At 69.1% G+C, this 95,156-nt stretch carries 83 protein-coding genes and 1 riboswitch (1 of these 84 only partly in view); of the genes, 48 read left to right on the forward strand and 35 right to left on the reverse strand.

Translation table 11 applies throughout. The annotated features are described in order from the left end of the window. The 3 genes from ACGFR7_RS11360 to ACGFR7_RS11370 all read right to left on the reverse strand — a co-directional run. Positions 1–810, reverse strand: partial view of a serine/threonine protein kinase gene (locus tag ACGFR7_RS11360; RefSeq protein WP_393316309.1) — the beginning only. The gene continues 912 nt to the left of window position 1, outside the view; only the first 810 of its 1,722 coding nucleotides appear in the window; its start codon is at positions 808–810; the stop codon falls past the left edge of the window. 107 nt (positions 811–917) lie between these two features. Next, positions 918–3,152, reverse strand: coding sequence for a murein biosynthesis integral membrane protein MurJ (gene murJ, locus ACGFR7_RS11365; protein ID WP_393316312.1), 2,235 nt, complete (start codon positions 3,150–3,152; stop codon positions 918–920). Between the two features lie 46 nt (positions 3,153–3,198). Further along, positions 3,199–5,454 (reverse strand): DUF6049 family protein, encoded by a 2,256-nt coding sequence (locus ACGFR7_RS11370; RefSeq protein ID WP_393316315.1) that lies wholly within the window; start codon positions 5,452–5,454, stop codon positions 3,199–3,201. 272 nt (positions 5,455–5,726) lie between these two features. Here ACGFR7_RS11370 and ACGFR7_RS11375 point away from each other — a divergent pair, with 272 nt between their 5' ends. Continuing rightward, the gene (locus ACGFR7_RS11375; protein WP_393316318.1) at positions 5,727–7,202 is read left to right on the forward strand and encodes a CCA tRNA nucleotidyltransferase; all 1,476 of its coding nucleotides are present in this window, start codon (positions 5,727–5,729) and stop codon (positions 7,200–7,202) included. Between the two features lie 107 nt (positions 7,203–7,309). Here ACGFR7_RS11375 and ACGFR7_RS11380 read toward each other — a convergent pair whose 3' ends face one another. The 4 genes from ACGFR7_RS11380 to ACGFR7_RS11395 all read right to left on the reverse strand — a co-directional run bounded on the left by ACGFR7_RS11380 (position 7,310) and on the right by ACGFR7_RS11395 (position 11,151). Continuing rightward, positions 7,310–7,594, reverse strand: a complete 285-nt coding sequence (locus ACGFR7_RS11380) for a hypothetical protein (RefSeq protein ID WP_393316321.1) — start codon at positions 7,592–7,594, stop codon at positions 7,310–7,312. Positions 7,595–8,003: 409 nt separating this feature from the next. Then, positions 8,004–9,263, reverse strand: a complete 1,260-nt coding sequence (locus ACGFR7_RS11385; RefSeq protein WP_393316324.1) for an MFS transporter — start codon at positions 9,261–9,263, stop codon at positions 8,004–8,006. Between the two features lie 78 nt (positions 9,264–9,341). Continuing rightward, entirely contained in the window at positions 9,342–10,424 is a 1,083-nt protein-coding gene (locus ACGFR7_RS11390) for an inositol-3-phosphate synthase (RefSeq protein ID WP_393316326.1), read from the reverse strand. 46 nt (positions 10,425–10,470) lie between these two features. Then, complete coding sequence (locus ACGFR7_RS11395) at positions 10,471–11,151, reverse strand: PadR family transcriptional regulator (protein ID WP_393316329.1); 681 nt, start codon at positions 11,149–11,151, stop codon at positions 10,471–10,473. 509 nt (positions 11,152–11,660) lie between these two features. Here ACGFR7_RS11395 and ACGFR7_RS11400 point away from each other — a divergent pair. The 3 genes from ACGFR7_RS11400 (at position 11,661) to ACGFR7_RS11410 (ending at position 15,776) form a co-directional block, all read left to right on the forward strand. Continuing rightward, the gene (locus ACGFR7_RS11400; RefSeq protein WP_393316332.1) at positions 11,661–11,861 is read left to right on the forward strand and encodes a hypothetical protein; all 201 of its coding nucleotides are present in this window, start codon (positions 11,661–11,663) and stop codon (positions 11,859–11,861) included. 41 nt (positions 11,862–11,902) lie between these two features. Further along, on the forward strand, positions 11,903–14,173 hold the full coding sequence (locus ACGFR7_RS11405) for a transglycosylase domain-containing protein (protein WP_393316335.1): 2,271 nt from the start codon (positions 11,903–11,905) through the stop codon (positions 14,171–14,173). 121 nt (positions 14,174–14,294) lie between these two features. Then, positions 14,295–15,776 (forward strand): glycosyltransferase family 87 protein, encoded by a 1,482-nt coding sequence (locus ACGFR7_RS11410; protein ID WP_393316338.1) that lies wholly within the window; start codon positions 14,295–14,297, stop codon positions 15,774–15,776. A gap of 97 nt (positions 15,777–15,873) precedes the next feature. Here the strand turns inward: ACGFR7_RS11410 and ACGFR7_RS11415 are convergent, their stop codons facing one another. The 3 genes from ACGFR7_RS11415 to ACGFR7_RS11425 all read right to left on the reverse strand — a co-directional run bounded on the left by ACGFR7_RS11415 (position 15,874) and on the right by ACGFR7_RS11425 (position 18,529). Continuing rightward, a complete protein-coding gene (locus tag ACGFR7_RS11415; RefSeq protein ID WP_393316341.1) occupies positions 15,874–16,905 on the reverse strand; it encodes an alanine racemase in 1,032 nt (343 codons plus the stop codon). 65 nt (positions 16,906–16,970) lie between these two features. Beyond that, a complete protein-coding gene (locus ACGFR7_RS11420) occupies positions 16,971–18,089 on the reverse strand; it encodes a lipid II:glycine glycyltransferase FemX (RefSeq protein ID WP_393316344.1) in 1,119 nt (372 codons plus the stop codon). A 122-nt stretch (positions 18,090–18,211) separates the two neighbouring features. Then, the gene (locus ACGFR7_RS11425) at positions 18,212–18,529 is read right to left on the reverse strand and encodes a hypothetical protein (protein WP_393316346.1); all 318 of its coding nucleotides are present in this window, start codon (positions 18,527–18,529) and stop codon (positions 18,212–18,214) included. A 228-nt stretch (positions 18,530–18,757) separates the two neighbouring features. Here ACGFR7_RS11425 and rpsF point away from each other — a divergent pair, with 228 nt between their 5' ends. The 4 genes from rpsF to rplI all read left to right on the forward strand — a co-directional run bounded on the left by rpsF (position 18,758) and on the right by rplI (position 20,534). Beyond that, positions 18,758–19,048 (forward strand): 30S ribosomal protein S6, encoded by a 291-nt coding sequence (rpsF, locus tag ACGFR7_RS11430; protein ID WP_006604399.1) that lies wholly within the window; start codon positions 18,758–18,760, stop codon positions 19,046–19,048. Between the two features lie 82 nt (positions 19,049–19,130). Next, positions 19,131–19,721 carry a single-stranded DNA-binding protein gene (locus ACGFR7_RS11435; protein WP_088798859.1) on the forward strand — a complete coding sequence of 197 codons (591 nt, stop codon included), beginning with the start codon at positions 19,131–19,133 and terminating at the stop codon, positions 19,719–19,721. 111 nt (positions 19,722–19,832) lie between these two features. Further along, positions 19,833–20,069 carry a 30S ribosomal protein S18 gene (gene rpsR, locus ACGFR7_RS11440; protein WP_003978893.1) on the forward strand — a complete coding sequence of 79 codons (237 nt, stop codon included), beginning with the start codon at positions 19,833–19,835 and terminating at the stop codon, positions 20,067–20,069. 18 nt (positions 20,070–20,087) lie between these two features. Further along, positions 20,088–20,534 carry a 50S ribosomal protein L9 gene (gene rplI / locus ACGFR7_RS11445; protein WP_311622961.1) on the forward strand — a complete coding sequence of 149 codons (447 nt, stop codon included), beginning with the start codon at positions 20,088–20,090 and terminating at the stop codon, positions 20,532–20,534. 83 nt (positions 20,535–20,617) lie between these two features. Here rplI and ACGFR7_RS11450 read toward each other — a convergent pair whose 3' ends face one another. Both ACGFR7_RS11450 and ACGFR7_RS11455 read right to left on the reverse strand, forming a co-directional pair. Beyond that, positions 20,618–21,442: a trypsin-like serine peptidase gene (locus ACGFR7_RS11450; RefSeq protein WP_393316350.1), complete on the reverse strand. Its 825-nt coding sequence runs from the start codon at positions 21,440–21,442 to the stop codon at positions 20,618–20,620. 89 nt (positions 21,443–21,531) lie between these two features. After that, positions 21,532–22,869, reverse strand: coding sequence for an MATE family efflux transporter (locus tag ACGFR7_RS11455; RefSeq protein WP_393316353.1), 1,338 nt, complete (start codon positions 22,867–22,869; stop codon positions 21,532–21,534). Between the two features lie 459 nt (positions 22,870–23,328). Here ACGFR7_RS11455 and dnaB point away from each other — a divergent pair, with 459 nt between their 5' ends. The 6 genes from dnaB (at position 23,329) to ACGFR7_RS11485 (ending at position 31,623) form a co-directional block, all read left to right on the forward strand. Continuing rightward, entirely contained in the window at positions 23,329–24,807 is a 1,479-nt protein-coding gene (gene dnaB, locus ACGFR7_RS11460; RefSeq protein ID WP_393316355.1) for a replicative DNA helicase, read from the forward strand. Positions 24,808–25,013: 206 nt separating this feature from the next. Continuing rightward, the gene (locus ACGFR7_RS11465) at positions 25,014–25,733 is read left to right on the forward strand and encodes a TnsA-like heteromeric transposase endonuclease subunit (RefSeq protein WP_393316358.1); all 720 of its coding nucleotides are present in this window, start codon (positions 25,014–25,016) and stop codon (positions 25,731–25,733) included. Next, positions 25,730–27,859, forward strand: coding sequence for a helix-turn-helix domain-containing protein (locus ACGFR7_RS11470; protein WP_393316361.1), 2,130 nt, complete (start codon positions 25,730–25,732; stop codon positions 27,857–27,859). The genes ACGFR7_RS11465 and ACGFR7_RS11470 overlap by 4 nt, the downstream gene beginning before the upstream one ends. Next, a complete protein-coding gene (locus ACGFR7_RS11475; RefSeq protein WP_393316364.1) occupies positions 27,856–28,974 on the forward strand; it encodes an AAA family ATPase in 1,119 nt (372 codons plus the stop codon). Before ACGFR7_RS11470 ends, ACGFR7_RS11475 begins: the two co-directional genes overlap by 4 nt. After that, complete coding sequence (locus tag ACGFR7_RS11480) at positions 28,971–29,495, forward strand: TniQ family protein (RefSeq protein ID WP_393316366.1); 525 nt, start codon at positions 28,971–28,973, stop codon at positions 29,493–29,495. Before ACGFR7_RS11475 ends, ACGFR7_RS11480 begins: the two co-directional genes overlap by 4 nt. A gap of 127 nt (positions 29,496–29,622) precedes the next feature. Further along, positions 29,623–31,623, forward strand: coding sequence for a LysR family transcriptional regulator (locus ACGFR7_RS11485; RefSeq protein WP_393316369.1), 2,001 nt, complete (start codon positions 29,623–29,625; stop codon positions 31,621–31,623). A 12-nt stretch (positions 31,624–31,635) separates the two neighbouring features. Here ACGFR7_RS11485 and ACGFR7_RS11490 read toward each other — a convergent pair whose 3' ends face one another. After that, the gene (locus ACGFR7_RS11490) at positions 31,636–32,037 is read right to left on the reverse strand and encodes a hypothetical protein (protein WP_367449243.1); all 402 of its coding nucleotides are present in this window, start codon (positions 32,035–32,037) and stop codon (positions 31,636–31,638) included. Positions 32,038–32,756: 719 nt separating this feature from the next. Beyond that, the gene (locus ACGFR7_RS11495; RefSeq protein WP_393316372.1) at positions 32,757–33,998 is read right to left on the reverse strand and encodes a hypothetical protein; all 1,242 of its coding nucleotides are present in this window, start codon (positions 33,996–33,998) and stop codon (positions 32,757–32,759) included. Between the two features lie 119 nt (positions 33,999–34,117). Between ACGFR7_RS11495 and ACGFR7_RS11500 the strand changes: the two genes are divergently transcribed. Next, positions 34,118–34,534: a hypothetical protein gene (locus ACGFR7_RS11500; RefSeq protein WP_393316375.1), complete on the forward strand. Its 417-nt coding sequence runs from the start codon at positions 34,118–34,120 to the stop codon at positions 34,532–34,534. 58 nt (positions 34,535–34,592) lie between these two features. Continuing rightward, positions 34,593–34,895, forward strand: a complete 303-nt coding sequence (locus tag ACGFR7_RS11505; RefSeq protein WP_393316542.1) for a hypothetical protein — start codon at positions 34,593–34,595, stop codon at positions 34,893–34,895. Between the two features lie 22 nt (positions 34,896–34,917). Here ACGFR7_RS11505 and ACGFR7_RS11510 read toward each other — a convergent pair whose 3' ends face one another. Both ACGFR7_RS11510 and ACGFR7_RS11515 read right to left on the reverse strand, forming a co-directional pair. Next, on the reverse strand, positions 34,918–35,712 hold the full coding sequence (locus tag ACGFR7_RS11510; protein WP_393316377.1) for a DUF6193 family natural product biosynthesis protein: 795 nt from the start codon (positions 35,710–35,712) through the stop codon (positions 34,918–34,920). Positions 35,713–36,126: 414 nt separating this feature from the next. Further along, on the reverse strand, positions 36,127–36,471 hold the full coding sequence (locus ACGFR7_RS11515) for a helix-turn-helix domain-containing protein (RefSeq protein ID WP_326619664.1): 345 nt from the start codon (positions 36,469–36,471) through the stop codon (positions 36,127–36,129). Positions 36,472–36,544: 73 nt separating this feature from the next. Here ACGFR7_RS11515 and ACGFR7_RS11520 point away from each other — a divergent pair, with 73 nt between their 5' ends. Together ACGFR7_RS11520 and ACGFR7_RS11525 are read left to right on the forward strand one after the other, a co-directional pair. Continuing rightward, positions 36,545–37,867 (forward strand): MFS transporter, encoded by a 1,323-nt coding sequence (locus ACGFR7_RS11520; RefSeq protein ID WP_393316380.1) that lies wholly within the window; start codon positions 36,545–36,547, stop codon positions 37,865–37,867. Between the two features lie 34 nt (positions 37,868–37,901). Beyond that, the gene (locus ACGFR7_RS11525) at positions 37,902–38,378 is read left to right on the forward strand and encodes a hypothetical protein (protein WP_393316383.1); all 477 of its coding nucleotides are present in this window, start codon (positions 37,902–37,904) and stop codon (positions 38,376–38,378) included. Positions 38,379–38,613: 235 nt separating this feature from the next. Here ACGFR7_RS11525 and ACGFR7_RS11530 read toward each other — a convergent pair whose 3' ends face one another. Next, complete coding sequence (locus ACGFR7_RS11530; RefSeq protein WP_393316385.1) at positions 38,614–39,579, reverse strand: NADP-dependent oxidoreductase; 966 nt, start codon at positions 39,577–39,579, stop codon at positions 38,614–38,616. A gap of 144 nt (positions 39,580–39,723) precedes the next feature. Between ACGFR7_RS11530 and ACGFR7_RS11535 the strand changes: the two genes are divergently transcribed. The 6 genes from ACGFR7_RS11535 (at position 39,724) to ACGFR7_RS11560 (ending at position 47,054) form a co-directional block, all read left to right on the forward strand. Continuing rightward, positions 39,724–40,698, forward strand: coding sequence for a GlxA family transcriptional regulator (locus tag ACGFR7_RS11535; protein WP_393316387.1), 975 nt, complete (start codon positions 39,724–39,726; stop codon positions 40,696–40,698). Between the two features lie 165 nt (positions 40,699–40,863). Continuing rightward, positions 40,864–42,096: a MerR family transcriptional regulator gene (locus ACGFR7_RS11540; RefSeq protein ID WP_393316390.1), complete on the forward strand. Its 1,233-nt coding sequence runs from the start codon at positions 40,864–40,866 to the stop codon at positions 42,094–42,096. Positions 42,097–42,172: 76 nt separating this feature from the next. Continuing rightward, complete coding sequence (locus ACGFR7_RS11545) at positions 42,173–42,958, forward strand: hypothetical protein (RefSeq protein WP_393316545.1); 786 nt, start codon at positions 42,173–42,175, stop codon at positions 42,956–42,958. Positions 42,959–43,007: 49 nt separating this feature from the next. Continuing rightward, on the forward strand, positions 43,008–44,456 hold the full coding sequence (locus tag ACGFR7_RS11550) for a serine hydrolase domain-containing protein (RefSeq protein WP_393316392.1): 1,449 nt from the start codon (positions 43,008–43,010) through the stop codon (positions 44,454–44,456). Between the two features lie 101 nt (positions 44,457–44,557). Next, positions 44,558–45,694, forward strand: coding sequence for a pyridoxal-phosphate-dependent aminotransferase family protein (locus tag ACGFR7_RS11555; protein WP_393316548.1), 1,137 nt, complete (start codon positions 44,558–44,560; stop codon positions 45,692–45,694). Positions 45,695–46,307: 613 nt separating this feature from the next. After that, positions 46,308–47,054 (forward strand): TetR/AcrR family transcriptional regulator, encoded by a 747-nt coding sequence (locus ACGFR7_RS11560; RefSeq protein WP_393316395.1) that lies wholly within the window; start codon positions 46,308–46,310, stop codon positions 47,052–47,054. Between the two features lie 31 nt (positions 47,055–47,085). Here the strand turns inward: ACGFR7_RS11560 and ACGFR7_RS11565 are convergent, their stop codons facing one another. Next, positions 47,086–47,538, reverse strand: coding sequence for a GNAT family N-acetyltransferase (locus ACGFR7_RS11565; protein WP_393316398.1), 453 nt, complete (start codon positions 47,536–47,538; stop codon positions 47,086–47,088). A 131-nt stretch (positions 47,539–47,669) separates the two neighbouring features. Beyond that, positions 47,670–48,200 carry a MarR family winged helix-turn-helix transcriptional regulator gene (locus ACGFR7_RS11570; protein WP_393316401.1) on the reverse strand — a complete coding sequence of 177 codons (531 nt, stop codon included), beginning with the start codon at positions 48,198–48,200 and terminating at the stop codon, positions 47,670–47,672. 146 nt (positions 48,201–48,346) lie between these two features. Between ACGFR7_RS11570 and ACGFR7_RS11575 the strand changes: the two genes are divergently transcribed. Together ACGFR7_RS11575 and ACGFR7_RS11580 are read left to right on the forward strand one after the other, a co-directional pair. Beyond that, positions 48,347–49,567, forward strand: a complete 1,221-nt coding sequence (locus tag ACGFR7_RS11575) for an MFS transporter (protein WP_393316404.1) — start codon at positions 48,347–48,349, stop codon at positions 49,565–49,567. Between the two features lie 114 nt (positions 49,568–49,681). Next, complete coding sequence (locus ACGFR7_RS11580) at positions 49,682–50,146, forward strand: heme-binding protein (protein WP_393316407.1); 465 nt, start codon at positions 49,682–49,684, stop codon at positions 50,144–50,146. Between the two features lie 52 nt (positions 50,147–50,198). Here ACGFR7_RS11580 and ACGFR7_RS11585 read toward each other — a convergent pair whose 3' ends face one another. Further along, positions 50,199–50,765, reverse strand: a complete 567-nt coding sequence (locus tag ACGFR7_RS11585; RefSeq protein WP_393316410.1) for a DUF2269 domain-containing protein — start codon at positions 50,763–50,765, stop codon at positions 50,199–50,201. Between the two features lie 230 nt (positions 50,766–50,995). Between ACGFR7_RS11585 and ACGFR7_RS11590 the strand changes: the two genes are divergently transcribed. From ACGFR7_RS11590 to ACGFR7_RS11600, 3 genes are all read left to right on the forward strand, one after another. Beyond that, a complete protein-coding gene (locus tag ACGFR7_RS11590; protein ID WP_393316413.1) occupies positions 50,996–51,631 on the forward strand; it encodes an HAD family hydrolase in 636 nt (211 codons plus the stop codon). Between the two features lie 451 nt (positions 51,632–52,082). Continuing rightward, positions 52,083–54,059 (forward strand): globin domain-containing protein, encoded by a 1,977-nt coding sequence (locus tag ACGFR7_RS11595; RefSeq protein WP_393316416.1) that lies wholly within the window; start codon positions 52,083–52,085, stop codon positions 54,057–54,059. Between the two features lie 49 nt (positions 54,060–54,108). After that, the gene (locus ACGFR7_RS11600; protein WP_393316419.1) at positions 54,109–55,086 is read left to right on the forward strand and encodes a pyridoxamine 5'-phosphate oxidase family protein; all 978 of its coding nucleotides are present in this window, start codon (positions 54,109–54,111) and stop codon (positions 55,084–55,086) included. Positions 55,087–55,123: 37 nt separating this feature from the next. On the opposite strand, the gene ACGFR7_RS11605 is transcribed toward ACGFR7_RS11600, so the two are convergent. The 5 genes from ACGFR7_RS11605 to ACGFR7_RS11625 all read right to left on the reverse strand — a co-directional run bounded on the left by ACGFR7_RS11605 (position 55,124) and on the right by ACGFR7_RS11625 (position 59,021). Beyond that, positions 55,124–55,603: an NUDIX domain-containing protein gene (locus ACGFR7_RS11605; protein WP_088798878.1), complete on the reverse strand. Its 480-nt coding sequence runs from the start codon at positions 55,601–55,603 to the stop codon at positions 55,124–55,126. Between the two features lie 48 nt (positions 55,604–55,651). Next, complete coding sequence (locus tag ACGFR7_RS11610; protein WP_393316423.1) at positions 55,652–56,548, reverse strand: LysR family transcriptional regulator; 897 nt, start codon at positions 56,546–56,548, stop codon at positions 55,652–55,654. 308 nt (positions 56,549–56,856) lie between these two features. After that, positions 56,857–57,984: a cystathionine gamma-lyase gene (locus ACGFR7_RS11615; RefSeq protein ID WP_393316425.1), complete on the reverse strand. Its 1,128-nt coding sequence runs from the start codon at positions 57,982–57,984 to the stop codon at positions 56,857–56,859. Further along, entirely contained in the window at positions 57,981–58,640 is a 660-nt protein-coding gene (locus ACGFR7_RS11620; protein ID WP_393316428.1) for a low molecular weight protein-tyrosine-phosphatase, read from the reverse strand. Before ACGFR7_RS11620 ends, ACGFR7_RS11615 begins: the two co-directional genes overlap by 4 nt. 3 nt (positions 58,641–58,643) lie before the next feature. Further along, entirely contained in the window at positions 58,644–59,021 is a 378-nt protein-coding gene (locus ACGFR7_RS11625) for a phage holin family protein (protein WP_393316431.1), read from the reverse strand. A 48-nt stretch (positions 59,022–59,069) separates the two neighbouring features. Here ACGFR7_RS11625 and ACGFR7_RS11630 point away from each other — a divergent pair, with 48 nt between their 5' ends. From ACGFR7_RS11630 to ACGFR7_RS11645, 4 genes are all read left to right on the forward strand, one after another. Continuing rightward, on the forward strand, positions 59,070–59,387 hold the full coding sequence (locus ACGFR7_RS11630; protein WP_393316433.1) for a cupin domain-containing protein: 318 nt from the start codon (positions 59,070–59,072) through the stop codon (positions 59,385–59,387). Positions 59,388–59,611: 224 nt separating this feature from the next. Continuing rightward, complete coding sequence (locus ACGFR7_RS11635; RefSeq protein WP_393316436.1) at positions 59,612–59,836, forward strand: DUF5326 family protein; 225 nt, start codon at positions 59,612–59,614, stop codon at positions 59,834–59,836. Between the two features lie 250 nt (positions 59,837–60,086). Next, positions 60,087–60,470 (forward strand): IclR family transcriptional regulator C-terminal domain-containing protein, encoded by a 384-nt coding sequence (locus tag ACGFR7_RS11640; protein ID WP_393316439.1) that lies wholly within the window; start codon positions 60,087–60,089, stop codon positions 60,468–60,470. A gap of 103 nt (positions 60,471–60,573) precedes the next feature. Beyond that, positions 60,574–60,996 (forward strand): SsgA family sporulation/cell division regulator, encoded by a 423-nt coding sequence (locus ACGFR7_RS11645; RefSeq protein ID WP_393316442.1) that lies wholly within the window; start codon positions 60,574–60,576, stop codon positions 60,994–60,996. A 254-nt stretch (positions 60,997–61,250) separates the two neighbouring features. Here ACGFR7_RS11645 and ACGFR7_RS11650 read toward each other — a convergent pair whose 3' ends face one another. Beyond that, positions 61,251–62,693, reverse strand: a complete 1,443-nt coding sequence (locus ACGFR7_RS11650) for a YibE/F family protein (protein ID WP_393316444.1) — start codon at positions 62,691–62,693, stop codon at positions 61,251–61,253. A gap of 31 nt (positions 62,694–62,724) precedes the next feature. After that, positions 62,725–62,881: riboswitch (TPP riboswitch) on the forward strand. Between ACGFR7_RS11650 and thiC the strand changes: the two genes are divergently transcribed. Further along, entirely contained in the window at positions 62,875–64,659 is a 1,785-nt protein-coding gene (gene thiC / locus ACGFR7_RS11655; protein ID WP_393316447.1) for a phosphomethylpyrimidine synthase ThiC, read from the forward strand. (Overlaps the previous riboswitch by 7 nt.) A gap of 161 nt (positions 64,660–64,820) precedes the next feature. On the opposite strand, the gene ACGFR7_RS11660 is transcribed toward thiC, so the two are convergent. The 3 genes from ACGFR7_RS11660 to ACGFR7_RS11670 all read right to left on the reverse strand — a co-directional run bounded on the left by ACGFR7_RS11660 (position 64,821) and on the right by ACGFR7_RS11670 (position 68,427). After that, positions 64,821–65,705, reverse strand: a complete 885-nt coding sequence (locus tag ACGFR7_RS11660; protein ID WP_393316450.1) for a hypothetical protein — start codon at positions 65,703–65,705, stop codon at positions 64,821–64,823. A gap of 230 nt (positions 65,706–65,935) precedes the next feature. Continuing rightward, positions 65,936–67,075: a metallophosphoesterase gene (locus ACGFR7_RS11665; protein WP_393316550.1), complete on the reverse strand. Its 1,140-nt coding sequence runs from the start codon at positions 67,073–67,075 to the stop codon at positions 65,936–65,938. 251 nt (positions 67,076–67,326) lie between these two features. After that, positions 67,327–68,427 carry a LacI family DNA-binding transcriptional regulator gene (locus tag ACGFR7_RS11670; protein WP_393316453.1) on the reverse strand — a complete coding sequence of 367 codons (1,101 nt, stop codon included), beginning with the start codon at positions 68,425–68,427 and terminating at the stop codon, positions 67,327–67,329. A 406-nt stretch (positions 68,428–68,833) separates the two neighbouring features. On the opposite strand from ACGFR7_RS11670, the gene hisC reads away from it, so the two are divergent. The 5 genes from hisC to ACGFR7_RS11695 all read left to right on the forward strand — a co-directional run bounded on the left by hisC (position 68,834) and on the right by ACGFR7_RS11695 (position 78,591). Further along, positions 68,834–69,913 carry a histidinol-phosphate transaminase gene (hisC, locus tag ACGFR7_RS11675; protein WP_393316456.1) on the forward strand — a complete coding sequence of 360 codons (1,080 nt, stop codon included), beginning with the start codon at positions 68,834–68,836 and terminating at the stop codon, positions 69,911–69,913. A gap of 324 nt (positions 69,914–70,237) precedes the next feature. Continuing rightward, positions 70,238–71,746, forward strand: coding sequence for a cytochrome ubiquinol oxidase subunit I (locus ACGFR7_RS11680; RefSeq protein ID WP_393316459.1), 1,509 nt, complete (start codon positions 70,238–70,240; stop codon positions 71,744–71,746). A gap of 9 nt (positions 71,747–71,755) precedes the next feature. Beyond that, the gene (cydB, locus tag ACGFR7_RS11685) at positions 71,756–72,757 is read left to right on the forward strand and encodes a cytochrome d ubiquinol oxidase subunit II (protein WP_393316461.1); all 1,002 of its coding nucleotides are present in this window, start codon (positions 71,756–71,758) and stop codon (positions 72,755–72,757) included. Between the two features lie 39 nt (positions 72,758–72,796). After that, positions 72,797–76,582: a thiol reductant ABC exporter subunit CydD gene (gene cydD / locus ACGFR7_RS11690; protein ID WP_393316464.1), complete on the forward strand. Its 3,786-nt coding sequence runs from the start codon at positions 72,797–72,799 to the stop codon at positions 76,580–76,582. Positions 76,583–76,911: 329 nt separating this feature from the next. Continuing rightward, positions 76,912–78,591 (forward strand): GAF domain-containing protein, encoded by a 1,680-nt coding sequence (locus tag ACGFR7_RS11695; protein ID WP_393316553.1) that lies wholly within the window; start codon positions 76,912–76,914, stop codon positions 78,589–78,591. 90 nt (positions 78,592–78,681) lie between these two features. On the opposite strand, the gene ACGFR7_RS11700 is transcribed toward ACGFR7_RS11695, so the two are convergent. Further along, positions 78,682–79,734: an HAD family hydrolase gene (locus ACGFR7_RS11700; protein WP_393316466.1), complete on the reverse strand. Its 1,053-nt coding sequence runs from the start codon at positions 79,732–79,734 to the stop codon at positions 78,682–78,684. A gap of 258 nt (positions 79,735–79,992) precedes the next feature. Between ACGFR7_RS11700 and ACGFR7_RS11705 the strand changes: the two genes are divergently transcribed. From ACGFR7_RS11705 to ACGFR7_RS11715, 3 genes are all read left to right on the forward strand, one after another. Then, entirely contained in the window at positions 79,993–80,892 is a 900-nt protein-coding gene (locus ACGFR7_RS11705) for an LLM class flavin-dependent oxidoreductase (protein ID WP_393316469.1), read from the forward strand. Between the two features lie 438 nt (positions 80,893–81,330). After that, entirely contained in the window at positions 81,331–82,230 is a 900-nt protein-coding gene (htpX, locus tag ACGFR7_RS11710; RefSeq protein ID WP_393316472.1) for a zinc metalloprotease HtpX, read from the forward strand. Positions 82,231–82,350: 120 nt separating this feature from the next. Further along, complete coding sequence (locus ACGFR7_RS11715; protein ID WP_393316475.1) at positions 82,351–82,914, forward strand: hypothetical protein; 564 nt, start codon at positions 82,351–82,353, stop codon at positions 82,912–82,914. A gap of 107 nt (positions 82,915–83,021) precedes the next feature. On the opposite strand, the gene ACGFR7_RS11720 is transcribed toward ACGFR7_RS11715, so the two are convergent. Together ACGFR7_RS11720 and ACGFR7_RS11725 are read right to left on the reverse strand one after the other, a co-directional pair. Then, a complete protein-coding gene (locus ACGFR7_RS11720; protein ID WP_393316478.1) occupies positions 83,022–83,564 on the reverse strand; it encodes an RNA 2'-phosphotransferase in 543 nt (180 codons plus the stop codon). A 110-nt stretch (positions 83,565–83,674) separates the two neighbouring features. Further along, positions 83,675–84,289, reverse strand: coding sequence for a PadR family transcriptional regulator (locus ACGFR7_RS11725; RefSeq protein WP_393316480.1), 615 nt, complete (start codon positions 84,287–84,289; stop codon positions 83,675–83,677). Positions 84,290–84,425: 136 nt separating this feature from the next. Here ACGFR7_RS11725 and ACGFR7_RS11730 point away from each other — a divergent pair, with 136 nt between their 5' ends. Further along, entirely contained in the window at positions 84,426–85,016 is a 591-nt protein-coding gene (locus ACGFR7_RS11730; RefSeq protein WP_393316483.1) for a hypothetical protein, read from the forward strand. Then, complete coding sequence (locus tag ACGFR7_RS11735) at positions 85,013–86,359, forward strand: carotenoid oxygenase family protein (protein ID WP_393316486.1); 1,347 nt, start codon at positions 85,013–85,015, stop codon at positions 86,357–86,359. The genes ACGFR7_RS11730 and ACGFR7_RS11735 overlap by 4 nt, the downstream gene beginning before the upstream one ends. A gap of 136 nt (positions 86,360–86,495) precedes the next feature. Here ACGFR7_RS11735 and ACGFR7_RS11740 read toward each other — a convergent pair whose 3' ends face one another. The 3 genes from ACGFR7_RS11740 to ACGFR7_RS11750 all read right to left on the reverse strand — a co-directional run bounded on the left by ACGFR7_RS11740 (position 86,496) and on the right by ACGFR7_RS11750 (position 90,938). Further along, positions 86,496–87,737: a MerR family transcriptional regulator gene (locus tag ACGFR7_RS11740; RefSeq protein WP_393316489.1), complete on the reverse strand. Its 1,242-nt coding sequence runs from the start codon at positions 87,735–87,737 to the stop codon at positions 86,496–86,498. Positions 87,738–88,095: 358 nt separating this feature from the next. Next, complete coding sequence (locus tag ACGFR7_RS11745; RefSeq protein ID WP_393316491.1) at positions 88,096–89,826, reverse strand: SDR family oxidoreductase; 1,731 nt, start codon at positions 89,824–89,826, stop codon at positions 88,096–88,098. A 245-nt stretch (positions 89,827–90,071) separates the two neighbouring features. Next, positions 90,072–90,938 carry a M24 family metallopeptidase gene (locus ACGFR7_RS11750; protein WP_393316494.1) on the reverse strand — a complete coding sequence of 289 codons (867 nt, stop codon included), beginning with the start codon at positions 90,936–90,938 and terminating at the stop codon, positions 90,072–90,074. A 207-nt stretch (positions 90,939–91,145) separates the two neighbouring features. Between ACGFR7_RS11750 and ACGFR7_RS11755 the strand changes: the two genes are divergently transcribed. The 4 genes from ACGFR7_RS11755 (at position 91,146) to ACGFR7_RS11770 (ending at position 94,935) form a co-directional block, all read left to right on the forward strand. Continuing rightward, positions 91,146–92,201 carry an ABC transporter ATP-binding protein gene (locus tag ACGFR7_RS11755; protein WP_393316496.1) on the forward strand — a complete coding sequence of 352 codons (1,056 nt, stop codon included), beginning with the start codon at positions 91,146–91,148 and terminating at the stop codon, positions 92,199–92,201. Further along, positions 92,191–93,147 carry an ABC transporter permease gene (locus tag ACGFR7_RS11760; protein WP_393316499.1) on the forward strand — a complete coding sequence of 319 codons (957 nt, stop codon included), beginning with the start codon at positions 92,191–92,193 and terminating at the stop codon, positions 93,145–93,147. Before ACGFR7_RS11755 ends, ACGFR7_RS11760 begins: the two co-directional genes overlap by 11 nt. Before the next feature lie 76 nt (positions 93,148–93,223). Then, positions 93,224–94,135, forward strand: coding sequence for an ABC transporter ATP-binding protein (locus tag ACGFR7_RS11765; protein ID WP_393316502.1), 912 nt, complete (start codon positions 93,224–93,226; stop codon positions 94,133–94,135). 23 nt (positions 94,136–94,158) lie between these two features. Next, entirely contained in the window at positions 94,159–94,935 is a 777-nt protein-coding gene (locus ACGFR7_RS11770; RefSeq protein WP_393316504.1) for an ABC transporter permease subunit, read from the forward strand. Positions 94,936–95,156: the final 221 nt, after the last annotated feature.

Here is a 95,156-nt window from a genome sequence, read left to right on the forward strand (position 1 = left end):
GGCGCGCACCTGGTCGGGTGCGATCAGCCCGACGCCCTTGGGCAGGCCGGTGAGGCCGTGGGCGTCGTTCTCGTACGGCCAGCGCTGGGTCAGCGCGGAGTAGAGCAGCGCCCCGATCGCCTCGGTGTCCGTGCGCTGCGGGTGCTCGCAGGTGATGCCGCGCAGCGCCGCCATGACGGCCAGACCGCGGATGCGGTACTGCCCGGACTCCGTACGCAGCACCGATCCGGGGGTGATCCGCAGATGGGACAGGCCCTCGCGGTGCGCGGCGGCCATGGCCTGGGAGACCTGACTGACGAGCTGGTAGGCGTCATGCGGCTCCAGCGGCCCGTTGGCGAGCACCGTGGTGAGCTCGGTGGCGTCCGGCAGCCACTCATGGACCACGTAAACGAGGTCGTTCTCCTCGACGGCGTCCAGGACCTGGACGAACCGGGGGTCGCCCAGCAGCGCCGAGGAACGGGCGGCGGACAGCACCGGCCGGGCCCGGGGGTGATCGGCCGGCAGGATGTGCACGCCGACGGCGCGGCGCAGCTTCTCGTCGACCGCACGCCAGCTGCTGAATCCGTCCAGACGGGTGACGCACTCCTCGAGGCGGTAGCGTCTGGCAAGCTTGTGGCCGCTGTGCAGTTCCGGTGGCTGGGCTTCGATCGCCGCGGCACGCTCCTCGTCGGTGCCCTCGGCGTCCTTTTCCCTGCCGGATACCTTCTCGGCCTTAGCACCGTCGTCCGTGGCCTTACCCGCCTTGGCGGTCAGCGGTTCCTCACCGCTCGTGTCAGCCACGTCGACGGCAGCCGTGCTCCGTTCCGCCACCGTCGTTCCTGCCTCCCCATCCGTTGCAGGCTCAATGAGCCAAGACAATTGTGCCCACAGTCCGCCACTATGCACGACACACGGTGGCAGTCGATGGTTGTGCTCAATCAACGCCCAAGCTTCGACCGGACCATGCCGACCAGGGCGTTCAGTTCCTCGATGCGCATTTTGCGTGCAGCCACGTAGAACACGGCCAGAAGTGCGGCGGCACCGGCGATCAGAGCGGCCAGCGATCCGAGGACACCGGTGCCGAGCGCCTGCATGATCCCGTACACCGCGGCTCCCGAGATGATCGTGGCCGGGATGCTGGCGCCCGCCAGCCGTGCGTAGGTCCGCACGACATGAGCGGTGTCGAGATCACCGTTCATGCGCTTGCTCAGACGGCGCCACGCCACGCCCACGCCGATGATGTACGCCAGGCCGTAGGAGGCCGCCATGCCGACCACGGCCCATTGGGCGGGCAGTACCAGGAAGCACAGGCCGGAGGCCGCGGCGTTGACGGCCGCGACGATCACCGTGTTGTAGAAGGGCGTGCGGGTGTCCTCGTACGCGTAGAAGGCGCGCAGGACGACGTACTGCACCGAGAACGGGATCAGGCCCACACCGAAGGCCATCAGCATGTAGCCCATCGGGACACCGGCGCCGGACGAGCCGTAGACCAGCGTGCACAGCGGGATGCCGAGGGAGAGGAAGCCGAACGAGATCGGGACGATCGCGACGGCGGAGGTGCGCAGGCCCTGCGAGATGTCGTCCCGGACGGCGCCGGTGTCTCCGTCGTGCGCGGACCGTGCCAGCCGCGGCAGCAGCGCCGCCATCACGGAGACGGTGATGATCGCCTGCGGCATGTTCCAGATCAGCTGTGCGCTGGCGTACGAGATGAAGCCGGTGCCCGGGTGCCCCTGGTCGTTGGCCGTGTTGCCGGCCCAGGTGGAGAGCTGGGTGACGACGAGGACGCCCGCCTGGTTGGCCAGCACGAACAGCACGGTCCATTTGGCGAGCTTGGCGGCCTTGCCCAGGCCGTGGCCGCGCCAGTCGAAGCGCAGCCGGAGCTTGAATTCGGCGTCGCGCAGGTAAGGGATCATCGCCAGGGCCTGGACGACGAGCCCGAGGAGGGTGCCGATTCCCAGGAGCCGGATGCCCTCGTCGGGGATGGTGGTGACGCCGATGTGCGAGGTCTTCGCCGTGCCGTAGACCCAGATGAACAGGCCGAAGGTGGCGATCATGACGATGTTGTTGAGGACGGGGGTCCACATCATCGCGCCGAAGCGGCCGCGGGCGTTGAGGATCTGTCCCATGACGACATGGAGACCCATGAAGAAGATCGTGGGTACGCAGTAGCGGGTGAACGCGACCGCGACCTCGTTGGCCGCCGGGTCACGGGAGATGTCGAAGGAGACCAGTTTCACCAGCAGCGGCGCCGCCACGACCGCCAGGACCGTGAGCACGCCGAGTACCACGATGACCAGCGTCAGCAGCCGGTTCGCGTAGGCCTCGCCGCCGTCCTCGTCCTCCTTCATCGCGCGCACCAGCTGCGGGACGAAGACGGAGTTGAGGCCGCCGCCGATGGTCAGGATGAAGATCATCGTCGGAAGCTGGTACGCGACCTGCCAGGAGTCACCGAGCACCGCGCCACCGAGGGCCGCGACGATCAGTGCCGAGCGGACGAAGCCGGTGAGACGCGACACCATCGTGCCGGCGGCCATCACCGCGCTGGACTTGAGCAGGCCGGAGGCGCGGCGGCCGGAGGGCTTTCCGGCCGCCGCCACGGGGGCCGGCTCCGGCGCGGTCTGCTGGGGCACGGCCTCCGGTCCGGGCCCCGGGGGCGCCGAGGGGGCGGCCGCCGCGGGAGCGGGGTGCTGGGGCTCGTAGGACTGCTGGTCCTGGAAGAGATGGGCGAAGGCGTCGGGCTCCGGACGCTCGTCGGCAGCCTGGGTGATCAGGTCGTCCACACCCACGAACTGCGTCGTCGCCGCGGCGTCGCCATACGGGAGATTCCGGGTCGGGCCCTGCGGCTCAGGCGCCGGGGGTGTGGCCCACAGCTGCGGGTCTGGCGGGTGGCTGCCCGCAGCAGGCTGCTGGTAGAGCGGATGCGCGGGCTGCCCGGGCGGCGGCGGGGGGTGCGCGGCGCGGTCGTAGAGCGCCTCGGTCACCGGATCCTGAGCCGTCGGGTCCTGGGCGCGGTGCGGGTCGTTGCGGTAGGCGTCCTGGACATAGGGATCCTGGGCGTACGGGTCTTGGGCGTACGGGTCCTGGTCCGCGGGCGGCGGGGGCGTCGGAGGCACCGGTCCCGTGGGGTCGCCGTTGGCGCCCCGGCCCCGGTCACCGTCGTACGGCGCATTCATCGCTGCCCCACCTCATCCGTCGCCGGCCATCCGGCCCCGCCATCTATCAACGGTCCACTTTCTCACCTGAGCCGGACGGGTCGGAGCTTTCCGATCCGGTGTCCGGCGTGGGGTCACTCGGCTGCTCCGGCTCGTCGCCGTCGGTGCCGCCGTTGTCGCCGTCCGTGCCTGGGTCGTCATCGGGTCCGCCACCGTCGGACCCGTCCTCGGCCCGGCGGGCGGCCGCCTGCTTGCGCTGGAGGTAGATCCGCACACCGGCGAGGACGAGCAGGAGCACGCCGCCCGCGATGACGAGCATCACCGTTGCGGTGATCTCCGTGACGTTCACCTGGAACATCATGGGGTCACCGTAGGGCTTTCCGTCAGCCGTGTAGAGCTGGGCGGTGACCCATGCCCGGCCATTGGCGTTCGCCGTGGTGTCGAACTTGAACGACTGGCTGTGCCCGCCGTCCACCGTGATCTGCTGCGACTTCCCCGCGTCCAGACGGTTGGGCTGGGACGAGGTCAGCTTCAGCGTCATGTCCTTGACGCCTTGGACCAGGTTGTTCTGCACCGTCACCGGAATCGTGGCGCTGCGCCCGGAGAGCGTCGCCCCCGACTTCTGGATCAGATGGACCTTCTTGCTCAGACCGTCGAGGTAGCTGCGTACGGCGTGCCGGTACGTTGTGGCGCCGGTGGCATTGCCTCGCCACTCCGTCGACATCTCCCGCATCATGGCGTTGCCGAACGGGGTCACCACGCGCTCCGGCTGGGCCAGGATCACCTGGAAGTCGTCCAGGGCGGACTGGGTGCCCTGGATCTGCCGGAAGGCGTTGACGGGGAGTTCCTGCCTGCGCAGCGAGGACGGGTAGGCGGCGCCACTCGGCACCTGGCGGGTGGCCGCGCGGTCGGGCTTGGCCTTGGCCGCGCCGCCGAGGTTCAGTGACTGGGTCCAGCTGTCGGACTCGTCCAGGCTTCGCAGTGCGGCGGCCATGGCGTGGGCCTGGCTGACCGACGGCATGCGCTGCGGCGCGACGACGATGCTGCGCTGCCGGCCCGGGTCCTCAAGGCTGATCATCTGGGTCTGTGCGAGGAACTCCTGGACCGCGTGGGCGGAGTCTCCGCCCTTCGACATATCGCCCTCGAAGGCTCGTGAGAGCTGCGAGTCCGCCACGACAGCGGTGTTGCCGCCGCCGATGGGGCGGGCCGCCGTCGGGGTGTAGGAGAGCCGGTCGGCGTCCCGCAGGCTGTCGCTGCGAGTGATCACGTTGTGCGCACCGGCCGAGGTCGCGACATCCACGATGGATGAGTCGATCGCGCCGTCGACGGGCCAGGCGAAGTCCGTGCGCGGCTTGACGCCGAGGATCGTGTCCACGGTCTTGTCGGCGAGGTCGGTGGCCGGGCCGAGGTGGCTGAGCGCGCTGGGCACGCTCTTGCCGTGGTGAGCGAGCGAGGCCAGATCGGGATCGGCAAAGGGAAGCGCGACGACCTGGTGCGACTTGACTGCTTCTTCGAGGTCGTGCAGCCACTGCTTGGCGACCGCCTGGTTCTTGCCCATGGGGCCGTCCGGGCCGTTGACCCGGTACGTCTTGGTCATGGCATCGACGGTCGCGAGGAGGTCGGGATCGATGACGAAGGTCACCGGGAGGTTCTTGCCGAGCGCGACCATCTGCTGCAGCCGGCCTCCGGGCGCGAGTTCGGCAGCGAGGTCGTCGTTGCGGAAGACCGGTGTCTGCTGGGCATCGGCGTCGGTCTCGGCGGTGAGGTGGGTGGGGGAGATCAGCGGCCACATGTAGGTGAGCTGCGTCTTCTTCCCGTTTCCGGCCGTCTGCCAGGGCAGGAACGTCCGGTCGAAGCCGAGGACCTGCCCGGAGGGTGCGGAGGGAGAGCGACCTGACAGAGAGATGCCGAGCTGGTACACACCGTTATCGCCGAGGTTGAGGTCCTTGGCCGGCACGCTGAGGCTGAAGGGACGGCTGACGCCGGGTTCCAGCTTGCCGATCTTCTCGGTGTGGCCCTTGATCTCCTCGCCGTCCGTGCCCGGCAGATAGCCGGTACGGCGGGACGCACTCTCGATGGAGCTACGGCCGCCGAGCGCGGATCCACGGTGCATTCCGACATGCGCAACCGTGATCGTGCTGCGGCCGTCATTGGTCAGGGTGCCGGAGACGGTGACCGTGTCGCTCTTGGAGGGGGCGGACGGGGACATCGAGTTGATGGTGACGTCGACCGTGCGGGAGCCGGTCGGGGCCGCCTGGGCGGAGGAAGCGTGCGGAACCTGGAGCAGCCCCACGAGAAGGAGCACTCCAGTGAGCAGTGTCACGGTCCTTCGCAGCCATCGACCACGCGGCCGTTCAGTCCGCTGGAACCCTGCCGCCTCGGCCACGCGCTCGCCCGTCCCTCGTCGTCGTCAGTGGTCGTTCGGAATGTGCGTCCACGAATGGTAACGAGACGCGCGGCGACGGCGTGCCAGGGACTGCTCCACATGATCTCGGCGCAGAGGCCGTGTGCCCAGCCCTTCCTCTTGCTCGGGCGCGGCCTGTCCCCTTTATTACGTGACGCTTTGCACTGCGCGGCCACGTACCCTGTTTTGTTGTGCCGAACGCCAACAATGACCTCCCCGCCCCGACCCCCGAGCGGACCCCGCTGTCGACGAACGCGCTGAACCATGTGCAGCGGCGCGCCGTGAGTGAGCTGCTGAGGGTGTCGCCCGTCGCGGATGACCTGGCCCGTCGCTTCCAGGAGGCCGGGTTCACACTTGCCCTGGTCGGCGGCTCGGTCCGGGATGCGCTGCTCGGTCGGCTCGGCAATGACCTCGACTTCACCACCGATGCCCGGCCCGAGGACGTTCTGAAGATCGTCCGGCCGTGGGCGGACGCGGTCTGGGAGGTCGGCATCGCCTTCGGGACGGTCGGCTGCAAGAAGGAATCGTTCGACATCGAGGTCACGACCTACCGGTCCGAGGCGTATGACCGCACCTCCCGCAAGCCCGAGGTGTCGTACGGCGACTCCATCGAGCAAGACCTGGTGCGTCGGGACTTCACGGTGAACGCCATGGCGGTGCTGCTGCCGCAGAAGGAGTTCGTCGACCCGCACGACGGCCTGGAGGACCTGGCCGCCCGCGTGCTGCGCACGCCGGGGACGCCGGAGGAGTCCTTCTCCGACGACCCGCTGCGGATGATGCGCGCGGCCCGTTTCGCCGCTCAGCTGGACTTCGCGGTGGCCCCGGAGGTCGTCGCCGCGATGAAGGCGATGTCGGACCGCATTGAGATCGTCTCCGCGGAGCGCGTACGGGACGAGCTGAACAAGTTGGTCCTGTCGGCACACCCCCGGGAGGGATTGCGGCTGCTCGTCGATGCGGGCCTGGCCGACCAGGTTCTGCCTGAGCTGCCCGCGCTGCGGCTGGAAAGTGACGAGCATCACCGCCACAAGGATGTCTACGAGCACTCGCTGACGGTCCTGGAGCAGGCGATCGACCTCGAGGAGAACGGTCCCGATCTTGTGCTGCGGCTGGCGGCCCTCCTGCACGACATCGGCAAGCCCAGGACGCGGCGTTTCGAGAAGGACGGTCGGGTCTCCTTCCACCATCACGAGGTGGTGGGCGCGAAGATGACCAAGAAGCGGATGACCGCCCTGAAGTACTCCAACGACATGGTCAAGGACGTCTCACGTCTGGTGGAGCTGCATCTGCGGTTCCACGGTTACGGGACGGGCGAGTGGACGGACTCCGCCGTCCGGCGGTATGTACGGGACGCCGGCCCGCAGCTGAAGCGGCTCCACAAGCTGACCCGCTCGGACTGCACGACGCGCAACAAGCGCAAGGCCAGTGCCCTGTCGCGCGCCTACGACGGGCTTGAGGAGCGCATTGCGCGGCTGCAGGACCAGGAGGAGCTGGAGGCGATCCGCCCGGACCTGGACGGCAACGACATCATGCAGATTCTGGGCATCCGCCCGGGGCCTGAGGTCGGCAAGGCCTACAAGCAGATGCTGGAGCTCCGGCTGGAGCGCGGGCCGATGGAGCGGGACGCGGCGATCGCCGCTCTGAAGGAGTGGTGGGCCACCCAGCGCTGATGTTTCACGTGAAACCGGGGGTGGCGAACCTACGTTTCACGTGAAACATGGGGCGGTGTTTCACGTGAAACACCGCCCCATGATGCATCTCGGGCGTTTGCCGCGCGCTACTTCGCTGAGGTCAGACAGAGCACCATGTGGGTGTCGGAACCCCGGCGTCGGTGCACGCTCTTGGTGTAAGCGGACTGATTTGCCGGGCACACAGACGGGTCCGAGGTGTCATCGTGCACCGCGGCCACCTTGTACTGGGCCTCCGAGGTGCCGCAATCCACCACCGAAAGGCCATCGTCGAGCGAACTGCTGGACTTCTTCACGCAGTCACCGACCTCGGCGCTGCTCGCGTCGTCCATGCTGCTGATCCAGGCGACTGCGAGGAAAACCAGCCCGAGCACGGCTCCGATACCCCTCAGAATCGACTTCGGGGAATGACGCTTGGCGGGCTGCGGGGGCGGTACGGGAGCCCCGCCCTGCATGAAGGGTTGCTGGGGCGGCGCGGGGTATCCAGGCTGAGGCTGTGCGTATGGAGCCTGTGGCTGCTGGGGATAGGCGTATCCGCCCTGGGGCTGGCCATAGGGGGCCTGGGGTGCCGGCGGGGCCTGCGGGTACGGGTTCTGTCCGTAGGGCTGTTGCCCGTATGGCTGCGCGTACGGTGCTTGGCCGTATGGCTGCTGGCCCTGAGGCGGCGTCGTCATGGAACTCCCCCGATATTGATGTGTACAGGCTGCTGTAGGACGTCCGTAAGGTATCCGGTCCGGGCGTCTCGCCGCAGACCCCTGATCACCTTGGGGGACGGATGCGGGCTCACCTGCGCACGCTGCGGACCAGCGCCGCGGTGACCACCGCGTAGAAAGCGGTCACCACGCCCAGCAGAGCGATGGAGCGTCCGTCCGCAGGCAGCATCAGGGCAGCGACCGCGGCTGCGCCGACGAAGGCGGCATTGAAGAGAACGTCGTAAATGGCGAAGATCCGGCCGCGGAAGCCGTCGTCGACCGTCGACTGGACGATGGTGTCGGTGGCGATCTTGGTCCCTTGGGTGCCGAGGCCGAGCATGAACGCGGCGGCCAGCATCGGACCCGGCAGGAAGAACAGCCCGAGAGTCGGCACCAGCACGGCGCCCATCGCGGCACAGCAGGCGATCCAGCCGAACGCGGTGAGCCGCGCGACGGCCCAGGGCGTGATCACAGCGGCCGCGAAGAAACCCGCCCCTGATACCCCGACCGTTATCCCGAGCAGAGCCAAGCCCTCCGCCTCGCTGCTGGACCAGGAGTACCGGCACAGCATCAGCACCGTGACCGTCAGGGCTCCGTAGCAGAAGCGGATCAGGGTCATCGCGGTCAGCGCCCGTGCCGGAGCGCGCCGCTCGGCGAGATGGCGCAGCCCGTCCGCAAGTCCCCGCATGGTGCTCAACAGGGCCTCGCGCAGGTGAGGTTGGAGGCGTGCCGCATCGGGTCCGAGCAATTGCGGTGCCATGCGCAGGGCGGTGAGGGCCGAACAGAAGTAGAGGGAGGCGGCGAGCAGCAGGACGTACGCGTCCACATCCGAGCCGGCCAAGCGGATGGCGAACGCGAGCCCGCCGCCGGCGGTGGCAGCGAGCGTTCCGGCCGTGGGGGCCAGGGAGTTGGCCATGACCAGCTGTTCTTCACCGTCGACCACACGCGGGAGCGCGGCCGAGAGCCCCGCCAGGACGAAGCGGTTGACGGCGGTCACAAGCAGGGCCGAGGCGTAGAAGAGCCCGTCGGGGGCGTGTGACGCGATCAGCGCTGCCGTCGCCATCGCCAGCACCGTGCGCAGCAGATTGCCGTACAGCAGGACCTGACGGCGCCGCCAGCGGTCGAGCAGGACCCCGGTGAACGGCCCGAGAAGGGAGTACGGGAGCAACAGGATCGCCAGGGCGGAGGCAATGGCCGCGGGGGAGGTCTGCTTCTCGGGCGAGAAGACGACAAAGGTGGCGAGCGCGACCTGGAACACCCCGTCGGCCGCCTGGGAAAGGAGCCGTGCGGCAAGGAGCGAACGGAAGTCGCGTAGCCGGAGTAATACGCGGAGGTCGCGCACAGCATGCATGAGGCACAGCCTCACACAGCCCGCAGGCCCCCGGGTGGAATACCCGGGGGCCTGCGCAGGCGAGGTGCGTCGGGCGTCTCAGCGCTCGACTTCGCCGTTGATGAACTTCTCGACGTTCTCCCGTGCCTCGTCGTCGAAGTACTGCACCGGCGGGGACTTCATGAAGTACGAGGAAGCGGAGAGGATCGGGCCGCCGACGCCCCGGTCCTTGGCGATCTTCGTGGCGCGCAGGGCGTCGATGATGACACCCGCGGAGTTCGGGGAGTCCCAGACCTCGAGCTTGTACTCCAGGTTCAGCGGGACATCGCCGAAGGCGCGGCCCTCGAGGCGGACATAGGCCCACTTGCGGTCGTCCAGCCAGGCCACGTAGTCCGAGGGGCCGATGTGGACGTTGTCCTCGCCCAGTTCACGGTCCCGGATCTGGGAGGTGACGGCCTGGGTCTTGGAGATCTTCTTGGACTCCAGGCGCTCGCGCTCGAGCATGTTCTTGAAGTCCATGTTGCCGCCGACGTTCAGCTGCATCGTGCGGTCCAGGATGACGCCCCGGTCCTCGAAGAGCTTGGCCATCACGCGGTGCGTGATCGTGGCGCCGACCTGCGACTTGATGTCGTCACCGACGATCGGGACACCGGCCTCGGTGAACTTGTCCGCCCACTCCTTGGTGCCGGCGATGAAGACCGGGAGGGCGTTGACGAACGCGACCTTGGCGTCGATGGCGCACTGGGCGTAGTACTTCGCGGCGTCCTCGGAGCCGACAGGGAGGTAGCAGACCAGGACGTCGACCTGCTTGTCCTTGAGGATCTGGACGACGTCGACCGGGGCCTCGGGGGACTCCTCGATGGTCTGGCGGTAGTACTTGCCCAGGCCGTCGTGGGTGTGTCCACGCTGGACCGTCACGCCCGCGTTGGGCACGTCGCAGATCTTGATGGTGTTGTTCTCGCTGGCGCCGATGGCATCCGCGAGGTCGAGCCCGACCTTCTTGGCGTCGACGTCGAAGGCCGCCACGAACTCGATGTCACGCACGTGGTATTCGCCGAACTGCACGTGCATGAGACCGGGCACGCGGCTCTTCGGGTCGGCGTCCTTGTAGTACTCGACGCCCTGTACCAGCGAGGCGGCGCAGTTGCCCACGCCGACGATGGCTACGCGAACCGAACCCATTCCGGTTGCTCCCTGTGTTCTCGATGAGGACCTGCACAGCAGAGCCTCATGTGGTGGTGTCATCGGACGGGTCCGGCCGGGAACCACCCCGGTGCCGGGGCAGGCCGCCCGTATCTCCTGACTGGTTCTTCTTGTCCTGTGCTGCGGGACCTGGTGCGCGCTGGTCACGTCCGGCGCGCTCACTCTCGATGAGCTCGTTCAGCCAACGGACTTCGCGCTCCACGGATTCCATGCCGTGCCGCTGCAGCTCGAGGGTGTAGTCGTCCAGCCGCTCGCGAGACCTGGCCAGGGAAGTACGCATCTTCTCGAGGCGTTCCTCCAGCCGGCTACGGCGGCCTTCCAGCACACGCATCCTTACGTCCCGAGATGTCTGGCCGAAGAAGGCGAAGCGGACGCCGAAGTGCTCGTCCTCCCATGCATCCGGTCCGGAGTGGGCGAGCAGCTCCTCGAAGTGTTCTTTGCCCGCTGCGGTCAATCGGTAGACGATCTTGGCTCGGCGCCCTGTCAGCGCCGCGGCCGGAACGCCCTCCGTAGCGCCCTCCGTCTCCTCGATGAGCCAGCCGCTCGCGACCAGCGCCTTGAGGCAGGGGTAGAGGGTGCCGTAGCTGAACGCGCGGAAGACCCCGAGCGAGGTGTTGAGCCGTTTTCGCAGCTCATAGCCGTGCATCGGGGATTCGCGGAGCAGGCCGAGGACGGCGAACTCGAGGATGCCGGAACGTCTGCTCATCCTCCGCCTCCTAGGTCCTGTGCGTTCTTTATGCCGTACTGATGTATCGACTCGATACATCCAGACGATAGATCGGTCCCCCGGGCTGAACAAGTGGGGGGACGGTGAACGGCATCACATCACCGAATCGTTCTCATCAACCTGACTGATTTGGAGTGAATTTCAACACTGGGCAGGTTTTGGCCGTGCGTAGTCTGTGCGGCATGCAGACTGCCGGGAACCGTGGGCCGATATCTGGCGTCCCCATCCTCGGTGTAGTGCGGCTCGCGCCTCAGGAGCGAGCTGTACATCGGGGGGACCTGAAGACAATTGCCGCCTTCAGGCGACGAGATAGCGCGCCTGCCCGAGGAGTATTCGTTCCATGAGCGAGCACCGTCGCAAACCGCCACAGCCGCAGAGTGGCGGACGTGCCGCGGCCCGACGCGCCGCACAGCAGCCACCGGGGCGTCGTGCAGCCCCTCCGCGTGGCTCCGCTGCCGATCCTGCCTCCCACTCCGAGCCGACCGGTCATGAGCCGCGGCAAGGAGGGCGCGCCGAAGCCCGTAGAGCTGCCCAGCGCGGCGGCCGTCGGCGGGCGACCGATACCTCCGCGACGGCTGCCGGTGGCGGCACCGGCGGCCGTGGCGGCGGAGGCCGGCGCGGTGGCGGGGGCGGCGGCCCCGAGGGAGGTCGCGGACGCGGCAGTGGAGAGCCTGCGAAGAAGCGTCTGATCGACTACCCGCGTGCCAACCGCGTCGGGTGGCGGCGCTTTGTGCCCTCCTGGAAACAGGTCACCAGCCTGAGCGTCGGTTTCATAGGGCTGATCGTGGGGGCCTCCGGCGTCGCGCTGGCCCTGGTGCAGGTTCCTGACGAGAGCCTGGCCGCCAAGTCGCAGAACAACGTCTACCTCTGGGCCAATGGCAAGGTCATGGCGCGCGACGGTGAGACGAACCGGCAGAACGTCACGATCAATGAGATTCCGCGGTCGATGCAGAATGCGGCGATCGCCGCGGAGAACGCCTCGTTCCGGACGGACTCGGGCGTGGACCCGATGGGCATCGCACGTGCGGTGTTCAACATGGCCAAGGGTGGCGAGACGCAGGGCGGCTCGACCATCACCCAGCAGTACGTGAAGAACGCGATGCTGAGCCAGCAGCAGACCCTTGACCGCAAGTTCAAGGAACTGTTCATCGCGATCAAGGTCGGCTGGTCGAAGAACAAGAACGAGATCCTTCAGGGGTATCTGAACACCAGCTACTACGGTCGCGGGGCGTACGGGATCCAGGCAGCGGCTCAGGCGTACTACGGAGTGGACGCCGCCAAGCTGGACGCGAACCAGAGCGCCTTCCTTGCCACCGTGCTCAAGGGCGCGGACCTGTATGACCCCGCGGGCGGCACCAGCCCCGGGGCCACGCGGGCGGCGAACACCGCGCGTGCCAAGGCTCGGTGGTCCTGGATCCTGGACCGCGAGGTCGAGAACCACCTCCTGTCGAAGGCACAGCGGGACAAGTACCGGAATAAATTCCCCACGCCACACCTGCCGAAGCCGGTGGCCAGCAAGAGCGGCCAGATCGGCTACATGATGGACACCGCGAAGAAGTATGTGCTGAAGCACGCGGGTCTCAGCGAGGCCCAGTTCGACAAGGGTGGCTACACGATCCGGACGACCTTCGACGCGAAGAAGACCAATGCGCTCGAGGGTGCGGTCAAGAAGGTCAACAAGCGCTATATCGACCCCAAGAAGCGCGCCAAGGACAAATACGTCCAGTTCGGTGGTGCCTCCGTGGTGCCGGGAGACGGGAAGATCGTCGCCCTGTACGGCGGTGAGGGGTACGACAAGGGGCACTTCAGCAACAACGCCGACACCTTCGGCGTACCGGTCGGCTCGACCTGGAAGCCGTTTGTGCTCGCCGCGGGGATGAAGTACGGCACGGCCAGGAGTAACGGTCCCATCTCACCGGACAGCCGTTACAACGGCGATGACCACCTCAAGGTGAAGGACGCCAACGGCAACTTCGTGACGAAGCGGGATAACTCGCCCTTCTACCAGGAGAACGAGAGCAACCACCCCTGGGGCTACATCCCCTTGACCAAGGCGATGGAGCAGTCCGTCAACACTCCGTTTGTGCAGCTCGGCATGGATGTCGGGATGCGCAGGGTCCGGGACATGGCGCAAGCCGCGGGTATCGCCCCGGCCAGCTTCGACAAAAACCTGAACCCGTCCTTTGCGCTGGGCACCTCCACTCCGAGCGCGATTCGTATGGCCGATGCCTATGCGACCTTCGCCCAGTCGGGAGAGAAGGTGGAGCCGTATTCGGTGACCAAGGTGACGTTCGAGGGTGAAGACCTGCCGGGCTTCGACAAGCCGAAGCAGGAGACGGCGATGGATTCCAACATCGCCAACAACGTGACCAAGGTGCTGCAGAACGTCATCCAGAACGGCACGGGAAAGCTGGCCAAGCGGCTGAACATGCCGGCGGCGGGCAAGACCGGCACCACCGACGAGAACAAGTCGGCGTGGTTCGTCGGCTACACCAGGCAGCTTTCGACAGCCGTCACCATGTTCCGTGAGGACGCGAAGAACCCGCGTCAGCTGTCCATGAACGGCGTCGGTGGCTTTGACTCGATCCACGGTGGTGCACTGCCCACCGAGGTGTGGACCGAGTACATGCTGCAGGCGATGAACGGAGTGACAGGGGAGCCGTTCCCGGCTGCTACGCCCATCGGGCGACGGGTGGACGAGGCCGGCATGCCGTCTCCGACGCCGACTCCCACACCGTCGGACACGCCCTCGAAGTCTCCCTCGGGGACTCCCAGCGACTCCGCTTCGCCGTCGGACACTCCCAGCCCGAGCCCGACGGACACATGTTCTCCCTGGGACATCAACTGCAAGAACAGCGGCGGAGCCGGTAACGGCGGGGCCAACGGCGGAGGACCGGGTGGACCCGGTGGACCGGGTGGTGACACCGGAGGCACGAGTCCGACACCTGAGCCCACGGACGCGAACGGTGGCGGAGGCCTGTTCGGTGGTTCTGGCGGCTGACCGGCCGTTTCACGTGAAACGCTGTTTCACGTGAAACGTGGAGCCGTAAAGCCCCCGTCCGGCTCACGCCGGGCGGGGGCTTCGCCGTGTTCCGCACAGGGGCGTACGGCAGGATGGGGCCATGACGAGCGTGCGACGGGACGAGCCGGTACGGCCGACGAGGCGGGATGAGGTGGCGGCGGCCGGCAGCGAGCTGATCGGCGGACCGATCGGCCGGCGCGCACTGCTCGGGACCAGTCGCCTGACGCCGGTACGGGTCATCGCGCTTGTCGCCATCGGCATGTTCGCGCTGGGCATGGTGCAGAAGCTGCCCTGCTACAACGGTGGCTGGTTCTTCGGTGCCACGAGCCAGTACGTCCACGCCTGCTACTCCGATATCCCCCATCTCTATGCGGGACGGGGCTTCGCCGATGGGCTGCTCCCGTATTTCGACCGGTTGCCCGGCGATATGGAGTATCTGGAGTACCCCGTGCTCACCGGCGCCTTCATGGAGATCGCCTCCTGGATGACACCGCACAGCGGAGGTATCCAGCACCGCGAACAGCTTTACTGGCTGGTCAATGCCGGCATGCTGATGATCTGTGCTGCTGTCGTCGCGGTGTGCGTGACCCGCACCCACCGGCGACGCCCGTGGGACGGCCTCATGGTGGCCCTGGCGCCGGCCGCTGCCCTCACCGCGACCATCAACTGGGACCTGCTGGCGATCGCCCTGACCGCCGCAGGGATGCTGATGTGGTCACGCAGCCGCCCGCTTGCGGCCGGTGTCCTCATCGGGCTGGCCACCGCGGCGAAGCTGTATCCGGTGCTGTTGCTCGGTCCGCTGCTGGTGCTGTGCTGGCGGGCGGGAGCCTGGCGTGCGTACGGGCGGGCGGTGGCCGGGGCTGTCGCATCCTGGTTGGTGGTGAACCTGCCGGTGATGATCACGCACGATCATGCGGGATTCCACATCCGGGAAGGCTGGGCAAAGTTCTACACCTTCAGCCAGGAGCGGCCCATCGACTTCGGTTCGCTCTGGCTCCTGATCTCGCAGCGGACCGGTAACCCGCTGGAGAACGCCAATACCTATGCCACGCTGCTGATGATCCTGGGCTGTGGCGCCATCGGCCTGCTGACCCTGTATGCGCCACGCCGGCCACGCTTCGCGCAGCTGGCATTCCTTGTCGTCGCGCTGTTCATCCTCACCAACAAGGTCTACTCGCCGCAGTACGTCCTGTGGCTGACCCCGCTCGCCGTACTGGCCCGGCCGCGCTGGCGGGACTTCCTGATCTGGCAGGCCTGCGAGGTCATGTACTTCCTGGGGATCTGGACGTACCTCGCCTACACAGGCAACGAAGACAAGCACCAAGGCCTGCCGCTTGAGGGCTACCAGCTGGCCATCGTGCTGCACCTCCTGGGCACCTTCTATCTGTGTGCCGTGGTCGTCCGGGACATTCTGCTGCCGGAGCGCGATGTGGTCCGCAGGGATGGAGACGACGATCCGTCGGGCGGCGTCCTGGATCGCAGCCCCGATGCATTCGTGCTCGGCCGGGCTCACCACCGTCCCCGGCACGCGGTGCAGTTCGAGGGGGCACCACAGGTGCGCTGGGGCGTCGTACGGGAGTGAAGGGGCAGAGGGGGCCGTCCATGCACCAAGGGCCCGGTGCCGCAGAGAAGGTCTGCGGCACCGGGCCCTTGGTGTGCTCCGAGCGGGCGCTACCGGCTCAGCGGTCCACGAGGCGGTCGAACTGCGTGGTGGTGTGCCGCAGGTGGGCCACCAGTTCCTCCCCGACCTGCGGCTGCGGTGCGTCGCTCGGCACGAACAGGATCGACACCTGCATGTGCGGCGGCTCCGCGAACCAGCGCTGCTTCCCGGCCCACACATAGGGCGCGAGGTTGCGGTTGACGGTGGCCAGACCGGCCCGGGCCACACCCTTGGCGCGCGGCATCACACCGTGCAGCGCCTTGGGCGACTCCAGGCCGACACCGTGCGAGGTGCCGCCGGCCACCACGACCAGGTAGCCGTCGGAGGCCGCCTTCTGCTGGCGGTAGCCAAAGCGCTCGCCCTTGGCGATCTGGGTGACATCGAGCACCGAGCCGCGGTACTCGGTGGCCTCATGGTCGCCGAGCCACAGCCGCGTACCGATCCGCGCGCGGAACCGCGTCTGGGGGAACTGCTGCTGGAGTCGGGCGAGTTCATCGGCCTTGAGGTGGCTGACGAACATGGTGTGCAGCGGGAGGCGGGCATTGCGGAGCCGGTCCATCCAGCCGATGACCTCCTCGACCGCGTCGGACCCGTCGGCACGGTCCAGCGGGAGGTGCAACGCGAAGCCCTCGAGCCGGATGTCCTCGATGGCCGCAGCAAGTTTCGGCAGATCCTCCGGCTTGACGCCATGGCGCTTCATGCTGCTCATGACCTCGATGACGACCCGGGCGCCGACCAGGCCGCCCACCCCCTCGACCGAGGAGACCGAGCGGATCGCCCGGTCGGGCAGCGGCACCGGCTCCTCACCGTGGCGGAACGGTGTCAGGACGAGCAGGTCGCCGCTGAAGAAGTCCTTGATACGGGCCGCTTCGTAGGTCGTGCCGACCGCGAGGATGTCGGCGCCCAGGCGGGTCGCCTCGTCAGCGAGGCGCTCATGGCCGAAGCCGTAACCATTGCCTTTGCAGACCGGGACCAGCCCGGGGAACTGCTGGAGAACGCTCTGCTGATGCGCCCGCCAGCGCGCGGTGTCGACGTAGAGGGTGAGCGCCATGGCCGGGCCCGGAACCTTTCTCGTGGCTGGGGTGTGTCAGGAGTACGGACGGTGCGGTGAAGCGGTCAGCGGCGCGACATATACATGTCGAGCGCCTTGTGCAGCAGCTTGTTGAGCGGGAAGTCCCACTCGCCGAGGTACTCCGCTGCCTGCCCACCCGTGCCGACCTTGAACTGGATCAGGCCGAAGAGATGGTCGTTCTCGTCCAGCGAGTCGCTGATGCCGCGGAGGTCGTAGACCGAAGCGCCGAGCGCGTAGGAGTCCTGGAGCATCTTCCACTGCATCGCGTTCGAGGGGCGGACCTCGCGTTTGTGGTTGGCGGAGGCGCCGTAGGAGTACCAGACGTGGCCCCCGACGATCAGCATCGTGGCCGCCGCGACGTTCTCGCCCTCGTGGCGGGCGAAGTAGAGCCGCATGCGGTTGGGGTCCTCGGAGTTGAGGGCCGTCCACATGCGCTGGAAGTAGCCCAGCGGCCGCGGGTGGAAGCGGTCACGCTCCGCGGTGATCTCGTAGAGCCGCTGCCATTCGGCCAGTTCCTCGTAGCTGCCCTGGACGACCTCGACACCGGCCTTCTCGGCCTTCTTGATGTTGCGCCGCCACAGCTGGTTGAAGCCCTTGTGGATGTCCTCCAGCGAGCGGTTGGCCAGCGGCACCTGGAAGACATAGCGCGGCTGCACATCGCCGAAGCCGGCGCCGCCGTCCTCGCCCTGCTGCCAGCCCATGCGCCGCAGCCGGTCGGCGACCTCGAAGGCGCGGGGCTCGATATGGGTGGCCTCGACGTCCCGAAGCCGCTTGACGTCCGGGTTCTGGATGCCGGACTTGATCGCGGCGGAGTCCCAGCGGCGGATGATCACCGGCGGACCCATCTTCACGGAGAAGGCGCCCTTCTGCTTGAGGTGGCTGAGCATCGGCTGCAGCCAGTCCTCGAGGTTCGGTGAGAACCAGTTGATGACCGGGCCCTCGGGGAGATAGGCGAGGTAGCGCTTGATCTTGGGCAGCTGGCGGTAGAGCACCAGGGCCGCGCCGACCAGCGCGCCACTCGCGTCGAACCAGCCCAGACTCTCCGAACGCCATTCGGCCTTGACGTCCGCCCAGGCAGGAACCTGCATGTGGCTGGCCGCGGGCAGACTCTGGATATATGCCAGATGCTGCTCTCGGCTGATGGTCCTCAGGGTCAGGCTCATGCGGGGCGCTCCTCGGCAGGTGTGTCCCCTTGGTGGGGCTCCGGCTCTCGCGCCGAAGCCTACTGTGACCGCGGAGCGCCCCGTCTGGGCCATACGGGACGGAGCCCCGTATGCCGTATCGGCTAGCCGATCAGGCCACCGAAGAGGCCGCCGTGCGCCAGGCCGAGGTAGAAGCCGACGGCCGCCGCCCCCAGGCCGATGATCAACAGGAAGCGTTCACCCGTCGTCGACGAGATGAACTGTCCCCACAGGCCGGTGCCGATTCCGATCAGGCCGACCCAGGAGCTGACCAGGTGCAGGCTGGGAGAGAGCGTGGTGAAGATGGCGATCGCGCCGAGGAGCACAGTCACGATGGCGATGGTGTTCTCGACGGGATGGCTTTTGCCGTCGCTGTTGAGCAGCGAGAGCAGATTCCGCTGGGTCCGTGCTGCCTGTGCCATGCGGTACCTCCGAGGACAGGGCGGCGCACTGTAACGCCGCTCACACCCGTTGTGTTCCAGATTGGGGGGTGGAGCGGGCGGATTTCAACCGGAAGGCTTCAGGCAGGTACTCTGTACGGTCTGCGCCTATGTCTGTCCGGATGACCGGACGGGCGCGGTGCGGAACGCATACGACCCTCCTGCCACGGAACGACCGTGGCCGCTGAGTCCAAAGGAGGTGGGTTCTACATGCGTCACTACGAGGTGATGGTCATCCTCGACCCCGATCTCGAGGAGCGCGCTGTCTCCCCGCTGATCGAGAACTTCCTCTCCGTCGTCCGTGAGGGCAACGGAAAGGTCGAGAAGGTCGACACCTGGGGCCGTCGTCGTCTCTCTTACGAGATCAAGAAGAAGCCCGAGGGCATCTACTCGGTCATCGACCTGCAGGCCGAGCCTGCGGTCGTCAAGGAGCTCGACCGTCAGATGAACCTGAACGAGTCGGTCCTCCGGACCAAGGTCCTTCGTCCCGAGACCCACTGAGCGCGCAAGCGTCCAGCGGTAACCGGGTCCGAGTAGCAGCAACACCAGCAGCCAGCAGCACACCCGCCGAGAGGTTCCCCTAATGGCAGGCGAGACCGTCATCACGGTTGTCGGCAATCTTGTCGACGACCCCGAGCTGCGCTTCACCCCGTCCGGTGCGGCGGTCGCGAAGTTCCGCGTCGCGTCCACTCCCCGCACGTTCGACCGTCAGACCAATGAGTGGAAGGACGGCGAGAGCCTGTTCCTGACCTGCTCGGTGTGGCGTCAGGCGGCGGAGAACGTCGCCGAGTCCCTGACGCGGGGTACCCGCGTGGTCGTCCAGGGCCGCCTCAAGCAGCGGTCGTACGAGGACCGCGAGGGCGTGAAGCGCACGGTCTACGAGCTCGACGTCGAGGAAGTCGGCGCGAGCCTGAAGAACGCCACGGCCAAGATCACCAAGACCAGTGGTCGCGGTGGCCAGGGTGGCGGCGGCTTCGGCGGCGGTCAGCAGGGCGGTGGCCAGGGTGGCGGCGGCTGGGGCGGCGGCCCCGGCGGCGGTCAGCAGGGCGGCGGCGGGGCTCCCGCCGACGACCCGTGGGCGACCAACGGCCCGGCCGGCGGCGGTCAGCAGGGTGGCGGCGGTGGCTGGGGCGGTAGCTCCGGCGGTGGCTACTCGGACGAGCCGCCCTTCTAGGTCCGTAGAGCTGGCCCGGCTCCGCGCTGTTTCACGTGAAACAGCGCCGTGAGGCGGCCAGGGGCCTTGAGGGCGTCAGCACAAACTTCTTGAACTCATTGGAGAGAGATAATGGCGAAGCCGCCTGCTCGCAAGCCTAAGAAGAAGGTTTGCGTGTTCTGCAAGGAGAAGATCTCCTACGTCGACTACAAGGACACGAACCTGCTGCGGAAGTTCATTTCCGACCGCGGCAAGATCCGTGCCCGCCGGGTCACCGGCAACTGCACTCAGCACCAGCGTGACGTCGCCACGGCCGTGAAGAACAGCCGTGAGATGGCGCTGCTGCCCTACACGTCCACCGCGCGATAAGGGAAGGGTGACCGAATCATGAAGATCATCCTCACCCACGAGGTCTCCGGCCTCGGCACCGCCGGCGACGTCGTTGACGTCCGCGACGGGTACGCCCGTAACTACCTGGTCCCGCGTGGTTTCGCGATCCGCTGGACCAAGGGTGGCGAGAAGGACGTCGAGCAGATCCGCCGCGGTCGCAAGATCCGCGAGATCGCGACGATCGAGCAGGCCAACGAGGTCAAGGGCCGGCTCGAGGGCGTCAACGTGAAGCTGGCCGTTCGCGCCGGCGACGCGGGCCGCCTGTTCGGCTCCGTCACCCCGGCCGATGTCGCCTCGGCGATCAAGGCCGCCGGTGGTCCGGACGTCGACAAGCGTCGTGTCGAGCTCGGCTCGCCGATCAAGACCCTGGGCGCGCACCAGATCTCCGTGCGTCTGCACGCCGAGGTCGTGGCGAAGCTCGGCGTCGAGGTCGTCGCCGCGTAGTTTCCGCACCACGCCGAAGGGCCGCATCCCGTCACCACCGGGGTGCGGCCCTTCGCCGTGCCCGGGGGGCCGGCGGCCGGCTGTCAGTCCGCGTCCTGGGCGCGCCTGTAGAGCTCGGCGACGTCGTCGTCGAAGTACGCGGCGTAGGAGACATCGTCTTCGTCACCACCGCCTTCATGGCCGCCGAGAACACCGATGACCGTGCCGGTGTGGCTCTTGGGGTCGTAATCGGCCAGCCAGGGGCTGCCGCTCGTTCCGCCCTCGAAGTCGGTGCAATGGATACGCATCTGGGTGTCGCTGTACTTCGTCGTGCGGTTCTGGCAGGAGATCGGGGTGTCCCGGCTGGTCGGATACCCGGTGATCTTGACCTCGTTGTCGAAGCCACGGTCGATGCCGAGGGTGTTGCCGCCCAGGACGTCCTGGATCTGCTTGCCGTTCTTCTTGTCGAGCACGAGGAAGGCGACGTCGAGATCCTCGTCCTGAGACTTGGCCCAGCGGTCGTCGACGATCACCTTCCTGACCTTCCAGAGGCCGGTGGGCTCGTTGCGGTCGCGGTAGTCGGGGGCAAAGACGAGATCGTCCACCGTCGTCCCGGCGTCCGCGTCAAAGGCACAGTGCGCCGCGGTGATGAGCATGTTCCGGCCCGGGCTCTGCACCACGCTCGCGGTACAGAAGTGGTCTCCGGTGTCGTCCTTCTCGAAGACCACGCCGACCCGGGCGTTCTGCTCGGTGCGGCGTGGGGTGTACGCACTGCCGTCCTCGGCCGGAGCCGTAGCGGCGGGATCCTGGTCCTGGGGATCCTGGCCGGCCTCGCCGGACTTGCCGAAGCTGCTGTGACCGCTGACACGGCTGCTGCTCCTCTCGCCCTCCCCCTCCGAGGCGTAGCCCACCACGACAGCAGCCACCATGACGACGAGCGTCAGGGGCACCACGGACCTACCGGCAAGCGAGCGCACACGGTCATTATTGACATGCGCTGCGTGTTGCGGGAGATGGTTCAGCGCGAGGCTCCTGTCACAATCCACCGGCCCGAGCGGGTACGCAGCCACAGAGTCAGCATGCGGACGGTCATCATCAGCGCCATTGCCCCCCACAGCGCCACCAGTCCGCCGCCCAGGGCGGGTACGGCCCACGCGGCCGGAGCGAACAGCGCCAGCGTCACCACCATGGCCCAGGCGAGATAAGGGCCGTCCCCGGCGCCCATCAGGACACCGTCGAGGATGAAGACGATGCCGGAGACCGGCTGGGTCACGGCCACGACCAGGAGCGTGCTCAGCAGCGGGCCCTGCACGGCGGGGTCCGAGGTGAACAGAGGGATGAACAAGGGACGGGCGAGCGCGACCAGTACACCGAGGACCAGGCCGGCGGCGATGCCCCACTGGACCATCCGGCGGCAGGCGGCCCTGGCGCCGTCGCGGTCCTCCGCACCGAGGTAGCGGCCTATGATGGCCTGCCCGGCGATGGCGATGGCGTCCAGGGCGAAGGCCAGCAGGGTCCACAGCGTGTGCACGATCTGATGCGCGGCGACCTCGGCATCGCCGAGCCGGGCGGCAACGGCGGTGGCGATCAACAGCACAGCGCGCAGCGAGAGCGTACGGACCAGCAGTGGGACCCCTGCCTGAGCCGAGGCGCGGATGCCCGCGGCGTCGGGGCGCAGCGAGGCGCCATGCCGTCGTGCACCGCGGATGACCACAGTGAGGTAGACAGCGGCCATGCCGCACTGGGCGATGACCGTGCCCCAGGCGGAGCCCACGATGCCGAGCCCGGCGCCGTAGACCAGGAAGACGTTGAGCGCGGCGTTGGCGGAGAAGCCGCCGATGGCGACATAGAGCGGGGTCCGGGTGTCCTGGAGCCCGCGGAGCACGCCGGTGGCTGCCAGCACGACGAGCATCGCGGGGATGCCGAGGGCGCTGATGCGCAGATACGCCGTCGCGTACGGGGCGGCGGTGGCGGAGGCTCCGAAGGCCTCGACGAGCCAGGGGGCCGTGGGCAGGACGGCCACGATGACGGCGGCGCCGAGCAGCAGGGCGAGCCAGATGCCGTCCATGCCCTGGCGGATGGCGGCAGGAAGATCGCCGGCGCCGACCCTGCGGGCGACCGCGGCGGTGGTCGCGTAGGCGAGGAAGACGAAGACGGAGACGGCGGTGGTGAGCAGGGCGGCGGCGACGCCTAGGCCGGCGAGCTGGGGAGTGCCGAGGTGGCCGATGACGGCGCTGTCGACCATGACGAAGAGAGGTTCCGCGACCAGTGAGCCGAAGGCGGGCAGGGCGAGGGCGATGATCTCGCGGTCATGGCGGCGGTCGGTGCGCCGCGGTGTCGCGGGAGCCTGGGTCATGCGCTTAAGGTAATCGTCCACAGGTAAGAGATGCAAACCCCTTGCAGTCCTTACTTTCCGCTGCGTGGAGTTGCCTTCCCTGTGCCGTTTGTCGTGATCTTGATCCGCATGGGGAAGTTTTTCTTCCCCACAGCCTATGGATGAGAAAACTGCAGGTCAGAGGGGTGTGGGCGGAGTGATTGTGTGCTTGTCCACAGAAGTTTCCCCCGTGCCGTGCACAGGATCCGGGGACTTCTCCACAGCTGTAGGCCAGTCATCCACATGGCCTGTGGATAACCAGATTGGCGGACGGTGCCCGCGGGCCTACCGTGGTCCGGCACCCGCCGCCTGTTTCCGGCCTGAGAAATCGTCCGAACTCGACGCGCCGTAACCGGAGTCGGGCGTCTCGATTGTCAGAGCTGTGCCGTAAGAAAGAACAGCACAGCAAGGTCCGCGCCGCGGACGGGAGGAGGTGCCGGGGTGAGCATTCCCGAGCCCATGGAAGACCCCTGGGCGGACTCCGGTCCCAGCGACCTGCTGCCGGCCGCCCGCTCCCGGCGGGGCGAGGGTAAGGGACGCGGCCGCGGCGACCGCCAGGAACGCGACGACGAAGGCGGCGGCTCCTGGGCAGGAGGTTTCGAGCGCGTCCCCCCACAGGACCTGGATGCCGAGCAGTCCGTGCTCGGCGGCATGCTGCTGTCCAAGGACGCGATCGCGGACGTCGTCGAGGTCCTCAAGGGCGAGGATTTCTACCGCCCCGCCCATGAGCTGGTCTACCAGGCGATCCTCGACCTGTACGCCAAGGGCGAGCCCGCCGACCCGATCACCATCGCCGCGGAGCTGACCAAGCGCGGCGAGATCGCGCGGGTCGGCGGTGCCTCATATCTGCACACCCTCGTCCAGTCCGTACCGACCGCCGCGAACGCCGAGTACTACGCCGAGATCGTCCATGAGCGTGCGGTGCTGCGCCGGCTGGTCGAGGCCGGGACCCGTATCACGCAGATGGGATACGCCGCGGACGGCGATGTCGACGAGATCGTCAACAGCGCCCAGGCGGAGATCTACGCCGTCACCGAGCAGCGGACCAGTGAGGACTACCTTCCGCTCGGCGACATCATGGAGGGCGCCCTCGACGAGATCGAGGCGATCGGCTCGCGCCAGGGCCAGATGACGGGTGTGCCGACGGGCTTCACCGACCTGGATTCCCTGACGAACGGCCTGCACCCCGGCCAGATGATCGTGATCGCGGCCCGTCCCGCCATGGGTAAGTCGACCCTGGCGCTGGACTTCGCGCGGGCCTGCTCGATCAAGAGCAACCTGCCGAGCGTGATCTTCTCGCTGGAAATGGGGCGCAACGAGATCGCGATGCGTCTGCTGTCCGCCGAGGCGCGGGTCGCGCTGCACCACATGCGCTCCGGCAGCATGACGGACGAGGACTGGACACGGCTGGCGCGCCGGATGCCCGATGTCTCCGCGGCACCGCTGTACATCGACGATTCGCCGAACCTGTCGATGATGGAGATCCGCGCCAAGTGCCGTCGGCTCAAGCAGCGCAACGAACTGAAGCTGGTGGTCATCGACTACCTCCAGCTGATGCAGTCCGGCGGCTCGAAGCGCGCCGAGAGCCGCCAGCAGGAGGTCTCGGACATGTCCCGAAACCTCAAGCTGCTGGCGAAGGAGCTGGAGCTCCCGGTGATCGCGCTCTCCCAGCTGAACCGTGGCCCCGAGCAGCGGACGGACAAGAAGCCGATGGTCTCCGACCTGCGTGAATCCGGTTCGATCGAGCAGGACGCCGACATGGTCATCCTGCTGCACCGCGAGGACGCCTATGAGAAGGAGTCCCCGAGGGCCGGCGAGGCCGACCTGATCGTGGCGAAGCACCGTAACGGCCCCACGGCGACGATCACGGTCGCGTTCCAGGGTCACTACTCGCGCTTTGTGGACATGGCGCAGACGTGAGGCGAGCGTTGTTGTAGGGTCTCAGATTTCGTGGCCAAATCTCACGAGCGATGGCCAAGCGATGGCATATCTGACACGACTCTGAGACTGGCAGGTCAAGTCGCTCACTCGTATGGGTGATTGGGCTCTAATGCTGGTGCCTCCGATGGAAGCTCGCTGACACCGTGGGCTCACGGGGCATCGCTCGTGAGGCTTGGGGGTGTGCGGTGGGGGAGATCGCCGCGACGGTGAGCGTTCGGCGGCAACGCGGTGCTGTTGTCGAAGGTCGGGATTGGGGTACGGCACCCGTTGATCTTCTGCGGTCGGCTTGTCCGTGGCGGGCGTTCCGTTGGTACAAGGGCCAGAAGCACTACTCGGGGACCTACTGGTCGGCGACGATGCGCGATCACGTGATCTACGAATCCCGCCTGGAACTGTCCCGCTTGCTCTTCGCCGACTTCGATCCGTCCGTACGTGGCATCGTGGCTCAGCCCTTCCTGCTGAAGGCGGTGCTGGAGGGGAAAGTGCGCCGTCACATCCCGGACTATCTCCTGCTCACTGGTCAAGTTCCGGTGGTTGTCGACGTCAAGCCGTTGAGTCGATTGTCCAAGCCAGAGGTGGAGTTCACCTTCGACTGGACCCGGCAGGCGGTGGAGTCGCGGGGATGGAAGTACGAGATCTGGAGCGAGCCTCCGGCCGTGGAACTGGAGAACATCCGGTTCTTGGCGGGTTACCGCAGGGACTGGCTGTTCAGCCCTGAAGTCTTGGAGGAGCTCCAGGACGTGGACCTCGACGGGGTCGTCTTGGGGCAGGTGCCAGGCTGCCTGCCAGGCCGTCCGGAGCTCCAAGTCCGATCCGCTGTCCATCATCTGCTCTGGACGCAGACCTTCGTCACGGATCTCGACCGACCGCTCGGCCCTTCGCACGTGTTGAGGAGGGTGGCATGAGCAAGGCGGGAGTCCGAGTCGGAGTTGGTACGTCCTTCCGCTACGACGGTGAGACCGTCGAAGTGGTGGAGATGGCCGCGACCACTGCGGGCAACGAAGTGGTCTTGAAGGACGGGCAAGGGCGTCTCCTTCGGCTGTCGCTCAAGGAGTTGCTGTTCTCCGACCGGGCTGCCATCAATCCTGATGGCCCGGGACCGTCGGCAGGCGACGAGGGCGAGATCGCCTCCGTGGTGCTGGGTCAGCTTGGTGAGGCGGAAAGACGGGAGATTCTGGAACGGGCTGAGCATGTCCGTGAACTTCTGACGGGGTATCGCTCCGGGAGTCCGGAACTTGCGCGTGAAGGCGAACCCCGTGATGAGTACGCACCGTCGACATCGCTGGAAGCCAGGTACGCGGCGAAGGCTGCGGAGCTGGGGGTCTCCTCGCGTTCGGTGAGGAGATGGGTCACCGCGTTTCGGGAACAGGGCGAAGTGGGGCTCGCGCCGAGCCAGGGATCGACCCGGAAGTCGCAGGTCGCGGTCGACGAACGGTGGGTGGAGACCGCGGTGGAGGTGATGGTCGAGCACGCTGACCAGTCGCGGCCGTCGCGGACGGTGGTGATCGAGCGGACCCGGGCTCGGGTGATCGCGCGGTTCGGCGAGGGAGTGGTGCCGCAGCCGAGTCGGGCGACGGCGTTTCGGCTGTTGGAGGAGTTGGAGCGACGCCATCCGTTGTTCCGGCTGAGTACGAAGCGGAACCGGGATATCGCTGGTCGGCCGGAGGGTCCGTACGGGAAGCTGCGGCCGACGAGGCCGGGCGAGTATCTGCTGATGGACTCCACGCGCCTGGACGTCTTCGCGTTCGACCCGCTGACGCTGAAGTGGGTTCAAGCCGAGTTGAGTGTCGGGATGGACTGGTACTCCCGCTGCATCACGGGGATCCGGCTGACGCCGGTCTCGACGAAGGCGGTGGATGTCAGCGCGGTGCTGTTCCAGGCGTTTCGGCCGCGGCCGACGGGGCGGGACTGGCCGCGGCACGCGGTCTGGCCCGAGCACGGCATCCCCCGCACCGTCTTGGTCGACGTCGAAGGTGCCACCGGGCCGGGCCTGGCCTCGCCGCCTCTGGTCCCGGAGACGCTGGTTGTCGACCACGGCAAGGTCTACGTCTCGGAGCATCTGACCAGCGTCTGCCGCCGGATGGGCATCTCCATCCAGCCGGCCCGGCTGCGGACGGGCCGCGACAAGGGGCCGGTCGAGCGCTACTTCCGGACCCTGCGGGAGGGTCTGCTGCAGGTGCTGCCTGGCTACAAGGGGCCCGACATTCACTCGCGGGGCGAGAGCCCGGAGGACGACGCGTTCTTCTTCCTCGACGAGCTTGAGGCGATCATCCGGGAGTGGACTGCGGCGGTCTATCACTGCCGGCCGCACTCCAGCCTGGTCGATCCGGGCCTGCCGGGGTTGCGGATGTCCCCGGCGAAGATGTTCGAGCACGGCATGGCCCGCGCCGGCTACATCGAGGTTCCCCGGGATCGCGATCTCGCCTTCGAGTTCCTCCAGACGAAGTGGCGCACGGTCCAGCACTACGGGGTCGAGATCGGCCGCCGCCGCTACAGCGGCCCCGGCCTGCCCGAGCCGGGCGTCCGCAGCCCCTACGACAGTCCGGTCAAGAACGGCTGGCCCTTCCAGGTGGACCCCGACGACATCACCCGGATCTACTTCCGCGATCCGGCTACTCGGGCCTGGCACACGTTGGTCTGGGAACACGCGCCATCGGCCGCGATGCCACTGAGCGAGGACGCGCTGACGTTCGCCCGCCAACTGGCTGCCTCGAAATATCGCTTTCCCGACGACCGGCTTGCCGTCGCTGATCTGTTGGAGCGATGGAATCTCGGGCTGGGCACCACGATCGCCGAGCGGCGCATGGCCCTGCGGCTCTCGCGCGAGCAGGCCGCTATCGAGCTTCCAGAGAGTGAGGCGGAGACGGTCGTCTCGCTTCCGTCCGTACGCAAGGCCCTCGGCCAGGACGAGCAGACCGCGGAACTGCGGGAGCCCAACGTGGTGACGGAGACCGGGGATGACGACGAGGCTGATCTGGAGGACCTCGCCGGGGAGGACGACTTCTACGTCGATGCCCTGGAGGACGTGTGAACGGCGGCGGCGTTCTGCAGCCGGGCAGTCTCGCCTTGTCGCGGAAGGAGGACTTCAAGGCGTTCGCCGAGAGCCCTCGCCGCAGCCGGCCTGACCTGCTGACCCGAAAGCAGCTGAAGTCCCTGGCCACGCAGGCGCGGGCGGACTACGACCGTCAGCGCCGGCAGTGGCACGCGAACATCGGCCCGGTCAAGACGCCGCAACTGACAGAGCTCCATGAAGACCTATGGGACATCGTCGACAGCAACGAGCAGGACGGCGACAAGGCCAAAGGGGCTGTGGCCGTCGACGCGTTCCCGGGGCTGGGCAAGACGACCTCGGTGCTGGCCTTCGCACGGGACTTCCACCAGCGGGAGATCGAGGAGTCTGGACCGTTCACGAGCCAGGGGCACGAGCGGATCCCTGTCTGCCGGGTCGGGCTGACCGGGAACACCGGAATGAAGGATCTCAACCGGGCCATGCTGGAGTTCTTCGGCCACCCCGGACAGATGCGGGGGACCACCGCCCAGTTCGGACGGCGGGTGCTGGACTGCGTGCTGTCCTGTGATGTCCGTCTGGTGGTTCTGGACGATCTGCACTTTTTGAAATGGGGACAGAAGAGCGGCATCGAGGTGAGCAACCACCAGAAGTGGATCGCCAACGAGTTCCCGGTGACGTTGCTGATGGTGGGGGTCGAGCTCGCGAAGAAGGGCCTGTTCGGCGAAGGAACGAACGGGCGCGACACCGCTCTGGCCCAGACCGGCCGCCGCACCACCCGCCTCGGGCTTCGTCCGTTCACCATCGATATGGAGGCCGGGCGCCGGGAGTGGCGGCAGATGCTGCTGGCCCTCGAACAGCGAGTCGTGCTCACCGACAAGCATCCCGGCATGCTCGCGGACGACCTGTCGGACTACCTCTTCGCCCGCAGCACCGGACACATCGGCTCGCTGATGACGCTGATCAACCGCAGCTGCCAGCGGGCGGTCCGCACCGGCGCCGAACGTCTTGACCAGGAGCTCATGGACCGGGTGAAGAACGACGAGGCATCCGAAGCCGCCCGCCTCGAACTGCAGGCCGCGCTGGAGAAGAAACGGCTGACCAGCCGCCCGCGGCCCCGGAGCCGGCGACCCGCATGAGAACGCCGGCCCGCACCCTGCCGATCCGGCTGCCTCCACTGCCCGGCGAGGCCCTGGACTCATGGCTGGAGGCGATAGCAAGACGGATGGACACCGCGCTCGGTGATGTCCTGCTGCACTTCGGCTTCCCGGTCCGGCACCGGGCCGGAAACCAGTTCAGGGGCATCCCGGCAGACTGGACGATCCTCCTCGACGAGCGGTTGGCCGCCGCTGTCGCACACGCCACCGGGACGTCCCCGGAGACAGTCGCTGCCCTGACCCTGGCTCATTACGACGGACGGGCCCTCCACCTGAGTGCCGGGGGCCGGGCCGTGTCACGGCACGTCCTTTGGGGCCGCGGAGGGGGATCCCGGTTCTGTCCGGAGTGCCTTCATGCCACTGGTGGGCGATGGCAATTGTCCTGGAGGCTCGGTTTCTCCTTCGCCTGCACCCGGCACCGCAGGCTGCTGGCGGACTGCTGCCCGCACTGCGGGTGCCGCGGCAGCGGGGCCCCGTTCTGGCCGGTCCGTCCCCCGGCCTGAACTCTGCGGCAATCCACCGACCCGCCCCACCCGCCCGTTCTCGGCGGGCTGCGGCACCGATCTGACCCGCGCTTCGACGCTCCTCCTGCCTCCTGGTCATCCGGTTCTCACGGCGCAGGACCGAGTGATGGAGATCATCGACGGGGCAACGGCAGCTTTCGGCCCCTACCGAGCCTCTCCCCAGCCGGCCTCGGCGGTGCTGGCCGACATCCGGGCCCTGGGCATACGCGTCCTGAGCGACCTGCCCGCAGCTGTCCTACGAGAACAGATCCCGGCTGACATCGCAGAAGCTCACCTCAGCACCGATGCGGTCTCCCCGCACACCGGACAGGCCATGGAACGTCCGGGGTTCATGGCCCCGCCCCGAGCCGCGGACACGGCCGTCGCGGTCACCATGGCCCTGAGTATCCTGGAGCAACCAGGAATCCACCCGGCCGGCGAGGCCCTGCGGAGCCTGCTGGAAGCAGTACGCGAGGAACTCACGCAGATCTCGGCGACCAGCATCGACAGCTGGGGCAGGGGCATCAGCCCGGTGCTGCAGTCCGTGCACCTGGCGGCCCTCGCCCCTTCCCTCCGCCCCAGCGAATACGTGCGCTACCGCATCATGACCGAGACCCCCCGCCGGCCGACCCGGACCACTCGGGACATCGAGCAGCGAGCCAGGAAGATCCCCACGATGTTCTGGCCGCCCTGGACGATCCGCCTCGCACCACCTGAAGGAATCCATGCGCGGGCTCTGGCTCCCGTTCTCGCCGCCCTGTTGCTGATTCCCGACAGCCGCACATCTCTGGACCAGGCAGCCGGGCTGATCGGTGACGTCATCGACGGCACTGAGGTGTCACGCCTCCTCCAGGAAGTCGACGACCTTCCGCATTGGCCGGACATCGCCACTGCTCTGGACCGGCTCGCGGACTACCTCGGTGCCAACAGCACCCCCATCGACTACGGTCGGCGCCGACTCCTCGACTACACCAGCCTGCTTCCTCATGACCGCTGGCTGGAGATCTGCCGCCACACCGGAACACCACCGGGAACCGGACGGCGCGAGCGCATCGCACGCAGCCAGCTCTTCCAACGTCTCAGCGGCCTGCCCGCCGAGTCTGCCCCCGACGACCTGGGCGGGCCCGACAGTGCAGAGTTCCGGGCGACGTCCCTGCGGTTCACCGCGCTTCAGACCCCTGAACTCGTGCATGCCCTCCAGCAGGAAGCCCTCACCTTCCTGGCCTCACACCACATCCACGACGAGCCCATGACCTGGCAGCCGCCCGCCACCCTGCTGGCAGGGCTCTCCCTTCCCGGCCCCGACCCGGCACACGTCGACCTACCCCGCCTGCACCAGCTTGTCCGCGAACGCCAGCACCCCGTTCAGCACGCCGCCCAGGTCCTGGGCACGACCGTCGAGGCCATCCGACATGCCCTCGACGAGCATCCAGCCCCCGCACCCCCGCTGACGAAGAGCACCGCCAGGGCCACCGGCCGCATCCGGCAGCAGGCCCGGCAAGCCATTCCGGCAGAGCGCTTCACCCGGCTCTACCTCGACAAACACCGGTCCCTCCAGCAGATCGCCACCCTCACCGGCTTCTCCCGCAGAGTGCTGACCGACCTTGCCAAGGAGTACGGCATCCCGCTCCGCGAGGGCCCCAAGGACTACAAGCGCCGCGGCACTGTCGAACGGGCCTGGCTCATCGAGCAGTACGTCCACCGCCGCCGGACCCTGCCGGACCTCGCCCGAGAAGCTGGAATGAGCACCGCGAACATGGCCCGCTGGGCCAAGACCCACAACGTTCCGCTGCGACCACGCGGAGGGTCCAGTCACAGCCAGGTTCTTCGGGCAATCGACCAGGTCAGCCGAGCACCAAGCATCCTTCGGCCGGCACTCGGCGGCCAGGGGGCCAGCGAACGGTTGAGCCGATTCGCGGCTGCATCTCCCTACCCCAGCCACGGTGCCGCAGCGAGCGGCCTCGGCCTCAACACGTTCACCCTCGTCGCACAGATCAACCGGATCGAACGAGAACTCGGTGGACCACTCCTGGTCCGGGCGGAACGAGGTAGGCCCATGACGCTCACTCCCCTGGGGAAGAAGGTGCTCAAGGCCATTCGAAAGATGCAGGACAACACGATGCCCTGAGACGCGGCATGATCATTCCGGGTCGGCAATGCGTCGGAACACCCCGTCCAACTCGCCGGAGGCCACGAGCCCGGCAATCACGCGCACCATGCTGCCGATGCCGGGATTCCGCACGATCAGCCCGTCCGCGCAGAAAAAGCACTGCCCGGAGACCGCCTCTCCGCTCGCCTCCCAGCTCCGCATGAGCCGATCCACCTCGGCGAGAGTGAAGATCGTGGAACTCCAGCGCGACCCGTCGGCAAGATGAACCTCGGCATCGACGTTGCAGACCTCTTCGATCGCCTCGTCCGGTTCCACGAGGAAGAGCACCTGGAAGCCGGCGGCCCGAACCCGGTAGTAGGGAGCCTCCCAGTCGGCATCAGAAGCCCGACCCTCGGACGCCGGGCCCGCCTGTTGCGGCATCGACGCCGTCACTGAAGTTCCTCACCCGGCGGTATGAAGGCGTCGGCGCTGTCGGCGTCCTCCACATGCCCCTGAGCATCGACTGTGATGGCAGTCGCCCGGCCCTGCGAAGTGATCAACCAGGCCAGCACCTGCTCCGTGAGAGGTGATCCACCCGGCCCTTCATCCGTCCAGTGTGCCCGCCATCCCCCACCGGGTATCGCGGCGACCACCTGATCGGCCCGCTCCAAGTGGGAGAAGTCCACGTAGTCCGTGACCTGGCGCAGTGCCCCTCGTTGCGGGTCGACCACCAAGGCTGTCCCGGTTGTAGGATCCCATCCCTCCAGCGCACCATGCGACCGATCTCGGTCTCAGTGCCATTGAAGATGGCGGTCCATCCGGTCTGATCGAAGTATCGGAGTTGCATGGCGTCATGATCCCGGAGGTCCGGCGACCTGCTCGACCTCCGTGTCGTGGAAGCCGTGGTTATCAAGAAACCAGCAGGCCGGTGATACTGATGTCAAAGACCCGACGGACTGTGGAAGCGGACCCAGAAACTCCTGTAGGGCTCACGGAGCTTGTGGCCGACCAGCGGGCAGCCGGGCCAGCGTTGCTGCCACAGATCCGTCAGAAGCACCCGCACATCTCCAGTCAGTGGAGCCGCGACTGGCTCCCCAAGCAGGGGAGGCCGCCGAGTAGGCGGGAGAGAGTGCGGTCAGTGGATTGCTGCTTTTCTATGCTGGTGCACACATTCACTCGTTGGGGGATTCCGTTGCCAGCGGGATACCGCACCGCCAGCAGTCGTTCGCGTGGTCGTCCTGGCAGACGTAGCCGATGGCACCATCCACGCACCATTCGGCGGCCTCCTCGGAAAGCAGGTCGGGCCCGGCAAGGAGCAGCCGACGAAATTCCGTGGTATCCGCAATGTCGGCCGGCCGGTTGGTGAACCACTCTTTGAACCAAGGCTTGTCCTGGTATATGCCCCAGTGCGCATTCTCCCGGTCGTCGACAGCCGTAAGGAACCGATCGACGATGCGCCCCCAACTCGGTGCTCCGAACCAGCCGTTGTCGGACGCACAGAAGGATTCGATCAGGGTTCGCAGGCCGAACTCCTTCTCGTGAAGGCAGTACCTTCGCCCCCAGGAGATCGCGACCTGCGCCATCTCCGCGAGTTCTTCTCGCGGATCAACCTCGTGCGCCGGGTCGTCAGGGTTGTGGCAGGCCAGCCCGAGCTCGAGTACGGACTGCCCTGTCGGTAGAACCCGGGACGGGTTGACGATCGCGAGACCGAGACCGATCCAGTCGACATGGTCGAACGACAGCATCGAGCGCACGAGTCGGGTGGTTGCCGTGTTGATCCGCATCATCGTGCCGTCGTGCAGCGGACTCTTCCCGGCATGCCAGTTCTCGACGGGTGTGTTGCGCCACACGGCGAGCGTGATGCGGGTGGCAGCGAGCCACAGCAGGGCGTCGTCGTCGAGGTGCCCGAACCGCTTGGCACACTCCTGGGCGCCGTAGGTGATCAACTCTTCCGGTTTCGGCCACCTGTGGCTGTCGGGCCCTTCAGGCGCGTACTCATAGTCGTCGGCGTACTCGTCAAGGATCGCACTCAACTCGGTTGCGCTGTAAGCCTCGCTGTACTCGGAGCCGTCCGGCCCCTCGACGGTGTACATGTCGTGGTCCCAGGAGACGTACACGTCGCCCCAGAGCACGACGTCATCGCACTCGCTGGCGTTGTCCGTCACAACCGGCCTGATGGTGATCGGGGCAGTACGCCCGTCGGTTCGTTCGCCGTCCTTCTCGGCGGCCCATGCGGTGATGACCCCGAGCGGCTTCGGAAGGAGAGGACCGACCTCGGTGATGCTGAACGGCTCGTCGTCGTCATCGGTGTCGAACCGGCTGTTGACGAACGCGACCGCCTCGGAGGGCGTGCTGACGATGGACTGGCTACCACTCTCGTTGTCAACCACTCGCCACAACGGGCTGTTCTTCACGGTGCTCTCCGATCGCGGTGAGTGCACCCGGGGTGGGTGCGATGCGCCGGGTCGCTCGGCACTGACACCAACTTATGGGCTGATCAACCCATCCGTAGTCCCGAAGGTACTTGTCGGCGATGACGTTCGGTACGTTCGCGTGCAACCTGCTTTTCGCGCCCGCGGCGACACAGCACAGTCCAACAGCGGAGGAGGCGAAGATGGCGCTGAACAAGAAGGGTTCCCGGCGCATAACCGTTGACGGAATCGAGTACCGCTGGCGGATCCGCAGGAAGCCCTCCTACATGCAGGGACTCTGCTGGACACCGATGACCTACGCGGTCGAAGCGGCCGGCGGCAGCCGGCCGGGCACGACCTTGATCGTCACCAGCGGCCAGGCCCATGCCAGCAACTGGGTGGGCGTCGAGACGGAGCCCATTCGCCCAGCACACGTTGCTGTCGGCATTCGAGCGGCACGGGATCAGGGCTGGGATCCCACCCGGGTCGGTTCTCCTTTCCAGCTCGATCGATCTGCAGGATTCATCGCCCAGTCATGAGGCGAAGCGGAGCAGCGCGGTGCACCTGGCCCGTCATCATGGCCTGGTGACCACCTGGATGCGCTGCTACTGGGACGAGGAAGACACCTGGTTCTACTTCGAGGTCGACGCCGAAGGCTGGGTGATCCGGCAGGTCGAACTCGAAGGGCCTGAGCTGACCCCGATCGCAGCTGCCTCCCTCGCCGAGTGGCAGCGGGCCCGCGACGCAGGCCGCCTCGACGAGTACGACAACAGGTTGGGGATCACAGCCGAACAGCCCGTCTCCGAGTGGGAAGGCCACGATCCGGAGCAGCTGACCTCCGACGGGTTCGAGGAGGTCTGGAACTCCGCCCGTCGGCAGATCGCAGCCCGGCCGTCATGAGATCGGACGGGCGGAGGAGGAACTACAAAGACTGTTGATCGTTGACAGTGCCGACGACTGCTGGTCCGCAGTTCGCCGGAAGCCCGCCCACCACCAAAGCGATCGCGTGCTCAGCGGTGTCCGCCTCACCGATCACTCTTCCTCGTGAAGGGCCGCAGACTCGATATCGTCCGTCGCTCAGCGGATCGATGAACGGCACGTCCCATGAGTACGGGAACCCAGTGCAGGTTGTGAAATGAAGCGACCAGTGGCTGGTGAACGGAAGCAGCTGGCGCAGCTGTGGTTCGGCATGCGCAAGCTCGGCAACCTTCAGCGTCCGATGGGCGAGCTCCCGGCGGTCCGAATCTCGGCGCAGGCCTTCAAGGAGCAAGCGCCACTTCACCGCGACCGCCTCGGCCGGACCCTTTTCATGGGCTTCGGCCAGCTCGGTGACCTTGACGAATGGGCTCACCTCGCGGATCTCTTTGAGCCTCAGGCCGTTCCGCCATGCCTCCAGGGCTCGTGCCATCTCGCCCAAGTCCTGAGTCGCGCCCGAGACCAACTGCACCCCCATGGACCAACCGCTGAAGATGAACCACCGCTCCACAGACCCCAGGCTGATCCAGCACGCCTCACGGTCAGCCACCGTGCTCTCGACGCCTGCCGTCCGGAGCGGGTTCGAATCATCCACAAGAACCCTGCCTAGGGAGAGACCGAGCTCAGCAGCCACGGCTTCCAGCGCTCCGGCGAAGCTGCCGGCGGACGCCAGGTCTGGATACAAGGAAGCGTCGGCCGGGAGTGGCTCGTGCCGGGCAGGGGGTGTCGCGTTCGAGGTCACCGAGGCAGTCTCCCTCGTGCTGAGGAATCTGCCACGTCCGTGAGATTGATCAAGCTCGTCACGCTGTGAGACTCAAAGAGAAGCTGCAGGTCAACGCGATGCTCTATGACACGAACCGCGGGATCCTACAGCGTTGTAGGCCCTCAGATTTCGCGGCACAGTCTCAGGTTCGATGGCACATCGGCGGCACTTATGGCGTCTTCGTGAGACTCACTGGTGGGGACTCTCACCTTTCCGGGTGATGGAGCTCCGGCCCGCTCTGCCCGTCGTTGCTCCGCACGGCTTTTGCGGCTGTCGCTCAAGGAGTTGCTGTCCTCCGACCGAGCTGCGATCAGTCCTGACGGACCTGGGCCGTCAGGACTGACGACGAGGGGGGAAAGACCCACCCAACCGCGAGATTGATGCCCGGTGTCGTCACCAACTGGCGGTCACGTCACGTCCTTGTGGGATGGCGATATCGAGGAGCCCGGGGAAGCGGGCGTCGAGATCTTCTCGGCGGAGCCGGTTGAGCCGCCGGGTCCCCTCGTCCCGCTGGCGGATCACGCCTGCCTCCCGAAGAACCTTGAAATGGCCGCTCTGGGTGGACTTGCTGACCGGCAGTGCGAATGTCGTGCACGCCAGTTCACCATCGGGTTCCGCCTCTGCGAGCCGGGCGACGATGGCCAGTCGCACCGGGTCGCTCAGGGCAGCCAGGACGGCGGTGAAACGCAGCTCGGCGCGGTCGGGGTGCACAAGTTTCGTCGCGGTACGGCTGGCCATACCCGCAGCATACTCAATCATGTTCGGCAGTGGCGAACATCTGCTATGTTCGTGAAACTCGAACATGTGGGCTGTGGAGGAATGGATGCCGCTCGATCGCCTTACCGCTGCACCCAGCGGTCGGACACCACGCCGTGACCGCCAGTCCGAGCCTTCGGGCTCGTCCAGCTCAGGCCAGGACACGTGGCCCAGGCCGGGGGGGAAGTGGAGGTTCTGGGGTGCGGCCTACGCGCTGCTGAGCCTGCTGACCGGCACGAACCTGCCAACGCCGTTGTATCGGGGGTACCAGGCGCAGTTCGGATTTTCACCGCTGGTCGTCACGCTGATCTTCGCGGCATATGTCGCCGCTCTTATCCCGTCCCTGCTGATAGCAGGCCCGTTGTCGGATGCGATAGGCCGCCGGAAGGTGCTGCTGCCAGCGGTAGCCCTGGCCGTACTTGGGTCAATGGCTTTTGCCCTCGCTGAGGGCGCGGAGTGGCTGTTCGCGGCACGCCTCCTGCAGGGCCTTGCGCTCGGCGCGGCCTCGGGGCCATTGACCGCTTCGCTGGCAGAACTGGAGCCTGCCGGCAACCGGCGCAAGGCCGCGCTGGTGTCAACCGTGGCTTCCGTGGGTGGCCTGGGTCTGGGCCCTGTGCTCGCCGGCCTACTTGCTCAGTACGCTCCGGCACCGCATGTGCTGCCGTTCGTAGTGGAGATCGTGCTGCTGGTGCCGGCGATGGCAGCGATCACCGCCCTGCCGACAACCCGCCCGGCGGCTCGATGGCGACCCCGCCGACCCGAAGTTCCTGCCACGATGCGGGGAACTTTCGCCACCAGCGGAACGGCCAGTTTCCTCGCCTTTGCCGTCATCGGGCTTTTCCTCACGCTGATCCCCACCTACGTGACCACCCTGTCGGGCAGCAAAAACCTGCTCTTGGGCGGCGCAGCTGTGGCCCTGATGCTGGTCTGCTCCGTGCTCGCCCAACTCGTCGCCTACGGACGGCCAGCCCGGGCCCTGGAGTTGGCCGGACTCCCGCTGCTGGCCACCGGGCTGGTAGTGCTCGCCCTCGCGGGTGGTGTGTCCTCGCTGACGCTGCTACTCATCGCGACGGTGGTCGCCGGCATCGGGCAGGGGCTGGTGTTCCTGGGCGGCCTGACTGCGGTCAGCCAAGCAGCTGCAGCCAATCGTCACGCCGAGGTGCTGTCCAGCTTCTACGTGATCGTCTACCTCGGCGTCGGCCTGCCCGTCATCGGAGTCGGCTTCCTCGCCACCGTTGCCGGTCTTCTTGCCGCGGTCCAGTACTTCGCAGGCGTCGTCGCCCTGCTCTGCGTGACCGTGCTGATCGTCCTTGCCCGAGTACGTCACCGTCACCCGACCACCCCATCACCGGCGCCGTTCGATACCGCTGACGACTGACACCAGGCCACAGCGATTCCTCCCGGAGGCCCCCGTGAACACCACCGAACTCGACAGCGCTTATCGACACCTGCTCACCGCAGCGGGAGCGATCAGCGATGCCGCCCAGTTGGCGGCGGATTCACGATCCGACGTCGACTGGACACTGAGCCACATCGCACTCAGCGACCGCGTACTCGCTGCCGCAGCGCGTGATGTGCTTACCGGCCTGCCCGCCATCGTTGACAACCGCGAGGCCATGGACGAGAACGCGATCAGTTCATTGATCGCCTCGACCACGCACACTCAGCGCGTCAACCTTGTGAGCCGCAACGCGGCAGACCTGGGTGCTGCGATCCGAGCAATTCCCGACCAGGCTGCCGCCATACCTGTGACACTCCGCCTCGTCAGCCGTGATGGGCAACCACTACCCGAACAGCGGTTGCCCTGGGGCACCCTGGTTCGCCTGCGCGCTACCGAACATCTCCCCGGACACACAGAGAGGCTGAGCTTGCTCGCCTCCGCGGAGTAACTCGTCCCATTGGCCGGTGGCTCGTCCCTCTCGCCTCTGAGCAGCCAACCTGGGCAGCGGGGCTGCTGAGTGGCCGTAGGAAATGTCACCCGTCGTGAGAGGGGAACTCTTCCGACACGCCGTGAAACAACGAGAAGAACCGCAGGTCACAGAAGCGTCGCCCGGCAGCGAAGCTGAGAACCTACACGTCCGCGGCACCGCACCGCGCATGACGGACGCCGGCGGATGACCGCCGTCAGGGCGCGACGGACAGGACGATCTTTCCGGTGGTGCGGCCGGTCTCGCCGAGGGCGTGCGCCTTTGCGGCTTCCTCCAGGGGCACGACGGTGTCTACCGTGACCTGCAGCTTTCCGCTGTCCACCAGGTCGGCGACGGCGCGCAGTCCGGTCCGGTCGGGCTCGACGAGCATGAACCCCGCGCGAATCCCTGCCTCGCGCGCCTGAGCGGCCGGGAAGGAGTCGTCCAGCGGCAGGATCGACACCAGCCTGCCGCCGGGGCGCAGGGTGCGCAGCGAGCGGGCGCCGTAGTCGCCGCTGATGGTGTCGAGGACGATGTCGATGTCGCGCACCGTCTCCGCGAAGTCCTGCTGGGTGTAGTCGATGAGTTCATCGGCGCCGAGGCCGCGCAGGAAGTCGTGCTTGGCCTGCCGGGCGGTGCCGATGACATACGCACCGCGGGCCTTGGCGATCTGCACGGCCAGGTGACCCACGCCGCCCGCCGCGGCGTGGATCAGCACCCGCGAGCCGGGCCGGACGTCCGCGGTGTCGACCAGGGCCTGCCAGGCAGTCAGCGATGCCAGCGGAAGGGCGGCGCCCTGGATGTGATCCAGACTCGCCGGGAGGTGGGCGAAGTGGCGCGCCGGGGCGGTGACGTACTCCGCGTAGGCCCCGGCGGGGTGCGGGAAGCGGGGCATACCGAAGACCTTGTCGCCCGGCGCGAACACGGTCACGCCGAGCCCGACCGCCTCGACCACGCCGGAGACATCGAAGCCCAGCGTGAAGGGGGTTTTGGCGCCGCTGAGGAACTCGCCCTGGGTGCGGCTCTTCCAGTCGGTCGGATTGACGCCCGCGGCGTGCACCCGGACCAGGATCTCCGTCGGGCCGGGTACCGGACGGTCGGTGGTGATCACCTTGAGGACGTCGGGGCCACCGGCGGTGTCCTGGCTGACGGCACGCATCTGCGGGGTCCGGGTCTCGGACATGGGGTCTCCTTTTCACGGTGCCTACGGCGGTGCCGGGCATGCGCGCCGCTGGTCGGGCGCGGTTTCCCGGGGGTGCTGCCAGCTTTGCGCGGCGGGCGCGGACCCGGCGGTGTCCAGATGGCCAACGTTTGAAAGAATCGGGTCATGCATCGCGTTGGTGTTCTCGCCCTGGACGGCGTCGTCCCCTTCGAGCTCGGGATCCCCGCGCGGATCTTCGGGGCCGCGCACAGCGCCGCCGGTGAGCCCCTCTACTCCGTGGTCACCTGCAGTCCGGACGGACGCCCGGTGAGCGCCGAGGCCGACTACGACATCACGGTCGCCGAGGACGCCTCCGTGCTCGCGAGCGTGGACACCGTCGTCATCCCGCCGTCCCACGCGCTGGGCTCGATCGCCGAGGACGGCCGGCTGCCCGATGAACTGCGCAAGGTGCTGGAGTACGTACGGCCGGGCACCCGGATGGTGGCGATCTGCACCGGTGCGTTCGTGCTGGCCGCCGCCGGGCTGCTCGATCACCGTCCTGCCACCACGCACTGGCGGGAGGCCGCCCAGCTGCAACGCCTCTTCACGACGGTCCGGGTCGACCCCGATGTGCTCTTCGTCGATGACGGCGATGTCCTCACTTCCGCCGGTGCCGCCGCCGGTGTGGACCTGTGTGTGCACCTCGTGCGCCGTGACCACGGCAGCGCCGTCGCCAACGAAGTGGCCCGTTTGTGTGTGGTGCCGCCCTGGCGGGACGGCGGTCAGGCCCAGTTCATCCGGCTGCCCGTCCCCGGCCCCTCGGCGGGCGGCACCGCGGCCACCCGCGCATGGGCCCTGGAGCGTCTTGGCGAGCCGCTCACGCTGAACGCCCTCGCCTCGCACGCCCGGGTCAGCGTGCGCACCCTCACCCGGCGGTTCCGTGACGAGGTCGGTATGAGCCCAGGCCAGTGGCTCGCCGTCCAGCGCGTCGAACGCGCCCGGCATCTGCTGGAGACCACGGACTGGTCCATCGATCTCGTCGCCCATCACGCGGGCTTCGGCACCGGCACCTCCCTGCGTCAGCATCTGCACGGGGCGGTGGGGGTGTCACCGCAGGCGTATCGGCGGACGTTCCGGAGCGCGGCGGCGCTGACGGCCTGAGGACGCGCCGGGCGGGGTCGGTCGACGGGTGGAGCCGTCCGGCGGACGGGACCGGACGACGGGTGGAGCCGGCCGGCCGACGGGACCGGACGATGGGCGGGGCCCGTCGGGGAGCGGGCCGTGCACCTTGACCTTCAGGTTGGTTGAAGCTCCACCATGGCGTTCATGGACGACACCCAAGAGCTGCTGACCATTGGCGCCTTTGCCCGTCGGGTGGGGCTCGCGCCGAGTGCCCTGCGGTTCTACGACGACTGCGGGGTGCTGCGGCCGGCGAGGGTGGACACCGTCACCGGGTATCGCCGCTACGGGGCGGGGCAGGCGGCGCGCGCGGAGAAGCTGCGGCAGCTGCGTGCGGCGGGGCTGCCGCTGATGGATGTCGTGGTCGTGCTGGACGGACCCGCACAGGCGGCGCGGGATGTCCTGCGGACTCACCTGGAACGGACGCGGCAGACGGCGGACGAGGCCCGGGCTCTGGTGGAGGGGTTCCTGAGGGAGGCAGCCGACACGGGGGAGGACCGCGGGAACCGGGCGCGGGCGTGGGTGGACGGGCCCGAACTTGCCAGTGCGGTACGGCAGGTGGCACCCGCGGCGGCGACCGGGGAGGCCCGGGAGCGCTTTCCGGTGCTGGGGTGTGTGCTGCTCGAACTCGCCGAGGGCGAGGTGCGATGGGTGGCGACGGACCGCTATCGGCTGGCCGTGCGGGTGCTGCGGCCGACCGCGTTCGAGGGCGGGCCGCGGCAGATGGTGATCGGTGCGGACCGGGCGCGGAACCTGGCGGAGTGGGCCGTACGGCAGATGACGATCGAGGTGGAGTGCCCGGGTGACAGGGCGGGAGTCCGGCTGTGGAGCGGGGCGGACTGCCGGGAAGTACCCGAGGGCCTGGGCGAGGGGCCGGCCCATGGCGGGGAGCCGGGCGAGTTTCCGGACTACCGCCTGCTGCTGGAGGGCCTGGAGGCGGTGCGGCACCGGCTGATCGTCGACCGGGTGGGGCTGCGGGACGCGGTGGCCGGGCGGGCAGGGGCGGTGTCGTTGTCGGTCGGGGCGGTGCGCGGGGAGCCGGGTGACGGCGGTGGCACGGCGGATCCGGACACCGCCGGGGACGCGATGTGGTACGAGGCAGGGCAGGTGCTGGAGGTGGCGGGCGGGGACCGTGAGCCCGTCCGGATGCGCACCGTCTGCACGGGGCCGGGACTGCGGATCGCCTTCGATCCATCCGTGCTTGTGCCCGCGCTGGAGGCCGGAGTGGGGCCGGATGTGCTGCTGGAGATCACTTCGGCTGACCGGCCCGTCGTGGTCCGCTCCGCCGACCAGGGAAGTTTCACGACATGGGTGATGCCGGTGCGCAAGTGCACGGCTGCTGATCGCGCCGGTGCCGCTCGCACCGCATCCCGAATCTGAGCGATAAGGCCGAGCAACGGCTGCTGAGCTGCCGATCTGATGAGGGTTGATGAGAGCTGATGGGGGGAGCGAGCCGGTGGATCCGGAACTGCCTGTGGTGCGGCTGTGTGTGGAGGGGATGCGGGCCGAGGCGGAGGGGCGGTCCGAGCGAGCGCTCGGCCTCTTCCAGCAGGCCTGGGACCTCGCTGCTGACGACTACGAGGCGTGCATCGCGGCGCACTATCTCGCCCGGCACCAGAACTCGCCGGAGGCGGTGTTCCGTTGGAACCAGGAGTGCCTGGACCGTGCCGACCGGGTGGGGGACGAGCGGGTGGACGGGTTCTATCCATCGCTGTACGTGAACATGGGGCACGCCTGCCAACGGCTCGGCCGAACCGCCCGTGCGCACGCGTATTTCACGTTGGCCGCGTCGCGGGTGGGGGACGCCCCCGAGGGGCAGTACGGCGACTGGAACCGGTTCGCGATTGCGGAGGGCTTGCGTGCCACGGCGCCCGGTTGCGACGGGGACATCTGCGAGGTGAACGTCTGTGACGTGGACGTCTGTGACGTGGACGTCTGTGACATGGACGTCTGTGACATGGACGTCTGCGAGAGGGAGAGCGAGGCCGGTGGGGATCCGGCGCGGCGGAACCTCGATGGGGAAGTCGACGGGCGGGTGCGGGCCTTGTTGGCGCGATGGTGCGCGCGGGCGGATCTCAAGGCGCTGGGGCTGACGCTCCCGGCGTACCTCGGATACCTCGGGACGGATGAGGACCGCGTGCGGCTGCGGGCCGCCCTGCACAGGGTGCATGCCGCGCGGTGGTTGCCCGAGGACGAGCAGACCGAACTGGGCGCGCTGACCGCGACGGCAGCGCTGCGGTGATGCGGCGAGGATGGGCCCGGCTGAACCGGATCCGCTGTTGAGGAGCGACATGACCATCGGAGAGCCCACGGAGTCCCGCGAGCCCGGGCGGGCCGGTCACCGGCCGGAGGCGGCCGCTGCGCCTGAAGAGTTCGTGGAGTTGCTGCCCCCGACACGGCGGGCATTGCTGCGCCGGCTGGCGGTCGGGCAGACCGAGGGGCGGGCGCCCTCCATGACGGGTGCGGTCGTCCGCGGCGGGCGGACGGTGTGGACGGCCGGCCGGGGCTCGGTGGAGGGAGCGGCACCGCATGCAGATGTGCAGTACCGGATCGGTTCGCTGACCAAGACCTTTGTCGCCGTGCTGGTCATGAGACTGCGGGACGAGGGACTGCTGTGCCTGGAGGACGCCGTCGGCAGGCATCTGGACGGGACTCCGGTGCCGGACGCGACGATCGCTCAACTGCTCACGCACGGTTCGGGACTGACGGCCGAGGCACGAGGGCCGTGGTGGGAACGGACCGCGGGCGCCCTGCGGCCCGAGCCGGCGGACCTCTTCGGTGAGCGGCCGCGGCGGCTCCCCGCCGGACGGCGCCACCATTACTCCAACCCCGGTTACGCACTGCTCGGCGCGCTGGTCGAACGGCTGCGAGGCGGAACCCCGTGGGGCGAGGTGCTGCGGAACGAGGTGTTGGAGCCGCTGGACATGGGGCGCACGACACTGGGGCCGGAGGGTCCGCACGCGAGTGGCTGGGCGGTCCACCCGTGGGCCGACGCCGTGCTGCCGGAGCCGGCCGAGGACACCGGTTTGATGGCCCCCGCGGGGCAGTTGTGGTCCACCGCCGAGGATCTGTGCCGATGGGCGGCCTTTCTGCTCCGGGGCGATGAACGGGTGCTCGGAGCGGCGAGCCTGGCCGAGATGCGGCGGCCTGCCGTACCGCCGGAGGGGAGCGCATGGGACGCGGGGTACGGACTGGGCCTTCAGCTCGTACGGCGCGAAGGACGACTGCTGGCCGGGCACGTCGGTTCGATGCCCGGATTTCTGGCGGCCTTGTGGACCGATACCGAGGAGGACATTGCCGGGGTCGTGCTCGCCAACTGCACCTCGGGACCGGCGGTCGCGGCCCTCGCCGCCGACCTCACCGGGATCGTGAGCGAGCTGGAGCCCCGGATCCCCGAGCCCTGGCGTCCGATGCCCGGGCCACTGGATCCGGGACTGCTGGCGCTGACCGGGCCCTGGTACTGGGGTGCGAACCCGCACGTCCTGCGGCTGCTGGCCGGGGGCGGACTGGAGCTCACACCGCTGTCCGGGACAGGACGGCTCTCACGGTTCCGGGCCGAGGCGGACGGCACATGGACGGGACTGGACGGCTATTACGCGGGCGAGACGCTCCGCGTGGTGCGGGAACAGGACGGGTCGGTGAGCCATCTGGATCTCGCTACCTTCGTGTTCACCCGAGGGCCGTACGAGCCGTCGGAAGCGGTGCCGGGAGGGGTGGATCCGCTGGGCTGGAGGGTGTGAGGCCTGTACGGCGGGGGGCCGGGGCGCGGACGTACAGTCGAACCAGATGTCAGGAGCCGCGCCGAGTCGGCTCGCTACCGCTGGAAGGCCCTGTGACTGCCGTGTCTGACCCGACCGCGAACGCCACCGCCCCGGATCTGCTCGACCTGCCGCCGCTTACCGCGGCTCACTTCGCGCGGATCGAGGACAAGGTCGCCGCCCTGATGCACACCCGCTGCGATGTGGTGGCGATGCAGGGCGAGGCACTGCTGCCCTTGGAGGCCTGTATCCGCTCGGCAGCGCGGCCCGGCAGCACCGCGCTCAACATCGTCACCGGACCGTATGGTGAGACGTTCGGCGGCTGGCTGCGCTCCTGCGGAGCCGAGGTGGTGACCGTCACCGCGCCGTTCACGGGTGCGGTCGACCCCCGGCAGGTGGCGGATGTGTTGCAGGAGCACCCCGGGATCGACTTCGTGAGCCTGGTGCACGCGGAGGCAGCCACCGGCAACACCAACCCTGTCGCGGAGATCGGCCGGGTGGTGCGGGAGCACGGCGCGCTGCTGATGCTGGACGCGGTGGCGTCGGTGGGTGCCGAGCCGCTGCTCACCGACGAATGGGGCGTGGACCTGTGCGTGATCGGCGGGCAGAAGGCGATGGCCGGGCCTGCCGGGGTGTCGGCGGTCTCGGTCAGTGCCCGTGCGTGGGAGCGGATTGCCGCCAACGAGCAGGCTCCGCGGCGCTCGTACCTCTCGCTGCTGGACTGGAAGGAGCGCTGGATCGACGGTGGACGCACGGCGCTGCCGCATGCGCCGGCGCAACTGGAGATGCTCGCGCTGGAACAGGCCACGGACCGCCTGCACGCCGAGGGCCTGGACGCCGTCATCACCCGGCACCGGGCGGCGGCCGCGGCGACCAGGGCCGGTGTGCGGGCGCTGGGCGGTCTCGCTCCCTACGTCGTACGCGACGAGGACGCGGCGCCGGCCGCCACGACGCTTCGTGCGCCTGAGGGAGTGGACGCCCGGGAGATCGTGACCGCCGCGCTCGCGGTGGATGCAGCGGTACCGGTGCAGGCAGCGGCGGGTGCGCTGGCCAAGGAGATGATCCGGGTGAACCACTATGGCCGCGCCGCTGACCGGGCGGTGGTCATGGCTTCGCTGGCGGCACTGGCGGGCGGACTGCGTGCGCTGGGTGCGTCCGTGGATGCCGAGGGTGCGGCGCAGGCGGCCGACGCCGCGTGGGACGCGGTGGCTGCACGCTGAGGCGCGCCTGTGCCCAGCGGTAGGACGTAGGACCAGTGCTCGTGGTGGGGTCGTGTTTCACGTGAAACACGACCCCACACGTGCGTCTGGAAGCGGCGTCGTTTCACGTGAAACACCCGGACCCGCGGGGGAGCTCCCCGAAGGCTCCATTTTCTCCAACTCCCTTTCCTCATAGGTAATTTGAGCGCTGCCGCCAGGGAAAGCCGGAAAGGCGTCGCTCTCGATGGAGGCGGCGTCGGCGGCATCGCGGCCGGCGGCCATCTCGCCTGTCGCCTGTCAGGAGTAGCCCGGTGGCGCGCCCGGGGGCCCGGGGGCAGGCTGGACGCGCAAGGCGCCTCAAGGCGCCTCAAGAAAGCCTTGAGGCGGCGTAGGCGCCGGCAGGGCCGCCCCTGCTTGTCTTGCGGGCCCCAGTCCAGCGTGGCCGGTCCTGTCGGCGGCCCGGCTGTCCGCGCGGACGTCGGCTTCGGGTCCGCTTCTTCGGCTTCTTCGGCCGCCGCGCCGCTGAGGCCCTGAACGATCTTGCTGGAAGCCTCTCATAGAATCGGAACGAGCGACCCGTTTGAAGTGGCGGTGTGCGCGCACCGGGTGTCGACGATTCTCAGGAGGTCCGGCGGTGATCCAGGGCGGTGTCACGCGCCCCCGTGCGGATGCGCGGCGCAACAGGGCGCTGGTGCTCCAGGCGGCTCGATTCGCGTTCGAGGAACAGGGGTTGGGGGTGCCGCTCGGGGAGATCGCGCGCCGTGCGGGCGTCGGCGCGGGGACCGTATATCGCCATTTCCCTTCCAAGGAAGCCCTGTTCAGGGCGACGATCGTGGAGCGGATCGAGCTTTTCACCGACACTGCAAGGGACTTGGCCGAGGCGCCGGACCCTGGCGCGGTGTTCTTTCGCTTCCTTTCCTCCGTGGTGCGGCTCGCCTCACGGAACAAGGCGTTGTGTGACGCGCTGGAAGCTGCCGGGGCGGGCCGTTTCGAACCGTCACCGGGGGTCGGTCAGGACTTCGACGATGCGCTGGAGGTCCTGCTCGGGAGAGCCCAAGAGGCAGCCGCCGTACGGCGGGACGTCGGCATAGCGGATCTCAGGGCCCTGCTGGTGGGCTGCCTTTCCATGGAGCGGGCCCGGGTGGCAACCGGCGCGGAGTCGGGGGAGCAGGGCCGGATGACGGCATTGATGTGCGATGCGCTGCGGCCGCCGCGCACTGTAACGAAACTCGCGATGGAGTCCGTGAAACGTAACAAAGCACAGTGTGAGGTGTGCGGCGCGGTGATCGCCGCGGCGCGCACGGGCCGGCCCGCGCGCTACTGCGGTGGCGCCTGTCGGCAGAAGGCGCACCGGACACGGGGACGCACACCGCAGACGTGACCGTGAGGCGGCGCATCGGCAGCCGCGCTGCTCAGAGCTGGAGCTTGAAGCCCAGGTGGGAGGCGTCGAAGCCGAGGCGCTCATAGAAGCGGTGGGCGTCGATGCGGGTCGCGTCCGAGGTGAGCTGGACCATCTGACAGCCGAGCGTGCGGGATTCCGCGACCGCCCACTCGATGAGCTGGGTGCCGAGGCCGCTGCCGCGCTCGTCGCTGTGGACCCGTACCCCCTCGATGATCGCGCGGGTGGCGCCGCGCCGGGACAGGCCAGGAATGACCGTGAGCTGAAGCGTGCCGACCGTTCGCCCCTCGCGGACCGCGACGACCTGGTGCTGCCGCGGGTCGGCGGTGAGTGCCTCGAACGCGGCGCGGTAGGGAGCCAGGTCGTCCGGCGATTCGCGGGTGGCGCCCAAGGGGTCGTCGGCGAGCATCGCGATGATGGCGGGCAGGTCGGCCTCGGTCGCGCGGCGTATCTCGATATCGCTCATAGGCGTGACCTTATGCCGTGCGATCGGGCGTCAGGCAGGTAGCCGTGCCCCGTCCAGCAGCCGTGTCCCGTCCAGCAGCCCTGTCCCGCCCAGCGGTCGGCCCAGTCGGCCCGTTCCCCGGGGTGTCGGCGTCACTCCGGCGGTGCGAGCGTTTCGACGGCGGTGACCAGCGGCGCCAACTCGGGGCGCTGTGCGGCGTCCTGGAGGGCTTCCCGCAATGCGCCGTCGTGGGTGGGCCGGGCCTCTACCAGGAGTGAGAGGCCGTCGGGTGTCACATTGGTGTAGATGCCGCGCCGGTCGTCGGGGCACAGGTAGCGCGAGAGCAGTCCCCGCTCCTCGAGTCGCGTGACCAGGCGGGTCGTGGCGCTCTGACTGAGGACGACGGAGTCCGCGACCTGGTGCATCCGCAGATGGCCGCCGGGACCGTCGTGCTGCTCGCTGAGCACATTGAGGACCGAGAACTCACGGACGCTGAGGCCGTGCGCCTGCAGGGCGCGTTCGATGTGGGACTCGATGCGGCCGTGCAGCGCGGAGAGCGCGCACCAGCCCTGCGCCAGTCCAGGGGCCGACGCCGGCGGGCAGCCCGGATCGGCCGGTGCTGCCGACTGCGGTGCCTCCACCGTCTCCCGCTGCTCCTGTATCTCCCGCGTCCGCTGCGTCATCGACGACCTCCTCAAGGGTGCGCCTCATGGGCACGCCACACCAGGATAGGGCACCGGCGCAATATACGGCGCTTGCAATTAACCCGCGTCTGCAATTATTGTCTACGCTCGTAAGGGACGCACGCAATCATCTGAAGGGATCCGTCATGCCTCTCGCACTCCTGGCTCTCGCCATCGGTGCCTTTGGGATCGGAACGACCGAGTTCGCGGTCATGGGCCTGCTGCCCGACATGGCGGCAGGTTTTGGTGTCTCCATCCCCCTCGCCGGATACGCGACCACGGTCTATGCCCTCGGCGTGGTCATCGGAGCGCCGCTGATGACCGCCGTCGGCACGCGTTTCACCCGCAAGCAGATGCTGATGCTGCTGATGGGCCTGTTCATCGTGGGCAACCTGCTCACGGCCATCGCACCCAACTTCGGGATCATGCTCGCCGGGCGGCTCGTGGCCGCGTTCACGCACGGCGCGTTCTTCGGCATCGGCGCGCTCGTCGCCGCCGACCTCGTCGCGCCCGAGAAGCGCGCCACCGCCATCTCGCTGATGTTCAGCGGCCTGACCATCGCCAACGTCGTGGGCGTACCGGCCGGCACCATGCTCAGCCAGCAGTTCGACTGGCGCACCACCTTCTACGCGATCACCGCGCTCGGTGTGCTCGGCCTGCTGGGCATCGCCAAGCTGGTCCCGGCGCAGCAGGCGAAGGCCGCCTCTCCTCTGGGCAGCGAACTCGCGGTGTTCCGCAACCCGCAGGTCGGTCTCGCGATGCTGATGACGATCCTGGGCTTCGGCGGTGTCTTCGCGGCCGTCACCTACCTCGCTTCGATGATGACCGAGGTCACCGGCTTCGCGCCGTCCTCCGTGATCTGGCTGACGGCAGTCTTCGGCCTCGGCATGGTCGGCGGGAACCTGGTCTCCGGTCGCTTCACCGACCGCGCCATGATGCCGATGCTGTTCGTGTCGATGACCGGCCTGGCGCTGTCGCTGGCCGCGTTCAACTTCACCGCGCACCACAAGGCCGCCGCCATCGTCACCATCGCGCTGATCGGCATCTTCGGCTTCGCCACCGTTCCGCCACTGCAGAAGCGGGTGATGGACCAGGCGGCCTCGGCCCCCACCCTTGCCTCGGCCGGCAATATCGCGGCCTTCAACTTCGGTAACGCGCTGGCCGCCTGGCTCGGCGGAATCGTCATCTCGGCCGGCCTCGGCTACACCGCGCCCAACTGGGTCGGTGCGCTGATGACCGTCGCGGCGCTGGGTGTGGCGATATTCGCCACCGCGCTGGAGCGGCGTCAGACAGGCCGTGGCCGCGTGGTGGCCGCCGGCGGATCCGACGCGACCGCCCACGAGCCCGTAGCGGCGGCGCACGGCTGAGAATCCCGCCGCACCACACTTCGAATCACCGGCGCTACGAGCATCACCGACAACGAGCACCCACCGGCGCGACACGCACCCTCAGCACCGCCCTGCACCCAAGGAAGAGTCCTCATGAGCACCACCATCCCTGTTACGCCCACCACTCCAGTTACGCCCACCCCCACCGTCCGTCCGCTCACCACGCGCGATGCCGAGGGCCTCATCGACGCCGCCGTTCGTGCCGCCGAGGGCATCGGGGTGCGGGGGAGCGTCACCGTTCTGGATGCGGGCGGTCATCTGCTCGGCTTCCGGCGGGACGACGCGGCCGTGCTGATCTCGGGGGAGACCAGCACCCGCAAGGCGTACACGGCCCTTCAGTTGGACGCCCCGACCGCTGACCTGGTCGAGCTCGTACGGCCCGACGGGCTCTTCCACACCCTGCCCACGGCATTGGACCGGCCGCTGCTCTTCCTCGCCGGCGGTGTGCCGCTCCACCGGGACGGCCGGCTGATCGGCGCGCTCGGCTTCGGCGGCGGTGCCCCCGAACAGGACCACCGGATCGTCACCGAGGCGATCGCGGAGGCCGACCTCGCCTGACGACGCTCCTCCGCGGCCGGGGCGTGTCTTCCCGGTCTCCGCGGGCCTGCCGTCAAAGGTCCTGGCCGACGCCCGCACCCTGGATGCCGTTCTTTCGCGCCCGGCCGGCGCGGGCCTGGGCCGACTGCGCGTCGCGCAGTCGGCTGCCGCGCTGGGTGAGCCCCCAGGGCTTGAGGACGGAGATCGCGGTGATGAACAGATAGGTGGCCGTGGCGACCGCAGGCGCGACGACGAGGTTGATGTCCGGGTACGGGGTGCCCGCGGCGGCCTCGGCCGCGAGGTGGTTGATACCGGGCCGGAGCGAGAACACCGACAGCAGCACGGTGATGAGCGTCAGCCAGAACTTGACGTAGACCCACCGGTGCCTGGCCAGCCCCCAGGCGGTGCGCAGCGACAGCACCAGCCCGCTGACCAGCGAAACCAGCGCGACGGGGAGGACCAGCCAGTCACCGAAGATCTTCATGGCCCGGTAGGCGACGGCGGCCATGTCGGGGGAGCCGGTCGTGTAGCCGGTGACGCTGAGCGCGAGCAGCCCGAGGGTCAGACCGAGCCAGCTGACGGAGACGGCGACGTGAAGGACGAGGAGGGCCCGGCGCGCGGGTCGGCTGAGCTGCTGCATGGCTGCCACGGTGGCCCCGTGTGCCCCGCGGTACATCTGCCGTCGGGAGTATCCGCACGTACGCGGGCTTGAGTACGTCCCGACCTGCGGTGCCGGACACGGGCGCGCCCCCGGGGCCCCGATCGTACGGGTCCGGTCCTCCCCCGGGGCCCGCCGGCCGTGCGGACCCGGACGCATCTCTCCTCGCTCCCGGTCTCGCCCGCCGCCCTCGCGCCTCCTAGGCTCCAGGCATGGGCAAGCTGCATCTGTTCGACATGGACGGGACTCTGCTCCATGGGTCCGCGGCCGCCGTTGAGATCTCCCGGCAGCTCGGGCTGGACCAGGAGATCGCCGAGCTGGAACGCGGATTTGCCGCGGGTGAACTGACTCCCCCGCAGTTCGCGCAGCGGGCATGTGACCTCTGGGCTGCCGAGTTGACCGAACTCACGGTGGCCGCGGCCTTTGACGGCTCACCCTGGCTGATCGGAATCCGGGAAGTCTGGGCGGATATCCGGGCCCGCGGCGAGCGCTGTGCGGTGATTTCACTCTCGCCGGGTTTCTTCGTCGAACGGCTGCTGGCCTGGGGCGCCGACGCGGCACACGGTTCCCGCTGGCCGGCGTTGCCGATCCGCGAGGCGGTGGAGCCGTCCGGCATCCTCTCGTCGGCGGCGAAGGTACGGATCGCCGATGAACTCTGTGTGCAGTACGGGCTGACCCGTGCCGACTGCGTGGCATACGGCGACTCCATGTCGGACACCGAACTGTTCGCCGCAGTTCCGCAGTCCGTGGCCGTGAATGCGGATCACCATGTCAGTGGGCTGGCCTCATATGCGTACGCGGGCGGTGATCTGCGGGAGGCATACGAACTGGTGCTTACTGGCCGGTAATTCCGAGCCCCTCCGACGGATTCGTCCACTGTGTGCGCGGAAAATGCCGTCTGTGGGGAGGATCACTGTTATCGGAAGGGCCGCGTGGAGTGTTCCAAGATCAAGGCTTGTGGTTTCAACTGCTGCCGGTATGGTCGAGTCCGACTTGGCGGAGGCAGGGATTCCGGTGGTGCGCGAAGGGCGAGCTCAAAGCTCGTCAGCCTAGCGGCGAAGCGGCCCTCGACACCCGGACTTCCGACTATTTGTCCGATGTGGTGAGCAGGGATGGCATGCTGCTGACGTGGCATCTGCTCCGCATTGTCGCAAGGGAGTGAGATATGTCTGCTTTGGAGGGTGTTGCCGGAGTCGCTTGAGTCGATGAAGAATTCCGGGGCAGGGCGGGGGAATTCCGCGCAGTTCCGTTCCACGGAAGTGCGAAGACAACCGAAAGACGTTCGAGGCGAGGCAGACCATGGACGCTCCGACCACCACGTCGGCCGATAGTGGCTCTTCCGGCGGGAGCGGTGGCGATTGGGGTTGGTTCACTCCACCGGCGAAGAAGTCCTCCGGAGAAGAGCAGGAACGGCAAAACAGCCAGGACCGGCAGCAGAACCAGGACGCCCCGGCAGAACCGGGCGACCGGAGTGAACACCACGACCACGGCGACCGCAGAGACCACCATGAGTGGAATGCGAGAGATGAACGGAACGACCGGGAACAGATACCCAGCCGACCGGTCAATCCGATCCGGCCGGTAGGCACTGCCGCCACGCGCGAACGGGAGACGGAGCCGTCGCAGGCACCGCCGCCGCGACACGAAGCGGGCAGGCCGTCCGCGGCAGCCGGCTACCCCGAGCAGCCCTTCCCGGCCGGCTACCCCGAGCAGCCCTTCGCGGCCGCCTATCCCGAGCAGTCCACCGCAGCCGCAGGGAACACCACAGCTTCAGGAAGCACTGCGGCTCCAGGAAACCGCGCAGTTCCAGGAAACACCGCGCCGGCCCCCGTCCCGCCACGCCGCGAGGACGAGCCCGCCCGGCGTGGTGAGCCGCCCATGGGCCGCCAGTCGGTTTGGGAGCGCGAATCCGCCCGGGGCCGGGAACCCGAGCCCGTACACGAAACGGCGCGCGCCACGAGAGCGCCCGCGGGAGGCACCCCCACCGGCGGCGCACCCGCCGCGGCACCGGCCGCCCAGAACGAGGCCCCCGCCGCCGCTCCCCCTGCCTTCACCCCCAAGGCGCGTCCCGCGGCCCCTGCCCCGGCGCCCACTCTCGACGCCCTGCAGGCCTCGGCCTCGTCCGCCACGCACGGATCACCGGACGCGCTGCTCATCCGTCGCACCATGGCGGAAATCGAGCCCGTGGCCGACAAGGTCACCTCGTACTTCTACGCGCTGCTCTTCGTCCAGTACCCCGATCTGCGGGCGCTGTTCCCCGCGTCGATGGACACTCAGCGCGACCGGCTCTTCAAGGCGCTGCTCACCGCCGCCCAGCATGTCGACGACGCCGAGACTCTCACCGCCTACCTTGCGAACCTCGGTCGCGGTCACCGCAAGTACGGCACCCAGCCCGACCACTACCCGGCCGTCGGCGAATGCCTGCTCAACGCGCTCGCACGCTATGCGACGTCCAGCTGGGGTCCCGAGACGCAGGCCGCGTGGGTACGGGCCTACACCGCGATCTCGCAGATCATGATCGATGCGGCGGCCGAGAACGAGGCCGTGGCGCCCGCCTGGTGGCAGGCCGAGGTCGTCTCGCATGAGCTGCGGACGCCCGATATCGCAGTCGTACTCGTCCGTCCGGACCAGCCCTACCCGTTCCTCGCGGGGCAGTACGCGAGCGTGGAAACCCCCTGGTGGCCACGGGTCTGGCGGCACTACTCCTTCGCTTCCGCACCGCGTTCCGACGGCCTGCTCTCCTTCCACGTCAAGGCGGTCCCGGCCGGTTGGGTCTCCAACGCCATGGTCCACCGCGCCCGCCCCGGCGATGTCATCCGGCTCGGTGCTCCCGGCGGATCGATGACCGTCGACCACAGCAAGCGCAGCGGTCTGCTGTGCGTCGGCGGCGGCACCGGCATCGCCCCCATCAAGGCGCTGGTCGAGGACGTCGCGGAACACGGTGTCCGGCGCCCCGTCGAGGTCTTCTACGGTGCCCGCAGCGACCACGACCTCTACGACCTCGACACCATGCTGCAGCTGGAACAGACCCATCAGTGGCTCTCCGTACGCCCGGTCGTCGCCACCGGACCCGCGGCCCGCGGCGGAACGAGCAGCGAGAGGGGCCAACTGCCCGACGCGGTCCGGCAATACGGTCCTTTCCGGGAATACGACGCTTATCTCTCCGGGCCGCCAGGGTTGATTCGCAGCGGTGTGGACGCTTTGGTGGGGGTCGGTATCCCGACCGAGCGCATACGGCACGACTCCGTGGAAGAGCTGGTCCCGGCGGGAGATTGAGGTCTTGGCAGCACAGGTCGAACACGGTCCGACAGGGGAGGGGTGGGGCATGCCACGGCAAGAGCGCCCCGGGAGCGACGGCGAGCACCTGGTGCAGCAGCGGCTCGGCACGACCAAGCGGGCCGACCGCTTCTACGGTGACCAGGTATTGGACCATCTCAACGTCCGCATGCAGGAGTTCGTGGCCCGGCAGGAGATGTTCTTCCTGTCCACGGCCGACCGGCACGGCGAATGCGATGCCACGTTCCGGGCCGGGCCGCCGGGGTTCGTCCAGGTGCTCGACGCCCGGACGCTGGTATACCCGGAATACCGTGGCAACGGTGTCATGGCGTCCGTCGGCAACATCTCGGAGAACCCGCGCCTGGGCATCTTGATGGTCGACTTCACCCGTGACCGCATCGGGCTGCACGTCAACGGCCGGGCACGCGTCGTCATGGACGAGGACATGCGACGGCAGCACCCCGGTCTGCCGGTCGACCCGGTCCCCGGCCGACGTGCCCAACTGTGGGTCACCGTCGAGGTCGAAGAGGCGTACATCCACTGCGCCAAGCACATTCCGCATCTGCAGAAGGTCCCGGCGCAGCAGCGCGGAGCGCGAGCCTGGGGCACCGACGACGCCAAGCGCAAGGGCGGCGACTTCTTCGGCGCGGCGGCGGAGGCAGATCAGCGACCGCCCTTCCGGCGCTCCGAGCGCAGGAACGAGCACCTGCGGGGCGGACTGCACGAGGACACCGACGACGCGGTGTACCAGGAGGCGTCCCCGGTGCACGGAGGTGGTCCGGTGCACGGAGGTGGTCCGGTGCACGGAAGTGGTCCGGTGCCCGGGAGCGGCACGCCTGCGGCCGCCTCACGGGTCGGTCCGGCGTACCCGGACGCGTCCCGTGGGCCGGGCAGGGACGACTTTGTGGAGGAGCTGAACGCGGAGTTCCTGGACCGGGTGGAGCGGGTGCTCGCTCGCGCCCAGCCCCGTCGGCCCACGGAGGACGGGCCGGAATTCCGCGGATGGTTCGACCGGCGCGACGGCTGAGGCAGCCCGCCGCGGGGGCGGTGGTGCGGTATGCCACTCAGCCCAGATCCGGGGCGTGCATCGCCCGCACACCCTCGATGTTGCCGTCGAGGTAGTGCCGCAGCGACAGCGGCACCACCTCGACGGAGGCGATGCCGACACGGGTGAAGGGCACCCGCACGATCTCGTACTCCCCGCAGGGTTCCTCGACCTCGGGGCCGTGTCGGCGGGAGACGTCCATCGAGTCGAGCCGGCAGACGAAGAAGTGCTGGACCTTTACGCCGTCCACCCCGCCGTCGCTGAAGTGCTCGACGGTGTCCACGAAGACCGGCACCACGTCCTTGATCTTTGCGCCCAGCTCTTCGTCCAGTTCGCGGTGGAGGGCGTCGATGACGGTGGCGTCCTCGGGCTCCACACCACCACCCGGAGTGATCCAGTAAGGTGCCCGGCCCGGCTTGGTGCGCTTGATCAGAACCAGGTCCGCGCCGTCGAGCAGAATCGCGCGGGCGGTGCGTTTGACGACTGGCCGTACGTTCATAGGGGACAGATGCCGCAGTCACGGCCCGGTGAAACCCACGCCTCTCGGTCACCAGTCGACAGCGGTGCGCAGCAGCCACTCATGCGCCCGGGCTATGTGCGGAAGGCCGAGCGTCCCGGTCCGTACGGTCAAGAAGTATGTCCGCAGCGGGGGCACCGGCGGGTCGAGCAGGGCCACGACGTCGCCGCTGTCCAGCGCGCCGGCGCAGAGATAGCGGGGCAGCACGGCGAGCCCCACTCCGGCTGTCACACAGGACAGCACCGCCCGGAGGTCCGCTGCGATCACGGCGGCGGAGGCGGCGGGCTTGGCATCGAAGACCGCGGACCAGTAACGGGCGATCAGCGGCAGGCTTTCGTGGACCTCGACGAGCGGTACGGGGTCCAGCACGCGGACTCCCCCGGCCTGCAGTACGGCGCTCCCGCCCAGCTCGGCCGCCCAGTGCGGCGCCGCGATCAGCACATGCTCCTCGTCGCAGAGCGGGGTGGCGGTGAGCAGCCCGCCGCGCGGTCGGGCGGTGGTGACGGCCAGATCGTGGTGCCCGGCTGCCAGGCCGGTCAGCAGCTCCTCCGCGGGGCCGAAGGCGGTACGTATGGACAGGCCCTGGGCGATCAGTGGGGTGAGTGCCGGGAGCGCGCGCTCGGCAAGAAACTCCGGGGGCCCCGCGAGATGGAGGGTGCGGGTCACGGAGTCGCGGTCCAAGCCGGCCTCTGTGATCTCGGTGAGCGCGTCCAGGTGCGGTGCCACTTTGTGGGCGAGTTCATCGCCGATGGTGGTGGGGGTGACTCCACGGGCGCAGCGGAGGAAGAGCGGACGGCCCAACTGGCGTTCCAGGGACCGGATCTGGCTGGTCACCGCGGGCTGGGAGAGGCCGAGTAACGCCGCGGCGCGGGTGAAGGAGCCGGCTCGGTGCACGGTGACGAAGGTGCGCAGCAGAGCCAGATCCATTGCGTACCTCCTGCGCCTCTCGGAAGCCTGGTCGCGAGCCAACTATAAATTTGTCGATAGGGCTGTGTCGCTAGCGTGATTGGACAATGACGCTCAGTCAACTAGCCTTGTTCGAGCGGTTCGTTTCACGTGGAACATTTGGTTTCACGTGAAACGCGTGGACTCGGGGCCATGGGGAACCGCAGGCCGGCAGGGTGACGAGGGGGGATGCCCTGCCGGCCCATCTCATGCAGCTTCCGAGCCTTGGGCCGGGGTGCGCCCCGCTTGTTCGACTCGTGCCGCGGCTTCGGGTCACTCCGGTCGTTCGGTCAGTTCTGTGCGGCCCTGTCCAGAGCCCGGATGACATCAGCGATCAGATCCTCCGGCTCCTCGATGCCGACCGAGAACCGGATAAAGCCCTCCGGCACGGCATCGCCGCCCCAGCGGGCCCGCCGCTCGGCGCTGGACCGTACGCCCCCGAAACTCGTCGCATCGTCCACCAGGGTCAGCGCGGCCAGGAACCGCTCTGCGTGGGCCTTGTCGGGCAGGGCGAAGGACACCACGGAGCCGAAGCGGCCCGGGCGCATCTGCCGGGCGGCGAGCTCATGGGATGAATCGGACGGAAGGCCCGGGTGGCGCAGGCCGGTGATCTCGGGGCGGTCGGCCAGCGCGGCGGCCAGTGCCAGGGCGCCCTCCGACTGCTGGCGGACGCGCAGCGCGAGGGTGGCCAGCGAACGATGCGCGAGCCAGCTCTCCATCGGGCCGGGGATCGCGCCCACCGTCTTGCGCCACAGCCGTACGGAATCGGCCAGCGCGGCATCACGGGTGCTGGCGTACCCCAGCAGGACGTCGCCGTGGCCGGTCAGTGCCTTGGTGCCGCTGGCGACCGAGAAGTCCGCGCCGAGGTCGAGCGGCCGCTGCCCGAGCGGAGTGGCGAGGGTGTTGTCGACGGCCACCAGCGCGCCGCGCCGGTGTGCTTCGTCGGCGAGCCGCCGGATGTCGCAGACATCGAGGCCTGGGTTGGAGGGCGTTTCGATCCATAGCAGACGGGCGCCGTCCAGAGCTTCGAGCTGCGCGTCGTGTGCGGTCGGAGCGGTACGGACCTCGATGCCGTAGCTCTCCAGACGCGTGCGGACGGCCGGCAGCAGCTGGTATCCGTCGCTGGGGAGCACCACGGTCTCGCCGGCGCGCAGCTGGGAGAAGAGGACCGCGGTGATGGCTGCCATCCCGGAGGCGAAGGCGATGGTATGGGCGCTTTCGTCCGGTGACTCGAGCTCGCCGATGGCCTGTTCCAGGCGGGTCCAGGTCGGGTTGGCGTCGCGGCCGTAGGTGTACGGGCCGACGGCATCGCCGGGGAGGTGATAGTGCGCCGCGAACACCGGCCCCGGGAGGGTCGGCGCATAGGCCTCGGGCTCCGGAAGCCCGGCGCGTACGGCGCGGGTGCCGTCGCCGGTCATGCGCTCTCCTTTTCTCGCGGCTGGTGCGGCTGGTGCGGCTGGTGCGGCTCCTGCGCCTGAGGCCGGCCGGTGTCATACCCGTGAGCGGGGTCGGCGGTGACCGCGGTACGCGCTGTGATCGCGGCCCGTACCGCCACCAGCAGGCCGTCGCTCGCCACCTCGATCATCTGCAGGCACTCCTCGAAACCGGCGATACCGCCGTAGTACGGATCGGGCACGTCGAGGTTGTCGATGGTGCCGAGGCCGTCGACGCTGTGGAGTCCGGGAGCCGGTCCCGGGAGGGCGTCCGCTGCCGTGCCCGGCCCGTACGAGCGCAGCAGGTGGATCTTGGCGGCGTCCTGCGTGGTCGGGGCCAGGCCGCGCAGCTCGCGCAGATGGCCGGAGTCGAGCGCAATGACCAGGTCGAGGTGGTCGAACCAGGAGGTGTGGAATTGCCGGGCGGTGTGGACGTGTTCATAGCCGCCCGCGCGCAGCACGGCGTCCGTGCGCGGGTCGGCTCCCTCGCCCTCGTGCCAGCCGCCGGTCCCCGCGCTGTCGACCTCGACCAGGCCGTCGAGGCCGTCTTCCGCGAGGCGGGCGCGGAAGACGGCCTCCGCCATCGGCGACCGGCAAATGTTGCCGGTGCAGACGAAGCAGATACGGAAGGGGGCGGTCAAGGATCAGTCCTCGTCGGGGAGGATCACGTGCATCGCCCAGGCGACGATGGAGATGATCACGCCGCCGAGCAGGGCCGTCCAGAAGCCGTCCACATGGAAGGCGAGGTCGGCCTTGCCGGCGAGCCAGGAGGTCAGCAGCAGCATCAGCGCGTTCACGACCAGCGTGATCAGGCCGAGCGTGAGGATGAACAGGGGGAGGGATAGCAGCTTCACCACGGGCTTGACCAAAAAATTGACCAGTCCGAAGATCAGCGCGACCAGGATCAGGGTGAGTATCTTGCGGCCGGTGTTCTCACCGGTGAGCGTGATGTCCTTGAGCAGCCAGATGGCCACGGCAAGCGCCGCGGCGTTGGCGATCGTCTTGACCAGAAAATGCTTCATGGTGAGATCGTCGCAGACGAGTCTGAATCATCAGAGGGGACGATCGGCATGAAGGCTTTCAGACTGGATGAGCTGGAAGCGGAACGGGCCGCGAACGACGGCGCGTATCTGCAGTTTCTCCGGGAACGCAACATGTCGGTCGGGCTGTACGCACTGGACGCCGGCAGCATCGATCCACAGCAGCCGCACACCCAGGACGAGGTGTATCTCGTGGTCAGCGGCCGGGCGGCGATCACCGTCGGGACAGAGACCCAGTCGGTGGCCCGGGGCAGCGTCGTCTATGTGCCGGCCGGGGTGCCCCACAAGTTCCATCACATCAGCGAGGATCTGCGGGTGATGGTGGTCTTCTCTCCTCCTGAGAGTTAAGGGCCCGTCCCGGAACCCGTAGGGGAAGGGTCAGGGAAGGGCCGGGGCTGCGAAGCCCCCACGGCCGCGGTATGCGTCCTAGCATCGTTGGTGCAGGGGAACCGCAGGTGTGAGGCAACAGACAGGCCGCACACGAACGGCTTCACCACTGTGGCAACGGCGCAGCCGACGGATGGCGCGGTACGGAAAGCGACAGCGCGACAGACAGAAAGCAGGGCAGAGCAGTGGCTGGTAAGGGGATATTCGCAGGCCTTCCGTGGTGGGTCACCTGGGTCGTGGTGCCCGTCGTGCTGATCGTGGTCTTCGGCGGACTGATCACCACCGCGCTCGGCTTCCTGATCGGCGTGCTGTTCAAGGTCCTCATAGCGGCAGCCCTGATCGCCGGAGTCATCTACCTCGTCCGCAGGTCCAGCGGCTCGTCATCGTCCTCGTCGAAGAGCGACTGGTAAGAGGCAGGGCCGCCGGCCGGCCGGCCCCGCGGTGAGCGGGCTCGGGCGTTCGGCATTGGCAATCGTGAACAGCGAATCCGTCCGCTGCCCTTGTCGGTATCCGGCTCCGGGCCGGTTGCCGGCAAGGGGACCGTAGGGTCTGCGAAGGCGGGCCGGGGCGGACCCGCGTCGGCACCGCCGTCCACTTCGCCGTCCACCGGGAGGGTGATGTCGGGGCGGTGGCGGTCGCCCACGGCAGCAGCGGCCGCCGGTGGAGTCGTGGGCGGGCTTCCGTGTCACCACACTCGGCCGCGCGATCGGGCAATATCCGCTCGCATGGTTTGACGGGGCATCAAGCGGAGAGCGTCCGGCGCACCGTGCCGTCCAGTCGATATCGACCTTTTCCGTGCCATCTGTGGACGAATTGCTGCACCCCGCGGATACGGTGCGTGGTAATCATCGGGCTTTCACGTATCGGGAATATGCCTTGGGCACGGCGTGCGCGGCCCTCCCTGCCCAGGTCGAGGCGGCCGTCTCGGTGCCGGCGGATTCCCCGTCCGCGGACGAACTGCATCGATTGCGGTCCGTTACAGACCGACTACGAAAAATGGCGGAGTCGGCACTAACGACACTCGCCTTCTCTGTCAGTATCTGAAAACTCACTCCTTGTGATCTGCTTGCGCGTGGCAGACGATGGCGCCAATAGGGCCACGGGGATGTTTCCCGGCCATCTCCGATCAAGTGCGGGGCAGTGGTTGATGACCGACACAGTTCAGGCAGAAGTGATCATGAGCTTCGTCGTTTCGGAAGAGCTCGCGTTCCGGATTCCGGTGGAGCTGGACTTCGCCAGCGCCGATCCGTACGCCGTCCGCCTCACCTTCGATTTGCCCGGCGACGCGCCCGTGACCTGGGCGTTCGGTCGAGAGTTGCTGCTGGACGGGCTGAGCCGGCCGTCCGGTGAGGGGGATGTGCGTATCGAGCCGGCCTCCCCCGCGCACCTCAGTGATGTCTTCATCAGCCTTCAAGTCGGCCCCGAGCGCGCGCTGTTCCGGGTCAGTGCGGCGCCACTGGTCGCTTTCCTCGACCGTACGGACCGGCTCGTACCGCTGGGTAAGGAAGAGGTCTGCGACACCCTGGAGGCTGTACTGGACCGCATCCTCACGGAGGCACCGGCCGGCTGACCCGCCCCGGTCGCCGCGTCCGCGCCGACGCCCTACGGGTACGCAGGCCCCGCCGCGTACCCGTGCCCCTCCCTGCCCGTGCCCCTCCCTGCCCGTGCCCCTCCCTGCCCGTGCCCCTCCCTGCCCGTGCCCCTCCCTGCCCGTGCCCCTCCCTGCCCGTGCCCCTGTCGCGCTGCCTGCCGGTCGCTGCCCTCCGCCCGCCCGTCCCCGCTCCTCTCGCCCGTGCGGGGACGGAAGCCGTCCCCGCAGCTCCGTCACCGCTTACGGCGCCTGCCGCGTCCCCCGCGACGGCCCGGGCGGCTCTCCGCGGCGCCGGTCGCCATGCCGGCACCCACCACGTCCCCGGAACCCGCCCCGGATTGCCGGACGACTCCCGGCCCGCTGTCGCCCGGCATGCCCGGCCCCATCCGGTCCGCCGAGACCACCAGTGCCGCCAGCAACGTCGTCAGCGGCACTGCGGCAACCAGCCCGATGCTGCCTACGAGTGTGCGGACGACCTCCTCCGCGACCACTTCGCTCGTCGCGACCGTACCGACGCCGCTCTGTGCGATCGAGAACAGCAAAAGCAACGGCAGTGCGGCGCCCGCGTAGGCCAGCACAAGGGTGTTGACGACGGACGCGATGTGGTCCCGGCCGATCCGCATCGCGGCGCCGTAGAGCTTGCGCCAGCCGGCCGACGGGTCGGCCTCCTTGAGTTCCCAGACGGCAGCGGTCTGCGTCACCGTCACATCGTCGAGCACCCCCAGAGACCCGATGATGATCCCGGCGAGCAGCAGGCCGCGGATCTCGATATCGGGGTACAGGCCGTGCACCAGCCCCGTCGTGTCGTCCGTATTACCGGTCAGCAGCGCCCAGTTGATGAACACCGACCCGAGCAGCCCGATCAGCAGCAGCGAGGCGAGGGTGCCGAGTACGGCCACCGATGTACGGGCCGTCAGGCCATGGCACAGGTACAGCGCGATCAGCATGATCGCGCTTCCCCCGACCACTGCCACCACCAGTGGGTTGGAGCCCTGCAGGATCGCCGGGAGGATGAACAGCGTCAGGACCACAAAGCTGGCCGCCAGTGCCACCAGCGCCAGTACTCCACGCAGTCGGCCGACGATGACCACCGCGAACGCGAAGAGGGCGGCCAGTACCCACATCGGGAGCGTCCGGTCGACATCGCTGACCGCATACTGCAGATCTTTCGGCGCCTTGGGGGAGTACGCCACCACCACCTCCTGGCCGGTGGTGTAGTGCCGTAGGGCGTCCGGCGTCACCACCGCCTGGAACGTGCGTCCCGCGTTCTCTCCCGTGGTGACTTTGATCGTCGCCTGCTGACAGGGCTTGCCCTTGGTCCCTCCCCCGGCCGGTGGCTGTCCCGTCGGGGAGGAGGGCTGGGGCTGCTGCTCGGCATGGACGTCCGCGCAGTTCACCTCCGCCACTTTGACGACTCTGGCCTGCTCCGTGGGCTGGTCGAAGCCGACCCCGGACGGCTTATGGCCAGGCGCGCCGCCTGGCCAGAGCACGACCAGACCGACCGCTACCGCGGCGGCAAAGGGGATCAGTACTGCCGCGATGACCTTGCGCAGATGCCGGGAGACGGGCGCGGCAGGGCCGTGGCCGTGCGCGTGTGAGTGCACGGCGGAAGGGTGGTGGGACTCGTGAGGGCTCACCGCCCGATCATTGCAAGAACTCCGGGGCCCCCTGTTCACTCCGCCGCATCGGCCGCTACCGTGGTGCCACCTTTGCAATCGCGGGAGCTCGGAGCACCGGGCTGAGAGGGCGCTGACCTTCGTCCCAGCGGCGTTTCACGTGAAACGCCCATGGACGCAAGCCGCTGCGTCGACCGCTGAACCTGTTACCGGGTAATGCCGGCGTAGGGAGTTGGGTCTCATGACTCTGCAGGATGCACGCACGCCCGAAAACGGAAACGGTGCCGACGGCAGCGGTGAGCCGCAGATCGGCTGGCACAAGGGCTATGTCTCCGGATCGCGCCCGGATCTTCGGGTCCCGGTCCGGCGGGTGCACCTCACCAACGGCAAGGACGTGACGCTCTACGACACGTCAGGGCCGTACACCGACCCGCATATCGATACCGACGTCCGCCGTGGTCTGGCGCCGCTGCGGGAGAACTGGATCATCGCTCGCGGCGACACCGAGGAGTACGCGGGGCGCCCCCCGCGGCCCGAGGACGACGGCCTCAAGCACACCTCGCCGCGCGGCGGGCTCAAGAACCTCGACGCGGTCTTCCCGGGCCGCCCCCGTCAGCCGCGCCGCGGCCGTGACGGCGCCGCGGTCACCCAGCTCGCCTACGCCCAGCGTGGCGAGATCACCGCGGAGATGGAGTACGTCGCCCTCCGCGAGAACGTCACCCCAGAGTTCGTCCGCGACGAGATCGCGGCCGGACGCGCGGTGCTGCCGTCGAACATCAACCACCCGGAGATCGAGCCAATGATCATCGGCAAGAACTTCCTGGTGAAGGTGAACGCCAACATCGGCAATTCGGCGGTCACTTCCTCCATCGAGGAGGAGGTGGAGAAGATGACCTGGGCGACTCGCTGGGGTGCCGACACGGTCATGGACCTCTCCACCGGGCGCAATATCCACACCACCCGCGAATGGGTGCTGCGCAACTCCCCCGTCCCCATCGGCACCGTGCCGCTCTACCAGGCACTGGAGAAGGTTGACGGCAAGGCCGAGGAGCTGACCTGGGAGATCTACAAGGACACCGTCATCGAGCAGGCCGAACAGGGCGTCGACTACATGACGGTGCACGCCGGTGTGCTGCTCCGTTATGTCCCCCTGACGGCCCGCCGTAAGACCGGCATCGTCTCGCGCGGCGGCTCGATCATGGCGGCCTGGTGCCTGGCGCACCACAAGGAGTCGTTCCTCTACACGCACTTCGAAGAGCTCTGCGAAATCCTCGCCTCGTACGACGTCACCTACTCGCTCGGTGACGGCCTGCGCCCCGGATCCATCGCGGACGCCAATGACGAGGCGCAGTTCGCGGAGCTGCGTACGCTCGGCGAGCTGAACACCATCGCCAAGCGGCACGGCGTCCAGACGATGATCGAGGGCCCGGGGCATGTCCCGATGCACAAGATCAAGGAGAACATCGACCTCCAGCAGGAGATCTGCGAGGAGGCCCCGTTCTATACGCTCGGCCCCCTGACCACCGATATCGCGCCCGCCTACGACCACATCACCTCCGGTATCGGAGCGGCGATGATCGCTTGGTGGGGTACCGCCATGCTCTGCTACGTCACGCCCAAGGAGCATCTGGGCCTCCCGGACCGCGACGACGTCAAGACCGGCGTCATCACGTACAAGATCGCGGCTCATGCGGCAGACCTGGCCAAGGGGCACCCGGGCGCCCAGGAATGGGATGACGCGCTCTCCGATGCCCGCTTCGAGTTCCGCTGGGAGGACCAGTTCAACCTGGCCCTCGACCCGGACACCGCGCGCGCCTTCCACGACGAGACGCTGCCTGCCGAGCCGGCGAAGACGGCCCACTTCTGCTCGATGTGCGGCCCGAAGTTCTGCTCGATGAAGATCAGTCAGGACATCCGCCGTGAACACGGGGGTGACCTGGCGATCGACCCCGAGGCCGGAATGGCCGAGAAGTCGAAGGAGTTCGCGGCCGCAGGCAACCGCGTGTACCTGCCGCTCGCGGAGTAGCCCACCGTCGGGAGTCGCTCCATCGGACGCCCGGACTCGCTCCTTCTGCCACCTCTGGCGGAAGGTCCCCACCGAAAGGCGGGGGCCTTCCGCCTGCCCATGGTGCGGCATCCTGAGCGCCCTTCGGTGACCCGCAGGGCGCCGGGCCGCCACCCCGGGCACTAATCCGCCTGGTGGTCGGGCCCCCCGTAATCCGGGCTGGTGAAATCCGGGCTGGAGTAGCGCGGCCGGGAACCCGAGGAGCCGCTGTCGGGGCTGGTGAACTCGGGGCGGGTGTAGCCGAGCGTGGGGATCCGGCTCTCGGGCGGTGGAGTGCGGCGGGGGACATAGCGTGCCGGGTCGTCGTCCGGAGTGGCCGCGGGGTCGGCAAGGGCCTCGCGGAGAAAGGGCAGCACACCGCGCTCCAGGAGGGCACGGCGCCACACCTCACGGGCGTGGTCCAGCGCCTCACCCAGCTCGTCGGCTCTGGCGGCCTGGGGCGACGAACCATTGCGCAGCGCCGTGATGAGCAGTCCGGCCATCGCGACAAGGGTCCCCGCGGCGGTCAGTGCCGCGAAGATCCAGCCGACGTTGACCAGTGGCTGCGCCAAGGACTTGTCGGGGCTGATGGCGCGCAGCACATAACCGATGAGGAGGAAGAGCACCGCGGCGATGCCGGCGAGGACGGGAGCGAGGACGGCGACCATGGCGGTGAGCCCGGCGCCGGTGTTTTCGGCCCCGCCCAGGGCCGTGGCGCCGGCCGGTCCTGGACTCCCGTCGGCCTCCAGGCTCTGCTCCTCGTCGCCCGCCGCGACGTGGGGCGGCACGGGCGTCGGTGCGCGCCACTCGGCGCGGAGCTGTACATAGCGTTGGTATTCGGCCGTGGCGCACGCGGCGATGGCGGTGGTCGCGCTGAGCGCCATCGTGCGCAACTGCTCGTTGTTGAGGTGGTTTTCCGCGACGGCGGTGAAGTCGTCCGGGCGGTATGCGGCGGTACGCAGCGCCTCATCAAGGATCCGCGCAAATTCCGCGCGGTCCTCGTTCAGCAGGTGCGGAGCGCTGTTCATGTGGATCCCCCGATGCTCCGTAGGGCCGTACGGCCGGCGTTGGCCGGGCAGTGGGCGGAAACGGAGGAGAGCCTGCTACGGATAGTCCGATGGTAGAGCGACTGCGGCGCGGGGTGACAGAGAGTTTACGGAATTTGAGTAATGCCACGACCGGTTTCCGCCCGTGGCGACCCCCGGCGGTGCGCCCATCGCCCGCCGTCCGCCCTTCCGTACGCCTGCCCCGATAACGTTCAGCCGGCCAGCGGAAGTTGAACGACCAAAAGCTTTCCGGCCATGGTGATACCGCCGTCCATGGCGATGGCCAGACCGTCCGCGTAGACATGCGGACCCTCGACCGCCACGCTCTCGCTCTCGCCGTCCTCGGCGCCGACCTCGCCCAGCAGATAGGGGATGGGGCTGTGGCCATGTACGACGCGGTCGCCACCGTAGGCGTCGAGGAGTTCGCGTACGGCGTCCGAGCCGTCCTCGTCGCGGAAGGCGAAGCGCTTGGTGAACTTGCGGAACAGATCCCAGACTTCGTCCGCGTCGCTGCGGGTGAGCACGTCGTGGACGGTGTCGTTGACGGCCTCGATGGAGTCGCCGTATTCGAGGTAGGCGGTGGTGTCGGAGTGCACGAGCAGATGCCCGTCCTCCTCCATCACGGCGTCCAGGCGGGCCATCCACTGGAGGTGGTGGTCCTCCAGGCGGTCCATATCGGTCTTCTGGCCGCCGTTGAGGAGCCAGGCGGCCTGGAAGGAGGCGGTGCCGGCGCCGGACTGTACGGGGGTGTCGCCGAACCGCTTGGCGCCCAGCAGCAGGAGTTCGTGGTTGCCCATCAGGGCCTTGCAGTAGCCGCCGGCCGCCGCTGCCTCGGCGGAGAGCTGCATGACGAGGTCGATGACGCCGATGCCGTCCGGGCCGCGGTCGGTGAAGTCGCCGAGGAACCAGAGCCGGGCATTGCCGGCCGCCCAGTTGCCGTCGGCGTCGATCAGGCCCTCGGCGGCCAGCGCCTCGCGCAGCTCGTCGTAGTAGCCGTGCACGTCGCCGACGACATACAGCGGACCCATGCCCTCGGGCGCGTCGGGGTCCTGGGCCGGTTCGGGCACCGGGACGACGGCAGGGCGGTCGATGAGGGTGTCCGTGCGCTCGGGCGCGATGACCGGGAGGTCGCGCGCGGTCGGGGTGTACTCCTCGGGGAGCTCCGCGGGCGGGGCGGCGGGCGACACCACGGGGGGCGCGGCGGGTGGAGCGGCAGGAGGCGCGGCCGGGGTCCCGGCGGGCAGGTGGAGCGGCGGGCCGGCAGGCGGCACGGGGGACCCGGCGGACGCGCCGGAGGGAACTCCTGGCGGCGGTACAGACGCCGGAGTTTCTCCTGCCATGGTCCACACCATGGGTCCCTGACTGGCCCCCTGAGTCATCGACCCCTCCACCGTTGCGCCGCCGTGCACCTCTCGGACCTTTGCCTGGTCGACGGCGGTCCGCGGTGTCGTGCGCCCATCATAGGAATGCCGATCGCGGGTTGTGACGCACCCGGGGGTGGTCAATCCGCCGAAGCCCGGCATTCGCGGCGGATTTATCCCGGGATCGCCCTGTTTTTTCCTCGTAGAAGTGATCACACCGTCGCTCGTATGTGGGAGCACGCTCAGTCGCCGGTGGGCCCTCGCGGTGGGCTGATGGTCGTTCTCGGGGGACGCCGCTGGGACGAGGCCCGGATGATCAGATCGGTAGGTATCACCTGTTCGACGGGCCGGCCGTTGTCGAGCCCCTCGATGGCGTCGATGAGGATCTGCACGACGGCGGTGCCGATACGGCGCGGTTTGAGGGACAGCGTGGTGACGGGCGGCTCGGTGGCGGCGTAGAGGGTGGACTCGCTGCAGCAGACCAGCAGCAGGTCCTCCGGCACCCTCAGCCCGTAGCGCCGGGCGGCGGCGAGCAGGTCCGTGCCGTTGGGGTCGAAGAGCCCGTAGACGGCGTCCGGGCGGTCCGGGCGGGCCAGCAGCCGGTCGGCGGCGACGGCCCCGGCACAGGGGTCGTGTGCCGGGTAGGACTCGTACACAGGCTCCTGGCCGACCCGCTCGCACCAGTGCAGATAGGCGGTGGTCGACAGGCGGGTGTAGGTGTCGGTGGTGTTGCCCGTGAGCAGGCCGATGCGACGGGCGCCGGCGTCGGCGAGATGGTCGAGCAGGCCGAGGACGGCCGCCTCGTGATCGTTGTCGACCCAGCCGGTGACGGGCAGCGTGCCGCCGGGGCGGCCGTCGGAGACGACGGGGATGCCGTGCCGGACGAGCTCGGTGACGACGGGGTCGCCGTCGGCGGGGTCGATGACGACGGTGCCGTCCAGGGCGACGTTGGACCACACGTCGTGGCGGGAGGTCGCGGGGAGGATGACCAGTGCATAGCCCCGGGCCAGGGCCGCGGAGGTGGCCGCTCTGGCCATCTCGGCGAAGTATGCGAATTCGGTGAAGGTGAAAGGTTCATCCCCGTACGTGGTCACGGTCAGGCCGAGGAGCCCTGACTTGCCCGTACGGAGGGTGCGGGCGGCTGCGGACGGGCGGTAGCCCAGCCGGTCGGCCACCTCGCGGACATGGCTACGGGTGGCGTCCGGAAGCCGGCCCTTGCCGTTGAGCGCGTCGGAGACAGTCGTGATCGACACTCCGGCTGCGGCGGCCACGTCCCGGATGCCCGCCCGCCCCAGCCGGCGACCGGTCGACCGGCTCACCTGATGCTTCCCTGCTGCTGTCATGGCGAGCCGATAGTAGGGCTCATTAGGGCCATTCGCGGGGCTTGGACGAGGGCTGTGCAGAGGTACGTTTCTGCATGGCCGGAAGCGCTCAATTCTCATGAAAGCAAAGGAAGTTGGCGCGATAGATGATCATTTCGGCGGAGATGTGGTGCGTTTGCCTGTCGATCGGTTCAGGTCTCGAAGCGGCCTCAAGTCACCTTGACGGGGGACGCGCGCCACGGAGTGAGCCACCGGCGCACGCCGAACCGGACGGCGCCCCCTGGAGGCTCCGCGCGGGGCTACCCCGCGCCTGGCCGAGGGGTGCGGCCGAGCTCGGCGGCGGGGCGGGGGCTGCCGCCGAACGGGTCAATCCTCATAAGGTGTGCAGTATTGGAGAAGAGGCAGGACGGTCGAGGAGGACCCTGCGGTGAGCGAGAAGACCCCGAAGCTGCGTGCTGCGCTGGACGGCATCCCCACCTACAAGCCGGGCCGGCCGGCGGCGGCCGGCGGCCCCGTCACGTACAAGCTGTCCTCCAACGAGAACCCCTATCCGCCGCTGCCGGGCGTCCTGGAGAGCGCGGTGACCGCTGCCGGTGCCTTCAACCGCTACCCGGACATGGCCTGCACGGGCCTGATGGCGGAGCTGTCCGAGCGGTTCTCGGTGCCCCTGGAGCATCTGGCGACCGGCACCGGATCGGTCGGGGTGGCACAGCAGCTGGTCCAGTCGACGGCCGGTCCCGGCGATGAAGTGATCTACGCCTGGCGGTCGTTCGAGGCCTACCCGATCGTCACCCAGGTCTCCGGCGCCACCTCCGTGCAGATTCCGCTGACCTCCGGTGAGGTGCACGACCTGGACGCCATGTTCGCCGCGATCACCGACCGGACCCGGTTGATCTTTGTCTGCAACCCCAACAACCCCACCGGTACCGTCGTCCGCCGCGCGGAGCTGGAGTCCTTCCTGGACCGGGTGCCGAGCGATGTGCTGGTGGTGCTGGACGAGGCGTACTGCGAATTCGTGCGCGATCCCCAGGTGCCGGATGGCATCGAGCTCTACCGCGACCGCCCCAATGTGTGTGTGCTGCGCACCTTCTCCAAGGCGTACGGCCTGGCGGGGCTGCGGGTCGGCTTTGCGGTGGCCCATGAGCCGGTGGCCGCGGCGCTGCGCAAGACGGCGGTGCCGTTCGGGGTGAGCCAGCTGGCGCAGGAGGCGGCCGTGGCGTCGCTGCGCAGCGAGGCGGCGCTGCTGGAGCGGGTCGATGCGCTGGTGGCCGAGCGGGCGCGGGTGGTGGACGGGCTGCTGAGGCAGGGCTGGACGGTCCCCGAATCACAGGCGAATTTCGTCTGGCTGCGGCTGGGGGACCGCACGACCGACTTCGCGGCGGCCTGCGAGCGGGCCGGTGTGGTCGTGCGGCCGTTCGCCGGCGAGGGCGTACGGGTGACGATCGGCGAGGGCCCGGCGATGGACCTGTTCCTGGAGGCCGCGGAGGAGTTCCGCAAGGCGCTGTAACCCGTCGTCGAACGAGTGCCGAGGCCGTGGGTCTGCTGACCTGCGGCCTCGTGCGTGATGCGGGCTTTCTCGCCGCTGCGGACGGGTGCCGGGGTGCGCCGCCCCGCCGTCGGTGCGGCCCGGGTCGTGGCAGGTGGAGGGCGTGGTGGCGCCCGCCGCTCAGGCGTGACCGCGGTCACGTACCCCCCGGCAGAAGTGACTGAGACCCGTAGGAGATAATTGCTTGTGAATGTGAACGCGTTCACAAGCGCGTCCCGTATGGGCCATTTTATGTGGCGCATACAGGGCATTGCCGTAGTGCAACGGCGACGTAAGGAGCACGGCATGGAACTGGCGTTGGCGCCAGAGACTCTGGCGCGATGGCAATTCGGCATCACCACCGTCTACCACTTCCTGTTCGTCCCCTTGACGATCTCCCTCGCCGCTCTGGTGGCCGGACTCGAGACCGCATGGGTACGGACGGGCAAGGAGAAGTACCTCAAGGCCACCAAGTTCTGGGGCAAGCTGTTTCTGATCAATATCGCGATGGGTGTCGTCACCGGCATCGTCCAGGAGTTCCAGTTCGGTATGAACTGGTCCGCCTACTCGCGGTTCGTCGGGGACGTCTTCGGTGCCCCGCTGGCCTTCGAGGCGCTGATCGCGTTCTTCTTCGAGTCGACCTTCATCGGCTTGTGGATCTTCGGCTGGGACAAGCTGCCGAAGAAGATCCACTGCTTCTGCATGTGGATGGTCTCGATCGGCACGATCCTGTCGGCGTACTTCATCCTCGCGGCGAACTCCTGGATGCAGCACCCGGTCGGCTACAAGTACAACGCCGCGAACGGCCGTGCCGAGCTGACGGACTTCTGGAAGGTGCTGACCCAGGACACCACCCTGGTCGTCGCCTTCCACACGCTGACCGCGGCCTTCCTTACCGGCGCCGCGTTCATGGTCGGTATCGCCGCCTTCCACCTGATGCGCAAGAAGCACATCAAGGTCATGCGGACGTCGCTGCGGCTCGGGCTGATCACGCTGGTCATCTCGGGCATCCTCACCGCGGTCAGCGGTGACTCGCTCGGCAAGGTCATGTTCAAGCAGCAGCCCATGAAGATGGCTGCGGCCGAGGCGCTGTGGGACAAGGAAGAACCGGCACCGTTCTCGGTCTTCGCCTACGGCGATGTCGAAAAGGGACACAACACGGTCGCGATCGAGATACCCGGGCTGCTTTCCTTCCTCGCGCACAACGACTTCAGCTCGCCGGTCCCCGGCATCAACGACGTCAACAAGTCCGAGCAGCAGAAGTTCGGGCCCGGCGACTACCGGCCCAACATCCCGGTCGCCTACTGGGGCTTCCGCTGGATGATCGGCTTCGGCATGTCGTCCTTCGCCATCGGGCTCGCCGGGCTCTGGCTCACCCGTAAGAAGTTCTGGCTGGCTCCGGGGCTGCGGACGGGGGACGAGGAGCCACCGCATCTCGCGCTCACCAAGAACAAGGTGCTCGGTGCCCGTCTGAGCAAGTGGTACTGGTCGCTCGCCTTTGTCACCCTCGGCTTCCCGCTCATCGCGAACTCGTGGGGCTGGATCTTCACCGAGATGGGCCGCCAGCCCTGGGCCGTCTACGGCTTGCTGCGCACCTCGGACGCGGTCTCCCCGGGCGTCTCGCAGGGGGAGGTGCTGACCTCGATGATCGTCTTCACCGCGCTCTACGCGATCCTCGCGGTGGTCGAGGTCAAGCTGCTGGTGAAGTACATCAAGGCCGGACCGCAGGAGCTCACCGACTCCGACCTCAACCCGCCCACCAAGATCGGCGGCGACAGCACGGACGCCGACCGGCCGATGGCCTTCTCGTACTAGGAGGCGACTGTGCAACTCCACGACGTCTGGTTCGTTCTTATCGCCGTCCTCTGGACCGGGTACTTCTTCCTCGAAGGGTTCGACTTCGGGATCGGTATCCACACCAAGCTCCTCGCCCGCGACCGGCAGGAGAAGCGCGTACTGATCAACACCATCGGCCCGGTCTGGGACGGCAACGAGGTCTGGCTGATCAGCGCGGCCGCTGCGACCTTCGCCGCCTTCCCCGACTGGTACGCCACCCTCTTCTCCGGGTTCTATCTGCCGCTGCTGCTGATCCTGGTGTGCCTGATCGTGCGCGGGGTCGCCTTCGAATACCGCCACAAGCGGACCGAAGAGCGCTGGCAGCGGAACTGGGAGAACGCGATTTTCTGGGCCTCGCTGCTGCCCGCGGTGCTCTGGGGCGTCCTGTTCGGCAACCTGGTGCACGGCGTCAAGATCGACGCTCACAAGGAATATGTGGGGAGCGTTCTCGACCTGCTGAACCCGTACGCGATTCTGGGCGGGCTGCTCACGCTGACCCTGTTCACCTTCCACGGTGCGGTGTTCGCCTCGCTCAAGACGACGGGCGACATCCGGGAGCGGGCACGCAGGATGGCGGCCGTCCTCGGAGCGCTCACCCTGGTGCCGGTGACCGGCTTCCTGGGCTGGACCCAGGCCGCCAAGGGCGACGGCACCAGCCTGATCGTCATGATCGTCGCGGTGGTCGCGCTGGTAGCGGCGCTGGGGGCCAACAAGCTCGGGCGTGAGGGCTGGGCGTTCGCCTTCTCCGGCATCACGGTCGTGGCCGCGGTCGCGATGCTGTTCCTGACGCTCTTCCCGAACGTCATGCCCTCGACGCTGAACGAGAGCTGGAGCCTCACGGTCAGCAACGCCTCGTCCAGCCCCTACACCTTGAAGATCATCACGTGGTGCGCCGGTTTCGCCACGCCACTGGTGATGCTCTACCAAGGGTGGACGTACTGGGTGTTCCGCAAGCGCATCGGCACCCAGCACATCGCCGATGCCCACTAGCTGAGCGGCCGCCCTTCCGGGGCGGCCCCAGCAGGACGGATGTTTCACGTGAAACCGGTCGACCCGCGTCTGCTCCGCTACGCCCACGCCACCCGCGGCTTCCTGGTCGCGGTGGTGGTGCTCGGGCTTGCCGGAGCGGGCCTGGTCATCGGCCAGGCGATGCTGATCGCCGAGATCGTCGTCGGGGCGTTCCAGCACCATCTCGATACCGGCGCCCTGGCCACACCGCTGGCGCTGCTCGCCGCGGTCTCCGTCGGGCGCGGTCTGGTCTCCTGGCTCACCGAGCTGGCCGCGCACCGCGCCGGCGCGGCGGTCAAGTCCGAGCTGCGCATGCGGCTGATCGAGCGGGCGGCGCGGCTGGGGCCCGGCGCGGTGATCGGGCGCGCGGACGGCGGCGCGCCGGCCACGGCTCCGTACGGCCCCGGGGCGGCCGACGCGGGCGCGCCCGACGGCACCGGCACCCTGGAGATGCGAACCGGTGAACTCACCACCCTCGCCACCCGCGGCATCGACGCACTGGACGACTACTTCGCCCGCTATCTGCCGCAGTTGGGGCTGGCGGTCGTCGTCCCCCTCGCCGTGCTGGCCCGGATCGTCACCGGTGACTGGATATCGGCGCTCACCATCGTCCTCACCCTCCCGCTGATCCCGCTGTTCATGATCCTGATCGGCTGGGCCACCCAGGCGCGGATGGACCGCCAGTGGCGGCTGCTCGCCCGGCTGTCGGGCCACTTCCTCGATGTCGTCGAGGGCCTGCCGACCCTCAAGGTCTTCGGCCGGGCCAAGGCCCAGGCCGCTTCCATCCGGGCCATCACGGGCGCATACCGCCGGGCGACGATGCGCACCCTGCGGATCGCTTTTCTCTCCTCCTTCGCGCTCGAACTCCTCGCCACCCTCTCCGTCGCGCTGGTCGCGGTCGGCATCGGTATGCGGCTGGTGCACGGTGAGCTCGACCTCTACACCGGCCTGATGGTGCTGGTGCTGGCGCCCGAGGCGTATCTGCCGCTGCGGCAGGTCGGTGCGCAGTACCACGCCGCGGCCGAGGGGCTTTCGGCCGCGGAGGAGATCTTCGCGGTGCTGGAGACTGCGCTGCGCCCGGCCGGCACCGCACCCGCGCCCGAGGGCACCGCACTGACGGTGGAAGAGCTGGTGGTGCGCCACCCCGGGCGGACCGCCGACTCGCTTCCGGCGACGTCGTTCAAGGTCCGGCCCGGCGAGACCGTCGCACTGGTCGGCCCATCCGGCGCCGGCAAGTCCACCCTGCTGAGCGTGCTGCTCGGCTTCACCGAACCGCACGGGGGCCGGGCCCTCGTCGACGGCCGGGACATCGCGTCGCTCTCCCCCGAGAGCTGGCGGCAGCGGATCGCTTGGGTGCCGCAGCACCCGCATCTGTTTGCCGGCACCATCGCCGAGAACGTACGGCTGGCGAGGCCGGACGCGGATGACGCCGCGGTGCGTACCGCCCTGAGCGAGGCGGGCGCGCTGGATTTCATCGACGCGCTCCCGGACGGCACGGCGACCCGGCTCGGCGAGTCCGGTGCCGGACTCTCGGCCGGTCAGCGCCAGCGCCTCGCGCTCGCCCGAGCCTTCCTCGCCGACCGCCCGATCCTGCTCCTGGACGAGCCCACGGCCAACCTCGACGGCGCGACCGAGGAGGCCATGGTGACTGCGATCGGCCGGCTCGCCGTCGGCCGTACGGTCCTGCTCGTCGTCCACCGGCCGGCGTTGCTGGCGGTGGCGGACCGGGTGGTGCGGTTGCCGGGGGCGGTGCGTCCCGCGGATACGGTCGATCCTCTGGATGCGGACGGCGCGGACGGCGCGGACGGCGCGGAGGGCGCGGCGGAGCCGCTGGGCGCGGGGGCGCGGGTCGGTGCGGTCGTGGGGGCGACTGCGGGCCGGTCGGGCCAGTCGGGCCAGACGGGCCGGTCGGGCCAGGAGCCGGTCGTCGAACCGGCTGAAACGGACCGGGGCCCCGCCGAGGCGGCGGCCGGGGAGCCGGATCCCGAGGAGGACACCGGGCCCGCCTCCCTCCCCGGCCTCGCCCGGGGCTCGGCGCTCACCCGGCTGCGGCGGACGGCCCGGTCCCATCGGGCGCGATTCGCCCTGGCGCTGCTGCTGGGGAGCCTGGCGCTGGGCAGCGCGGTGGGTCTGATGGCGACCTCGGGATGGCTGATCTCGCGGGCGGCGCAGCAGCCTCCGGTGCTGTATCTGATGGTCGCGGTCACCGCCACCAGGGCGTTCGGCATCGGCCGTGCGGTCTTCCGGTACGCCGAGCGGCTGGTCGCCCATGACGCGGTCTTCCGGATGCTCGCCGAGGCACGTGTCGCCGTCTTCCGGCGGCTGGAACGTCTGGCACCGGCCGGGCTCAAGGAGCGCAGCCGCGGCGATCTGCTGTCGCGGCTGGTGGCCGATGTCGATGCGGCACAGGACTACTTCCTGCGCTGGCTGCTTCCGGTAGGGGCGGCGGTGCTGGTCGGCGCGGGCGCGGTCGGTTTCACCGGCTGGCTGTTGCCGGAGGCCGGTGCGCTGCTCGCCGCCGGACTGCTGCTCGCGGGCGTGGGCGTGCCGATGCTCTCGGGTGCGCTGGCCCGGCGGGCGGAGCGTCAACTGGCGCCCGCGCGCGGGCGGCTCGCGACCCGTGTCGTCGATGTGCTCACCGGTACCGCCGAGTTGACGGTGGCCGGTGCCCTCCCCGCCCGTACGGAGGCGGTGCGGGGCGCCGACCGGGAGCTGACCCGGATCGCCTCCCGGTCGGCCACCGTGTCCGGGACCGGCGCCGGGCTGTCGGCGCTGCTGTGCGGACTGACGGTCGCCGCGGCGGCGGTGGCCGGCGTCCAGGCCGTCCACGCGGGACGCCTGTCGGGCGTGGCACTGGCCGTGGTCGTGCTCACCCCGCTCGCCGCCTTCGAGGCGGTGGCCGGGCTGCCGCTCGCCGTGCAGTACCGCCGGCGCACCCGGCACGCCGCCGAGCGGGTCTTCGAGGTGCTGGACGCGCCGGTTCCGGTGCAGGAGCCGGCCGCGCCGGCTGATCCTCCTGAGACGCCGTTCCCGCTGGTCATAGGGGATCTCACCGCGCGCCACCCGGGAGCGGACCGCCCGGCGCTGGACGGGGTGGGCTTCACCTTGTCCGCCGGCCGCCGGCTCGCCGTCGTCGGCCCGTCCGGTTCCGGGAAGACCACCCTGGCGCAGGTGCTGCTGCGCTTTGTGGACCGGGAGTCGGGGACGTACCTGCTGGGCGGAACGGAGGCCCGGACGCTGGACGGTGACGCGGTCCGGCGGCTGGTGGGGCTGTGTGCGCAGGACGCGCACCTCTTCGACAGCTCGCTGCGGGAGAACCTCAAGCTCGCCCGTAGGGGCCGGCGCGACGCCTCGGGCGATGCCGACCGGGACCTGTGGGACGCGCTCGGGCGGGCGCGGCTCGCGGACTGGGTGCGGGGGCTGCCCGACGGCCTGGACACCATGATCGGGGAGCACGGCGCCCGGCTGTCCGGTGGCCAGCGGCAGCGCCTGGCCCTCGCGCGTGCGCTGCTCGCGGACTTCCCGGTGCTCGTTCTGGACGAGCCCGCCGAGCACCTGGATCTGGCCACCGCCGATGCGCTGACCGCCGATCTGCTGGCCGCGACCGAGGGCCGTACGACGGTCCTGATCACCCACCGGCTCACCGGTCTCGAGGAGGTCGACGAGGTGCTGGTTCTGGATCAGGGGCGGGCCGCGCAGTGCGGGCCGTACGCGGAGCTGGCGGCGGCCGACGGCCCGTTCCGGCGGATGCTGGAGCGCGAGCGGGCGGTGGATACGGCGTACGGGGCGGCGCAGCCGGTGGCGTAGGACGACGCGCTGCCGGTGTGTGGGGCGGCACGTTGCCGGTGGGTGAGGCGACGCGTTGCCGGTGGCCCGGGACGGCGTACCGCCCCGGGCGCGCGCCGGGGCTCGTCCCGCCCTGTACCGGGCCCATCCCGCCCTGCCCCGGGCCCGTCCCCCTTCGCGCCCGAGCGCCGCGCATAACCGGACTTTCCCCGGAAAACAGCCCTTATTAGGCTCATGGCATGGCAGCCACGGCAGAACCCCCACCCGCGGGCCCCGCGGGCCCCGCGGACCCGGCGGACGCGGACCCCGGGGCCCACGGGAGCGACGGTGCGAACCCGGCGCCCGACCCCATGGAGGCCGCCACCGAGGCGACCCGCAGTCTGCAGGGGCTGTCGTCCGAGCTGACCGCCCGGGTGCCGCAGCTGCTGGAAGCGATGCGCTCGGTCGGCGCGGGTCTCGATCTGCACATCACCCTGGACCGGATCGTGGAGACGGCCGCCGAGCTGGCCGACGCCCGCTACGCCGCGATCGGGATCATCGACGACGCCCGCGAGGGGCTGTCGGACTTTGTGACATACGGGGTGACCAGGGAGCAGCACGAACGGATCGGCGCGCTGCCCGACGGCCACAAGGGCCTGCTCGGGGCGCTCATCCATGATCCCAAGCCACTGCGCCTCGCCGACCTCACGACGGACTCCCGCTCTGCGGGCTTCCCGGCCGGGCACCCGCCGATGCGGACGTTTCTCGGGGTGCCGATCCGCGTCCAGGGCGAGATCTTCGGCAACCTCTATCTGACCGAGAAGCGCGCGGGCCGGGAGTTCAGCGAGGAAGACCTGCACATGGTGCGGGTGCTGGCCACCGAGGCCGGTATCGCGATCGGCAACGCCCGGCTGCATGAGGCAACCGCGCAGCGGGAGCGGTGGATCGACGGCTCCGTGGCGGTGACCACCGAACTCCTCGCCGGCAGCGATGTCGACGATGCGCTCGCGGTGGTCGCCGAGCAGGCCCGCAAGCTGGCGGAGTCGGCGGCCGGCATTGTGCTGCTGCCCGATGAGGAGGGCGGTCTGGAGATCGTCGCGGTGTCGGCCGACGATCCCACCGGCATCATGGGGACGCAGATTCCGCCCCACAGCCCGGTGGTCGAACAACTCCTCACCGGGGAGCCCGTGTTCGTGCACGATTCGGCCACCGATCCACGGATGATCACTGATATCGCGGCCCGCTTCGGACCCAGCATGATGCTGCCGCTCAAAAGTGGCGGACGGGTGCTCGGCACCCTTGCGACCCCGCGGGCCAGGGGCGCCCGCCCGTTCACCGCCGCCGAGCGGACGCTGGCCACCCAGTTCGCAGCGCAGGCCGCACTGGCGCTGGTGCTGGCGGACGCCCAGCGTGACCGTGAGCGGCTCGCCGTCTATGAGGACCGCGACCGGATCGCCCGTGACCTGCACGATCTCGTTATCCAACGGCTTTTCGCGACGGGCATGATCCTGGAGAGCGCACAGCGCAGATCCGTCGTGCCCGAGGTGACACAGGGCGTCGGCAAGGCCGTCGACGAGCTGGACGTCACCATCCAGGAGATCAGAACCGCGATCTTCGCCCTGCAACAGGGGCCGGCCGAGGCGCCGTCCGGGCTGCGGACCCGGGTCCTGCGCGAAATCGGCACCGCCGCCGTACCACTCGGCTTCCAGCCGTCGGCCGGCTTCATCGGCCCGGTCGACTCCCGGGTCGGCGAGCTGACCGGCAAAAACCTGATTGCCGCGCTGCGCGAGGCGCTGTCGAACGCCTTCCGCCACGCCCAGGCCTCCCGGATCGAGGTCGTCGTCGACGCCACGATCCGACTCCCGGACGGTGCCGACGGCGTCCGCCTGACCGTCGCCGACGACGGCATCGGCATCTCGGGCGGCGGTCGCCGCAGCGGCCTCAAGAACCTCGCCAAGCGCGCGGAGTCGCTGGGCGGCTCCAGCGCCTACGGCCCCGGGCTCGGCGAGGCCGGTACGGGGACGACGCTGAGGTGGGAGGCGCCGCTGTGAGGGCAGGGCGGCGCGGGTGCAGGGGGCGGGCGGGGCCGAGTGAGGCCAGACGGGGCAGGCGGGGGGCAGGCGGGGCCGGCCCCCGTGGTGCTACCGGCCGTCCCTTGGGAGGCCGTCGCGCAGGATCCGCTCGATGACGGCCGCGACGCCGTCGTCGTTGTTGGACGCGGTACGGCCCGTCGTGGCGGCCAGCACGTCGGGGTGGGCGTTGGCCATGGCGTACGAGGTGCCGGCCCAGGTCAGCATCTCTATGTCGTTCGGCATGTCCCCGAAAGCGACCACTTCCTGCGGGGAGATGCCGCGCTCCGCACAGCAGCGGGCGAGGGTGCCGGCCTTGCTGACACCGGGACCGCTGATCTCCAGGAGGGCGGTGGGGCTGGACCGGGTGAAGGACGCGAGATCACCGGCGGTCGTGCGGGCCAGCGTGAGGAACGCGTCGGGGTCCAGCTCGGGGTGGTGCGCCAGCAGCTTGATCACGGGCTGCTCGGGGAAAGCGGGGCTTGTGGGTCCGGTGGGTCCGGTGAGACCGATGGGAACGGCGGGACCGGCGGGACCGGCGGGACCGGTGGTGTCACCAGAGGGGGCGCTTCCGAAAGGCGCGCTACCTGAGGGGCCGCCCGGCCTCTGGGGCTCGTCGTGATCCGCGGGGTGCGGACACAGCGTCGAGACGAAGTCCTCGGCCAGCAGCTTCTCGGCCGGCGCGACGACCGCGGCCGGGTCCAGGAGGAGCGGCGGGTACTGCGGCTCGTAGTGGATGCCGCCGGTGCGCTCGACCGCGAACGAGGTGCCGGGCGCGCCACTGCGCAGCGCGTCCACGACTTCGAGCGCGACGGTGCGCTCCAGGGGGCTGACCTCGACGATCCGGCCGCCGCGGTGCAGATCGACGACGGCCGCGCCGTTCGCGCAGATCGCCAGGCCGTGACCGTGCACATGGTCGCTGACCACGCCCATCCAGCGGGCCGGACGTCCGGTGACGAAGAACACCTCGATGCCGGCCCGCTCCGCGGCGGCCAGCGCGGCGATGGTCCGGTCGGAGACCGTCTTGTCGTCGTGCAGCAGCGTGCCGTCGAGATCGGTGGCGATCAGCCGGGGCGCAACGGCCGTTCCGGGCGCCCGTGGTGGTGTGGCGGGGGCATCAGTCACGGGGACATCTTCCCGTACCGCCGCGCACAGGGGTGCGGTGGGTTGTGCGCAGGAGCCCGTGGCGCCCGGGCGGATGGCGTAAGGACCGGGCGGTGGTGGAGCCCGTCCACGGGGCCGAGGTGACGGGCGGAGCCCGGCCATGGCATTGAGGCAACGTGGCGGAGCCCGTCCATGGGACCGAGGCGGGACGCGGCGGAGCCCGTCCATGGCACCGAGGCGAATCGTTCGCACCGCGCGGACGGCCGTAGGCTCGGGGGTATGCGACTGAGCACCGTGATACTCCCCGTCCGCCGCTGGTCCGAAGGCGGACGGGAGGCATGGCAGCGCGCCGAGGAACTGGGCTTCCACGCCGCGTACACCTACGACCACCTCTCGTGGCGGAGCTTCCGCGACCAGGCTTGGTTCGGCGCCCTTCCGACGCTGACCGCAGCCGCGGCCGCGACCTCCCGTCTGCGGCTGGGCACCCTCGTCACCTCGCCGAACTTCCGGCACCCGGTCACCCTCGCCAAGGAACTGATCTCGCTCGACGACATCAGCGACGGCCGGATCACCCTGGGCATCGGCGCCGGTGGCAACGGCTTCGACGCCACCGCGCTCGGCCAGGACCCCTGGGAGCCGCGGGAGCGGGCCGACCGCTTCGCCGAGTTCGTCGCGCTGCTGGACCGGCTGCTGTCCCAGGATGTCGTCTCCTACGCCGGCGACCACTACTCCGCGCACGAGGTCCGCAACATCCCCGGCTGTGTGCAGCGGCCGCGGCTGCCGTTCGCGGTGGCGGCCACCGGTCCGCGCGGGCTGAAGCTGGCCGCCCAGTACGGCCAGGCCTGGGTGACGACGGGGGACCCCAAGGTCTCCAACGGGGGCGGTACGCCGGACGAGTCGCGTGCGGCGATCCGCGGACAGATAGAGCGGCTGGGCAAGGCCTGCGCCGATCAGGGCCGGGACCTCGCCGACCTGCGGAAGGTCATGCTGACCGGCTTCACCCCGGACCGTCCGCTGGACTCCGTGGACGCCTTTGTCGACTTCGCCGGACGCCATGCCGAGCTCGGCATCGACGAGCTGGTCCTCCACTGGCCGATCGCCGATTCGGTCTTCGAGGCCGACGTCGCGGTCTTCGAACGGATCGCGACGGAGGGGCTGGGACAGCTGGCCGCCCGGTAGGCAGGGCTCCGGAGGCGTCTCCGTGGCCACAGGACTTTCCGGCAGCACCGGGAGCCCTGGCAGCACCGGGAGCCCCGGCAGCACCGGGAGCCCTGGCAGCACCGGGAGCCCCGGCAGCACCGGGAGCACTGACAGTCCCGGCAGCACCGACAGCCCCGGCGCGCCGGGTGCCCCTACATGGAGGTGCCCGCCTACCCCCGGCACGGAAGCGCCCCGACAGCACCGGCATCGAAGGTGTCCGACAACCCACAGCCCACAGCCCACAGCCCACAGCCAGACGCGCCCGGCACTCCCCTGGCCTGGGCTTTACCCCGCATATAGCTCCGAAGAGGGAGAATTGGGGCAGCTGGGCGCGGTGTGCGTCCCGCGGTGCGCGGTGCGCGGACGGCACGCGAGCGGTCGGCCCACTGCGCGAACTGCGGTGCTTTCGGAGGAGCTATGGCACAGACCCGATTCGCCCCGGACCACGGGCTGACCACACGCATGGTCACCACGATGTTCTTCATCGGGCTGCTGTACGTCGTGGTCGTCGGCGTGCTGGTGGTGCTGCTCAAGGGCGCGTGGGTGGTGGTGCTGCTGATCGCGGGCGCCCTGTTCATCGCGCAGTTCTGGTTCAGTGACCGGATCGCGGCGTTCAGCATGGGCGCGCGTGAGGTCACACCGGAGCAGGCGCCCGAGCTGCACGGCGCCGTCGACCGGCTGTGTGCGCTGGCCGATATGCCCAAGCCGCGGGTGGCGATCGCCGAGTCGGATGTGCCGAATGCCTTCGCCACCGGCCGCGGTCAGAAGAACTCCCTGGTGTGTGCCACCACCGGGCTGCTCAGGCGGCTGGAGCCGGAGGAGCTGGAGGGGGTGCTGGCCCACGAGCTCTCGCATGTCGCGCACCGCGATGTCGCGGTGATGACCATCGCCTCGTTCCTCGGCGTGCTGGCCGGGATCATCACCCGCGCCGCCCTGTGGAGCGGCATCGGGCGCAACAACCGGGACCAGAACGCGGCCATCGCGGTGCTCATCGTCACCGCCGTGAGCGTGGTCGTCTACGCGATCAGCTTCCTGCTGACCCGGCTGCTGTCCCGTTACCGTGAGCTGTCCGCCGACCGGGCCGCCGCACTGCTGACCGGCCGGCCCTCGGCGCTGGCCGCCGCGCTGACCAAGGTCACCGGCCAGATCGCGAGGATCCCGACCGAGGATCTGCGTAAGGCCCAGCCGTTCAACGCCTTCTACTTCGCCCCGGCGTTCAACAAGGAGAGCTTCAGCCGGCTGCTGTCCTCGCACCCGACGCTGGAACAGCGGCTGGACCAACTGGCCAAGATCTCGGCGCAGCTGGGGCGGGCGTGATGAGCGGCGTGGCCGGGACGGATGGGATGACCGACGCAGAGGCGACGACCGGCGCAGTGGGGCTGGATGTGATGACCGGCGCAGCGGGGCCGGAGGGATCGAACAAGGAGTACGTCACGCATGGGATTTCTTGACGCCATCCTCGGCCGCAGCAAACCCGTACGCCCCGATCTCGACCAGCTCTTCGCGCTGCCGTCCGCCGCGGTCACCCTTCAGGCCGCGGCCGGGTTCGAACCCACCGGCCTGGGGTCGGTGTGTTTCGCCAGCGTCGAGGGCGGGACGTTCGCCCGCATCCAGGAGGAGGCCCGGTCCCTGCTGGACGGTTCGGTGGAGTTCACGCAGGACGCGTACGGCTACACCTGGCTGCTCGCGCGGCATCCGCCCGAGGACGTAGCGGGCCTGGTCAACGACCTGCACGCGGTCAATACCTCGCTGGAGGAGGCGGGGTTCGGCCCGCAGTTGCTGTGTTCGCTGGTCGGCTTCCGTGATGAACGGCAGCGGTCGCTGGCGCTCGTCTACCTCTACAAGCGCGGCACGTTCTACCCCTTCTCCCCCAAGGAGGGCGGCGGCGAGAAGCGCGACAACCCGCTCGAACTGGAGGTGCGGGCGATGCTCGCGGACGACCTGACCATCGAGCAGGATCTGGCGCGGTGGTTCCCCGTGTGGGGGGCGCCGGGCCTCTGAGGGAGCGGACTGGCGGGACGGGGTGCGGTGGGGGGGAGACAGGGCGGTGGGCCCGGCCCGGCCGTCTGGGCACACCGTTTTCGGCGCTGTCCTACGGGACCGATGGTTCAGCCGGGGAAACGCAGGAACGGGGCCGGTACCCGGCTGGTGAGCCAGACGCCGTTCGCGCTGACCCGGAAGACATGGCCGGCGCGGTGCATCGCCCCCGCGTCCACGGTCAGGACCACGGGCTTGCCGCGCCGTGCTCCCACCCGCGTCGCGGTTTCGCGGTCGGGCGAGAGATGGACGGCATGCCGCGACATCGGCCGCAGTCCCTCCTCCCGGATGGCGGCCACATTGCGGGCCACCGTGCCGTGGAAGAGCTGCGCGGGTGGTTCGGCCGGCGGCAGATCGAGGTCGACCTGCACCGAGTGGCCTTGCTGGGCACGGATCCGGTCGTTCTCCATGGCGTAGCGCTGCTTGTCGTTGTCGGCGACCACTGCCGCCAACTCCCCCCGGGAAAAGCGGAATCCATGTCGTGCGGCCGCTGAAATGAGCTCTTCCACGGGCACCCAGCCCTGGGCGTCGAGGGTGATGCCGATTCGCTCCGGTTCATGGCGCAGATGTTTCGCCAGGTACTTCGAGATGCGCACCGAGCGCTGGTTGTCCATGTCTCCAGGGTGCCGCGCGCGGCATGCGGCGGCACCTGAATTGTGGAACGGGGAGGCGGTGGGGCGCCGCCCGGGGCGTTCTGCCTGCCTTCGCGCTATCTCGCTTCGCGCTATCCCGCTTCGCTCTGCCGGCTCTCCTTCTCCAGGCCTTCCTTCCGGTGGCCTTTCTCGTGCTGCTTCCTTGCGAGTTCGCTGGCCCTTTTCGCCTTTGCGCTGGTCACCTCATCGGCTGCCCAGCGGGCCCATTCCTCCTGGGTCGCCGACATCCGCAGTCCGTACTCCAGCGCGATCCGTCCGTAGACCGAAATCATCTCCTCGTCCCACTCGGCGGTCTCCTCGATGTGCTCGAGCGTGGCACGGGTACGAGCGGCGCGTTCGGCCTGATGCAGGAGAAAGGTCTGTGCCTCGAGGGGCGTCACGATGCCGAGGAAGAAGACGCGCAACAGGCCGTCATCGCGAGGGGGGCCGCCGGGTTCGACGTCGGTGAGCCAGCGGCGCAGCTCCGCCAGGCCGTCCTCGGTGATCGCGTACTCCTTGCGGCCGCGGGGGCCGTGGGCGGCGATCTCGACGAGTCCGGCGGTGGTGAGCTTGGTGAGCTCGCCGTACACCTGACTCTGTGTGGCCGGCCAGACGCTCGACAGCGAGGCGTTGAACAGCTTCATCAGGTCGTACCCGCTCGCCGGCGCTTCGGCCAGCAGGCCCAGCACTGCATGTCTCAGGCTCATGACCGGCACTTTACCTTCCACTGTTGACATGTCAAAGGTGGAGGTTCTACATTCGACATGTCGAGATTGGAATGTGTGCCAAGTGCGGCGACTCGTCCCGGTGTTGAGGCGCGACCGTGCAGGAAGAGGGGGAATCATGAACTACCTGCGGAGCTTCATTCCGTGGCTGGTCTTTGCGGGGGTGGCCTCCGCCGGCTGGCAGTGGGGGGCGCTCGCCGGCCTGCTGATAGCCGTGGCGCTGCTCATCGCCGACCGTGCCGCGGGTCTTTCGCTCGACTACCGGCTGCTGGAGTACGGCACGATCCTGTTCTTCGCGGGCCTCAGTGTGCTGGCCTTCGTCCGTCCCGACAGCGGACTCAAGATGTACGGCAGCGCCTTGTCGCAGGGCTGGCTGGCGCTCATCGCCTGGGTGTCGATCGCCGTGCGACGGCCCTTCACGATGGGGATCGCGCGCCGGATGGCCCCGCCCGAGGTCTGGCATACCCCGCTGTTCCGCCGCATCAACGTCGTACTCACGGCCGCGTGGGCGCTGTCCTTCACTCTCACTGCGATCGCCCAGACCGTCGCCTCCCTCCACGCCTGGAACGTCATCGTCTCGATCGCCATTCAGATCGCCGGATTCGTCCTTCCCATCCGCTTCACCGCCGCCTACCCGGAGCGGGCCCGTGCCCGCTTCATGGAGAACTCCGGCGTGCGGGCCGACGCCCAAGGAGGGCTGGCCGTATGACCACCACACCCCCGACCACCGCAACCGCATCACACGCCCCCGCACCCCACATGGCCGGCAACTTCGCCCCGGTGAAGGACGAAGTGACCGCCTACGACCTCCCGGTCACCGGCACGATCCCGCCCGGGCTCACCGGCTGGTTCCTGCGCAACGGCCCCAACCCGCGGGATGCCGCCACCGCACACTGGTTCTTCGGCGACGGCATGGTCCACGGTCTGCGCCTGGAGGGCGGCCGGGCCGTCTCCTACCGCAACCGCTGGGTCCGCACCGCCACCTTCGAAGGCGAACCCACGGTGGACGCGCAGGGCCGCCGCAATCTGGCGGCGGGCGTGGCCAACACCCATATCGTCCGGCATGCCGGACGCACGCTCGCGCTCGTCGAGTCGTCCTTGCCCTACGAGATCGACTGCCGTTCCGGCCATGAACTGGAGACTCTGGGCGCCCATGACTTCGGGGGCCGGCTCACCACCGCCATGACGGCCCATCCCAAAACCTGTCCCACCACCGGCGAGCTGCACTTCTTCGGATACGGCGGCCCCACCCCGCCCTATCTCACCTACCACCGTGCCGACGCGTCAGGGGAGTTGGTGATCAGCCGCCCCATCGATGTTCCGGGGCGCACGATGATGCACGACTTCCATCTGACCGCCGGCCACGTCATCTTCATGGACCTCCCGGTCGTCTTCGACCGCAGCCACCCCGGCATGCCGTTCCGCTGGGACCCGGAGTACGGCGCCCGGCTCGGCATACTGCGACGTGACGACCCCTATGGCGAGGTCCGCTGGCTGCCCATCGACCCTTGCTATGTCTTCCACGCCCTGAATGCCCACGACGAGGGAGACCAGCGGATCGTTCTGCATGTATCCCGCTACGCCGAATTCGGCGGCACGACCCCGGCCCACCTCTGGCGCTGGACCATCGACCTCACCACGGGCACGGTCGCCGAGGAGCAACTCGACGACCGGCACTGCGAGTTCCCCAGGGTGGATGACCGGCTCGCCGGGCTGCCGGCCCGCTTCGGCCATGCCACCACCGGCGAGCTGCCGGGCAGCGGCCCCATACCCGGTGCCCTGCTCCGCTACGACCTGCGGACCGGTGCGGTCGTCCGGCATGACTTCGGCCCGGGGCGCACTCCGGCCGAGGCCGTCTTCGCCCCGGCGGACGACCGTCCGGGAGGCCCGGGCTGGCTGATCACTTATGTCTACGACGCCTCCACGGACACCAGCGATCTCGTCGTGCTCGACGCGGAGGACCTATCTGCCGAACCGGTCGCCACGGTCCATCTCCCACAGCGGGTGCCGTACGGCTTCCACGGCAACTGGCTCCCCGACCCGGTCAGTTGAGGTACCGAGGCGCGCAAGGAGGGGGTCGGCGTCGCACACGATCTGATCCTTGACAACTCAAGACTGCGTACGGCTCCGCTGGGCTCCGCGTTCGGCCGGGCTCGGTGTCGGTGTCGGTGTCGGTGTGGAGGCCGGACTAGAGCTCGTTGACGGTCCGGTGCCCGGCGCCGGTCCGGTGCTCCGGGTGGGCACCGCTCGCGCCGTCCCTCGGCGCGGTCCCGCTTTTGCCCGACGCCAGGGCGTCCATCGTGCGGGCCTGCACCTCCCGGTGTGCGGCGGCGGCAATGAAGGCGGCCGTGTGCTCCGCGCCCACCAGAGTCCGCACCGCCTGCACGACTTCGGTGGGGAGCAGCACCGTCTCCGGCAGCGCGTCGGGGCCGGGCGCGGTAGGGGGGCCCGCGACCGGTCCGGGTGCGGTCGTCGGGGCGGCCGACGGCGGTCCGACCACGTCGCGGGGTCCGGGCCGGGCCTGAGGTCCGGGCACGGCCTCGGGCCCGGGTATGGCCTCGCGTTCGGGCACGCTTCCGTGGCCCGCATCGGAAGGCGGCGTCCCCGCGGGCGTCCGCCCGGCGCCGGTCGCCGCTGACGGCGCCGGGGCCCGCGCCCCGACGGACGCCAGTGCCTCTGCCGGTAGTGCCTCGCTGAGGTGATGACGCAGGTAGCGGGTGGCCAGGGTGCGCATGGCGCGGGCGAGTTCGGCGTCAATCGTCTGCTGGGCCAGGGGGCGCAGCCGGCGTACGAGGGCGGCGGCTTCCGCGGCCTCGGCCTCGGTGGGCGGGTGGTCCAGGAAGGGCTGGAAGACATGCTCGGTGGTGAAGTCCAGGAAGCGGGAGGCGATGTGCTCGACCTCGACGCGCACCTCCCGCAGATGACCGGTGATCGCCAGCAGCGGGACGCCGGCGGAGTGCAGTTCGGCGGCGACCGCGAGTTCCTGCGGGCTGGGGACGAGGAACGCGTCGTCCTCGCCGGGGATCCTTTCCAGGACGCCGAGTGCGACGGCCTCGGTGATTGCCTCCTCGTCGGAAGAGCCTCCGAAGGCGGCGTCCAGGTCCGGGCGGCTGACGCGGGAGGCCTCCTCGTCGGTCCACGGTCCGTCGATCTCGGCGACCAGGCCCAGGACCCCGCCGAGGTCGAGGCCCGCGTGCCAGGCCTGGAGGAGTTCCTTGATGCTGGCGAGGGAGTATCCGCGGTCGAGCAGACCGGCGATCTGGCGCAGCCGGGCCAGATGGGTGTCGCCGTAGACATTGGCCCGGCCCCGGCGCTCCGGGCGGGGGAGCAGCCCGCGGTCCTGATAGGCGCGAATCGTGCGGACCGTGGCGCCGCTGAGGTGCGCCAGGTCCTCGATGCGGTACTCGCCCGTCGGCGGCTGCTGGGTCACTGGGGTGCTCCTTACGAGAGGGCCGCGTGCCACGGGCCGCGTGCCACGAGTCGCGTGCCACGAGTGGGCGCGCGCTACGAGTGGGCGGTCCGGCACACCGAGTCTGCCGTGGCCGGTGCCCGCCGTGGCCGGTGCCCGCCGTGGCCGGTGGCGGCCGCGGCCCGTGCCTGCGCGGCCCGTGCTGCCACCCGGGCCATGGCCCCCGACCGGCCCCGGCCCTGGCCCCGGCCACGGAAGCGTGCCGAGTGCCGGGACTGTGCAGTCGAGCCCCGGTCTCGGACACGTGCCGGGACCTCGGCCGGAGGCCCTGCCGAGCGAAGGCTGCCCGGCCGAGCGAAGGCCGGCCGGGCGTCCGGCGCTACAGTCGCGGCTCGAAGCGGGCAAGGGCGCGCAGCGCGCGCGGGGTGAAGCGGGACATCAGATGGGCGCCGCGGGCCTCGGGGGTGACCGGCACCACCGCCTGGTTGCGGACCACCGCACGCAGAATGGCGTCGGCGACCTTCTCCGGGGGGTAGTTGCGCAGCCTGTACATCCGCGAGGCCTTGGCCTGGCGGCGCTTCTCCTCATCGGCAGAGACACCGGTGAAGCGGGCCGTTGCGGTGATGCCGGTGTTGACCAGCCCCGGACAGATGGCGGAGACGCCAATGCCCTGACCGGCCAGTTCGGCACGCAGGCACTCGCTGAGCATCAGGACGGCCGCCTTGGACGTGCTGTAGGCGGGCAGCACCCTCGACGGCTGGAAGGCGGCGGCCGAGGCGATGTTGACGATATGGCCGCCCTGGCCGCGGTGCGCCATTTTCCTGCCGAAGATCCGGCAGCCATGGATGACGCCCCACAGGTTGACGTCCAGCACCTTCTTCCAGTCATCGGCGCCGGTCTGCAGGAAGGGGCCGGACAGGCCGATGCCGGCGTTGTTCACCAGGACGTCGACGGTGCCGTACTCGGTGTCGACCTTGTCGGAAAGCTTCTCCATCGCCGCCTCGTCCGAGACATCGACGACCTCCGCCCAGGCCTCCGGCGCACCGGTCAGCCGGGACAGCTCGGCGGTCCGCGCCGCGCCCTCGGCATCCCGGTCGACGGCGATGATCCGTGCGCCGGCCTCGGCGAAGGCGAACGCGGTCGCCCGGCCGATGCCGCCGGCCGCGCCGGTCACCAGCACCAGCTGACCGCCGAACCGGTCGGCATGCGGGCCGGATGCCACGACCTGCTGTGCCGGATTCCCCTCTTCCTTGGCGGTGACGAACGCACCGATCCAGGAGACGAGCTGGTCGGGGCGGGTACGCGGTACCCAGTGCTTGGCCGGGAGGGTGCGGCGCACCAGCTGGGGCGCCCACTGCTCCAGGTCGTCGTACAGCCGCTGGGAGAGGAAGGCGTCGCCGGTCGGGGTGATCAGCTGGACCGGGCAGTGCGCATAGGCGTCGCTGCGCGGGCGGCGGAGCCGGGGAAGGACATTGTCACGGTAGAGCCAGGCGCCGTGGGCGGCATCGGCCGGTAGTGAAGCGGTCGGGTAGTCACCGCCCGGTACCTTCTCCAGGCGCTGCAGGATCTGTGGCCAGCGCTTTCCGAGCGGGCCCTTCCACGCCAGCTCGGGCAGCACGGGCGTGTGCAGCATGTAGACGTACCAGGACTTGGCGCTCTGGTGGAGGAGCTGGGCGGCCCGCCGGGGCGTGGGGCGCGCCATGCGCTTCTTTATCCAGTGGCCGAAATGGTCCAGGGACGGGCCCGACATGGAGGTGAAGGAGGCGATCCGGCCCTCCGTACGGCGCACCGTCGCGAACTCCCAGGCCTGGACCGAGCCCCAGTCGTGGCCGACGAGGTGAACCGGGCGGTCGGGGCTGACGGCGTCGGCGACGGCCAGGAAGTCGTCCGTCAGCTTCTCCAGGGTGAAGCCGCCGCGCAGCGGCTGCGGAGCGGTGGACCGGCCGCAGCCCCGGACGTCGTAGAGCACCACATGGAACCGGTCGGCCAGGCCACGGGCGACCTCGGACCACACCTCTTTGCTGTCCGGATAGCCGTGCACCAGCATCACCGTGGGCTGTGCCGGATCCCCCAGCTCGGCGACGCACAGCTCGATGCCACCGGTCCGCACCCAGCGCTCCCGCGCGCCGTCGAGCCCGGTGCCGTCGAGCTTGGTGCCATCGAGCCCTGCACCGTTTCCGGCCCCGCCGGGCTGCCGGCCCCGCCCCGTTCGCGGCTTCCGACCGGCTCGCCGCCCGAGTCCCTTACCCCCCGCGGGTCCCTGTCCGGGCTCACGCGCAGGGCCTTGTCCCGGCCCCGGACCTTGTCCCGGCCCTTGTCCTGCTCCCTGTCCCTTTCCCCGACCACGTCCCGTGTTCACGCTGCCCTCTCCTCCTGCCGGTGCCGCACATGCGGCAGATCGTCGTCCAGCCAAAAGGCCCTTTCCTGCCAGTCCTTGGAGTCCGTGACCACCAGGATCTCCTCGAACTTCGCGCCCGTTCCCCGGAACCCGAGGTGGGGTTCGACCGCCCACAGGCCCGGCTGCGGCGGGTGGTCGGAGAAGGCGTGGGGGCTCCACAGCGGGGACCAGCCGTCACGGTGGCCGTGCAGCGCGTCGGAGGCGAGGCCCTTGAGGGACTGGACCCCGAACCCGAAAAGGGTGGGTGACCAGCGGCGTCGGCGGACCCGGTCGATCTTGTGCGCGATGACGCCGAAGGGGTAGGCGCGGTGGCGGTTGGCGTAGCCCTGCCGCACCATCAGCCGGTCGACGTCCTCGTAGATCTCCCGCAGCGAGCGCCCCTCGCGCACCTCGCGCAGGATCAGCTGCCGGTGCGCTCCGAGGTCGGTGAGCAGCCGGTCGTGCACGGGGTTGAGCCCGAGGCAGCCGGAGTAGCCGATGTCGGCCGTGAAGCCCCGATGCACCGGCGCCATGTCGAGGATGAAGGCCATCCCCGGTTCCAGCTCGCGGTGGGTCGGGAAGAACTGCAGCGGCAGGCGGAAGTTGACGAAGGCGGTGCGGTCGCCGAACCAGGCGAACGGCAGATGGAACCAGTCCCGCACCCCGCGCTCGCGCAGCCACTCGCGCTGCATCCGAGCCGCCTCCCGCTCGGTGACCCCGGGCCTGAGCTGGGCGGCGACCGCCTCGGCACAGGCGTACGCGAGCCGCTGGACCTCTCTGAACCCCCTGAGCTCGGCGGTGAGCTCTCCGGCTCCTGATGAGGTCGCCGGGGTGACTGAGGTCATCGTCAACCGTCCGTCCGTGAGCGGTGCATCGCGGTACGCGCCCGTAACTTGACACTGATGAATGTGACAATGGCCGGCGGCCGCGTCAAGGGGGCCGCCGGGTAACCGCCGCGACCCCGATGCCCGGACCACTCGGAGCAGGAGACCCCTACGGGCACGTAATACCGCAGGGGGAGGCACATCCCACCGTCTGGTCTGACGACCTATGTGGCCGGCGCCACTACCGTCGATGACGTGACTGTGATCGTGACCGAAAGCCTGAGCAAGCGGTACCCGCGGGTGACCGCGTTGGACCGGCTCTCCCTTGACATCGCCCCCGGCGTAACGGGCCTGGTGGGCGCCAACGGTGCCGGCAAGTCCACCCTGATCAAGATCCTTCTCGGACTGGCCCCGGCGACCGAAGGGACCGCGCATGTCCTCGGCCTGGACGTGACCAAGGACGGCGGCACCATCCGTGAGCGGGTCGGCTATATGCCCGAGCACGACTGCCTGCCGCCGGACGTCTCGGCCACCGAGTTCGTCGTGCACATGGCCCGGATGTCCGGACTGCCACCGGCCGCCGCCCGTGAGCGCACCGCGGACACCCTGCGCCACGTCGGCCTCTACGAGGAGCGTTACCGCCCCATCGGCGGCTACTCCACGGGCATGAAGCAGCGGGTGAAGCTGGCCCAGGCGCTGGTCCACGACCCGCAGCTGGTGTTCCTCGACGAGCCCACCAACGGCCTCGACCCGGCCGGGCGGGACGAGATGCTCGGCCTGATCCGACGCGTTCACACCGACTTCGGGATCTCCGTCCTGGTGACCTCCCACCTCCTCGGTGAGCTGGAGCGGACCTGTGATCATGTCGTCGTCATCGACGGCGGCGCACTGCTGCGCTCCTCCTCGACCGATGACTTCACACAGGTCACGGCTTCGCTGGCGGTCGAGGTCACGGACACCGACGCCCATCCGGACGGCGCCGCGGCGCTGCGCGCGGCCCTGGCCGCCGCCGGAGCCACCGTCACCACCGGCGCCGCCGACTCGGAAAGCCTCGCCTCCGCCGGGCACCTCCTGTACGTCGAGGCGGCCGGAGAGGAGACCTACGACCTGGTGCGGGACACCGTCGCCGGACTCGGGCTCGGCCTGATCCGGATGGAACAGCGCCGGCACCGGATCGCCGAGGTCTTCCGCGATGCGGACGCGGCGCACGACACCCCCGCCACCGCAGGCGCCCCGAGCGCCCCGTATGCCACCCAGGACGGAGGCGCCCACGATGTCGCCTGAGCCCACGACGTCCGTATCCGCGACTTCCGCGTCCGCGACTTCCGCGTCCGCGACGTCCGCATCCGCCGCGCCGGGCGGCGCCTACATCCACAACATCGGCTACCGCCACCACGACGGCCCCCGTCTGGGCCGTGCCTACGCCCGGCGGTCGCTCTTCTCGCAGAGCCTGCGCGGCGCCTACGGACTGGGCCGCTCGGCCAAGAGCAAGGTGCTGCCGATGCTGCTCTTCGCGGTGATGTGCCTGCCCGCCGCGATCATGGTCGCGGTGGCGGTGTTCACCAAGGCCGCCAGCCTCCCGGTCGACTACTCCCGCTACGCCATCTTCTTCCAGGCCGTCATCGGCCTCTATCTGGCCTCCCAGGCCCCGCAGTCGGTCTCGCGCGACCTGCGCTTCAAGTCCATACCGCTGTACTTCTCCCGCCCCATCGAGCGCAGCGACTATGTGGCGTCGAAGTTCGCGGCGATGGCCGGCGCTCTGCTGATCCTCACCGGCGCCCCGCTGCTGGTCCTCTACGTCGGCGCGCTGCTGGCCAAGCTGGACTTCGTCGACCAGACCAAGGGGCTGGCACAAGGACTGGTCGCCGTGGTGCTGCTCTCGCTGCTGTTCGCCGGGATCGGCCTGGTCGTCTCCGCGGCCACACCCCGTCGTGGTTTCGGCGTCGCCGCCGTGATCGCCGTCCTCACCATTCCGTACGGTGCGGTGAGCGCCGTCCAGCAGATCGCCTTCCTGCAGGGCAACGAGGCCGCCGTCGGCTGGCTGGGGCTGTTCTCCCCCATCACGCTGATCGACGGTGTGCAGTCGGCCTTCCTCGGCGGCACCAGTTCCTTCCCCAACGACGTGGCGCCGTCGACCGGTGCCGGATTCGTCTATCTCCTCGTCACCCTGACCGTCATCGCCGGCTGCTACGCCCTGCTGATGCGCCGCTACCGGAAGGCCGGACTGTGACCGCCCCCTGCCGCCGGCTCCTGCCGGCCGGCATCCCCGGCCCGACCACCACCCTCCTAAGGAATGGGCTGCGCCCATGAGCACTCTCACCATCGACCATGTCTCGCGCTGGTTCGGCAACGTCGTCGCCGTCAACGACATCACGATGACCATCGGTCCCGGCGTGACCGGCCTGCTCGGCCCCAACGGCGCGGGCAAGTCCACGCTCATCAACATGATGGGCGGCTTCCTCGCGCCCTCCAACGGATCGGTCACCCTCGACGGGACCACGATCTGGCGCAACGCCGGTATCTACCGCCACATCGGCATCGTCCCCGAGCGCGAGGCGATGTACGACTTCCTCACGGGGCGCGAATTCGTCCTCGCCAACGCGGAGTTGCACGGACTCGGCCGGACGGAGGCGGCCAGGGCGCTGGCCACCGTCGAGATGGAGCACGCCCAGGACCGCAAGATCTCGACATACAGCAAGGGCATGCGGCAGCGTGTGAAGATGGCTTCCGCGCTGGTCCACGACCCGTCCGTGCTGCTGCTCGACGAGCCGTTCAACGGCATGGACCCCCGTCAGCGGATGCAGCTGATGGAGCTGCTGCGGCGGATGGGCGACCAGGGCCGTACGGTCCTGTTCTCCTCGCACATCCTCGAAGAGGTCGAACAACTCGCCTCGCACATCGAGGTGGTGGTGGCCGGACGGCATGCCGCGTCCGGTGACTTCCGCAAGATCCGCCGCCTGATGACGGACCGCCCGCACCGCTATCTGGTCCGTTCCGACAACGACCGGGCGCTGGCCGGCGCGCTGATCGCCGACCCCTCGACGGCCGGCATCGAGGTGGACCTCACCGAGGGCGCACTGCGCATCCAGGCGGTCGACTTCGGCCGCTTCACCGAACTCCTGCCGCGGGTCGCCCGCGACCACGGCATCCGCCTTCTGACGGTCTCGCCCTCCGACGAGTCGCTGGAATCCGTCTTCTCCTACCTCGTAGCGGCCTGAGGCCCTGAAAGGAGCCCTGACGCATGTCCACGACCACTCCGACGGCCCCCGCCGCGCCCCCCGGCGCGCCCAAGGCCGCGCTCTTCCACCCCACCGTTGCCCGGCTCACCTACCGGGCCCTGCTCGGCCGGCGCCGGGCCCTGATCCTGTTCGCGCTGCCCGCCCTGCTGGTGGCGCTCGCGGTGGCCGTCCGTACGCTGACCGGCGCCGATGACTCCACCGCCGGAAGCATCCTGGGCGGCTTCGCGCTGGGCACGATGGTGCCGCTGATCGGCGTCATCGCCGGTACGGGCGCGATCGGCCCGGAGATCGACGACGGCTCGGTGGTCTATCTCCTCGCCAAGCCGGTGTCCCGGCCGACGATCATCTTCACCAAACTCCTGGTCGCGATAGGCGTCACGGTCACCTTCTCCGTCCTTCCCGTGCTGCTCGCCGGCTTCGTCCTCAACGGCAACAGCCAGCAGATGGCCGTGGGATACGCCGTGGCGGCGGCCATCGCGTCGGTCGTCTACAGCGCTCTCTTCCTCCTCTTCGGCACGATCACCCGGCACGCCGTCGTGTTCGGCCTGGTCTACGCCCTGGTCTGGGAGGCGCTGGTCGGCACGCTCGTCCCGGGCGCGAAGACGCTCAGCGTCCAGCAGTGGGCGCTGGCGGTCGGCCAGAAGGCAGCCGCGGAGGGCGCGATCGTCTCTGATGTGCACCTCCCGCTCGCGATCGGCCTGTTGGTGTCCGTTACGGTCGCCGCCACCTGGTATGCCGCCCGCCGCCTGAAGGCGCTCACTCTGGCCGGCGAGGAGTAACGGGAGTAGCGAGGAGTAACGACGTCCGGGCGCGGCGCGGATGGAGCGCGGCGCGGATGGAGGGGCAGTGCGGACGGAGGAGGCCCCGGGCGTGACGGGGACTCCGGTGCGGAGGGGGCGCCCCTGAGAGGTCGTTTCATCCTGTTGTTTCATCCCGTGATGCGGTCTTTATTGTGCTGTGGGGTCGCGCCAGGAGATGGTGTTCTCGCCGGTGAGGCGGC

Origin of the sequence: Streptomyces sp. NPDC048516 (genome assembly GCF_043199875.1) — a bacterium.
GTDB lineage: Bacteria > Actinomycetota > Actinomycetes > Streptomycetales > Streptomycetaceae > Streptomyces.

Bases quoted from the DNA above. Each gene is read 5' to 3' on its own strand.
- murJ (WP_393316312.1), bottom strand. From the start codon at position 3,152: ATGAATGCGCCGTACGACGGTGACCGGGGCCGGGGCGCCAACGGCGAC.
- ACGFR7_RS11385 (WP_393316324.1), bottom strand. From the start codon at position 9,263: ATGCATGCTGTGCGCGACCTCCGCGTATTACTCCGGCTACGCGACTTC.
- ACGFR7_RS11390 (WP_393316326.1), bottom strand. From the start codon at position 10,424: ATGGGTTCGGTTCGCGTAGCCATCGTCGGCGTGGGCAACTGCGCCGCC.
- ACGFR7_RS11395 (WP_393316329.1), bottom strand. From the start codon at position 11,151: ATGAGCAGACGTTCCGGCATCCTCGAGTTCGCCGTCCTCGGCCTGCTC.
- ACGFR7_RS11400 (WP_393316332.1), top strand. From the start codon at position 11,661: ATGAGCCGCGGCAAGGAGGGCGCGCCGAAGCCCGTAGAGCTGCCCAGC.
- ACGFR7_RS11410 (WP_393316338.1), top strand. From the start codon at position 14,295: ATGACGAGCGTGCGACGGGACGAGCCGGTACGGCCGACGAGGCGGGAT.
- ACGFR7_RS11415 (WP_393316341.1), bottom strand. From the start codon at position 16,905: ATGGCGCTCACCCTCTACGTCGACACCGCGCGCTGGCGGGCGCATCAG.
- ACGFR7_RS11420 (WP_393316344.1), bottom strand. From the start codon at position 18,089: ATGAGCCTGACCCTGAGGACCATCAGCCGAGAGCAGCATCTGGCATAT.
- ACGFR7_RS11425 (WP_393316346.1), bottom strand. From the start codon at position 18,529: ATGGCACAGGCAGCACGGACCCAGCGGAATCTGCTCTCGCTGCTCAAC.
- rpsF (WP_006604399.1), top strand. From the start codon at position 18,758: ATGCGTCACTACGAGGTGATGGTCATCCTCGACCCCGATCTCGAGGAG.
- ACGFR7_RS11435 (WP_088798859.1), top strand. From the start codon at position 19,131: ATGGCAGGCGAGACCGTCATCACGGTTGTCGGCAATCTTGTCGACGAC.
- rpsR (WP_003978893.1), top strand. From the start codon at position 19,833: ATGGCGAAGCCGCCTGCTCGCAAGCCTAAGAAGAAGGTTTGCGTGTTC.
- rplI (WP_311622961.1), top strand. From the start codon at position 20,088: ATGAAGATCATCCTCACCCACGAGGTCTCCGGCCTCGGCACCGCCGGC.
- ACGFR7_RS11450 (WP_393316350.1), bottom strand. From the start codon at position 21,442: ATGGTGGCTGCTGTCGTGGTGGGCTACGCCTCGGAGGGGGAGGGCGAG.
- ACGFR7_RS11455 (WP_393316353.1), bottom strand. From the start codon at position 22,869: ATGACCCAGGCTCCCGCGACACCGCGGCGCACCGACCGCCGCCATGAC.
- ACGFR7_RS11470 (WP_393316361.1), top strand. From the start codon at position 25,730: ATGAGCAAGGCGGGAGTCCGAGTCGGAGTTGGTACGTCCTTCCGCTAC.
- ACGFR7_RS11480 (WP_393316366.1), top strand. From the start codon at position 28,971: ATGAGAACGCCGGCCCGCACCCTGCCGATCCGGCTGCCTCCACTGCCC.
- ACGFR7_RS11485 (WP_393316369.1), top strand. From the start codon at position 29,623: ATGGAGATCATCGACGGGGCAACGGCAGCTTTCGGCCCCTACCGAGCC.
- ACGFR7_RS11500 (WP_393316375.1), top strand. From the start codon at position 34,118: ATGACGTTCGGTACGTTCGCGTGCAACCTGCTTTTCGCGCCCGCGGCG.
- ACGFR7_RS11505 (WP_393316542.1), top strand. From the start codon at position 34,593: ATGCGCTGCTACTGGGACGAGGAAGACACCTGGTTCTACTTCGAGGTC.
- ACGFR7_RS11515 (WP_326619664.1), bottom strand. From the start codon at position 36,471: ATGGCCAGCCGTACCGCGACGAAACTTGTGCACCCCGACCGCGCCGAG.
- ACGFR7_RS11530 (WP_393316385.1), bottom strand. From the start codon at position 39,579: ATGTCCGAGACCCGGACCCCGCAGATGCGTGCCGTCAGCCAGGACACC.
- ACGFR7_RS11535 (WP_393316387.1), top strand. From the start codon at position 39,724: ATGCATCGCGTTGGTGTTCTCGCCCTGGACGGCGTCGTCCCCTTCGAG.
- ACGFR7_RS11540 (WP_393316390.1), top strand. From the start codon at position 40,864: ATGGACGACACCCAAGAGCTGCTGACCATTGGCGCCTTTGCCCGTCGG.
- ACGFR7_RS11550 (WP_393316392.1), top strand. From the start codon at position 43,008: ATGACCATCGGAGAGCCCACGGAGTCCCGCGAGCCCGGGCGGGCCGGT.
- ACGFR7_RS11565 (WP_393316398.1), bottom strand. From the start codon at position 47,538: ATGAGCGATATCGAGATACGCCGCGCGACCGAGGCCGACCTGCCCGCC.
- ACGFR7_RS11570 (WP_393316401.1), bottom strand. From the start codon at position 48,200: ATGACGCAGCGGACGCGGGAGATACAGGAGCAGCGGGAGACGGTGGAG.
- ACGFR7_RS11575 (WP_393316404.1), top strand. From the start codon at position 48,347: ATGCCTCTCGCACTCCTGGCTCTCGCCATCGGTGCCTTTGGGATCGGA.
- ACGFR7_RS11580 (WP_393316407.1), top strand. From the start codon at position 49,682: ATGAGCACCACCATCCCTGTTACGCCCACCACTCCAGTTACGCCCACC.
- ACGFR7_RS11585 (WP_393316410.1), bottom strand. From the start codon at position 50,765: ATGCAGCAGCTCAGCCGACCCGCGCGCCGGGCCCTCCTCGTCCTTCAC.
- ACGFR7_RS11590 (WP_393316413.1), top strand. From the start codon at position 50,996: ATGGGCAAGCTGCATCTGTTCGACATGGACGGGACTCTGCTCCATGGG.
- ACGFR7_RS11595 (WP_393316416.1), top strand. From the start codon at position 52,083: ATGGACGCTCCGACCACCACGTCGGCCGATAGTGGCTCTTCCGGCGGG.
- ACGFR7_RS11600 (WP_393316419.1), top strand. From the start codon at position 54,109: ATGCCACGGCAAGAGCGCCCCGGGAGCGACGGCGAGCACCTGGTGCAG.
- ACGFR7_RS11605 (WP_088798878.1), bottom strand. From the start codon at position 55,603: ATGAACGTACGGCCAGTCGTCAAACGCACCGCCCGCGCGATTCTGCTC.
- ACGFR7_RS11610 (WP_393316423.1), bottom strand. From the start codon at position 56,548: ATGGATCTGGCTCTGCTGCGCACCTTCGTCACCGTGCACCGAGCCGGC.
- ACGFR7_RS11615 (WP_393316425.1), bottom strand. From the start codon at position 57,984: ATGACCGGCGACGGCACCCGCGCCGTACGCGCCGGGCTTCCGGAGCCC.
- ACGFR7_RS11625 (WP_393316431.1), bottom strand. From the start codon at position 59,021: ATGAAGCATTTTCTGGTCAAGACGATCGCCAACGCCGCGGCGCTTGCC.
- ACGFR7_RS11630 (WP_393316433.1), top strand. From the start codon at position 59,070: ATGAAGGCTTTCAGACTGGATGAGCTGGAAGCGGAACGGGCCGCGAAC.
- ACGFR7_RS11645 (WP_393316442.1), top strand. From the start codon at position 60,574: ATGACCGACACAGTTCAGGCAGAAGTGATCATGAGCTTCGTCGTTTCG.
- thiC (WP_393316447.1), top strand. From the start codon at position 62,875: ATGACTCTGCAGGATGCACGCACGCCCGAAAACGGAAACGGTGCCGAC.
- ACGFR7_RS11660 (WP_393316450.1), bottom strand. From the start codon at position 65,705: ATGAACAGCGCTCCGCACCTGCTGAACGAGGACCGCGCGGAATTTGCG.
- ACGFR7_RS11665 (WP_393316550.1), bottom strand. From the start codon at position 67,075: ATGGTGTGGACCATGGCAGGAGAAACTCCGGCGTCTGTACCGCCGCCA.
- ACGFR7_RS11670 (WP_393316453.1), bottom strand. From the start codon at position 68,427: ATGACAGCAGCAGGGAAGCATCAGGTGAGCCGGTCGACCGGTCGCCGG.
- ACGFR7_RS11680 (WP_393316459.1), top strand. From the start codon at position 70,238: ATGGAACTGGCGTTGGCGCCAGAGACTCTGGCGCGATGGCAATTCGGC.
- cydD (WP_393316464.1), top strand. From the start codon at position 72,797: ATGTTTCACGTGAAACCGGTCGACCCGCGTCTGCTCCGCTACGCCCAC.
- ACGFR7_RS11695 (WP_393316553.1), top strand. From the start codon at position 76,912: ATGGAGGCCGCCACCGAGGCGACCCGCAGTCTGCAGGGGCTGTCGTCC.
- ACGFR7_RS11705 (WP_393316469.1), top strand. From the start codon at position 79,993: ATGCGACTGAGCACCGTGATACTCCCCGTCCGCCGCTGGTCCGAAGGC.
- htpX (WP_393316472.1), top strand. From the start codon at position 81,331: ATGGCACAGACCCGATTCGCCCCGGACCACGGGCTGACCACACGCATG.
- ACGFR7_RS11715 (WP_393316475.1), top strand. From the start codon at position 82,351: ATGGGATTTCTTGACGCCATCCTCGGCCGCAGCAAACCCGTACGCCCC.
- ACGFR7_RS11720 (WP_393316478.1), bottom strand. From the start codon at position 83,564: ATGGACAACCAGCGCTCGGTGCGCATCTCGAAGTACCTGGCGAAACAT.
- ACGFR7_RS11725 (WP_393316480.1), bottom strand. From the start codon at position 84,289: ATGAGCCTGAGACATGCAGTGCTGGGCCTGCTGGCCGAAGCGCCGGCG.
- ACGFR7_RS11730 (WP_393316483.1), top strand. From the start codon at position 84,426: ATGAACTACCTGCGGAGCTTCATTCCGTGGCTGGTCTTTGCGGGGGTG.
- ACGFR7_RS11735 (WP_393316486.1), top strand. From the start codon at position 85,013: ATGACCACCACACCCCCGACCACCGCAACCGCATCACACGCCCCCGCA.
- ACGFR7_RS11750 (WP_393316494.1), bottom strand. From the start codon at position 90,938: ATGACCTCAGTCACCCCGGCGACCTCATCAGGAGCCGGAGAGCTCACC.
- ACGFR7_RS11760 (WP_393316499.1), top strand. From the start codon at position 92,191: ATGTCGCCTGAGCCCACGACGTCCGTATCCGCGACTTCCGCGTCCGCG.
- ACGFR7_RS11765 (WP_393316502.1), top strand. From the start codon at position 93,224: ATGAGCACTCTCACCATCGACCATGTCTCGCGCTGGTTCGGCAACGTC.
- ACGFR7_RS11770 (WP_393316504.1), top strand. From the start codon at position 94,159: ATGTCCACGACCACTCCGACGGCCCCCGCCGCGCCCCCCGGCGCGCCC.